Annotated in this window: 108 protein-coding genes, 2 tRNA genes and 1 pseudogene (1 of these 111 running past the window's edge); 36 read left to right on the top strand and 75 right to left on the bottom strand. The window is 42.6% G+C overall.

Features of this window, described 5'->3' with window-relative positions; translation table 11 throughout:
* Positions 1-16: 16 nt before the first annotated feature.
* From L4C54_RS15010 to L4C54_RS14980, 7 genes are all read right to left on the bottom strand, one after another.
* Positions 17-766, bottom strand: coding sequence for a flagellar basal body rod protein FlgF (locus L4C54_RS15010; protein ID WP_428800873.1), 750 nt, complete (start codon positions 764-766; stop codon positions 17-19).
* Between the two features lie 200 nt (positions 767-966).
* Entirely contained in the window at positions 967-2,265 is a 1,299-nt protein-coding gene (gene flgE, locus L4C54_RS15005) for a flagellar hook protein FlgE (RefSeq protein WP_428808803.1), read from the bottom strand.
* A gap of 28 nt (positions 2,266-2,293) precedes the next feature.
* On the bottom strand, positions 2,294-3,001 hold the full coding sequence (gene flgD, locus L4C54_RS15000; RefSeq protein ID WP_428800875.1) for a flagellar hook assembly protein FlgD: 708 nt from the start codon (positions 2,999-3,001) through the stop codon (positions 2,294-2,296).
* Positions 3,002-3,018: 17 nt separating this feature from the next.
* On the bottom strand, positions 3,019-3,435 hold the full coding sequence (gene flgC, locus L4C54_RS14995) for a flagellar basal body rod protein FlgC (protein ID WP_102403233.1): 417 nt from the start codon (positions 3,433-3,435) through the stop codon (positions 3,019-3,021).
* Positions 3,436-3,834 (bottom strand): flagellar basal body rod protein FlgB, encoded by a 399-nt coding sequence (gene flgB / locus L4C54_RS14990; RefSeq protein ID WP_102403234.1) that lies wholly within the window; start codon positions 3,832-3,834, stop codon positions 3,436-3,438. It lies immediately after the preceding gene.
* A gap of 381 nt (positions 3,835-4,215) precedes the next feature.
* Positions 4,216-5,043 carry a protein-glutamate O-methyltransferase gene (locus L4C54_RS14985; protein WP_428800876.1) on the bottom strand — a complete coding sequence of 276 codons (828 nt, stop codon included), beginning with the start codon at positions 5,041-5,043 and terminating at the stop codon, positions 4,216-4,218.
* 11 nt (positions 5,044-5,054) lie between these two features.
* Positions 5,055-5,981 carry a chemotaxis protein CheV gene (locus L4C54_RS14980; RefSeq protein ID WP_428800877.1) on the bottom strand — a complete coding sequence of 309 codons (927 nt, stop codon included), beginning with the start codon at positions 5,979-5,981 and terminating at the stop codon, positions 5,055-5,057.
* Between the two features lie 76 nt (positions 5,982-6,057).
* Between L4C54_RS14980 and flgA the strand changes: the two genes are divergently transcribed.
* The 3 genes from flgA (at position 6,058) to L4C54_RS14965 (ending at position 7,733) form a co-directional block, all read left to right on the top strand.
* Complete coding sequence (gene flgA / locus L4C54_RS14975) at positions 6,058-6,804, top strand: flagellar basal body P-ring formation chaperone FlgA (protein WP_428808802.1); 747 nt, start codon at positions 6,058-6,060, stop codon at positions 6,802-6,804.
* A 105-nt stretch (positions 6,805-6,909) separates the two neighbouring features.
* Entirely contained in the window at positions 6,910-7,227 is a 318-nt protein-coding gene (gene flgM / locus L4C54_RS14970; protein ID WP_428800879.1) for a flagellar biosynthesis anti-sigma factor FlgM, read from the top strand.
* A gap of 80 nt (positions 7,228-7,307) precedes the next feature.
* On the top strand, positions 7,308-7,733 hold the full coding sequence (locus L4C54_RS14965) for a flagella synthesis protein FlgN (RefSeq protein ID WP_428808801.1): 426 nt from the start codon (positions 7,308-7,310) through the stop codon (positions 7,731-7,733).
* A 223-nt stretch (positions 7,734-7,956) separates the two neighbouring features.
* On the opposite strand, the gene flgP is transcribed toward L4C54_RS14965, so the two are convergent.
* A complete protein-coding gene (gene flgP / locus L4C54_RS14960; protein ID WP_428800881.1) occupies positions 7,957-8,388 on the bottom strand; it encodes a flagellar assembly lipoprotein FlgP in 432 nt (143 codons plus the stop codon).
* A gap of 9 nt (positions 8,389-8,397) precedes the next feature.
* The gene (locus L4C54_RS14955; protein WP_428800882.1) at positions 8,398-9,033 is read right to left on the bottom strand and encodes a FlgO family outer membrane protein; all 636 of its coding nucleotides are present in this window, start codon (positions 9,031-9,033) and stop codon (positions 8,398-8,400) included.
* Positions 9,034-9,230: 197 nt separating this feature from the next.
* Here L4C54_RS14955 and L4C54_RS14950 point away from each other — a divergent pair, with 197 nt between their 5' ends.
* The 3 genes from L4C54_RS14950 (at position 9,231) to L4C54_RS14940 (ending at position 11,151) form a co-directional block, all read left to right on the top strand.
* On the top strand, positions 9,231-10,364 hold the full coding sequence (locus L4C54_RS14950; protein ID WP_428808800.1) for a flagellar assembly protein FlgT: 1,134 nt from the start codon (positions 9,231-9,233) through the stop codon (positions 10,362-10,364).
* A 38-nt stretch (positions 10,365-10,402) separates the two neighbouring features.
* Positions 10,403-10,479: transfer RNA gene (locus tag L4C54_RS14945), tRNA-Arg, on the top strand.
* Positions 10,480-10,644: 165 nt separating this feature from the next.
* Positions 10,645-11,151 (top strand): Fe3+-citrate ABC transporter substrate-binding protein, encoded by a 507-nt coding sequence (locus L4C54_RS14940; protein WP_428808799.1) that lies wholly within the window; start codon positions 10,645-10,647, stop codon positions 11,149-11,151.
* 72 nt (positions 11,152-11,223) lie between these two features.
* Here L4C54_RS14940 and gltX read toward each other — a convergent pair whose 3' ends face one another.
* The 3 genes from gltX to L4C54_RS14925 all read right to left on the bottom strand — a co-directional run bounded on the left by gltX (position 11,224) and on the right by L4C54_RS14925 (position 14,627).
* Positions 11,224-12,654 (bottom strand): glutamate--tRNA ligase, encoded by a 1,431-nt coding sequence (gltX, locus tag L4C54_RS14935; RefSeq protein WP_428808798.1) that lies wholly within the window; start codon positions 12,652-12,654, stop codon positions 11,224-11,226.
* Positions 12,655-12,802: 148 nt separating this feature from the next.
* Positions 12,803-13,456 (bottom strand): DUF2057 family protein, encoded by a 654-nt coding sequence (locus tag L4C54_RS14930; protein ID WP_428808797.1) that lies wholly within the window; start codon positions 13,454-13,456, stop codon positions 12,803-12,805.
* Positions 13,457-13,529: 73 nt separating this feature from the next.
* Positions 13,530-14,627, bottom strand: coding sequence for a porin (locus L4C54_RS14925; RefSeq protein ID WP_428808796.1), 1,098 nt, complete (start codon positions 14,625-14,627; stop codon positions 13,530-13,532).
* Between the two features lie 527 nt (positions 14,628-15,154).
* Between L4C54_RS14925 and L4C54_RS14920 the strand changes: the two genes are divergently transcribed.
* Together L4C54_RS14920 and L4C54_RS14915 are read left to right on the top strand one after the other, a co-directional pair.
* Positions 15,155-17,902, top strand: a complete 2,748-nt coding sequence (locus L4C54_RS14920) for a heavy metal translocating P-type ATPase (RefSeq protein ID WP_428808795.1) — start codon at positions 15,155-15,157, stop codon at positions 17,900-17,902.
* Positions 17,903-17,910: 8 nt separating this feature from the next.
* Entirely contained in the window at positions 17,911-18,351 is a 441-nt protein-coding gene (locus L4C54_RS14915) for a DUF411 domain-containing protein (RefSeq protein ID WP_428808794.1), read from the top strand.
* Positions 18,352-18,446: 95 nt separating this feature from the next.
* On the opposite strand, the gene L4C54_RS14910 is transcribed toward L4C54_RS14915, so the two are convergent.
* A complete protein-coding gene (locus tag L4C54_RS14910) occupies positions 18,447-19,187 on the bottom strand; it encodes an oligogalacturonate-specific porin KdgM family protein (RefSeq protein ID WP_428808793.1) in 741 nt (246 codons plus the stop codon).
* 503 nt (positions 19,188-19,690) lie between these two features.
* On the opposite strand from L4C54_RS14910, the gene L4C54_RS14905 reads away from it, so the two are divergent.
* Entirely contained in the window at positions 19,691-20,557 is an 867-nt protein-coding gene (locus L4C54_RS14905; RefSeq protein ID WP_428808792.1) for a TraB/GumN family protein, read from the top strand.
* A gap of 339 nt (positions 20,558-20,896) precedes the next feature.
* Here the strand turns inward: L4C54_RS14905 and L4C54_RS14900 are convergent.
* Positions 20,897-20,973, bottom strand: a tRNA-Pro gene (locus L4C54_RS14900).
* A gap of 273 nt (positions 20,974-21,246) precedes the next feature.
* On the opposite strand from L4C54_RS14900, the gene L4C54_RS14895 reads away from it, so the two are divergent.
* The 3 genes from L4C54_RS14895 (at position 21,247) to rluF (ending at position 23,324) form a co-directional block, all read left to right on the top strand.
* Positions 21,247-21,387 carry a DUF3149 domain-containing protein gene (locus L4C54_RS14895; RefSeq protein ID WP_428800893.1) on the top strand — a complete coding sequence of 47 codons (141 nt, stop codon included), beginning with the start codon at positions 21,247-21,249 and terminating at the stop codon, positions 21,385-21,387.
* Between the two features lie 179 nt (positions 21,388-21,566).
* Positions 21,567-22,148 carry a DNA endonuclease SmrA gene (smrA, locus tag L4C54_RS14890; RefSeq protein ID WP_428808791.1) on the top strand — a complete coding sequence of 194 codons (582 nt, stop codon included), beginning with the start codon at positions 21,567-21,569 and terminating at the stop codon, positions 22,146-22,148.
* A gap of 90 nt (positions 22,149-22,238) precedes the next feature.
* On the top strand, positions 22,239-23,324 hold the full coding sequence (gene rluF / locus L4C54_RS14885; protein WP_428808790.1) for a 23S rRNA pseudouridine(2604) synthase RluF: 1,086 nt from the start codon (positions 22,239-22,241) through the stop codon (positions 23,322-23,324).
* Between the two features lie 91 nt (positions 23,325-23,415).
* Here rluF and upp read toward each other — a convergent pair whose 3' ends face one another.
* On the bottom strand, positions 23,416-24,042 hold the full coding sequence (upp, locus tag L4C54_RS14880) for a uracil phosphoribosyltransferase (RefSeq protein ID WP_428808789.1): 627 nt from the start codon (positions 24,040-24,042) through the stop codon (positions 23,416-23,418).
* Positions 24,043-24,219: 177 nt separating this feature from the next.
* On the opposite strand from upp, the gene purM reads away from it, so the two are divergent.
* Together purM and purN are read left to right on the top strand one after the other, a co-directional pair.
* Positions 24,220-25,260 (top strand): phosphoribosylformylglycinamidine cyclo-ligase, encoded by a 1,041-nt coding sequence (gene purM, locus L4C54_RS14875; protein WP_428808788.1) that lies wholly within the window; start codon positions 24,220-24,222, stop codon positions 25,258-25,260.
* Between the two features lie 2 nt (positions 25,261-25,262).
* Positions 25,263-25,901, top strand: a complete 639-nt coding sequence (gene purN, locus L4C54_RS14870; protein ID WP_428800897.1) for a phosphoribosylglycinamide formyltransferase — start codon at positions 25,263-25,265, stop codon at positions 25,899-25,901.
* Between the two features lie 100 nt (positions 25,902-26,001).
* Here the strand turns inward: purN and L4C54_RS14865 are convergent, their stop codons facing one another.
* Positions 26,002-26,844: a class II glutamine amidotransferase gene (locus L4C54_RS14865; RefSeq protein WP_428800898.1), complete on the bottom strand. Its 843-nt coding sequence runs from the start codon at positions 26,842-26,844 to the stop codon at positions 26,002-26,004.
* Positions 26,845-26,881: 37 nt separating this feature from the next.
* The gene (lpcA, locus tag L4C54_RS14860) at positions 26,882-27,457 is read right to left on the bottom strand and encodes a D-sedoheptulose 7-phosphate isomerase (protein ID WP_428808787.1); all 576 of its coding nucleotides are present in this window, start codon (positions 27,455-27,457) and stop codon (positions 26,882-26,884) included.
* Positions 27,458-27,755: 298 nt separating this feature from the next.
* Between lpcA and fadE the strand changes: the two genes are divergently transcribed.
* On the top strand, positions 27,756-30,203 hold the full coding sequence (gene fadE / locus L4C54_RS14855; protein WP_428808786.1) for an acyl-CoA dehydrogenase FadE: 2,448 nt from the start codon (positions 27,756-27,758) through the stop codon (positions 30,201-30,203).
* 102 nt (positions 30,204-30,305) lie between these two features.
* On the opposite strand, the gene L4C54_RS14850 is transcribed toward fadE, so the two are convergent.
* Together L4C54_RS14850 and dnaQ are read right to left on the bottom strand one after the other, a co-directional pair.
* Positions 30,306-31,559 (bottom strand): TIGR03503 family protein, encoded by a 1,254-nt coding sequence (locus tag L4C54_RS14850; RefSeq protein WP_428800901.1) that lies wholly within the window; start codon positions 31,557-31,559, stop codon positions 30,306-30,308.
* 79 nt (positions 31,560-31,638) lie between these two features.
* Positions 31,639-32,376: a DNA polymerase III subunit epsilon gene (dnaQ, locus tag L4C54_RS14845; protein WP_428800902.1), complete on the bottom strand. Its 738-nt coding sequence runs from the start codon at positions 32,374-32,376 to the stop codon at positions 31,639-31,641.
* Between the two features lie 56 nt (positions 32,377-32,432).
* Here dnaQ and rnhA point away from each other — a divergent pair, with 56 nt between their 5' ends.
* Positions 32,433-32,897, top strand: coding sequence for a ribonuclease HI (gene rnhA, locus L4C54_RS14840; RefSeq protein WP_428800903.1), 465 nt, complete (start codon positions 32,433-32,435; stop codon positions 32,895-32,897).
* 67 nt (positions 32,898-32,964) lie between these two features.
* Here the strand turns inward: rnhA and L4C54_RS14835 are convergent, their stop codons facing one another.
* Positions 32,965-33,729 carry a class I SAM-dependent methyltransferase gene (locus tag L4C54_RS14835; RefSeq protein ID WP_428800904.1) on the bottom strand — a complete coding sequence of 255 codons (765 nt, stop codon included), beginning with the start codon at positions 33,727-33,729 and terminating at the stop codon, positions 32,965-32,967.
* Positions 33,730-33,768: 39 nt separating this feature from the next.
* On the opposite strand from L4C54_RS14835, the gene gloB reads away from it, so the two are divergent.
* The 3 genes from gloB to L4C54_RS14820 all read left to right on the top strand — a co-directional run bounded on the left by gloB (position 33,769) and on the right by L4C54_RS14820 (position 36,873).
* On the top strand, positions 33,769-34,527 hold the full coding sequence (gene gloB, locus L4C54_RS14830; protein WP_428808785.1) for a hydroxyacylglutathione hydrolase: 759 nt from the start codon (positions 33,769-33,771) through the stop codon (positions 34,525-34,527).
* A gap of 70 nt (positions 34,528-34,597) precedes the next feature.
* Positions 34,598-36,190 carry a LysM peptidoglycan-binding domain-containing protein gene (locus L4C54_RS14825; protein WP_428808784.1) on the top strand — a complete coding sequence of 531 codons (1,593 nt, stop codon included), beginning with the start codon at positions 34,598-34,600 and terminating at the stop codon, positions 36,188-36,190.
* On the top strand, positions 36,187-36,873 hold the full coding sequence (locus tag L4C54_RS14820; RefSeq protein WP_428808783.1) for a YIP1 family protein: 687 nt from the start codon (positions 36,187-36,189) through the stop codon (positions 36,871-36,873). The genes L4C54_RS14825 and L4C54_RS14820 overlap by 4 nt, the downstream gene beginning before the upstream one ends.
* 42 nt (positions 36,874-36,915) lie before the next feature.
* Here L4C54_RS14820 and L4C54_RS14815 read toward each other — a convergent pair whose 3' ends face one another.
* The 21 genes from L4C54_RS14815 to rpsB all read right to left on the bottom strand — a co-directional run bounded on the left by L4C54_RS14815 (position 36,916) and on the right by rpsB (position 59,780).
* On the bottom strand, positions 36,916-37,776 hold the full coding sequence (locus L4C54_RS14815; protein WP_428808782.1) for an endonuclease/exonuclease/phosphatase family protein: 861 nt from the start codon (positions 37,774-37,776) through the stop codon (positions 36,916-36,918).
* Between the two features lie 68 nt (positions 37,777-37,844).
* Positions 37,845-38,183, bottom strand: coding sequence for a nitrogen regulatory protein P-II (glnB, locus tag L4C54_RS14810; RefSeq protein ID WP_428800909.1), 339 nt, complete (start codon positions 38,181-38,183; stop codon positions 37,845-37,847).
* A gap of 123 nt (positions 38,184-38,306) precedes the next feature.
* Complete coding sequence (locus tag L4C54_RS14805; RefSeq protein WP_428800910.1) at positions 38,307-38,618, bottom strand: c-type cytochrome; 312 nt, start codon at positions 38,616-38,618, stop codon at positions 38,307-38,309.
* A 59-nt stretch (positions 38,619-38,677) separates the two neighbouring features.
* A complete protein-coding gene (tilS, locus tag L4C54_RS14800) occupies positions 38,678-40,033 on the bottom strand; it encodes a tRNA lysidine(34) synthetase TilS (RefSeq protein ID WP_428808781.1) in 1,356 nt (451 codons plus the stop codon).
* A 131-nt stretch (positions 40,034-40,164) separates the two neighbouring features.
* A complete protein-coding gene (accA, locus tag L4C54_RS14795; RefSeq protein ID WP_428800912.1) occupies positions 40,165-41,127 on the bottom strand; it encodes an acetyl-CoA carboxylase carboxyl transferase subunit alpha in 963 nt (320 codons plus the stop codon).
* Between the two features lie 44 nt (positions 41,128-41,171).
* Positions 41,172-44,651 carry a DNA polymerase III subunit alpha gene (gene dnaE / locus L4C54_RS14790; RefSeq protein ID WP_428808780.1) on the bottom strand — a complete coding sequence of 1,160 codons (3,480 nt, stop codon included), beginning with the start codon at positions 44,649-44,651 and terminating at the stop codon, positions 41,172-41,174.
* Between the two features lie 171 nt (positions 44,652-44,822).
* Positions 44,823-45,443: a ribonuclease HII gene (gene rnhB, locus L4C54_RS14785; protein WP_428808779.1), complete on the bottom strand. Its 621-nt coding sequence runs from the start codon at positions 45,441-45,443 to the stop codon at positions 44,823-44,825.
* Between the two features lies 1 nt (position 45,444).
* Complete coding sequence (gene lpxB, locus L4C54_RS14780; RefSeq protein WP_428808778.1) at positions 45,445-46,593, bottom strand: lipid-A-disaccharide synthase; 1,149 nt, start codon at positions 46,591-46,593, stop codon at positions 45,445-45,447.
* Between the two features lie 111 nt (positions 46,594-46,704).
* Entirely contained in the window at positions 46,705-47,493 is a 789-nt protein-coding gene (gene lpxA, locus L4C54_RS14775; RefSeq protein WP_428808777.1) for an acyl-ACP--UDP-N-acetylglucosamine O-acyltransferase, read from the bottom strand.
* A gap of 1 nt (position 47,494) precedes the next feature.
* A complete protein-coding gene (fabZ, locus tag L4C54_RS14770) occupies positions 47,495-47,947 on the bottom strand; it encodes a 3-hydroxyacyl-ACP dehydratase FabZ (RefSeq protein WP_428801272.1) in 453 nt (150 codons plus the stop codon).
* A 127-nt stretch (positions 47,948-48,074) separates the two neighbouring features.
* Positions 48,075-49,106 (bottom strand): UDP-3-O-(3-hydroxymyristoyl)glucosamine N-acyltransferase, encoded by a 1,032-nt coding sequence (gene lpxD, locus L4C54_RS14765; protein ID WP_428808776.1) that lies wholly within the window; start codon positions 49,104-49,106, stop codon positions 48,075-48,077.
* A gap of 5 nt (positions 49,107-49,111) precedes the next feature.
* Positions 49,112-49,612 (bottom strand): OmpH/Skp family outer membrane protein, encoded by a 501-nt coding sequence (locus L4C54_RS14760; RefSeq protein WP_428801273.1) that lies wholly within the window; start codon positions 49,610-49,612, stop codon positions 49,112-49,114.
* 23 nt (positions 49,613-49,635) lie between these two features.
* Positions 49,636-52,050: an outer membrane protein assembly factor BamA gene (gene bamA / locus L4C54_RS14755; RefSeq protein WP_428808775.1), complete on the bottom strand. Its 2,415-nt coding sequence runs from the start codon at positions 52,048-52,050 to the stop codon at positions 49,636-49,638.
* A 45-nt stretch (positions 52,051-52,095) separates the two neighbouring features.
* Positions 52,096-53,454, bottom strand: a complete 1,359-nt coding sequence (gene rseP, locus L4C54_RS14750; RefSeq protein WP_428808774.1) for a sigma E protease regulator RseP — start codon at positions 53,452-53,454, stop codon at positions 52,096-52,098.
* Entirely contained in the window at positions 53,451-54,671 is a 1,221-nt protein-coding gene (gene ispC, locus L4C54_RS14745; RefSeq protein WP_428808773.1) for a 1-deoxy-D-xylulose-5-phosphate reductoisomerase, read from the bottom strand. The genes rseP and ispC overlap by 4 nt, the downstream gene beginning before the upstream one ends.
* 135 nt (positions 54,672-54,806) lie before the next feature.
* Positions 54,807-55,649 carry a phosphatidate cytidylyltransferase gene (locus tag L4C54_RS14740; RefSeq protein ID WP_428808772.1) on the bottom strand — a complete coding sequence of 281 codons (843 nt, stop codon included), beginning with the start codon at positions 55,647-55,649 and terminating at the stop codon, positions 54,807-54,809.
* Between the two features lie 13 nt (positions 55,650-55,662).
* Complete coding sequence (uppS, locus tag L4C54_RS14735) at positions 55,663-56,418, bottom strand: undecaprenyl pyrophosphate synthase (protein WP_428800922.1); 756 nt, start codon at positions 56,416-56,418, stop codon at positions 55,663-55,665.
* A gap of 89 nt (positions 56,419-56,507) precedes the next feature.
* Positions 56,508-57,065 carry a ribosome recycling factor gene (gene frr, locus L4C54_RS14730; protein ID WP_428800923.1) on the bottom strand — a complete coding sequence of 186 codons (558 nt, stop codon included), beginning with the start codon at positions 57,063-57,065 and terminating at the stop codon, positions 56,508-56,510.
* A gap of 112 nt (positions 57,066-57,177) precedes the next feature.
* Positions 57,178-57,909 (bottom strand): UMP kinase, encoded by a 732-nt coding sequence (gene pyrH / locus L4C54_RS14725; protein ID WP_428800924.1) that lies wholly within the window; start codon positions 57,907-57,909, stop codon positions 57,178-57,180.
* Between the two features lie 164 nt (positions 57,910-58,073).
* The gene (gene tsf, locus L4C54_RS14720) at positions 58,074-58,919 is read right to left on the bottom strand and encodes a translation elongation factor Ts (protein WP_428800925.1); all 846 of its coding nucleotides are present in this window, start codon (positions 58,917-58,919) and stop codon (positions 58,074-58,076) included.
* Between the two features lie 129 nt (positions 58,920-59,048).
* Entirely contained in the window at positions 59,049-59,780 is a 732-nt protein-coding gene (rpsB, locus tag L4C54_RS14715) for a 30S ribosomal protein S2 (RefSeq protein WP_428800926.1), read from the bottom strand.
* A gap of 456 nt (positions 59,781-60,236) precedes the next feature.
* On the opposite strand from rpsB, the gene map reads away from it, so the two are divergent.
* From map to L4C54_RS14700, 3 genes are all read left to right on the top strand, one after another.
* Complete coding sequence (gene map, locus L4C54_RS14710; RefSeq protein ID WP_428808771.1) at positions 60,237-61,112, top strand: type I methionyl aminopeptidase; 876 nt, start codon at positions 60,237-60,239, stop codon at positions 61,110-61,112.
* A 166-nt stretch (positions 61,113-61,278) separates the two neighbouring features.
* Positions 61,279-63,903, top strand: coding sequence for a bifunctional uridylyltransferase/uridylyl-removing protein GlnD (gene glnD / locus L4C54_RS14705; protein WP_428808770.1), 2,625 nt, complete (start codon positions 61,279-61,281; stop codon positions 63,901-63,903).
* Positions 63,904-64,020: 117 nt separating this feature from the next.
* Positions 64,021-64,404 (top strand): DUF3461 family protein, encoded by a 384-nt coding sequence (locus tag L4C54_RS14700; RefSeq protein WP_428800929.1) that lies wholly within the window; start codon positions 64,021-64,023, stop codon positions 64,402-64,404.
* Positions 64,405-64,513: 109 nt separating this feature from the next.
* On the opposite strand, the gene pgpA is transcribed toward L4C54_RS14700, so the two are convergent.
* The 15 genes from pgpA to vcdP all read right to left on the bottom strand — a co-directional run bounded on the left by pgpA (position 64,514) and on the right by vcdP (position 77,681).
* The gene (pgpA, locus tag L4C54_RS14695; RefSeq protein WP_428808769.1) at positions 64,514-65,014 is read right to left on the bottom strand and encodes a phosphatidylglycerophosphatase A; all 501 of its coding nucleotides are present in this window, start codon (positions 65,012-65,014) and stop codon (positions 64,514-64,516) included.
* Entirely contained in the window at positions 65,011-65,985 is a 975-nt protein-coding gene (thiL, locus tag L4C54_RS14690) for a thiamine-phosphate kinase (RefSeq protein WP_428808768.1), read from the bottom strand. The genes pgpA and thiL overlap by 4 nt, the downstream gene beginning before the upstream one ends.
* Before the next feature lie 108 nt (positions 65,986-66,093).
* Positions 66,094-66,564, bottom strand: coding sequence for a transcription antitermination factor NusB (nusB, locus tag L4C54_RS14685; protein WP_017035058.1), 471 nt, complete (start codon positions 66,562-66,564; stop codon positions 66,094-66,096).
* Positions 66,564-67,034: a 6,7-dimethyl-8-ribityllumazine synthase gene (gene ribH, locus L4C54_RS14680; protein WP_248007687.1), complete on the bottom strand. Its 471-nt coding sequence runs from the start codon at positions 67,032-67,034 to the stop codon at positions 66,564-66,566. Before ribH ends, nusB begins: the two co-directional genes overlap by 1 nt.
* A 217-nt stretch (positions 67,035-67,251) precedes the next feature.
* Positions 67,252-68,364, bottom strand: a complete 1,113-nt coding sequence (gene ribBA, locus L4C54_RS14675) for a bifunctional 3,4-dihydroxy-2-butanone-4-phosphate synthase/GTP cyclohydrolase II (protein WP_428808767.1) — start codon at positions 68,362-68,364, stop codon at positions 67,252-67,254.
* A gap of 95 nt (positions 68,365-68,459) precedes the next feature.
* Positions 68,460-69,116, bottom strand: coding sequence for a riboflavin synthase (locus L4C54_RS14670; protein WP_428808766.1), 657 nt, complete (start codon positions 69,114-69,116; stop codon positions 68,460-68,462).
* A 33-nt stretch (positions 69,117-69,149) separates the two neighbouring features.
* Positions 69,150-70,280, bottom strand: coding sequence for a bifunctional diaminohydroxyphosphoribosylaminopyrimidine deaminase/5-amino-6-(5-phosphoribosylamino)uracil reductase RibD (ribD, locus tag L4C54_RS14665; protein WP_428808765.1), 1,131 nt, complete (start codon positions 70,278-70,280; stop codon positions 69,150-69,152).
* An 11-nt stretch (positions 70,281-70,291) separates the two neighbouring features.
* Positions 70,292-70,741, bottom strand: coding sequence for a transcriptional regulator NrdR (gene nrdR / locus L4C54_RS14660; protein WP_428800935.1), 450 nt, complete (start codon positions 70,739-70,741; stop codon positions 70,292-70,294).
* 112 nt (positions 70,742-70,853) lie between these two features.
* On the bottom strand, positions 70,854-72,104 hold the full coding sequence (locus L4C54_RS14655; protein WP_428808764.1) for a glutamate-5-semialdehyde dehydrogenase: 1,251 nt from the start codon (positions 72,102-72,104) through the stop codon (positions 70,854-70,856).
* A 16-nt stretch (positions 72,105-72,120) separates the two neighbouring features.
* A complete protein-coding gene (gene proB / locus L4C54_RS14650) occupies positions 72,121-73,260 on the bottom strand; it encodes a glutamate 5-kinase (RefSeq protein WP_428808763.1) in 1,140 nt (379 codons plus the stop codon).
* 120 nt (positions 73,261-73,380) lie between these two features.
* The gene (crl, locus tag L4C54_RS14645) at positions 73,381-73,770 is read right to left on the bottom strand and encodes a sigma factor-binding protein Crl (protein ID WP_428808762.1); all 390 of its coding nucleotides are present in this window, start codon (positions 73,768-73,770) and stop codon (positions 73,381-73,383) included.
* 138 nt (positions 73,771-73,908) lie between these two features.
* The gene (gene frsA, locus L4C54_RS14640) at positions 73,909-75,150 is read right to left on the bottom strand and encodes an esterase FrsA (RefSeq protein WP_428808761.1); all 1,242 of its coding nucleotides are present in this window, start codon (positions 75,148-75,150) and stop codon (positions 73,909-73,911) included.
* Positions 75,151-75,264: 114 nt separating this feature from the next.
* Positions 75,265-75,729: a xanthine phosphoribosyltransferase gene (gene gpt, locus L4C54_RS14635; protein WP_428800940.1), complete on the bottom strand. Its 465-nt coding sequence runs from the start codon at positions 75,727-75,729 to the stop codon at positions 75,265-75,267.
* Between the two features lie 36 nt (positions 75,730-75,765).
* Entirely contained in the window at positions 75,766-77,055 is a 1,290-nt protein-coding gene (locus L4C54_RS14630; protein ID WP_428800941.1) for an NCS2 family permease, read from the bottom strand.
* Positions 77,056-77,594: 539 nt separating this feature from the next.
* Positions 77,595-77,681, bottom strand: coding sequence for a small protein VcdP (gene vcdP / locus L4C54_RS24150; protein WP_489686481.1), 87 nt, complete (start codon positions 77,679-77,681; stop codon positions 77,595-77,597).
* A gap of 444 nt (positions 77,682-78,125) precedes the next feature.
* Between vcdP and L4C54_RS14625 the strand changes: the two genes are divergently transcribed.
* Entirely contained in the window at positions 78,126-79,598 is a 1,473-nt protein-coding gene (locus L4C54_RS14625; protein WP_428808760.1) for an aminoacyl-histidine dipeptidase, read from the top strand.
* A gap of 81 nt (positions 79,599-79,679) precedes the next feature.
* Here L4C54_RS14625 and L4C54_RS14620 read toward each other — a convergent pair whose 3' ends face one another.
* Positions 79,680-81,041, bottom strand: a complete 1,362-nt coding sequence (locus L4C54_RS14620) for a sodium-dependent transporter (RefSeq protein ID WP_428808759.1) — start codon at positions 81,039-81,041, stop codon at positions 79,680-79,682.
* Positions 81,042-81,378: 337 nt separating this feature from the next.
* On the opposite strand from L4C54_RS14620, the gene L4C54_RS14615 reads away from it, so the two are divergent.
* Entirely contained in the window at positions 81,379-83,922 is a 2,544-nt protein-coding gene (locus L4C54_RS14615; RefSeq protein ID WP_428808758.1) for an Ig-like domain-containing protein, read from the top strand.
* A gap of 119 nt (positions 83,923-84,041) precedes the next feature.
* On the opposite strand, the pseudogene L4C54_RS14610 reads toward L4C54_RS14615, so the two are convergent.
* Both L4C54_RS14610 and L4C54_RS14605 read right to left on the bottom strand, forming a co-directional pair.
* Positions 84,042-84,781: pseudogene (locus L4C54_RS14610) on the bottom strand (YggN family protein).
* 48 nt (positions 84,782-84,829) lie between these two features.
* Positions 84,830-85,309: a GreA/GreB family elongation factor gene (locus tag L4C54_RS14605; RefSeq protein WP_428808757.1), complete on the bottom strand. Its 480-nt coding sequence runs from the start codon at positions 85,307-85,309 to the stop codon at positions 84,830-84,832.
* 84 nt (positions 85,310-85,393) lie between these two features.
* On the opposite strand from L4C54_RS14605, the gene L4C54_RS14600 reads away from it, so the two are divergent.
* On the top strand, positions 85,394-87,319 hold the full coding sequence (locus tag L4C54_RS14600) for a RecQ family ATP-dependent DNA helicase (RefSeq protein ID WP_428808756.1): 1,926 nt from the start codon (positions 85,394-85,396) through the stop codon (positions 87,317-87,319).
* On the opposite strand, the gene dinB is transcribed toward L4C54_RS14600, so the two are convergent.
* Positions 87,297-88,361: a DNA polymerase IV gene (dinB, locus tag L4C54_RS14595; protein ID WP_428808755.1), complete on the bottom strand. Its 1,065-nt coding sequence runs from the start codon at positions 88,359-88,361 to the stop codon at positions 87,297-87,299. The genes L4C54_RS14600 and dinB overlap by 23 nt on opposite strands.
* Before the next feature lie 135 nt (positions 88,362-88,496).
* Between dinB and L4C54_RS14590 the strand changes: the two genes are divergently transcribed.
* Positions 88,497-89,711 (top strand): diguanylate cyclase, encoded by a 1,215-nt coding sequence (locus tag L4C54_RS14590; RefSeq protein ID WP_428808754.1) that lies wholly within the window; start codon positions 88,497-88,499, stop codon positions 89,709-89,711.
* A 56-nt stretch (positions 89,712-89,767) separates the two neighbouring features.
* On the opposite strand, the gene nqrM is transcribed toward L4C54_RS14590, so the two are convergent.
* From nqrM to bolA, 9 genes are all read right to left on the bottom strand, one after another.
* Positions 89,768-90,001: a (Na+)-NQR maturation NqrM gene (gene nqrM / locus L4C54_RS14585; protein ID WP_428800950.1), complete on the bottom strand. Its 234-nt coding sequence runs from the start codon at positions 89,999-90,001 to the stop codon at positions 89,768-89,770.
* A gap of 95 nt (positions 90,002-90,096) precedes the next feature.
* Positions 90,097-91,098: an FAD:protein FMN transferase gene (locus tag L4C54_RS14580; RefSeq protein WP_428808753.1), complete on the bottom strand. Its 1,002-nt coding sequence runs from the start codon at positions 91,096-91,098 to the stop codon at positions 90,097-90,099.
* A 180-nt stretch (positions 91,099-91,278) separates the two neighbouring features.
* Positions 91,279-92,505: an NADH:ubiquinone reductase (Na(+)-transporting) subunit F gene (nqrF, locus tag L4C54_RS14575; protein WP_428800952.1), complete on the bottom strand. Its 1,227-nt coding sequence runs from the start codon at positions 92,503-92,505 to the stop codon at positions 91,279-91,281.
* Positions 92,506-92,540: 35 nt separating this feature from the next.
* Entirely contained in the window at positions 92,541-93,137 is a 597-nt protein-coding gene (gene nqrE, locus L4C54_RS14570; protein ID WP_428808752.1) for an NADH:ubiquinone reductase (Na(+)-transporting) subunit E, read from the bottom strand.
* A 7-nt stretch (positions 93,138-93,144) separates the two neighbouring features.
* On the bottom strand, positions 93,145-93,777 hold the full coding sequence (locus L4C54_RS14565; protein WP_428800954.1) for an NADH:ubiquinone reductase (Na(+)-transporting) subunit D: 633 nt from the start codon (positions 93,775-93,777) through the stop codon (positions 93,145-93,147).
* Positions 93,777-94,544 (bottom strand): Na(+)-translocating NADH-quinone reductase subunit C, encoded by a 768-nt coding sequence (locus tag L4C54_RS14560; RefSeq protein ID WP_428808751.1) that lies wholly within the window; start codon positions 94,542-94,544, stop codon positions 93,777-93,779. Before L4C54_RS14560 ends, L4C54_RS14565 begins: the two co-directional genes overlap by 1 nt.
* Positions 94,531-95,775 carry an NADH:ubiquinone reductase (Na(+)-transporting) subunit B gene (locus L4C54_RS14555; protein WP_428808750.1) on the bottom strand — a complete coding sequence of 415 codons (1,245 nt, stop codon included), beginning with the start codon at positions 95,773-95,775 and terminating at the stop codon, positions 94,531-94,533. The genes L4C54_RS14560 and L4C54_RS14555 overlap by 14 nt, the downstream gene beginning before the upstream one ends.
* A gap of 4 nt (positions 95,776-95,779) precedes the next feature.
* Positions 95,780-97,120 carry a Na(+)-translocating NADH-quinone reductase subunit A gene (locus L4C54_RS14550; protein ID WP_428808749.1) on the bottom strand — a complete coding sequence of 447 codons (1,341 nt, stop codon included), beginning with the start codon at positions 97,118-97,120 and terminating at the stop codon, positions 95,780-95,782.
* A gap of 426 nt (positions 97,121-97,546) precedes the next feature.
* Entirely contained in the window at positions 97,547-97,858 is a 312-nt protein-coding gene (gene bolA / locus L4C54_RS14545) for a transcriptional regulator BolA (protein ID WP_428800958.1), read from the bottom strand.
* A 195-nt stretch (positions 97,859-98,053) separates the two neighbouring features.
* On the opposite strand from bolA, the gene L4C54_RS14540 reads away from it, so the two are divergent.
* From L4C54_RS14540 to csdA, 8 genes are all read left to right on the top strand, one after another.
* Positions 98,054-99,184: a methyltransferase gene (locus tag L4C54_RS14540; protein ID WP_428808748.1), complete on the top strand. Its 1,131-nt coding sequence runs from the start codon at positions 98,054-98,056 to the stop codon at positions 99,182-99,184.
* A gap of 58 nt (positions 99,185-99,242) precedes the next feature.
* On the top strand, positions 99,243-99,812 hold the full coding sequence (locus L4C54_RS14535) for a YajG family lipoprotein (RefSeq protein ID WP_428800960.1): 570 nt from the start codon (positions 99,243-99,245) through the stop codon (positions 99,810-99,812).
* The gene (locus L4C54_RS14530) at positions 99,812-100,357 is read left to right on the top strand and encodes a peptidylprolyl isomerase (RefSeq protein WP_428808747.1); all 546 of its coding nucleotides are present in this window, start codon (positions 99,812-99,814) and stop codon (positions 100,355-100,357) included. The genes L4C54_RS14535 and L4C54_RS14530 overlap by 1 nt, the downstream gene beginning before the upstream one ends.
* 50 nt (positions 100,358-100,407) lie before the next feature.
* On the top strand, positions 100,408-101,769 hold the full coding sequence (locus L4C54_RS14525) for an AmpG family muropeptide MFS transporter (protein WP_428800962.1): 1,362 nt from the start codon (positions 100,408-100,410) through the stop codon (positions 101,767-101,769).
* A gap of 389 nt (positions 101,770-102,158) precedes the next feature.
* On the top strand, positions 102,159-102,902 hold the full coding sequence (locus L4C54_RS14520; protein WP_428808746.1) for an outer membrane protein OmpK: 744 nt from the start codon (positions 102,159-102,161) through the stop codon (positions 102,900-102,902).
* A 126-nt stretch (positions 102,903-103,028) separates the two neighbouring features.
* Positions 103,029-103,922 (top strand): 2-dehydropantoate 2-reductase, encoded by an 894-nt coding sequence (gene panE, locus L4C54_RS14515; RefSeq protein WP_428808745.1) that lies wholly within the window; start codon positions 103,029-103,031, stop codon positions 103,920-103,922.
* Positions 103,915-104,520 carry a DJ-1 family glyoxalase III gene (locus L4C54_RS14510; RefSeq protein ID WP_428800965.1) on the top strand — a complete coding sequence of 202 codons (606 nt, stop codon included), beginning with the start codon at positions 103,915-103,917 and terminating at the stop codon, positions 104,518-104,520. Before panE ends, L4C54_RS14510 begins: the two co-directional genes overlap by 8 nt.
* The gene (gene csdA / locus L4C54_RS14505) at positions 104,513-105,724 is read left to right on the top strand and encodes a cysteine desulfurase CsdA (RefSeq protein ID WP_428808744.1); all 1,212 of its coding nucleotides are present in this window, start codon (positions 104,513-104,515) and stop codon (positions 105,722-105,724) included. Before L4C54_RS14510 ends, csdA begins: the two co-directional genes overlap by 8 nt.
* 89 nt (positions 105,725-105,813) lie before the next feature.
* Here csdA and csdE read toward each other — a convergent pair whose 3' ends face one another.
* From csdE to L4C54_RS14485, 4 genes are all read right to left on the bottom strand, one after another.
* Entirely contained in the window at positions 105,814-106,239 is a 426-nt protein-coding gene (csdE, locus tag L4C54_RS14500) for a cysteine desulfurase sulfur acceptor subunit CsdE (RefSeq protein WP_428808743.1), read from the bottom strand.
* 49 nt (positions 106,240-106,288) lie between these two features.
* On the bottom strand, positions 106,289-107,098 hold the full coding sequence (tcdA, locus tag L4C54_RS14495; RefSeq protein ID WP_428808742.1) for a tRNA cyclic N6-threonylcarbamoyladenosine(37) synthase TcdA: 810 nt from the start codon (positions 107,096-107,098) through the stop codon (positions 106,289-106,291).
* Positions 107,099-107,204: 106 nt separating this feature from the next.
* Positions 107,205-108,317: a murein transglycosylase A gene (gene mltA / locus L4C54_RS14490; RefSeq protein WP_428808815.1), complete on the bottom strand. Its 1,113-nt coding sequence runs from the start codon at positions 108,315-108,317 to the stop codon at positions 107,205-107,207.
* A gap of 110 nt (positions 108,318-108,427) precedes the next feature.
* Positions 108,428-108,895 (bottom strand): DUF2850 domain-containing protein, encoded by a 468-nt coding sequence (locus L4C54_RS14485; RefSeq protein ID WP_428808741.1) that lies wholly within the window; start codon positions 108,893-108,895, stop codon positions 108,428-108,430.
* A gap of 141 nt (positions 108,896-109,036) precedes the next feature.
* On the opposite strand from L4C54_RS14485, the gene argA reads away from it, so the two are divergent.
* Both argA and L4C54_RS14475 read left to right on the top strand, forming a co-directional pair.
* Positions 109,037-110,392: an amino-acid N-acetyltransferase gene (gene argA, locus L4C54_RS14480; RefSeq protein WP_428808740.1), complete on the top strand. Its 1,356-nt coding sequence runs from the start codon at positions 109,037-109,039 to the stop codon at positions 110,390-110,392.
* Positions 110,393-110,625: 233 nt separating this feature from the next.
* Complete coding sequence (locus L4C54_RS14475) at positions 110,626-110,805, top strand: hypothetical protein (protein WP_428800971.1); 180 nt, start codon at positions 110,626-110,628, stop codon at positions 110,803-110,805.
* A gap of 129 nt (positions 110,806-110,934) precedes the next feature.
* On the opposite strand, the gene recD is transcribed toward L4C54_RS14475, so the two are convergent.
* Both recD and recB read right to left on the bottom strand, forming a co-directional pair.
* Entirely contained in the window at positions 110,935-113,121 is a 2,187-nt protein-coding gene (gene recD, locus L4C54_RS14470; RefSeq protein ID WP_428808739.1) for an exodeoxyribonuclease V subunit alpha, read from the bottom strand.
* Positions 113,121-115,343: the 3' portion of an exodeoxyribonuclease V subunit beta gene (recB, locus tag L4C54_RS14465; protein ID WP_428808738.1), read on the bottom strand. Its footprint extends 1,398 nt past the window's final position; only the last 2,223 of its 3,621 coding nucleotides appear in the window; its start codon lies off the right edge, out of view; its stop codon occupies positions 113,121-113,123. Before recB ends, recD begins: the two co-directional genes overlap by 1 nt.

The following is a 115,343-nucleotide window of genomic DNA, read 5'->3' as shown; positions in this document are numbered from 1 at the left end:
TCTCCTTAAATTCTTATTAGCTCATACGAAGCAGAGAGTCGGACGATTTATCCATCTCTTCCGCTGTGCTCATCATTTTGACTTGCATTTCAAACTGTCTTTGCAAGTCAATCAGGCTTGTCATTTCGCCGACAGCGTTGACGTTACTGCCTTCTATAGCGCCTGTGAGCAGCTTTACATTGGCATCCGCTTCGTATGCCGCATTAGGCTCTTTCGAACGAAAAAGACCGTTAATATCTTTGAACAGAGATCGGTTATTGGTTTGAGTTAATTTAATGCGATCGACAATTTCCATGGCATCAGCTGGTGCCCCTTGAGGCACGACAGAAATAGTTCCGTCATTACCTATCTCGACCTTACTAATTGGAATAGGAAGTGTAATCGGTGCGCCCGTTTCACCTAGCACAAGATGCCCTGAAGCGTTCGTTAATAATCCATTTTGATCGATTTTAAGATTGCCGTTACGGGTTAAACCTTCTTTGCCGGTTTTATCCATTACAGAGATCCAGCCATCACCTTGAACCGTCACATCTAGATCTCGGCCAGTGGTAATCACACTACCTTGGGCAAAGTTTTGCCCTGGTCGTTCAGTCATACTGAATACACGAGTTGGAAGACCTTCACCGTAAGCCTGCATTGAGCGAGCTTGCGCTAAATCAGCACGAAAACCAGTAGTACTGACGTTTGCCAAGTTGTTTGCTCGTAGCTGTAGCGCTTGCATGTTCTGCTTTGCGCCACTCATAGCGAGGTAAAGAGTGCGATCCATAATGTGCTCCAATAACCAATGTTCAATTAGTTAAAAGCAATAGACGTGCCAAGTTTTAATTAACATTAAATCAATGAGTTACGATAATGGAAAGGTAATAATGAAAGGATTTGCCGTTTGTTGCCGCAGAGGAAAGGCAACAATACCAAACCAACATTGCCGCTGGTTTGGTATTTCTGATCATTGCGTAAACGAAATCGTTAACGAATTTGCAGAATATTTTGCTGTAGTTGACTATGGACTTCTAGCGCACGTGAGTTCGCTTGGAAATTACGCTGAGCCGAAATTAGGTCAACTAGCTCTTGGGTCATATCAATGTTAGATTGCTCTAGTGCGCCATTATTGATTGAACCAAATGATCCTTTGCCTGATTCACCCCAGATTTTCTCACCTGAGAACTGTGTTGAATCCCACTGAGTTCCGCCTTTCTTATCAAGACCTTGCTCATTGGCAACACGAACCATCCCAACTCGACCTAGAGTGACATTTTGACCATTAGAATAAGTGCCTAATACGCTACCGTATTCATCAAAATCTATCTTAGTTAGGAAGCCTGTTGTAGCGCCATCTTGGTGTGTCTTAGTAATTTCAAACGGAGCGGCGAATTGCGTCGCACCATCTAAATCAAAACCTAATACCTGAGTACCATCCGCACCATTTAGGTTAATACCTGCGGTTTCGAAAGTGTCAGTCAAAATGTTATTGCCACCATTCAGAGCAGCTAAAGTACCATCGTTATTGAACTTCATGGTATGTCCAATATGGCCAGTTGGAGATGCAGCATCACCACCAGCAATATTGAGCGGCTTTTCACCTTCAGAATCGGTCACACTGTAGTATTTATTCCACGTGTTAGGTTGAGTCATATCTTTCAAGTAGTAGGTAGATAACTTGTAAGATTGACCCATCGAATCATAAATAGTGGTTGATGTTGAACGGTTATAAGTGTCTGGGTCACTAATATCAAATAACGCAGGATCTTTAAGATCGCCGTTAGCAGGTAAGTTAGCCCCTACTTCAATCGCACTGGTTTGCTTAGGTTTACCAAACTCTGCAGGAATAGCTAGCGGTTCTGGCTCATAAGAAAGAACTTCACCAGTGTCTTTATTTACTTGATACCCAAGAAGGTACTGATCATTGGCATTAACAATGTAATTGTCTTTATTTAAATGGAATGCACCGTTTCGTGTCATTTCATTTTGTTGCGGTGCCATTCTATCTTTTGTCACGGCGAAAAAGCCCGTTCCCGACACTCGTAAATCCAGAGGGTTGTTCGTATAAATACTCGACCCTTCGTGGAACTGCTGCGCAACCTTGTTTGCCTGAACACCTTTACCTGGGGTGGTTTTAGCATTGGTAAAGATTGAGGTTGAATAAACATCACCGAACTCTGCACGAGATTCTTTAAAACCAAACGTGTTGGCGTTGGCAATGTTATTACTGGTTGTATTCAAATCTAATTGAGAAGCGGATAAACCACTTAATGATACATATGACATTCCAATATCTCCTATCTAGCTAGCATAGTTATGCTTTGCCAACTTCTAGTACTTCAGCAAGTCGAACTGGCGATTCAAAACCAGCTAGATTGAGCAGTACGTTACCATCACCTTTACCGAGAAGTACGCTATTCACGTTCGCATAAGTTGATACTTCAAACTCGCGATTTTCTCCATCTAGCAATCCAGAGGCTCTCACCTTGTATTTGCCACCCGGCAATGGGTTACCGTTATCGTCGTTACCGTCCCATTCAACTTTGCTGTCGCCAGTAGGTTTAGCCCCTACTTCGAACGTACGCAGCAATTGTCCTGCTTCATTTTCAATACGAACAAATAAGTTCTCTACTGATTGAGGAAGCTTAACCATTGCCGACATTGCAGCGCCGTCGTCTTTCACGCCAGCAGCTCCTGGTACCAATACATCTCGGCCAACCAAAGAGGATGCTTGTAGAGCTTGGTTTGATGTCATCGAAGAGTTCAAACTCTCAAATTGAGTGTTCATTTTTCCGATACCATCAACGGTTGCAAATGAAGCCATTTGCGCAATCATTTGATCATTACTGACCGGCTTAAAAGGGTCTTGTTGAGCCAGTTGCTTGGTGAGTAGTGATAAGAAGTCCTCTTGATTCAGATCTTGCTTACCACCTGTTTCCTCAGGCTTCTTCTGGTCTTGAAGTGATTTAAGCTGATCAACATAGGACAAGCCGCTTTGACCAACGTTATTTATTCCAGCCATTCGCTACCTCCTTATCCTTATTGACCCATCTGCAGCGTTCGCAGCAGCATTTGTTTACTTGCATCCGCTACTTGCACATTCGTTTGGTATGAACGAGAAGCAGAAATCATGTTTGCCATTTCTTCCATTACGTTGACGTTTGGCTTATAGATATAGCCTTCGTCGTTTGCTAATGGATGATCAGGGTTATATTCAGCATCCAGCGGTTTATCACTTTCAACAATACCCATTACTTTCACCGGCACAGTATGATCGCGGTTATAACGTGCCTTACTTAACTCTGCACCAAACACTGCGTGACGTGCTTTATACGTATCTTTTGCTGAGCTAGAGATACTGTCCGCATTGGCAAGGTTACTAGAAGTTGTATTTAGGCGAACGGATTCAGCGCTCATCGCAGAACCTGTCACATTGAATACATTGAATAAACTCATCTAGTTACTCCCCTTGATTGCTTTTGTTAAGTTCTTGAATTTACTTCCTAAGAAGTCGAGTGACGCTTGGTGTCTGATTTGATTTTGCATAAACAAATTACGCTCTAAATCTACATCTACCGTATTACCGTCACCGGTATCAGGTTGTGTTGGAATGCGATATAAGCTTTCCCCTGTCACCTTTGTTGAGGCAGAGATATGCCGACTATCTGTACGACTAAGACCAATACTTGCCCCCGACGTTGCCGCCTGCAGTGCTTTATTGAAATCCATTCCTTTTGATTTAAACCCAGGTGTGTTCGCTTGTGCGATATTGGTGGAAATCACCTCAGCATTGCGCTCACGGACCCCAACGGTGTGTTGGTGAATACCTAAAGCATTGTCAAAAGAAATAGCCATAATTGCCTCAACTCAAAGAACTGACTGTTACTACTAAGATTAAAAGCAATTTGTATACCAACTTTAAAGGTGCTTCTACAATTTACTTGAATCCTAACTACCTTTGGTGCAAAAACCGTTTGTAAGAAGGGCTCTGCAATTAACAGACCGCATAATGTGTATCAGCATTAGTTGGTCCGAATAAGATTTGGAATGTCTCACTTAAAATATAACACATCAGGCAAATAGGAAGTAGAAACGAAGTGGATAGAAGATAAACAAGCAAGGGAGGAAATGAAAAGCTCTTAAAGAGGTAAAGTAAAGTTCAAAGTTAGATAAAAGGTAAAGCTCGATATAAGAAAGCCCAGTTAAAAAACTGGGCTTCGTAGTAAATAGTCAACACTACTTCAACTTATAAATGATGCCCGGATTACAACGCACCATTTCAAAACGGTCGGTTAAGCCAGTCAGTGACTCAGAGGCACCTAACAACAAGTAGCCACCTGGGTTTAAGCTATTCGCCATCTGATTAAGCACTTGTGATTTCATATCCGGTGAAAAGTAAATTAATACATTTCGGCAAAATATGATGTCAAACTTACCAATGAGTGCGTAGCTTTCCATTAAGTTTTGCGGGCGAAAATTTACCAATCGCTTTACGTTATCTTTTACTTTCATGCGACCATCACCAGCATCTTCAAAGAAAGTACGACGACGCTCTGGCGATAGGCCTCGACCAAGTGCCAAGTTGTCGTAGACACCAGCACGACACATATCGAGCATAGTCGCTGAAATATCCGTTGCGGTAATGGCAACATTTGGCAGCATGCCAGGCTTACGTTGCTGAGTTTCTAAAATGGTCATTGCCATAGAATAAGGCTCTTGACCTGATGAACTAGCCGCAGACCAAATTTTAATCGGCCTCTTATTAGCGGCAACTTCCGGCAACAATTTTTCAGACAACACAGCGAACGGATAAGTATCACGGAACCATAGGGTTTCGTTTGTCGTCATCGCATCAACAGCGGCAACACGCAAATCTCGATTTCGCCCAGTGACGACATCACGTAATAGGTCAGACAGTGAGCCAACACTAAACTTAGTCACTAAAGGGCTAAGACGGCTTCTCACTAGGTATTGCTTGCTATCGCCTAAAACGATACCACACTGAGATTCCAAAAAGCGGCTGAAATCACGATACTCTTGATCGCTTATTGTTATCGCTGTCATTAATATCTCTTTTATTTTGTTAGCGCAGTTTTAACCGCATTACCCAATTCATCTGGGTTAAACTTAGCGATAAATGCATTGGCACCCACCCGCTCAACCATCGCTTGGTTAAAGACACCACTTAACGATGAGTGTAAGATCACATACAGATCTTTAAGGTCAGGGTTACGGCGAACTTCGGCCGTTAGGGTGTAACCATCCATCTCTGGCATTTCGATATCTGAAATAACCAAGGAAATTTGATCATAAATACTTCCCTCAGCGGCCATTTCTACAAGCTTATCATACGCTTCTTTGCCATCTTTAACAGATACAGCTTCAAAACCTATTGAAACAATAGCCCTTTCAACCTGCTTACGTGCAACAGTTGAATCATCGGCAATGAGAATTCTACGTACAATCTCTTTTTCTGCTTCAGCTTCGGCAATATCTTGACCAATGGATTCATCCATTTGCTCATCAACTGGCGCGATTTCTGCAAGAATTTTCTCAACATCAAGGATCTCAACAAGTTCATTGTCGATATTGGTAACGGCAGTTAAGTAGTTTGCCTTACCCGCACCATCTGGTGGCGGTAAAATCGACTCCCAATGCATATTAATAATGCGCTCGACTGAGCTAACAAGGAAGCCTTGAATAGTACGATTAAATTCAGAAATAACAACGAAGCACTTATCGATATCCGTCGTTGGTCTTCCACCAATAGCGAGACTTAAGTCGATAACAGAAATGGTTTGACCACGGATATGAGCAACCCCCTTAACCAGAGGGTGTAAATTTGGCATTGAAGTAAGTTTCGGACACTGAAGGACCTCTTTTACTTTGAATACGTTAATACCATAACGTTGACGTCCCATTAGTCTGAACGTCAGTAGTTCCAATCGGTTTTGACCGACAAGTTGTGTACGCTGATTCACTGAATCAAGAATACCGGTCATAAGCTCATCTCCATATCAAACTTTTATCCCAAAAAGTGTTAGTCTACTGCAGGCTATGTAAAACCAGAGAAACAGAATGATATATTCTAAATCACATTGGTATTTAGTTACCATAACTAAGTGTAGAGCTTTCTATACATTTTATTGCAAGTCTATCTGCTTTTTATTGGTTTTATTTAGTTTTTTTGCTCAATCAGCGACAAATGAACAAATTGAGGCCATACAACAAAGTGCCGAAAATTATATACTTAATCATATAGAACGACCTGCTGGAGGCGAATTACAAGTATCTGCAGCAAATATTGACTCTCGAGTTTTTGCCACTGATTGCCCTACCCCTTTGCAGACTTCCTCTTCTACACTCAACAGCCAATCTAGCAACATCACCGTTTTAGTCGAGTGCCAAGAAGATAACTGGAGGCTCTACGTTCCCGTCAGGCTGACGACACTTGGCCCACAAGTCACGCTAGCTTCGCCACTAAACCGAGGCCAAATTATCACCGCTAATGATGTAACTATTAGTATGGTAGACCTACACCGTTTTCGTCGGCAAGGTTTTTCCTCTGTAAATATGGTCGTTGGTGCAAAAGTAAAAAGAAACCTTAATGTTGGCAGTGTTATTCAAGATCGGGATATTTGTGTCGTTTGTAGAAATGAAACAGTCATGATAAAGGCAAATAAAGGCGGGATGACGATCACAACCAGAGGTACCGCTCTATCAGATGGCGCAGCTGGGGAGCAGATTAGGGTGAAAAATACCAAATCCAACCGTATAATTGAAGGAAGAGTAACCGGAATCGGTGAGGTTACGGTTCAATTCTAGTCACGTTTAAATGTTTTTCCCTTTTAAAGGTGTAAAAGTACTAAAGTAATTGTGATGATAGTCGATAGTGACTGTACAGGTTCTTATTTAAAAAAAGGCTAACATATGGCAGGTATAGATAACATACGAAGCGGGCATACGATGACATCGTCAACGCGCAACGCTAATCGTACTGAATCTAATGCATCGAGCAGGACAGAATCTACCGATAAATCGAGTGGTTCTAAACAAGACGCAGTTTCTCTTAGTAAGCAAGGTAAAGAGATCGGTGAGATGCACAATCAAATGGCAACACAGCCTAGTTTTGACTCAGCAAAAGTAGCTGCAATTAAAGAAGCGATTGCGAATGGCTCATATACCGTTGATTCAGAAAAACTGGCAGACAATATGATCAAGTTTGAAAAAGAGCTTGGCGGTTTTTAATGAATAGTATTTTATAAACCCTGTTCAAACTAATCGTTTAAAATTTGGTTTATAAAGTTATTGGCAAGAGACACTAGAATATGGCAGCACTCGCGAGTTTGGTCGAATTCCAACTAAAAAATGCAAATGACCTGTCAGCGCTACTTTCACTAGAAAAAGTGGCTATTACTCAACGCGTCTCAACCGATATAGAACAATTAGCAAAAGAGAAAGTCACCTTAATAAATCAATTACAGCAAACGGATCAACGTATAAGTACTCATCCAGATGTTTCTAGCCTTACAGAAGATGAGCACCTAAAACAGATCGTTAGTCAAATTCGCTCCATTATTCATGACTGTCAAGAAGCTAACCTAGTTAATGGCGAGGCACTGCAACGTGCTCAACTAAGCTATAACAAACTAAATAATATGATGCAGCAAAGTCACGGTAAAATAGGCATGACCTATAATGCCTGCGGCCAAACCCACACCCTTTCAACATTAGGCACGAATATTAAGGCTTAATAGCTATTTGTCCACTAAGTAGCTATCTGCTCACTAAGTAGCTATTTGCTCACCTAGTTACCTGTTTCGTTAATTAGCGACTTAGCTTGCCCCTAAACGTCAGACACAAAAAACGGCAATTAACATTGCCGTTTTTTAATGCCATCAATAGACTCATAATTGATCAAAGCTATAGCTCTTCATGTCTGGAGAACAATCTAACAACAAATAGTACTTTAATACGTTAGAAAAGAGTCTGCTGTCTTTTTTCTGGCACTTGCTGGACATCACCGTAGCTTCTGAGCTGATCCATCTTTTCAATATCAAGCCTTAGCTCAGTCACGTAACTATCACCGACTTTATAGCTTCTCACAACTTCCGCACCACGGATAACACCATCCACAGCACCAGATGTGCGCTCTGTGCCTAAACGCTGATCTTTAAGATCGGCTCGTCCACTAACTCGCATACCATAGACCTGTTCAGCTAGCTCTCTATACGCATCAATTTTCGATGCTCGCATGGCACGGACTTGCTTCTCTTCAGCATTCGTTCCTTTTTGCTCACCAATACTGGCATAACCGACTGCTGTTAACCAATGGTCATCGCGCATGCTCTGTAGGGGCTGACAACCAACCATCATCAATGCCGTAAGCATTATTATCCATTTACTCATGATCAGCTCCTAAGGACGTAATATCACAGTATGTGATGACGTCATCGTTGGGTCAGAACGAATCAGCACACCGTCTTCTGTTCGCATTGAATTCAACGTATCAAGATCTCGACCAATACGATCCGCAGGTAAGAAGCCTTGCGCAGTGGCAACAACCACTCGTGACTGCATACCAACGACTCGGGCATTGACTAGAACTCCGCCCTCTTGGCGCAGCATAGTGCCAGTGAGTATGTATTGAATCTCCTGCTCTTGAGCGAGATCTTTCCAATCTCGACTAAATGCAAAGTCACCTTGCTGTGTCACTTGGATTGATCCTGTTGTTTTGAAATCAACAACTTTAAACCCGCGACGTTGGAACTGATGTATAAATCCTTCGGAAACCGAATTACCTAACCAGTTCGTTGTGTCCATATTCTGTAAATCGACAAACGATGTCACCGCAATAGGGGTTCGTGCCGATACACTAGTATTTGATATAACGAGGTCATCGGTCATACTCTCAACGAAAAAGTCCATTGTATGACGTGGGCTTTCCATCAACATAAACTGAGAACCAGAATAGGGTTCTTTACCATTATAAATTGGGCCGTAGGCACAGGCGGTCAAAAATACCACTGGTGCTAGCAATAACCATTTTTTCATTATCTTAATCTCCAGATATACTAAGGCCTTGAAATGTTCGCTATTCAGAACTCAATGAACTTCTTCATTAATACATTCTGCAATTCATAAAAAGTGGAACATTCCTTGCTTTTCTAACTCTGCTACGAAAAAGAAAGGCAACACCTAAATCAGCTAGTAAATAAAGTGCAATATTTATACCCAAACGGCGAATTACAATGAAAAAAAACATTATTCTTATATTTTCAATGCTTTACTCGTTGATGCTTACTACAACAGTACATGCAGCATGGTATGAAGTGACCGGGGTATCTACCGTTGTCTCATCGGAAGAGGTGGCGAGAGTTCATGCGCTAGAAGACGCCATTTTTAAGGCGGTGAGCTTTTCAGGGGCAGATATAGGCAGTATTAGTAATCTAAGGCCCTTTTTAGAAAGCAGTAAGAAAGAGTATCAATTCACAAACCATGAAGTACGTTACGTTTTAGTTGAAGAGCAACGAGTTAGAAAAAATGTCATGTTTGTTCGTGCCCGGATTGATATATACCCATCGGCAACAGGTTGCCATGTTAGCCAATATAAAAAGACATTTTTAGTCGGCAACATTGATCTTGCCGCTCCCCAACAAGCGGTCATGGGCCAAATATATCGTGTTGGTGATGATTTTGCCCACGTAATTAATCGTCAGCTTGATCAAGAATCTTCAAGCTTCGTTTCTGTTGGTACAACCGACTATGAGATCAGCAAACGCTTCCCAGAACGTTTGAAAATGATAGCTCAAGACACCGGTGCCCAATATATTCTTGGTGGTGTAATCACAGATCTAACAGCAACGGTTGAGAAAAACTTAATACGGGACGATGTAATAAACCGTCAGTTTGCACTAGAAATGCAAATATTTGATGGCAAAACAGGTCATGAAGTTTATAACCGAAATTATCGAGAAGTGGCTAAGTGGCCTTTCGCGAAAACAAGTCAAATAGATACCAAGAGTGCTCGTTTTTGGGCCTCTACCTATGGTGAGATGATGCTTCGTGTAAGCCGTAATATCATGCTGGATTTAGAGTCTGAAGTGTCATGCAAAATCAGTTTACCTGAAGTTGTTGCTCGCTTTGGTAATTTAGTCACCATCGATTTGGGCCGTTTACATGGTGTGCAAGAGGGAGACCAATTGCAACTTTGGCACACTGGATCCTTCATTGACCAAAATGGCTTACCTAGAAATAAGGTCTCACAAAGCGATATTACTTTGACGGTATCACGAGTCTATGAACACGAAGCTGAATTGAAAATTGATCAACAAGAGTTAGCTGGCAGTATTCAAATTGGTGATGTTATGCACAAAATCTTATAAGACTGTGTTGTCTACACCATAAACCAACTCTAGAACATGCTCTCTTGGCACAGCCGGATAGCGCAGCCCCCTCCTAAGGGGCAGGTCGTAGGTTCAAATCCTACAGAGAGCGCCAAATAAAACAATGCCTTAGTCGCTTATGTTACTAAGGCATTTTTATTCCTTATAAAATCCTCACACTGCTCTGATTTTAGCAACTATGATTGAAGTAGACTGTTTAACAATTCGCTAAGGTATTTACTGTACAGCAGCCACCAACATTACAACTAATCATAAGATAATGAAGAAAAGCAATCTAATTACGAATACTGGCCACCGCTTTATCTCAAAAGCCAAGACAGCGTATAAAATTCATATCCACGCCCCTGACGATTCCGTTCTACATCGCTCTGTTGGGTATGTTCGCATTGGTGAGAAGAAAGGTCTGAAGAAAGCAATTAAGCTTCGCAATGAACTCGGCAGTGAGATGTGGGGGAAGTTTTGGCGTCGCTTGCTTAAAGACCCCTACTTAATGACTCGCTTACCACATTCAGTAGAGCCTAAGATTATTTTCAAGCCTCGCCCGACACGAGATGAACCAAATAAAAAAGATGAGTGTTATATTGCGGCTTGGCGAACTTATGACAGTTATGGGAAGTTAGTTTATCGAAGTGTCGTCTGCTCAATCAGTAAGCATGGCCGTTTAGGCGCTTACAGCAAGACCAAAAAAGCCCTGCTGGAGGCTAATAAAGGTAACCTTGAAATATTGGAGTTTATGGGCCGTCTAAACAGTATTGACTTGAAATAATTCCTATTCCCCCTTAAACACAAAAAACCGCAATCTCTTCAGACTGCGGTTCTATGATTCAATAAGACAGACTTATTGAGCGTTAGCTTCACGCTCGGCAATGAACGCTAGCGCCATCTTGATACGAGCAATTACACGCTCTTTACCGATAAGCTCGATAACAGCATCAACCGATGGAGATTGTCCACCGCCAGTTACTGCGACACGAAGTGGCATGCCGATTTTACCCATGCCGATCTCTAGCTCTTCACATACCGCAGCAATCACACCTTCTTTGATGTTCACTGTCGTAAAGTCTTCTAGTGCTTCAACTTTAGCAAGTGCTAACTCTAGTGGACCTTTAGCAACACCACGTAGATGTTTCTTCGCAGCGCCAGCTTCAAACTCAGAGAAGTCTTCGTAGAAATAACGAGATTGTTCTGCAAGCTCAATCAGAGTGTTACAACGCTCACCAACAAGTTTAATTACTTCTGTAATAGCAGGACCATTTGAGATATCAATCTTCTGCTCATCTAAATGCCACTGCAGATATTCTGCAACGTATTCAGGCTCAGAAGTCTTAATGTAGTGATTGTTCAACCAAAGAAGCTTTTCAGTGTTGAATGCTGAAGCCGACTTGCTGATTGCATCTAGCGTAAACAAGTTAATCATCTCTTCTTGAGAGAAAATCTCTTGGTCACCGTGAGACCAACCTAAACGAACTAGGTAGTTATTAAGTGCATTTGGAAGGTAACCTTCATCACGGTATTGCATTACCGACACGGCGCCATGACGCTTAGAAAGCTTCGCACCATCATCACCTAGAATCATTGCACAGTGAGCGAATGTTGGAACGGGTGCGCCTAGTGCTTCGTAGATGTTAATTTGACGAGGTGTGTTGTTAATGTGATCTTCACCACGAACAACGTGGGTAATACCCATATCCCAGTCATCAACAACAACAACGAAGTTATAAGTCGGTGCACCATCGGTACGACGAATGATCAAATCATCCAGTTGGCTGTTAGCGATTTCAATACGGCCACGGATTTGATCTTCAAATACGACACTGCCTTCTTTCGGGTTACGGAAGCGGATAACACAAGCATCGTCTTCGCTTGCTGCTTCATTCGCCGCAATCACTTTCGGGTGACTAGCATTGTAGCGAGCCATCTCTTTATTCGCTTCTTGCTCAGCACGGATTTCATCTAACAACTCTTTCGATGCGTAACACTTGTACGCTTTGTCATTAGCAAGAAGTGTATCAACCATTTCGTTGTAACGGTCAAAGCGCTTTGATTGGTAGTAAGGACCTTCATTCCACTCTAAACCCATCCACGTCATGCCTTCTAAGATCGCATCAACGGCTTCTTGAGAGTTACGCTCTAAGTCAGTGTCTTCAATACGCAGTACGAATTCACCGCCCTGGTTTTTAGCGAAAAGCCAAGAGTAAAGTGCAGTACGAGCACCACCAACATGAAGATAGCCAGTAGGGCTAGGAGCAAAACGCGTTTTAACCGTCATTTAAAATACCTTGATTGTCTTGATGACTACTAGACTAACGAGCTTAAATAGGCGCTCATTAGTGCTAAAATTTGCGCATTATTTTAGCACTGATCAGTAGAACTACAATCACAATGAGAACTTAATTGTAATCCAACTAACTTAACTGTTAGTTATTTAGGTTTTTGACGGCCCAAGAAACAAACTCTTGGCGCTGATCTGGTGTCATCGCTAAGAAATCAGTTTGTAGAGAGCTTGGTTTAACAACGGGGTTCGTCTGCTTCTTCGGTGCTTCAATTTCTGGTAGCGTGACAGGCTTAGGCGTTGATGCGGCAGTAACAGCGGCCGATGTCGTAATTGCTGCGACTCCGTTTGATTGGTTATAACTTGCAAGCATTGCATCGTAATCTTTAATTAGAGCGAATGTTTCATTTGTAATAACATCTGTAGAAGCTGAGATTTCCTGACCATTGCTTGTAATTTTAAGCGTTGGATTAGCAGTATATTTATTTACTGCGCGCTGATCGCGAATAGCAAATGGAGTTTCTAACAACAGCGTTTCATCACTAACATCAAACGTGACAACTAACGGAGATGAATTAAATTTCTCTTTACCGCCATTGGTATCAATCATTGCCGTTACACGAACGAGCAACTGATTTTGACCATTTTCAATTTGTAGATCACCTTTACCTTTATTCGCTATCTGATTGATTTCTTGGTTAACCGCCAATATTTCCACACGTGAATCAGTTTGAATAGTCGTTTTCGCGTGAGCAAAAACGCTGCATAGAGCCAAAGATAGTACGGCGAGCTTTTTCATGATTTCTCCAAAAGACAAAAACAACAAAGGCGGACACAAAGTCCGCCAAAACAATATACTGATTAAACTTGGATTAGAATACCCACTCAGTACCAACGCGGATCATTAGATCATCGTAGTCAGTTCCGATGTAACCATTACCTTCACGATATGTACCGCTCTGCTGTGCGATACGAACAAATGTATATACTGAGTTAAATGAGTAACCAACTTCACCTGAAATAGTTGAGAAGTCTAATGTTTTATCTTTCACATTATCAGTCTCACCAGTTTGATCTGCGTAACCCACACGGAAGTTCATTGCACCCATGTAGTAGTTAGCTTGTACTGAGTAAGCATCAATATCACGCTCTTTGTAATCAGCAGAAGTTGACGCAGTTACATCAGCATCAAATGAGCCTGTCTTATAAGAACCTAAGATATTAAAGTTATCCATTGGGCGTAATTCGAAGCCCGCAAAGTAAGCATCAGTATCACCAACTAGCCCATCATCAAAATTAGTACCTTCGGCGTTTTCAAATGCTGCGTGTAAAGTAAGCATATCAACAGGAGTTACAGAAACAGAGCCACCGAAGAAGTTCGAGTCTTTATGATTTTCACTGCCGTTACCGCCAGCTAGGCTGAATTTAACCATGTCACCGAATAGTGGAGAGTCGTAACGACCCATTTGGCTCTTACGGTCAAAGTTGAAGCGCTCACCTGCTCTCCAACCACGGTCGTAAGTCATTCCCAAGTTCGATGCAGAGTACGGCCAATCCACTAACTCATATAGTGGTGTTAGCATACGACCAAAGCGTACAGAACCCCACTCGTCACCACGTAGACCTACGAACGTATCACGATTACCAAGCTTAGCACCATCATCTAGAACCCAACCTGATTCAATTTGCATAAATGCAGTTACAGAGTCAGTCATTGTTTTTGCAGCACGAAAACCAACTCGTGATTCATTTTCTAGTGCAAAACCAGTATCTGTTACTTGCTCTCTAAGAGCTGCATTTGTTTCATCTTGATCAAATGATTTTGAACCGTAATCTACAGCCGAGATTGAAACAACACCATATACTTCAACGTTAGCGTCGTTTGCGTCGCCAATCATATATGCGTTTGCTGCACCTGTTGCCATCAACACTGCTGCGCCTACTAGAGACTTCTTAAATACATTTTTCATTGTTAGTAACCCTTCCCTAATTAATAGGAGTTTTATTTATAATTTTATTTGCAACGCTTGGAACTACTGGACCAAATAGCTGCCTAACGTTGCGCTGCTTTTCATGGACAGGGCAAATATCGCAAACTTCTTTTTCAATAAAAAATAAACCCATTTTTTTTACGACACACTTCAAACTAAAGCCATCAAAAAAAACATAAATCATTTAAATTCAACAGTTTAACCCAGTTATAAAATCACTTAATTTTTAACAAACTTTAAGACCACTAATCAACATCACACTAACCGATTGAAATTTCGCTATTTAGACGATCAATGTCACATCGTTTTTTTGTATTTATTTAGCTTTTGATATTCACCACGTTTAAATATTGACCTTGATCTCATATCAATGACTTATACCCTGACAGTGATATGACATTTCAGTGGTGCCGACATGATGCAAATAACGATGATTCTTCTGCTTGACCTTCCCCTTAAGGAAAGGTTTATGCTTATTTGCAGTGATAGAAAGTGAGGATGTTGGGATGAATCGGTATCAAATACCCTTAATCGGTTTAAACTGTCTGGGTTGCGCTCGAAAAGTTGAGCAAGCTATAGCGGAAGAGCACCAAATTATTACCCATGAACTGACAAAGGACCTGATCACTCTTGAATCAGAAGCGTCATACCGTCAACTCGTGGTTATTATCCAAGCTCTCGGTTATCAAGCGGGACAACAGCTTCATTATAAGTTGTCGGGATTAAGTTGTGGACGTTGTGTAGGAAAACTCAAACAACTGCTTGAACAGCAAAATACCATCGCTGAATTCACAGTCACCAAAGATCACCTCACTGTTAATTCGATTATAGAGAGCAGTGAGGTAAAATCGCTAGTTTCTTCACTTGGATTCAGTGCCCAACAAATAGAGGATGCGGCACAAGCTAACGAAACCAGCATGGGAAAGAGCAGCGGCGAAGCTCACTCTAGCGAAGGTATAAATAAGCCTTCAAATAAAACGGTACCGGAAACAGTCAAACAAGCCTCTACACACCACTTCGATTCTATTCATCTATCCCTTACCGGAATGACCTGTGCAAGTTGTGTTTCCTCTGTTGAGAAGTCGCTCCACTCAGTAAGCTTTGTCGAACAAGTGCAGGTTAATCTTGCAGAGCAAAGCGCTATTATCGAAGTGTCAGACTCTTCAATTTCAACTCAAAAAGCCATAATTCTTGCTATTAAACAAGCAGGATATAACGCTGAAGTTATTGATGACCCGCTCTCAGCTCAAGAGAAACAGAAACTTCACCTAGAACACGCAAAGCAAGTCCATAAAAACGCATCATTCTATGCTCTATTAATTGGTGGGCCTTTAATGATTTGGGGCATGCTTGGTGGGAATATGATGATTCGCTCAGTTGGCGATCAGATTGTTTGGGGAGCGATTGGCCTTTTATGCCTGCTCTTAATGGCGACTTCTGGCCGTTCTTTCTATGTTAATGCTTATAAAGCCCTCACTCACCGTCGTGCAACGATGGACAGCTTGGTCTCTTTAGGTACAGGTGCTGCTTGGCTTTATTCAATGCTGATGGTGTTGGTGCCGTTTTGGTTTCCTGAAAATGCTCGGCACGTCTATTTCGAAGCGACTGCGATGATTCTTGGTTTAATATCTCTAGGTCACTATATAGAAGTAAAGGCAAAAGCCAAAACCACACAATCTCTGCAAGCGTTGATTAATCTTCAGCCACAAACCGCCACACTGGTAACCGAAAAAGGTGATGAGAGTATTGCAGTTGAAGCGATTCAAAAAAGCATGGTATTAAGGATTCGCCCCGGTGAAAAAATACCGGTTGATGGCATCGTACTTAGCGGTGAGTCCTATTTAGATGAAGCAATGCTAACTGGTGAATCGATTCCGGCATTAAAACAGATTAACGATAATGTATCGGCCGGCACTTTGAATCAAGATGGTAGTTTAACCATAGCCGCAACAGGTGTAGGCTCAGACACTATGCTTGCTCGAATCATTCAACTGGTTCGCCGAGCACAAAGCAGTAAGTCAGAAATCGCCAAACTTGCCGATCAAATCTCCTCGATTTTCGTACCGATTGTCATTGCCATTGCATTAGTTGCAGTCTCTATGTGGTACTTTTTTGGCCCAGAACCAAAACTAAGCTACATGCTCATTGTCGCGACGACTGTCCTTATTATTGCTTGCCCTTGTGCACTTGGGCTTGCAACGCCACTGTCCGTGACCGTTGGAGTTGGAAAAGCAGCCGAAATGGGAATCTTAATTCGGGATGCTGATGTTCTTCAAACCGCAAGCAAAATTACCACAGTTGTATTTGATAAAACGGGGACGTTGACACAAGGTACTCCCGAGGTTCAAAAGCTGTTCGCCTTTGGTGTGACAGAAAGTGAACTACTTCAAAACGCATACAGTGCAGAACGACACTCTGAACATCCACTGGCAAAATCCATCAGTAAACGAGCAACTGCTTTAAATATTTCCGCCTTTGAGATTGAAAACTTCCAAAATCTAAAAGGAGAAGGGGTAACCGCCAAGCTAAACAACCAATCATTGATTGTGGGTTCACTCTCTTATATAGAGTCACAGCAGATAAACATTGATGAGGCTAAAAATGCTATCAAGCAGTGCCAAGAGAACGCTTGGACGCAAATAGCTGTTAGCCTAAATGATAAGCTCATTGGCGTTATCGCCCTTTCTGACTCTATTAAAGAAGATGCGAAAGCCGCGATTGCAGCACTAAAACAACAGCAGATCAAAACAGTAATGCTAACTGGCGATAACCAAGCTGTTGCTCGAGCGATTGCAATTGAACTGGGCATTGATAGTGTTATCTCACAAGTCCTGCCTGATGAAAAAGCCTTACATATTACTCACCTTCAGGCAGATGGCAGTAAAGTGGCGATGGTTGGAGATGGCGTTAATGACGCACCAGCTCTTGCACAAGCTGATATGGGAATCGCGATGGGAAGTGGCAGTGATGTGGCGATTGAGAGCGCTCAAATGACGCTTTTAAACTCCTCCCCCCTTGCTGTTGTTAATGCTATTGATCTATCTAAGGCGACCGTTCGCAATATCAAACAGAATCTTTTTGGTGCGTTTATTTATAACTCGCTAGGTATCCCAATAGCCGCAGGTGTACTCTTCCCTGCCTTTGGTTTTTTATTGAGTCCCGTTGTTGCTGGTGCGGCAATGGCGCTTTCCTCAATTACCGTCGTTAGTAATGCTAATCGCTTACGACTATTTAAACCTAGTTTCAAATCATAGAGGTCATTATGAAATTACAAACACTCACACTAGCACTCATCACAACCTTCTCTGCTAATGTCCTCGCTGCGGATGTTATTAATCATAAGTCGCCTTACTGTGGCTGCTGTGGTGACTGGACAACGCATATGGAAGAAGCCGGCTTTACTGTAAAAGAGGAGCTGCACGAGAATATGAACCCAATTAAAGAGAAGTTTGGTATTACGCCAAAGCTCGCTTCTTGTCATACCGCTGAGATTGATGGCTATGTATTCGAAGGGCATATACCAGCTGAAGATATCCAATCATTTTTAGAAAACCCACCTAAGAATGCCAAAGGTCTAGCGGTTCCGGGGATGCCAATGGGATCTCCGGGTATGGAGTATGGCGATAAGCAAGACGCTTACTCGGTATACGCCTTTAATGATAAGGGTCAGGTTTTTGAATACCGACACCATGAAGGAAATTAATTAAAACAGATTTCATGCAACAAAAAAGAGCCTAGCAAATTGCTAGGCTCTTTAATTAGGACTTTAGTTTGGACAAACTAAACTTTAAAGCTTGATTAGAAGCCGTAAGCTGCACCGATTACGAATGCATTGTTTTGCTTCTTATCGCCATTTTCGTAGTTAGCACCATTGGCTTGGCTACGGAACTCAGCGTATGGCTGTACACCGTTACGAGTCCAAGTTGCACGTAGCTCGTGATCCATAGTGTCTTGCTTAGTGTCGCTAGTTCCATCGAATGTTTCATTGTTAGCAATCACATAAACGTTGTTGTAGCTTACTGCTACGTCTTCGTTAATTGTGTAAGCAATGCGGTTATCCATGCGGTAATCAGTCTTCGCGTCGCCTTCATCAATGTGAGCACGAGTACGGTTACTGATAGAGATACCGTTATCGAAGTTGTAACCGATTTTAACTAATGGGCGGTACTGAACTGTGTCACCTTCGTGAATAAGGTGTTGGTAACCAGCAGCAACCCAAAGGTTGTCATTGATTGAGAAAGATTGCTCACCACCAACAGTGATGTAAGGGTTAGCAGAAGAACCATTAGTTTTGACAGAGCCAACTTCTAATCGATCAGTTGTTAGTTCACCTAGTTGAATACCATCAAACTCAGTGTAAACAGTAAGGCCGCCAAACTGGTTGTCGAACGTATGGCCAGCTTCTAGTGTAGACGTCGATTTTGAACCGTGTAGGTCATCACTGTGGAATTGCACGTTACCAGTAACGTAAGAAGAACCAGCGAATGCACTTGAAGCGAAAGCAAGAGAAAGAGCGCTTAGAGCGATAATTTTTTTCATAATTAACTGCCTTTTTAAAATTGAGTTACGACTTTATTCTTGGTAAATCACTCACCATCAAGTCGTTAATTGGGGTTGCCTTCCTGGCTTGAGACAGATAGTGCATGATTTAATTCGCATTGAAAAATAAATTGTATTAATACGGTGATCTAGCTCACTACCTTGATATGCGTCGCAAATTAAGACTAAGAAATCAATAAGTTACTCAGTTAAAAAAAGATATAAAAAAACATGATGTGATATTGATCGTTAAATTGATGAGATAAATGACAGAAACAGCCTATTCGATCACACTAGTTTTATCTGCTTTGACTGTTCTGAGAGTCTTTAGTCACAATTACACTGTATTGATCACCCTTTTAATGAGATCGCCTGTTTCTGGTGGCTGTATCAATCCATACCCTTTCAATCATTAACTGTGTGATTATGTTCAGTCCTTGGAATCTCATGCTTCTGTCGTTATTCTTTCATCAGTCATAAAATTTCATTATTGGTGCCATATCATGCGTTTATTTTCCGCTGTTCTCTTACTTCTGTTGTTTAGTTCATTTGCAATCAGCGAGCCTCTTTACTGGTTAGCTAAGAAGGGAAATAAAGAGCTAATGATTTTAGGCTCAATTCATGTTGGAAACGAAAGCATGTATCCACTACCTACAGAGATTATGGTGTTTTTGGAACATAGCGATGGGTTAATTCTAGAGACCGACACAAGAAAAACTAATGATATTAAATACCCGGTTAATCAAGATGCAGTAAAAGATATCGTAACTGGCACTCAGTTGGCTAAGTTACGAATGATAAGCAAAGAGCTCAATGTTGCCGAGGCAACCCTAATGAACCTACCGCCTTGGAATGCAGCATTGGCTATACAGATGGGTAAACTTAACTTGTTAGGTTATAAGCCAAGTCAGGGCGTGGATCATAAGCTTCTATATAAAGCGGCGTTACAAGAAACCCCCATTATTGGTCTCGAACCACTTCAATTTCAAATAGACCTCATCGCGAACTTACCAAATGACGGAGAAGAGCTACTTTTCGCCGCTCTTGATGAATACCATCAAACTGAAAAAATGACCGGATGCCTTATTGATAGCTGGAAAGCCGGAGATTCTGAAAATTTATTAGAGTTTGCTGCTACCAGTGAGTTTTCAGAAGACTTTGAACGCCTGTTTATTACCGACCGGAATAAAGACTGGGCCAACAAACTCAACGGCACTGTTTTTCTAGGTGACGATTCAGGACAGTATTTAGTCGTAGTGGGAACGCTTCACCTAGTAGGAAAAGGCAATTTAATGAATGAGTTAGAAAGCCGTGGGTTTTCAATCGAGAAACGCTCTAATAGCGAATCTGTAAAATGTGAGTTTCTGTAGTATTTCGATGAGTTGTTGAATAATTACAACCGAGCTAAAACGCAAAAATCCGCAACATTTCTGCTGCGGCTTATCTAATGTGCCGGTGAAGAGGCTTTCGTTTAAACCACAAGGAACCCCCGAGCCTCTTTTCGCAAACAAATACTCGATAATTACTATCAAGCTAAAACGCAAAAATCCGCAACATTTCTGTTGCGGATTTTTTAATGTGGTCGGTGAAGAGGCTTTCGTTTAAACCAAAGGGAACCCCCGATCCTCTTTTCGCAAACAGGTACTCAATAATTTCTATCAAGCTTAAACGCAAAAAACCGCAACATTGCTGTTGCGGTTTCTTTAATATGGTCGGTGAAGAGGGATTCGAACCCCCGACCCTCTGGTCCCAAACCAGATGCGCTACCAAGCTGCGCTATTCACCGAGATGTTGTTCAGCTTCTCGCTGTCAACGGATGCGTATATTACTGATTATCTAAGTTAACGCAAGCCATTTGAGGCTTTTTTTTGAAAAATAAAACCGTTCGATTAATTACCATCCAACTTTTATCAATCACCCAATTAATCCGCTTAAATGTGACCAAAAACACAACACCTAAATCATTCATTCATCACCTGTATAGGTATTGATCTAGATCAGTAAGCATTCGTTAACCTCTACGTAACATTGATGCATATTTATCTATAAGGAATAGATTATGGACTTTTGGCTACAGCTCTTATTTGGCAACGCAGTTGGCTTATCATCAATGATAGTCATCTTTATCACCATAAGCCTTATGCTTTTCTACACGGGTTATTTCATTTACAAGATCTATAAAGACGAAGAGCCTAGCTAGAGAGATAAAGTACGAACTGAAATAAATTAGGGTGCATTGATAGTACTAGCAAAGAAATCCTATTTATCTAACGGAGTAGACACCTCACCTACTCCGTTTTCTATTGATCAAATTTCCCTAGACACCCTACTCTATCCAAATTAATCTTCTCAATAATATTGATTATTGGGGATTCACTTATGTCTCATGATGACGATTTTTCACTTTTCCAAGAAATGATGGGAGATGTAAAGCCCATTACTCACGACACTACAGAGCTAAAGAAGAAACATTGTGTCTCTGTTGGCCAGCAAATAAAACAGCAAGCGGCAATCTGGTTAACCGAAGATGATCCTGAGTACCTTTCTATTGATTACGCTCCGCTAATTAAACCTGAAGATATCATTGAATATAAGCAAGATGGTATTCAGCACGGCGTGTACAAAAAGCTCCGCCTTGGAAAATACCCGATTCAAGCCAAATTAGACCTGCATAAAAAAACACTCAAAGAAGCGCGAGAAGAAGTGGTTAAGTTTCTCAAACAGTGCTTGCGCTGGGATATACGCACTGTCCTCATTGTGCATGGAAAAGGCGCACAGTCGAACCCACCAGCGTTAATGAAAAGCCACATCGCAAGCTGGATGACACAAATAAAAGACGTTCAGTGTGCGCATAGTGCGCAGCAACTACACGGTGGGTCTGGTGCTATCTATGTCATGCTTAGAAAAAGTGATGATAAAAAAACCGAGAATCGAGAGCGTCATCAAAAACGAATGGGATAACTTTCAACTAAATGATACACTCCGCCCAATAAATAAGCAGCGTATCGTATTGCTTAACATTAATCCGTTGTGAAACGTAACGAGGTCACTATGTCTACATTTAAAAAAGAATCGTCTACATTCAAAAAAGATTCATCTGCTCATCAAAGCAACCCCCAAACTCAAGCTGATGGGAAACGCCTAAACAAATTTATCAGCGAAACAGGTTTTTGCTCACGCAGAGAAGCCGACAGACTGATTGAGCAAGGTCGAGTCACTATCAACGGTAAAATTCCAGAAATGGGAACTAAGGTTCTCTCTGGTGATGATGTTTGTATCGATCACAAACCCGTTCGTTCAAAAGAGAAACCTATCTATATCGCACTAAACAAACCGACAGGGATCACCTGTACGACTGAGCGTGATATTCCGGGTAATATTGTCGACTTTATCGGCCACCACAAACGCATCTTCCCTATTGGTCGCCTAGATAAACCTTCTGATGGTCTTATCTTTCTAACTAACGATGGTGACATTGTTAATAAGATCTTACGTGCAGGCAATAATCATGAAAAAGAGTATGTGGTTCGTGTCGACAAACCGATTACCGATGCCTTCTTAACGCACATGGCTGCGGGTGTTCATATTCTTGATACCGTTACGCTACCTTGTAAAGTGATTAAAGAGACCAAATTCTCTTTCCGTATTGTGCTGACACAAGGTCTTAACCGCCAAATTCGCCGTATGTGTGAAGAGCTTGGCTATGAAGTCTTTAAACTTCGCCGCGTACGCATCATGAACATCTCGATTGACGATATTCCAAACGGTAAGTGGCGCTACCTAAGTGATGCCGAAGTAAATGAAATTCATGCTATGTGTGAAGATTCAAGCGGGACAGAAGATGCATCTAAGAACGACGCTAAAGGCATACGTATTCGTCGTGCAACTGATGCTAAGTTGTTTGATAGTCGTGAAGAGAATCAAACAAGCACCGCGAGACGTAATCAAAAAACTCGTACCTTTAGAGGCAACAATGCCGATGAGTTTCGCCATGCGCCAAATTCAAATAAAGGAAAAAGAAACTTCCACGGCAAAGCGCCAGTCAGACCGGAACGTGAGGCAAGCAGTGAACGCTCTCAAAGCAGCGGCTCAGCGCCTCACCAACGTAAATCTGGAACATTGAGTCTAAAAAAATAGAGTCTCAATAAAATCCGAACAATAAAAAAGGGAGCACTAGCTCCCTTTTCTCGGTTAAGTAACTCTAACTTAAGCTAGATCACCTTAACGATTACTTAGTACCAAAGATCTTGTCACCAGCGTCACCTAAACCAGGAACGATGTAACCTTTATCATTTAGTTTTTCATCAATTGCAGCTGTGTAAAGTTCAACATCTGGGTGCGCTTTCTCAAGAGCTTCAATCCCTTCTGGTGCCGCAACTAATACCAACACTTTAAACTGAGTACAACCTTGCTCTTTTAATAGATCAATCGTTGCAATCATAGAACCGCCAGTAGCAAGCATTGGATCGACAACTAGAGCAATACGCTCATCGATGTTTGATGCAAGCTTATTAAAGTATGGTACAGGCTCTAGTGTTTCTTCATCACGGTAAACACCAACAACACTGATACGGGCGCTTGGCATATGCTCAAGTACGCCATCCATCATGCCTAGACCAGCACGTAGAATAGGTACTACTGTTACTTTTTTACCTTTTAACTGATCAATTTCTACAGGGCCATTCCAGCCTTCAATAGTCACTGTCTCTGTTTCAAAGTCAGCAGTTGCTTCATAAGTAAGTAAGCTGCCAACTTCTGTAGCTAGCTCACGAAAACGTTTCGTGCTGATGTCACCTTCTCGCATTAGACCAATCTTATGTTTCACAAGAGGGTGCTTAACTTCAACCACTTTCATTTTCTTCTCCGACAATTTAGGTACTTTTAAACAAACCCTCAGATTATACATGATAACGAATTAGAATTCAGGTGTGAGAGATCAATAAAAAAACCTGCGCAAACGTTTGCTCTTTATGATTAAGCACTGGTAGAATAGCGCCGTTTTCATATCCAACTAAAAACCGAGGACTTCCCTGTGAGCGCTAATAACTCTTCTCTTAGCTACAAAGACGCTGGTGTTGATATTGATGCAGGCAATGCGCTTGTTGATCGAATTAAAGGTGCTGTAAAACGCACTCGTCGCCCTGAAGTGATGGGTGGTATTGGTGGATTCGGTGCTCTATGTGAGCTGCCAACGAACTACAAACAACCTGTTTTAGTATCAGGTACAGATGGCGTAGGTACTAAACTTCGCCTTGCTTTGGATATGAACAAGCACGATACCATTGGTATCGACTTAGTCGCGATGTGTGTAAACGACCTGATTGTTCAAGGTGGCGAGCCACTATTCTTCCTAGACTACTACGCAACAGGTAAGCTAGATGTTGATACTGCTGCTGATGTTGTAACTGGCATTGCTGAAGGTTGTATCCAAGCTGGTTGTTCACTGATTGGTGGTGAAACTGCTGAAATGCCGGGGATGTATGAAGGCGAAGACTACGACGTTGCTGGCTTCTGTGTTGGTGTTGTAGAAAAAGAAGACATTATCGACGGCACTAAAGTAGCAGCAGGTGATGCTCTAATCGCAGTAGGATCTAGCGGTCCTCACTCAAACGGTTACTCTCTTGTTCGTAAGATCCTTGAAGTATCTGGCGCGGACAAGAACGAGCAACTAGAAGGTCGCACTATTGGTGAGCACCTACTAGAGCCAACGAAAATTTACATCAAATCAGCACTTAAGATGATTGCAGAGCACGATATCCATGCGATCTCTCACATCACCGGTGGTGGTTTCTGGGAAAATATCCCACGCGTACTTCCAGAAGGTACGAAAGCAGTGGTTGATGGTTCAAGCTGGGAATGGCCTGCTATCTTCAACTGGCTACAAGAGAAAGGCAACGTAACGACTCACGAAATGTACCGTACATTTAACTGTGGTGTTGGTCTTGTTGTTGCTCTACCTAAAGACCAAGCTGAAGCGGCTGTAGCACTTCTTCAACAAGAGGGTGAAAACGCTTGGGTTATTGGTGAAATCGCTAATGCAGATGCTGGCGAAGAACAAGTAGAGATCAAGTAAATATGAAGAGCATTGTTGTTTTAGTTTCAGGGAATGGTTCAAACTTGCAAGCGATTATCGATGCGTGTGAAGCCAGTATTGATAGCGGCAAGGTAACAGCTGTTTTTTCAAACAAAGCCGATGCTTATGCTCTTGAGCGAGCAAAAAAGGCAGGGGCAGCAGGTATCTTTTTAGATCCTAAAGCCTTTGATACCCGCGACGCATTTGACAGGGAATTGATGCGTCAAATGGACGAGTATCAACCTGACTTGATTATTTTAGCAGGCTACATGCGCATCCTGAGTGGAGAGTTCGTTCGCCACTTCTTAGGGCGAATGATCAATATCCACCCTTCTCTGCTGCCAAAGTATCCGGGTCTGAACACCTATCAGCGCGCGATTCACGCCGGTGACGAAGAACACGGTACTAGTGTTCACTTTGTGACAGAGCAGCTTGATGGCGGTCCAGTTATTTTACAAGCGAAGGTACCAATCTTTGATGAAGATAACGTGGAAGTACTGACTGAGCGAGTTCAAACTCAAGAACATAAGATCTATCCTCTTGTAGCTCAGTGGTTTGTTGAAGGTCGTTTAAAAATGGAAGGCGGCAAAGCTTTTCTAGATGACAATAAACTCGGTATTCACGGCTACGCTGAAAAATAATCACTTTCAAGTTCGAGAGATTTGAAACTAAAAAGGGTTGATGTACGTACATCAACCCTTTTCTATTTTATCTATCTGCTATCAAGGCTTTATCTATAAGCTATAAAGGCTCTTTTGGCGCCTGACACGCTGGTTTTGCAGCAGCAAACGCAACATCTTCTAATTGACTAGCGTTACCATCAATTAACTCACCAAAGTGAAAAATTCCAAACTCTCCAGGTTTCATTCGATGCCAAACCTCGTTGTCCGTCAATGGTTGAGTTGCCACCACAGTCACGACATCATTCGGTGTTGTCTCTTCCAGAAAGTTTATTGTCACGTCTTCATCAATCAGACTTGCCTTACCAAATGGCGCTCTACGCGTAATCCAATATAAGTGGTTGGTGCAGTAAGACATGACGTATTCACCATCGGATAAAAGCATATTAAACACACCCTTGTCTTTTAGTTTATTGCAGCAACTGGCAATAAATCGAAAAGCACCGACCATATCTTGAGGTGGCTCAGGGTAGCGTTCTTCTAACTGCTTTAGTAGCCAGCAAAACGTCAACTCACTGTCTGTTTCACCAACAGGCCTAAAGCGACCTGACACAAGGTCGTCATAGTCGCTAAGTTGTCCATTATGAGCGAATGTCCAGTAGCGCCCCCATAACTCACGAGTAAACGGGTGCGTATTTTCCAAATTTACCGAGCCGCGATTTGCCTGCCTAATATGGCTAACAACCGCACGACTTTTAATCGGATAGTTTTGTACCAGTTCCGCAATTTTTGAATCACAACTTGGTTGAGGGTCTTTAAAGGTTCGAAAGCCTTTACCTTCATAAAAGGTAATCCCCCACCCATCGCGATGTGGACCTGTATTACCGCCTCGCTGAATTAATCCAGTAAAGCTAAAGCAGATGTCTGTTGGCACATTGGCGCTCATTCCGAGCAATTCACACATGGTTTTATTTAATCCTTTAAGCTAAAACAAGCGCTATCTACGCCATCTCTTTTTCAATAAGTTGAATAACGATATGAATGATCTTGATGTGGATCTCTTGGATACGGTCAGCGTAACCAAAATGTGGCACACGAATCTCAATATCAGCGAGGCCCGCCATTTTTCCACCATCTTTTCCGGTTAACGCAATCGTCTTCATGCCCTTTGCTTTAGCTGCATCAATCGCTTTTAAAATGTTGCCCGAATTACCTGATGTCGATAGACCAAATAGAACATCGCCCGATGAACCTACCGCTTCTACATAACGTGAAAATACTGACTCATAACCAAAATCATTACTTACACACGAAATGTGGCTAGGATCTGATATGGCAATACCAGGGTAACCAGGACGGTTTTCACGGTAACGGCCTGTTAATTCTTCTGCAAAATGCATAGCATCACAATGTGAACCACCATTACCACAAGAAAGCACTTTGCCACCTTGCTTAAATGAGTCCGCGATCAGCTTTGCGGCAGCTTCAATTTGCGCTAAATTTTTTTCATCACCTAAAAACGTATTCAGTACTTCTGCAGCTTCTGTTAATTCGCTTTTAATTAGATCCTGATACATAGCTATAATCTCTTATTAGTATTGGCGTAAATGTAAGCACTGTTACAACGCTTTTATATACCCGAGTTTACTTAAACATTTCCTAGTGTCGATAGTTTGGCGGCAAGAATTCTATTTTTGATATCGAATACTGAACATAAATCGCTACTCACCGCTCATTATTAGAACTTTCACTCTACTTGGATCACTTTTTAACCACATTGGTATTTTACATTTTATTAATATATTGATTACACTTAACTGGTTAGACCTCTTACAAGATTACAGCGCGATAATCGTGCTAGAAAAGGAAAACAACATGGAAATCTTGCTCTCTATACTCAGTTTCGCTGCCGTACTCGCACTATGTCTTTACCACCGAAGCTCTTTAATACTGTCACTGGCGGCACTTAGTACTGCTATGATTGCTCTTTCAATATGGGGAAGTGCAGGACACATTAGCTGGGCACTCTACTTAGCCTCAATTGGTTTGTTTGCACTGCCGTCGGTGAGACAATCGGTTATCAGCGAAAAAGCACTGGTTCTTTTTAAGAAAGTTCTTCCCGCTATGTCTCAAACAGAAAAAGAAGCTCTAGAGGCCGGGACTGTTTGGTGGGAAGCAGAATTATTTAAGGGCAAGCCAGATTGGAAAAATCTACACAATATCGCAGCACCTAAACTGTCAAAAGAAGAGAAAGATTTTCTTGATGGCCCAGTGAATGAAGTGTGCGCAATGGTCAACGACTACCAAGTCACTCACGAACTGGCTGACCTTCCACCTGAAATTTGGCAATTCCTAAAAGATCACAAATTCTTTGCCATGATTATTAAGAAGCAGTACGGCGGGTTGGAGTTCTCAGCCTATGCGCAATCTCTGGTTCTACAAAAACTAACAGGTGTGTCGAGTGTATTGTCCTCTACCGTTGGTGTACCTAACTCTCTGGGTCCTGGTGAACTACTTCAACATTACGGGACGAAAGAGCAAAAAGATCATTACCTACCTCGCCTAGCCACGGGTATTGAAATTCCATGTTTCGCATTAACTAGCCCTGAAGCGGGTTCGGATGCTGGCTCTATTCCAGATTACGGCATCGTTTGTAAAGGTAAATGGAAAGGTAAACAAGTACTTGGCATGCGCCTAACTTGGAACAAACGCTATATTACTCTAGCCCCTGTTGCGACAGTGCTTGGTTTGGCATTTAAACTGCGAGACCCCGATGGCCTGCTAGGTGACAAAGAAGAGCTGGGCATTACATGTGCACTTATTCCAACCGATCTTAAAGGTATAGAGATTGGAAATCGCCACTTCCCGCTTAATGTTCCATTCCAAAATGGCCCGACTCAAGGTAAGGACATTTTTGTTCCGATTGATTTCATCATTGGTGGTAAAAAAATGGCAGGGCAAGGTTGGCGCATGTTGGTTGAATGTTTATCGGTAGGACGCGGTATTACTCTGCCTTCAAACTCAACGGGTGGTATCAAATCTGCCGCTCTAGCAACTGGCGCTTACGCTCGTATCCGCCGTCAATTCAAACAGCCAATTGGCCAAATGGAAGGTGTTGAAGAGCCGTTAGCTCGCCTTGCTGGTAATGCTTATGTTATGGATGCTGCAAGTAGCTTAACCGTTGCTGGTATCGACCTTGGGCAAAAGCCTTCTGTCATCTCCGCGATTGTTAAGTATCACTGTACTCACCGTGGGCAGCGAAGCATTATCGATGCAATGGATATCGTTGGCGGTAAAGGTATCTGCTTAGGTCCATCGAACTTCTTGGCTCGTGGCTACCAAGGCTCTCCGATTGCAGTAACGGTTGAAGGGGCTAATATCCTAACTCGTTCTTTAATCATCTACGGTCAAGGTGCCATTCGTTGTCACCCTTATGTTCTTGATGAGATGAACGCGGCTTATTCTACCAAGGAGAGTGCGCTAAGTGATTTTGATAAAGCACTAGCAGGCCATGTAACCTTCACAATGAGTAACCTTATCCGAAGCATCTGGCTTGGTTTAAGTGATGGTTTTGGCTCTGAAGCACCAACCAAAGACTTCACTAAACGTTACTACCAGCAACTAAACCGCTACAGCGCAAACATGGCGTTGCTATCAGATATTTCAATGGTTGTTTTAGGTGGCTCACTTAAACGTAAAGAACGTATGTCTGCACGTTTAGGGGATATCCTAAGTCAGCTTTATTTAAGCTCTGCAACGCTAAAGCGCTTTGATGAAGATGGACGACCACACGATGATAAAGCAATGGTTGACTGGGGTTTACAAGATAGCTTGCAACAAACTGAAGTTGCGATTGATGAGTTTTTAGCAAACTTCCCGAACCGAATTATCGCATCGGCGCTTAGAGTTCTTATTCTTCCATTTGGTCGAGTTCGTAGAGCACCTAGCGATAAGCTTGATAGCAAGGTGGCAAAAATCATTCAAACACCAAGTGCAACGCGTTCACGCATCGGTCGAAATCAATATCTAGAGGATTCTCCATTTAACCCTGTAGGACGCATCGAAAAAGCACTTGAGACAATCCTTCAAGCTGAGCCAATATTTGATAAGGTCTGTAAAGGTGTATCACAGCGCAGAGCATTCGTTGCACTGGATAAGATTGCTGAGCTTGGGTTGGAACATAAGCTTATCAATGAATCAGAAGCGGCTTTACTTGTTCAAGCAGAAGAAGAGCGTTTATACGTAATAAACGTCGATGACTTTACTTCAGAGGAGCTTTCTGCGGTAAAGCCCCAATTTCCAAACATAGATAACGTCGCATAATGTTTGGTTAGTAAGATACAAGCATCATCTAAAAAGGCGGTAAACCTAACTCGGTTTACCGCCTTTTCTTTTCAAAGATAATGTCTTTAGTCATTCACAACGTTATTTCTTAGGCATCTCTAACTGCATTTCTGGCAGTGCAACTTTCGCAGCGTTCAATTTTCGCCTTACAAACCACACACCTAAGCCAATAAGAATAGCGACTATATTCCCCACAGCGATAATGATAAGACTTCGCATACGCGCTGCTTCTTGTTCTTCTTTCAGCATTTGTTCTTCTAGAAGCTTCTGCTGTAAGCGTTGCTGCTCTTCTTGAATCAAGCGCGTCTGTTCAAAATCAATGTCATCAAGAACACTGTAGGTCTGCTCATTCAGCATAAATCTAAGTGGTCGATTGGTTGCCATATCGGTAGCAAAAACTTTTCCGCTCCATCGGTAGTTCCCGACTTGTTCATTGGCAGGAATAGTAACATCTAGCTTATCCGCCTCGTCGCTGGCACTACCGGATACTGATATCAGTTCATCCTGAGCATTCCAATGTTCTATATGCGCCGCTAATGAGCCTGGTTTTATCATGCCCTGCTCACCTGAAAGTATAATTTGATGTGGTGTTTCTACTTCTCTAGACTGAATAAACGTGTGCTGCACAGGTGTCGGGTAGACAAGTACTTCTTGCTCTTGAGCGCGTAAGAAAATGCCATTACCCGATGTAATTCTTACTCGATACTTACCCGGTTGCGAAGAAATAGGTATTGCTGCAGTAAAAACTCCATCACCCGGTACTTCATCCAAGCCTGTACCATCGTCTGCGAAGACACCAATCACCTCGGCTATCGGTTTAGCCTCTTTAATTAAATCATCTTCATTTTCAACAAACTTAGTAAATGTGATTTTCAAGTTGACTCGATCGAGAAAATCTCTGAGTACCAAAGGTTCGCCATTTGAGGTTAGTTTAGCGGTGAATTTAATCTCTTCCCCTTGATAAAGCCTAGCGGGGAAGCGATCGCTCTCGAGCGCTAGATGAGAGATCAGAAGAATCTGGTTTTTTGGCGTAACTTTACCCACGGCTTGCCAAGGTCCGGGCATTGGGTCTTCAATAGAAATAATATCCATTGCAGACTCTTGATACCACTGGACATTATCTGGGCTTCGCCAAGAGTAATATTTCTTTCCATCCGGTCGAACTAAAACAACAGGTTGAGAAGGCTGCTCTCGATAGATAACAAAGGTTATTTGTTTGATGGTCGGATCGACTCTGAAACGATTATCAAGCAAAGACATTGAGGATGCTTCACTAGCAAAGCTATGACTGACACACATGAATAAGCTCACGAATGTGAATAGTATCCTCAACATTGTTTCCCCTTTCCCTAGAGAGCGTTGTTATTAACGCCGGTTCTTGTGATTATTGGCAATTTGATTATTGATGCCTTAATTATTGACGCCAAAGACAGCTGCCGCTTTTCTCTACAATATCAAGTCGTTCTTGATGTGCTTCTACTTCATCGGCTGTTGCGTGTAAAACCTTTAGCGATTTTCGACCTTCGGCAATACGTTTTATTGCAACACCGCTAATGCCACCCGCTTCTGAACTAAACTGAAGAGAGGTTTGTCCCCCCGTCATTGCTAAATAGACGTCAGCTAGGATCTCGGCATCGAGCAATGCGCCGTGGAGAATTCGGGCAGAGGTGTCAATGGTGTAGTGCCTTGCCAACGAGTCGAGGTTCTTCCTAGCGGGCATATTCGGCATGCGCTTCGCCATTGCTAGGGTATCGGTTACCTCACAGTAATCGGTAGTTTGACCGGCATTGCCACCGAACATTCTAAATTCATGATCCATAAAGCCCACATCGAAGGGCGCGTTATGTGCCACCAACTCTGAGTCTTTTATGAAATCGACAAACTCTTGATGAACATCGCGATACGACGGCTTATCTTTTAAAAATTCATCGGTAATACCGTGGACTTCGATTGCATCAGGTTGAATCTCACGATCAGGCTTAATATAGACATGAAAATGTCGCCCCGTGAGTTTGCGATCAATAATCTCTACCGCACCAATTTCAATAATGCGGTGCCCTTGATACGTAGGCCCACCTTCTCTATTCATACCGGTCGTTTCGGTATCGAGTACGATGATGCGTTTTGGTTCTAAATTGTTACTAGTATTCATATTTAATTGTGTGTCAGACTATGTGAATAATGTGCTTAACCCAATAGTATCAAATCATGACGAAACAAGTGGAAATTTTCACTGACGGCTCTTGCCTAGGTAACCCAGGACCCGGCGGTTATGGCGTGGTATTACGCTATAAAAACACCGAGAAAACACTCGCTAAGGGCTATACATTAACCACCAACAATCGAATGGAAATGTTGGCTGCGGTCGTTGCGCTTCAAACCCTCAAAGAGTCATGCGAAGTGGTACTTACTACTGATAGCCAGTATGTAAGACAAGGTATTACTCAGTGGATCCATAACTGGAAAAAACGTGGTTGGAAAACATCCGCTAAGAAACCCGTAAAAAATGCCGATTTATGGCAAGCACTGGATAAAGAAACGGCACGTCACACAGTTGACTGGCGTTGGGTAAAAGGACACGCAGGGCACCGTGAAAATGAAATGTGTGATGACTTAGCACGTGCTGCGGCCGAGAATCCAACCGAAGAAGATACCGGTTACGAACCAAGCTAACACTAATTAGCTGACATGTATGAGCTGATATTGTAGCTCATACTACGTATTACCAACGAACAATCCGCTAATCTTTACTGACGACTCGAAACGGGTCTTTATTTACGACTCGGTTCACTCGATAATTAACACTCACTGGAGATAGTCTGCGCTTTAATCGCCAGTGGGGTTTGATTGGTTTTAACGGGTATGTTCGCTTACGAGCAACGATAAAATATAAACTGCCTAATGGGCTTATCCAATCACCTAGACTATTTTCACACCATGTCCAGACAGGTTGATATTTTTGCATCGGAAACAACGCAAAAGTGTCGCTCTCAATGACTTGATAATTAAGCAATCCAAGCCAATCTTTGATTCGGTGAGGAGTAAACATTCGACCACTCCAAGGAAGGTTGTTTTTCCTCCATGGAAAGAAGCTTGATAAGCCAGTAAGGCTAATTGGGTTAAAACCGGTAATAATGATGTAACCATCATCTATCATCACTCGGTCAACTTCTCTTAACATTCTGTGTGGATCATTGCAGTAATCTAGCTGATGAGCCATCACAACCGCATCGAAGCTTTTTTCCAGAAATGGAAGGTCATAACCATCGGCAATAACATTATGTAGAGGATTTTGAATATCTAGGTTAACTTGATGCTGAATGTTACTGTGTTGGCTGGCTAGCTCACAACTTAATCCACCAAGCTTAAGCATATGATAGCCAAATAACTTTGGACACCACTCATCTAGGCGTGTTTGAATAGCACCATTCACCCACTCGCCATTTTTAAGCTGAGACCAAGAGTGCGGCTTTTCAAGCTTTTTTTCATTGCGTGCTGGATTCATTATTAACCTGCTTCAACCTAAATGACGGGAAACTCAACAATGTTACTTATCAAAAGCATACCTGCATTTAACGACAATTACATCTGGGTGATTGAAAATAGCGACGGCCGTTGTGCTGTGGTCGATCCTGGTGATGCTAAACCTGTTCTTCAGTACCTCGATCAGCATAAGTTAACTCTAGATGCGATACTCATTACTCACCACCACCACGATCATATTGGTGGCGTATCCGAGTTGGTTCGTCAGTATCCCACTATCAATGTGGTCGGCCCGGAAAAAGAGCCAATCCCTACCCTAACCCATGGTGTTAATGGTGGCCAACAGATAGAACTCTTCGGTGAAACTTTTTCAGTCATTGATTTGGAAGGCCATACACTTGGGCACATTGGGTATGTTGGTGACGGGCACTTATTCTGTGGCGACACGCTTTTCTCAGCAGGGTGTGGTCGAGTGTTTGAAGGAACATACGAACAGATGTATCAATCGCTAAACAAGCTGCTAGCTCTACCAGAAGAGACAAAAGTATATTGCGCGCATGAATACACGGCAAGTAACGTCGCATTTGCACTCGCCATTGAACCTGAAAATGATCACTTGCGTCAGTATCGTGATGAGGTAAATAGAAAGCGAGCTCAAAAGCTATCGACCCTGCCTAGCACGATTTTGCAAGAGAAACGGATTAACCCATTTCTACGTTGTGAGCAGCCCGATGTCATCAAATCCGTGACAAATCGAACAGAAAACATTGATCCACTCTCAATATTTTCTGCATTACGTGAGTGGAAGAACGAATTTTAACATATTCTAACTTGTCACTTACGGGGGCAGACCAGTATCATCAGCAGCTGATTTTTAAAAGGGCTGTTACATGCGAGTACAATATAGCTGGGTTTTAGCACTGTTACTAACGGGCTGCCAACTAACCCAGCCACCACAATCAACTCTACCTGTTGATGAGTCAGACACATCTCACCCAACTGAAGACATTACAGACACGCCTTCATCAGAAGAGGGTGATCACAATGCACTTACACCAACAGTGCCTGACGTCGAGCCAATCCCTGAGATCACGCCACAGACACAAGATGATGTCTGGAAACGCATTAGCATGCAGATGCAGATGGAAATTCCTGATCATGAAGCTGTTGATTACTACCGTACTTGGTATCTCAAGCACCCTAGCCATTTAAGAACGGTATCTAAGCGTGCTGAACCGTTTTTATATCTCATTGTTGATGAGATTGAAAAAAGAGGCCTACCACTTGAGCTAGCCTTACTGCCAATCGTCGAAAGCTCATTTGATGCCTTTGCCTATTCACACGGTAGCGCCGCAGGTCTTTGGCAATTCGTGCCAGCCACAGGTGAGTACTTTGGGCTAGAACAAAACTTCTGGTATGACGGTCGTCGAGATGTATCTGCTGCAACCGATGCCGCATTAACTTATTTGGACCGCTTAAACAAACGATTTGATGGTGACTGGAACAACGCAATTGCGGCTTATAACAGTGGTGGTGGTCGAGTAAACAGCGCCATTCGCAAAAATAGAAATCTTGGCAAGCCAACCGACTTCTTTTCACTCGATCTTCCAAAAGAGACAAGCGGCTATGTTCCAAAACTTCTCGCTCTAGCAGATGTAATTGCAAACCAAGTAGAGTATGGCATCTCAATTCCACCAATCGCTAACGTACCAGTTGTCGAGCGCGTGAATCCCAACGAGCAACTCGATCTTGCGATAGCTGCCGACTACGCCAATATCACAGTCAAAGAGCTTCAAAGCTTAAACCCAGCTTACAATCAATGGGCAACAGCGCCTGATAAACATCAACAGCTGCTACTGCCAATCGATTCTGTTGATGCATTTATGCTAAAAGTGGAAGAGAACCGCGGTAAAGGCATGCGCTTAGTTCGCTACCAAGTACAGCCTGGCGATTCGTTAAGCGTTCTTGCACAAAAATACAACACCACTACTCGCGTCATTCAAACAGCGAACAACCTGCCTAATCACAGTATTCGAGTGGGTAAGTACTTGATGATCCCAACATCGACTCAAGATGAGAAGGCTTACGCACTTAGCTCAGCGAATCGCTTGGCGCAGACTCAGTCTAGAGCCCGTGGGCAATATCAACTGACTCATACCGTACAGAGCGGTGACAGCTTATGGACGATAGCTAGAGCCAATAAAGTTTCCCACCAATCGTTAGCGAAATGGAACGGTATGGGCCCGCGAGATACTCTTCGCATTGGCCAAAAGCTGGTTATTTGGAAAAACAGCTCTGATGGCGCGATCATTCGAACCGTTTTTTATAAAGTTCGCTCAGGTGACACCATCAGTGGTATCGCGAACAAGTTTAAAGTAAAAAGTAACGATATCGTAAAGTGGAATGAACTCCACAAGAGTAAGTACCTACAGCCCGGACAGAAGTTAAAACTGTACGTTGATGTAACTAAGGTGAGCGTATGATCCCGTCTAGCAACCCTTTGATGATGCTGATCGACATTTTTCGGTCTCCATCTTCGGCGTTTATTACACTTCACAAACATGCAGTGTGGGGCTGGCAGCCTTTCTTATTTCTGATTTTAAGTCCCTTTCTATTTTGGGGGGCTTATTTCGACCTTGTAAACGTCGATTGGCTCTTTGCCGAACTAACCACTCAACTAGCACAAACAAATCCTGAACAGCTTGAACTGCTTGATGCCAATACGTTAATGGCGAGTGAGATAATTACTGATATCTTAGGCCGAAGCACAACTATATTTATGTTGGCATTTTGGTTTAATCTTGCCACTAAGACGAGCCAGCAACCACAAGGCTTCTGGCGATGGTTTGCAGCAAGCTCTGTGATTATGTTTCCTGCTGTTCTTGGCGATTTTGCCAGTTATGCGAGTGTGTTACTAAAACATGGTCAGGTAATGACATATGCTGCAGATCTGAATAGTCTTAATGGCTTGATTAAGTTGCCACTAACACACGATTGGTCTCAATTTTCCAGCTCAGTACCACTGCTGCTTCCTTGGTATATTGTGCTAGGTTACGCTGCAGTATTGACATGGACGGAGTTTGAACGCGGTCAAGCCATCGTAATTTCATCTCTGCCTTGGCTTGGTTACTTTGTTATTTGGGCAATCTATATTCTTGCTAGTTAGGCTGTTCTTTAGTTAACCCATACGCTAGATAGCCGTAGAGGATTACAGTAAAGAAAAGCTCACTAATAACGGATTATGATCAGAAGCATCGCTTAGCGGTGCTTCTGCCGTTTTTAAGCTAAGGCCACGGTAAAACACGTGGTCCAGAGCGAGGCCATTAACAAATTGCTTTCGGTGATCTGGAGAAAAGGTCGCAGCCTCTAACCCCAAGGACTGCACGACTTGATTCAATTCAGCCACTCTTTCTTCATTCCAGCTATTAAAATCCCCAGCCAGAATAATCGGACCTTCATGTTGAGTAAGCTCTTTAGCTAATACTTCTAATTGATGGTGGTACTCATCCACACCATAAGTGAAATTAACAGCATGTATATTAACTACAGCTAACATCTCACCATTAGAGAGTTGGTATAAAGAGTACAATGCCGATTTGGGTAGCCGCAACCATGGCTCGAGCTCTAAGTACGCACACGCCAATGCAGGGGAGCTTGCTGCAATCGTTAGCACACCTGAAGATACATCAAATGCCTTAAAAGCCTCCACTTGATTGCCCTGCCAACTTTTATCGAGTACCCAGCCTTTTAGTGACTCTGTCATACTGGCTTCTTGTAATAAGATTAGCTGAGCCGATTGCGAAAAAGAGGTTAACGCTTCGCGCCAATTTAAACGATTTTGCTTATAAATATTCCATACTAAAACATCGAGCTGGCCATTGTTATCAATCGCGGTAACAGAGGTTTCTTGGTGGCATTGAAGTTGGAGAGTACTTTCAGAGGAAAGGTTGGTAACACTAGGGGTTTCTGAAACATTAAATATTGAGTAACTGGCTATTGTGCCAATTAAACTAAATGTACCTAATAAACCGAGTATTAACGTTAGATATAGTAGGTACTTTTGTTTCATATTAACTTCGCTAAACACTAGGTGTATAAGTAAACTTGCTCTAAAAAAATAAAGGAGCCAAATGGCCCCTAGATTGCGTCTTCATCTTCTTCGCCAGTACGAATACGTACCACACGTTCAATATCAGTGATAAAAATCTTACCGTCACCAATCTTGCCAGTTTGAGCGGTTTCAATGATTGAGTCTACACATTGGTCAGCAACATCATCAGTTACGACGATTTCCAATTTTACTTTAGGAAGAAAATCGACCATGTACTCTGCACCACGATATAACTCTGTGTGCCCTTTTTGACGACCAAATCCTTTCACTTCAGAAACAGTCATGCCAGTAATACCAACTTCCGCCAGTGCTTCACGAACATCATCCAACTTAAATGGTTTAATAATGGCTTCAATTTTTTTCATCTTCATCCCTTAAAGGTCAACAGTTTATCTATTATTGACTAGCTAAAACCAACAATCAATACGTTGAATATTAGCTAACAAAAAGCCCAAGCAAAAAGCTTGGGCTTAAAATATAAAACTTACCTACTTCAAACTTGAGTAGTAAGCAGCTAGGTTAGCGATATCGTCATCACTTAACATGCTAGCTTGTGGTTGCATAACTAAAGCATTGCCACCGTTACGCTCTTTGTTTTTATAGGCTTTTAGTGAAGAGATAAGATACTGTTCATTTTGACCTTTAAGGTGCGGGTAACCCGGAATCATCGCCATACCATCAGCTCCGTGACAAGCGGCACAAATTGCAGCTTTAGCTTTACCAGCTGCAGCGTCTCCAGCTAGAGCATTGCCACTTAATAGTCCTAAACCCAAAATTAAACCAATTGCTACATTTTTCATTGCTTTTCCCTGTTCTTATTTTAATACGACTTTTTGTTTTGCTAATTGTACACAAAATCCTAACTTTTGCTCCAGATTACTTCACAGTCTTGCCCTTGATAAAGCTTGTCTACAAAAAGTCCCATCACCGCTACAACTTTATTTTCATTTAGTATGATAGGTGTTCTACGTCTCAGCCAGCTCGGAATATTATATTCTTGAAACAGCTTTTTGAGTTTACGACTGTGGCTTCTAGATGCAGGGTGAGCAGATAACCCCTGAGGTTCAAAAATAACCTCTAACTCACCTTTGTAGTCTCCACTTATGAAAACAGACACCGATTTGCGATCCTGACTTTGCGAAGTCAGAGGCTTCGTAGACAAGTTCATCGAAGATATGCTTATCTCACCCAGCCCATCAGGAAGCTGTAACGGGGTATTTAGACCCAACTCTCCAGTCCAGCCGCTTACATCTTCCATTTGATTTATTAGGTATAAGCGTTGGTTAAACCGCCTTACCTGACCATTAACAACTTGAAGTTGTGGGTTTGCATCAGCTTGAGCACCGATGACTTGTTCGATAATAAGATCTAAATGTTGGCGACTTGGCATGAGAAAACCACAATGCTCAAACCACATCCTGATAAGACGCTGCTGCGCAAGTGGGCTTTGAGTGGTTAGCAATGGCAAGCTCAAGCCATTATCTGGTTCAATCATGTTATCTAAGACAGGCTGTAGTAACTCATCCAGTAGCCTCTCTTGTTCCGCACATAAAGCGGCACTTCTTTGCACTGATTGATGAAAAGAGGGCCAGCGTTCAATCAGCGAAGGAGTGATCGAGTGACGAATGAAATTTCTATCAAAGCGTATATCTTGATTACTTTCATCTTCGACCCACTCCAATTCTTTCTGATGAGCATACTGTTCGATTTCTTGTCGTGTTGCACCAAGAAGCGGTCTAATCTGGAAGCCATTTTGAAAAGGCATACACTCAGCCATTGAGGATAAACCCTTGGGGCCGCTTCCTCTTTTCAGTGCGAGTAAAAAGGTTTCAACTTGATCATCACTATGCTGACCGGTGAGCAGCAGATCCCCTGAGTCTATATATTTAGCAAGCGCCATATAACGTGCATCTCGCGCAAGCTTTTCAATACTTTGGCCTTTGCCTACATTCAAAGTGACTCGTTCTATGAATAAGGGAATGGCTAATGCATCACACCACTGCTGGCATTGACTTGCCCACATGTCAGCATTTTCACTTAATCCATGATGGACATAAACCGCCACACATTCATTATCTGTTTGAGAGTTATATTGGGCTAGTAGCTCTAGCAATACTCGAGAGTCAACACCACCACTTAAGCCAAGCACTAAGCGAGAGTTTGCTTGTACATGGCGTGCAATTACTTGAGAAAAGAGTGAATAAAGGTGACTCATAAATATACTCGAGTGATCTATAGAGCAGCCTATTTTACTTGAAGCTGATACAACCGCCAAATGACAGGCATAAAAAAAGAGCTAACAAGGTTAACTCTTTTCTCTAATTACCCTGAAATCAGGACAAAGACTTAGCTACAGTAACCATAGCTCATCAAACGCTGGTAGCGACGCTCAAGTAGTGACTCGTGGTCAAACTGCTCGAGTTCTGCTAACTGCTTAACCAGTGTTGCTTTGATGTTCTGTGATACTTCAGCGTAGTTACGGTGTGCGCCACCTAATGGCTCTTCAATGATCTCATCAATTAGCTCAAGCTCTTTCAAGCGAGGTGCAATAAGACCCATTGCTTCAGCTGCTTGTGGTGCTTTGTCTGAATCACGCCATAAAATAGAAGCACAACCTTCAGGTGAAATCACTGAGTAGGTTGAATATTGAAGCATGTTAACGTAATCACCAACACCGATAGCCAGTGCACCGCCTGAACCGCCTTCACCAACAACGTTACAGATTACAGGCACTTTCAAGCCCGCCATCACTTTTAGGTTTTTAGCAATCGCTTCGGATTGTCCACGCTCTTCTGCACCAACACCTGGGTATGCACCCGCTGTATCGATAAAGGTAATAATCGGCATTTTGAAACGTTCTGCCATTTCCATAAGGCGCAGTGCCTTACGGTAACCTTCTGGCTTAGGCATACCAAAGTTACGTTTCACTTTCTCTTTCGTTTCACGACCTTTTTGATGACCGATGACCATCACTGGGCGACCGTCTAAACGGGCAATACCACCAACAATCGCTTTATCATCAGCAAAAGCGCGATCGCCAGCCAACTCTTCAAACTCTGTGAATACGCTTTCTACGTAGTTAAGTGTGTAAGGACGTAATGGGTGGCGAGCCACCTGAGCTGTTTCCCATGCACTTAAATCACTAAAAACTTTCTTCTTAAGTTCTAAACTTTTCTTTTCAAGCTGCTGAATTTCTTTATCTAAATCAACGGCAGTATCACCGCCATGGCGAGATACGTCACGTAAAGCTTCAATTTTTGCTTCTAGTTCAGCAATTGGCTTTTCAAATTCAAGAAAGTTGAGGCTCATCTATTGATCCTTTATCTACTTAGCGTCTTATTTGAGGCTAAATTTTAGTTAAATTCCAGTTCTACTTGGTTACGTCCAAGTAGCTGTTTCAATTCGTCCAGTAATATATCACTTGGCGTTACTCGCCATTCTGTACCGAGCGTTAATCTAGCCCGTGCATCTAGTCGTTGGTAATATATATTGACAGGGACAGTCCCTGCTCGGTGAGGCTCTAGAATTTGGCTAAAGCGCTCAAAAAATTGGTTGTTTATTTGAGATTCATTGATTGAAACCGATAGACCTCGAGCGTATTTTTCTCGGGCAGTTCCTAAATCCAACAATTCGCGCGCTGACATTTTAAGACCACCATTGAAATCATCAAAGCTGACCTGTCCCGAAATGACCAAAATTTTATCTTTTTCTAGCAATTCTGCATAGCGATCGAGCATATCTGAGTACAACATCACTTCCATGCGTCCGGATCGATCGTCAATCGTCATCAAACCAATTCGAGTTCCACGTTTGGTTGTCATCACTCTAGCCGCGATCACTAACCCTGCGATTGTAACCGATTGATCTCGTCTTGTCGGCGTTGCATCTTTTAATCGGCAACTGGTGTACTTTGTCAGCTCTTTCAAATAAGCGTTGATCGGGTGACCAGTTAGGTAAAGACCAAGTGTATCTCGCTCTCCTTCTAACCATACCTTTTCAGGCCAAGGTTCAACTTTGGTGTACTTATGTTCAATAACGTCAGCTTCCTCAGTCAAAACACCAAACATATCACTTTGGCCAAACGCCTCAGCTTGGTGATGTTGACTCGCCCCTTTTACTGCATCTTTTAAAGATGCCATCAAAGCTGCACGATGTGGACCAAGCCTATCAAGCGCACCTGCGTATATAAGCTTTTCAATTACACGCTTATTGACCTTTTTAAGATCGATACGAGCACAGAAATCAAACAGGTCCTTAAAGTAGCCACCACGATCACGAGCTTCCAAAATTGCTTCAATAGGGCCTTCACCTACCCCTTTAATCGCCCCGATACCATAAACAATCGCACCAGTTTCATCGACATTGAAACGGTATAGGCCGGCGTTGATGTCAGGTGGAAGCAATTTTAGCTTCATTCGAATACATTCATCCACCAAACCAATGACTTTTTCGGTGTTATCCATATCTGCTGTCATTACTGCTGCCATAAACTCAGCGGGGTAATGCGTTTTAAGCCATAGTGTCTGGTAAGAGACTAATGCGTAAGCGGCAGAGTGAGATTTGTTAAAACCATAACCGGCGAACTTCTCAACCAAGTCGAAGATTTTCATCGACAACTCGCCATCAACACCGTTAGCAATCGCACCTTCTTTAAAGGTACCACGCTGTTTCGCCATCTCTTCTGGTTTTTTCTTACCCATCGCACGACGGAGCATATCAGCACCGCCAAGCGTATAACCCGCTAAGATCTGAGCGATTTGCATAACTTGTTCTTGATACAAGATGATGCCATAGGTCGGCTCAAGCGTTTCTTTTAGCGACTCATGTTGCCATGTTTCATCAGGGTACGATACCGCTTCTCGTCCATGCTTACGGTCAATAAAGTTATCAACCATGCCTGATTGCAGTGGTCCCGGTCTAAACAGGGCTACTAATGCGATAATATCTTCGAAGCTATCAGGCTGAAGACGTTTAATCAGGTCTTTCATTCCGCGCGATTCAAGCTGAAAGACGGCCGTTGTTTCTGAGTTTTGTAACAGGTTAAACGACGCTTGATCGTCAAGTGGAATAGATTCAATACGTATTGGGGCTTTGCCTTCCTTCGCAAGGCGAGGATTGACTAACCCAAGAGCCCAGTCGATGATCGTTAATGTACGCAAGCCCAAGAAGTCGAATTTAACCAAACCCGCTGTTTCGACGTCGTTTTTGTCGAATTGGGTTACTGGGAAATTACCCTCTGCATCGGCGTAGATAGGTGCAAAATCGGTAATTGTCGTTGGTGAGATAACAACACCACCCGCGTGCTTACCAGCGTTTCGAGTACACCCTTCGAGGATACGACACTTATCAATCAGCTCTTTAACTTCATCATCGTTGTTATAAAGCTCTGGCAATGCCGGCTCAGCTTCAAACGCCTTACTTAGTGTCATTCCCGGATCAGGCGGAATCAGCTTAGAAAGTCGGTCAACAAACCCGAAGGGGTGACCAAGAACTCGACCTACATCTCGAATAACCGCTTTTGCCGCCATCGTACCGAAAGTGATGATTTGAGATACCGCATCACGACCATACATTTCAGCAACGTGGTCGATAACCAAATCACGCTTATCCATGCAGAAATCGATATCAAAATCGGGCATTGATACACGTTCTGGGTTTAAGAAACGTTCGAACAGTAAGTCGTATTCCAACGGATCGAGGTCTGTAATATCCAACGCATAAGCAACTAAAGAGCCGGCACCAGAACCACGACCAGGGCCAACAGGGACATCGTTATCTTTTGACCACTGGATGAACTCCATTACGATCAAGAAATAGCCCGGAAAACCCATGTTATTAACTACTTCTAACTCAATCGCTAGGCGTTCATCGTACTCAGGACGTCTTTGTGCTCGAACCTCTTCATCAGGAAATAAGAATGCCAAGCGTCGTTCTAGACCTTCTTGAGACTTCTTAATCAAAAAGTCTTCTATCTTCAACCCTTCGGTTGGGAAATTAGGCAGGAAGTACTCACCAAGTCGCACAGTAACATTACAACGCTTTGCGATTTCAACACTGTTTTGCAGCGCTTCAGGGATATCGGCAAATAGCTCACACATCTCTTCTTCGCTGCGAAGGTATTGCTGCGCACTGTAGTTTTTTGGGCGTCTTGGATCTTCAATTGTGAAACCATCATGAATGGCAACACGAATTTCATGTGCTTCGAATAAATCATCCGTTAAAAATACCACTTCATTAGTCGCAACCACCGGAAGATCGCGCTGTTCAGCCAATTCAACAGCAAAATGAAGATAGGTCTCTTCATCAACACGCCCAGTACGAGTGAGTTCTAAATAAAATCGGTCCGCAAAATGGGTTTTATAAAAGGCAACACACTCTTCAACGAGTTCGTTATTGCCTTTCAACAACGCTTTACCGATATCGCCACTCTTACCACCAGAGAGAACAATTAGCCCTTCTGATAGCTCAATCAGCCACTCTTTATCAATAACGGTTTGATGCAGCACTTGTCCGCGTAGGTAAGCTTTAGATATTAAAAGGGTTAAATTTTTATAACCTACATTATTGAAAGCTAATATGGTTAGCTTAGAAAATTCATCACCTAACTCTTTGGATTTAACCAAAAAATCAGCACCAACAATCGGTTTAACACCACAATTATGCGCTGTTCCATAGAACTTAACTAAGCCACATAAATTGGTAAAGTCTGTCAGTGCCATTGCAGGCATGCCCATCTCAGCCACTTTTTTCACCAATGGCGGGACTTTTGACAAGCCGTCGACCATGGAAAAGTCACTGTGAACACGAAGGTGTATAAACTTTGGATCTGACATGAATGTTTTCCTAAGCGGCATCGCTGTTTATTGGATGCCGTTAATATCATATTGAGTAGAAGCTAACGCTATTTTACGTTATTAGCTAAAGGAATAAAGAGGCTGACTGATTTAATCGAGCACTGAGTGGCACTATTCCTGGTGAAACGAAATCAGGTTTTCAATACCGAGCTATTCAATACCAAGAACGCGTTTTACTGGTTTGAAGCTTTTACGGTACCCTTTGATGACACCAAACTCTTCTATCGCTGCTAGGTGTGCTTTAGTAGGGTAGCCTTTGTGTTTGGCAAACCCAAATTGAGGATGACGTTTATCTAACTCTTCCATCTCTTGATCACGAACCACTTTAGCAATGATAGAAGCGGCACTTATCTCTGCTACTCGCAAATCCCCTTTAACAACGGCTTGTGCGTCCATCTCGAGCTTAGGGACTTTATTGCCATCAATCAATGTAAGATCAGGCTTGGTAGAAAGGCCAGAAACCGCTCTTTGCATCGCTACCATTGTCGCTTGTAAGATATTAAGCTCGTCAATTTCCTCGGGAGAGCAGCGCCCTACAGACCAAGCAAGTGCTTTCTCTTTTATTTCAGGAAGTAGCGCTAGGCGTTTCTTTTCCGATAGTTTTTTAGAATCGTTAAGCCCTTCAATCGGGTTATTAGGATCTAAGATAACGGCTGCAGTCACCACATCGCCAACAAGTGGCCCGCGCCCTACTTCGTCCACGCCAGCAATTAACTGGTAACCTTGGGGGTATTCAAATGGAGGAAGCTCTTTTTTAGGTGCGATTGCCATGCTATTTCTCTATTAGTTTTAGTACTGCTGTTGCAGCTTGTTGATCCGCATCTTTTTGGATCCATTGATGCATTTCTGTAAATTTCTCAATCAATTCAGAATTATCACTTTCCAATACCCTCTCCATTGCAGGATAAAGGAAATTGGGGTGACACTCCTCTTGGATAAACTCTTTTACTAATTCTTTGCCCGCTAAGACATTTGGTAACGAGACAAATTCGGTTATCGAAAGCTTTTGTGCAATCCAACCGGTCAGTTTATTCACTTGATAACCAACAACCATTGGACGCTTAACTAACATGCATTCAAGAGCGACAGTACCAGAGGCAAGTAGCACAGCATCAGAGGCAGTCATCACGTTACGAGCCGTATCTTCAATAATGGTAAACTCAAGCTCAGGTGCTGTCTCTTTCCAAATCGATTCAAACTGTTCGCGGCGCTTTTTATTGACCGCTGCAACCACAAATCCCATATTAGGGTACTTTGTATGAATGCGTTGGCAGGTTTCAATAAATGGCTTTGCAATTAGACCAACTTCGCCACCACGACTACCTGGTAATACAGCTAGCCATTTACGATCTTGTTCTAAACCCAATAGCTCACGAGCATTAGCTTGGTCACTGACCATTGGAATAGCATCAGCTAATGTATGCCCAATGAACTCACAGGCGACATTATATTTATCGTAAAACGCTTTTTCGAATGGCAAGAAAGCTAAGACTAAGTCTGTTGCCGCGTCGATTTTAAAGATGCGCTTTGGTCGCCAAGCCCAAACAGAAGGACTGACGTAATGGACGGTTTTAATACCTTTGTCCTTGAGCGTTTTCTCTAATCTAAGATTAAAGTCAGGAGCATCTATTCCAACGAAAACATCAACAGGATTTTGAACGAAATACTGTACCAACTGTTTTTTCACACTAAGCAAGCGTGTTAAACGGCCAAGAACTTCAACCAAACCCATGACCGCAAGCTCTTCCATATCAAATAGGGACTCACAGCCTTGAGCGATCATTTTTGGACCACCTATACCAACAAACTCAGCATCCGGATATTTCGCCTTAACCGAGCGAATAAAGCCTTCACCTAAAGTATCGCCTGATAACTCACCAGCAACAATGCCAATTCGTAGTGGTCTATCTGTTTTCATCATTTCGTCCTATACAATATTTTCGCGTGGTATGAACACTCAATTTCATTGCTACCTAAAACAAAAAAGATCGCCGGAGAACAGCGATCTTTTAGTAGCACTCGTCGATAATTATTATCGGATAATGCCACGTTCCGAATTTTCAAGCATGTCTAGCATCGGTTTAATAGAAGAGAACTCATCAGCCATTTCAATTAATGTTGGCTTCGCTTCTTCTAGAGTCTTACCGGTTCGGTAGATCTCTTTATACGCTTTTTGTAGTGCTCGGATTTCTGTTCTTTCAAAACCGTTACGCTTCAAACCAACTAAGTTCAAGCCAAATGGTGTCGCGTGGTTACCTTGCGCTAACACATACGGTAGCACGTCTTGGACAACCGCAGAGCAGCCGCCAATATATGCATAAGCACCAATTGAACAGAAAGGGTGAATCGCAGACAGCGCCATAACACCAGCGTAATCGCCTACCGTCACATGGCCACCTAAAATAGCGTTATTACCGATGTGAGTATGATTACCGACAATAACATCGTGTGCAATGTGAGCATTCACACAAAGCAAGTTATCATCACCAATCACTGTGGTCGCTTTATCTTGCGTAGTTCCACGATGGATCTGAACACTCTCTCTGATGACGTTACGATCGCCAACCACGACAGTCGTCTCTTCGCCACCGTATTTCTTATCTTGGTTCTCTTCACCAATAATCGCGTACGGGAAGATGCGATTATCTTTACCAATAGTCGTATTGCCTTTAATGACAATATGCGACATAACTTCGGTATTCTCACCAATAGACACTTTGCCTGAAATGTAAGTAAACGGGCCAACAGTAACGTTAGCTTCGATTGTCACATCACCTTCAATGACGGCTGATGGGTGAATTTTAGCGGATTCATGAATCATATTAGAACTCTCGACGAGCACATTTTAGCTCGGCAGAACAAACAACTTCGCCGTCAACCGTTGCAACACCAGTAAAGGCAGCAATACCACGGCGCTCTTTAATAAACTCTACTTTAATAATCATTTGGTCGCCAGGCACTACAGGCTTGCGGAATTTTGCTTTATCAACGCTTGCGAAGTAGTAAAGCTCATTATCGGCAGGGGCACCAAAAGATTTAAAACCAAGTAAGCCTGTCGCTTGCGCCATTGCTTCTAAAATTAGCACGCCTGGGAAGACTGGCATTTGAGGAAAATGACCGGTGAACTGTGGCTCGTTTACTGATACATTTTTAATCGCCGTTAAGTGCTTTTCTTCTTGATAATCGGTTACACGGTCGATCAACAAAAATGGGTAGCGATGAGGAAGTAACTCCTGAATTTCAGTAATGTTCATCGTTTTATTTTCACTAGTCAAAGTCATATTCCTATCTTGTAAAACTAAAAGCCGTAAAGCTTTAAAAATTATGGGTCCATCTATTATTGGTCAATATGATAGACGAAAAAGACTCGCTTTTCGCGAGCCTTTTGCAAGAAAACTGGAATTAGGATTCCGCTTTCGGTGCTATTTTTTTCTCAACAGCCTTCAAACGCTTATTCATCTCGTCAATTCGATGAACACGAGTTGCCGTTTTTCGCCACTCTCTGTTTGGTTGCAAAGGAATACCTGATGAGTACATACCCTTTTCAGAGATGCCTCGCATTACCATTCCCATGCCAGTAATTGTCACACCATCAACAATTTCGATATGGCCGTTAATTACCGTACCGCCACCAATAATGCAATACTTACCAATAGTCGTGCTGCCAGCGATAATAGTACCACCCGCAATCGCTGTACCATATCCGATCTGAACGTTATGGGCGATTTGGATTTGGTTATCGAGAATCACATTGTCTTCGATGATCGTATTGTCTAATGCGCCACGGTCAATTGTCGTACATGCTCCTATCTCAACTCGGTTACCAACACTAACCGTGCCTAGCTGAGGGATTTTAATCCACTCACCTTTTTCATTAGCATAACCAAAGCCATCTGAACCAATCACGGTATTAGACTGGATTAGGCAGTCACTACCAATATTGACACCGTGATAGATAGAAACGTTAGCCCAAAGCTGAGTCTTTGCCCCTATTGATGCATTCTTACCAATAAAACAGCCTGCACCAATAACTACGTTATCACCAAGTGTCACACCAGACTCAATTGTTGCATTCGCACCGATTGAAACATTAGCACCAATGGTTGCATCTTCAGCTATCACAGCCAATGGAGCAATCCCGTTAGCTGCCTTTGGCGTGGTATCGAGTGCTTGAGCGACTTTAGCAAAAGCCACATACGGATCATCAACGACTAACACATTACCGTGAAAGTGTTCACGCTGCGCTTCTTTGAGCATGACCACTGTCGCATGACAATCAGCTAGGTGCTTCGCGTATTTAACGTTAGATAGGAAGGTAACGCTACCTTCCTCAGCTTTGTCCATAGGAGCGACAGACGAAACGACTGCATTAGCGTCTCCATGTAGCTCACCACCGGTTACGGTTGCCAGTTCGGCTAAGGTTAATTTCAGCATATTATCTATTTTAGTGATTCAATAACTTTTTCAGAGATATTGAACTCAGGCTTCGCGTATTGCAGAGCTTGAGCTTCAATGATGATGTCATAGCCTTCTTTCTCAGCTACTTTTTCTACTGCGCCTTGGATCAGCTGAAACAATTTTTGTTTCTCTTCAGCTTCACGGCGAGCAGACGCTTTTTCTAGCGCTTTGCCTTTGATCTTAAAGTTGCTGTCTAGCTGGCTGATTTCAATACGTAGTTTTTCTACTTCATCAGGACCTAAAAGCTCACCATCACGGTTTAGCTTTTCAATCTTTGTCTGTGCTTCAGCTTGAATAGCTTGCAGCTCAGCCGCTCTGTCTTTGAACTCTTCTTGCATTTTTTGCAGCACAACTTCTCGTTGAGGAAGTGCTTGGAAAATTTGAGCTGAGTTAACATAACCTACTTTTTGAGCCGCTTCTGCTGCGTGTGCAAACATAGAAGAACTTAATACAACAAGGCTAACACCAGCCGCTTTCATGATATTTTTCAAAATAGTTTCCTTTATTAGAAGGTTCTGCCAATAGTGAAGGTAAATGTTTCTTTGTCATCGCCTTCGTAACTCTTAATTGGAGATGCCAATGAGAAGACCAGAGGGCCCATCGGTGACATCCACTGTAATGCGACGCCGTAAGACGCACGGTAATTGGTTGGATCAGAGTAATCGTAATAGTATTGACTGCCGTAATCAGCGCCAGAGTCACGATAATCAAATTCGGTATCCCAAACACTTGCTGCATCGACAAAGAAGCTGGTACGAATTTGACTACGTACTTCATCAGAGGCAAATGGTGTTGGTACAATCAACTCTAAACTTGCCAGAGCAATCGCATTACCACCTACTGAATCGTCGGTTGCCGTATCATTACCATTGTTTGAGCCAGAGTAGTCACGGTAGACTGCTTTCGGGCCTGCCGAGTTTGAGCCAAAACCACGCAGGGAAGTAAAACCACCTGCGTAATAGTTTTCATAGAATGGGAACAAGTTATCTTGTCCATCCGTTTGACCATAACCGTTGCCGTAACCCAAGCGACCGCGCATCAATAACGCAAAGTCATGTTTCTGAGTCAGTGGGAAATACTGTCTGATATCGTACTGAACTTTAAAGTACTGAACGTCAGAGCCAGGTACGGTCATCTTATAAAATGCACGTTGGTGATTACCCGCTGTTGGGAAATAACCACGGTTTAAGTTATTACGTGTCCACGAGATGTTGATATCAAAGTCGTTGGTATTCAGTGCACCATCGCTATCAATATTGCTGGCTTGAGACGCTAAGAACTGCTCTACCTGCAAATAAGGTGATAGGTTACCGATCTTGTTGTGAGTGTAACCCGCACCAAGTTCGAAGAAGTTAAGCTCATTTGCCCAACTACCCAGCGTCGCACTCACGCCATAACTTTCATTGGTATAGTCGACAATACCCGCTTCAGATGCTTCAAATTCGTTATAGAAGACTTTACCACCTAGACTCACACCATCAAGCGTCCAGTATGGGTCTCGATAATCTAAGCTAATATTCTTTTGGTAATCGTTCATCATTGCGTTGATACCAACACGGTTACCTGAACCAATGAAGTTATCTTGCTGAAGACCAACTTGGAAGCTCACACCAGATTCGGTACCGTAACCAACACCAAAGTTAATACTGCCTGAGTTCGCTTCTTTTACGTTGTAGACAAGATCAACCTGATCTTCACTACCAGGAACACGAACGGTTTGTACATCAACAGTCTCGAAGAAACCTAAACGATTCAAACGCGTTTTACCGGTTTCAATCGATTTAGAGTTGAGCCAGCTTCCTTCCATTTGACGCATTTCACGACGCATAACTTCGTCACGTGTCGAGTTGTTACCTATGAATCGAATATCTCGAACGTAGATTCGGTTACCTGCTTCGACATTAATGATCAAAGAAACTTCGTTCGTTTCATCATTAAACTCAGGCATGGTTCTTACTTGGGGATACGCATAACCCGCTTCACCAAGAACACGCTTAATCTCTTCTTCAAGCGCAGTTACTGAGGAGCCGTTATAAACGGAGCCATCTTCAAATGGCACCATCTCTTCAAATTCAGACTTTTTACCAATTAGTTCACCGCGGAAATCCACTCCGCTAATGGTGTAAGCATCACCTTCATCAACGCCAAGTGTAATGTATACACCTTTCTTATCTGGAGAGATTGCAACTTGCGTCGAGTCTACTTGAAATTTCAAGTAGCCACGATCTAGGTAAAATGAACGTAGCGCTTCGATATCGCCCGCAAGCACTTGCTTTTGGTACTTATCATCCGCGAGGAAATTCCACCACGCGACATCAACGTTTAGATTAAAACGTCCTACAAGCTCTTTATCTTCAAAAACTTCGTTTCCGATAAAGTTAATCTGTTTTATCTTGGCTGAAACACCTTCAGTAAAAACAAATTTAAGATCAGAACGGTTACGTGGCAATGGTGTAACAACAGCTTGAACCGTTGCGTTGTATTTACCTACGCTGTAATAGAAGTCTTCAAGACCTTTTTCTATATTCGATAGTGTTGTGCGATCAAGCGCTTCACCTTGTCGGATACCAGAAGCATCAAGGTTTTGCTGTAGCTGCTCTTCTTTAATCGCTTTGTTACCAGAAAAAGAGATGCTCGCAATCGTCGGGCGCTCTTTAACCTGAATAACCAAGACGTCGTTATCACGAAGGACTTGTACATCTTCAAAGTTGCCTGACGCATAAAGAGATTTAATGATCTCAGCAACGTTCTGGCTGTCGATGTCATCTCCGATTCGAACTGGCATCTGTAACAGCGCAGCACCAAGTGCAACACGTTGTAAACCTTCAATTTGTATGTCTTGAACAACAAAGTTCTCTGCGCCATTTGCTGAAACACTTGTCGCTAACAAGGTTGCAAATAGAATCTTTTTAATCGCCATATTTTTTTAAGTTATTCCTTTACTGCACTACAACCTGAGCCCTGCTTACAGGCGAGAAAAATCATTAAATATTGCAATTGCCATAACTGACAAAATAATTGCACCACCGATTCGGAAACCCATCTCTTGTACCTTCTCTGGTACTGGGCGACGAATGATTGCTTCGATAGCAAAAAATAGTAGGTGGCCACCATCAAGCATTGGCAACGGCACTAGGTTAATAATGCCCAAATTAATACTAATTAACGCTAAAAATCCTAAAAAGTACACCAAGCCATAATCAGCGGTGGTACCAGCACCTTTAGCAATTGAAATAGGACCGCTTAAATTATTCAAGCCAATATCACCAACAACAAGCTTTTTCAGCATCGTTGCGGTCAATCCAATGACTTGACCTGTTTTTTCAATCGACTTGCCGATAGATTCAATTACACCATATTGCAGCTCAAATCGATATTTTTCCGGCCATTCTGAGACTTCCGAACCAATTCCAGCAAAACCTATCGTTTTTCCTTGGCGGTCATCGCGCCTATCTGGCGTTAGAGTCATCAACAAAGATTCACCATCTCTATCAATCTTCAGCTCGACGGCTTTCTCTGGATTCCCCTGAATCGACTCAACAAGTTGCTTCCAGTTTTCTAATTCAACACCATTTACCGCAACCAAAGTGTCGCCAACTAAAAGCCCAGCTCGTTCTCCTGCACTATTGTCAGAGACATTTGCCAGCGTCATCGATACCTCTGGCGTATAAGGACGAAAACCTAATGTCCCCATAGCAGACTCTGTTTCTGGATCAAAGTTCCATTGGGTTAAATCAAGTGTCTTAATTTTAGCCACACCAATGCCGTTTTCATCAGAAACTGTGAAAGTAAGCTTATCGTCACCAATATGGGCAATAATGCCCATATTGACGGATTCCCAATCTACAGTTTTGACGCCAGATACCGCGGTAAGCTCCATACCAGGTTCTAAACCTGCATTTGCAGCAATTGAGTAAGGTGTCACTTCTCCTACAACAGGCTTAACCGCTGGCACACCAATCAGAAAAACTAACCAATATGCGAAAATAGCAAAGGCAAAGTTGAACAAAGGACCTGCAGCCACTACCGCTGTTCGTTGTAGTAAAGGCTTCTTATCAAACGCAATGTGGTACTGTTCTGGCGATATATCATCGACACGAGTGTCGACCATTTTCACATAACCACCGAGCGGAATCATTGAAAGGCTATATTCAGTTCCATCTTTTGCGACTTTTTTCCAAATCGACTTACCAAAGCCAATAGAGAACTTTTCAACCTTTATGCCACAACGGCGGGCAACCCAAAAGTGGCCGAATTCATGTACGGCTACGAGTATGCTCAGCGCAATGACAAACGAGGCAAAGTTCCATAATATTCCAGTCATGCTGTACGCTCTCGTAATATCTGATTTGTCATGTGTCGCGCCATTTTATCTACCTCAAGTAAGGTTTCCAAGTCTAAAGGCTCTAAATAAGAGTCAGTTGCACATACTTTGGACATTACCATTTCATTAATACGGGCTATGTCAGTAAAACCGAGTCTACCTTGTAAAAATGCGTCAACGTTGATCTCATTTGCAGCATTAAGGGCTGTGGTTAAATGCTGGCCTTCAAAGCAAGCATCGATAGCCAATTTTAAACAAGGATAGCGAGAATAGTCAGGCTCTAGAAAAGTAAGTTCACCTAGACGAGCAAAATCTAAAGCTGAAACACTAGAAGGGACTCTTGCCGGATACGCCATAGCTGAAGCGATTGGTGTCGCCATATCAGGCGCGCCCATTTGAGCAATCACAGAACCATCAAGGTACTGAACCATAGAGTGAATAACAGATTGAGGATGAATAATAACTTTTAATTCAGGTTCAGTAGCATTAAATAGCCACTTGGCTTCAATGTATTCAAGCCCCTTATTCATCATTGTCGCAGAGTCAACTGAGATCTTTGGACCCATTGACCAGTTAGGGTGAGCGATAGCTTGTTCTGGGGTCACCTGCGCTAGTGAAGCGACATCGCTATAACGGAAAGGGCCACCAGACCCTGTCAGTAATATATGCGAGATGCCATGTTGCTTTAGATTGCAGTGTCCAAGGTTGGTTTGTATTTCACTAGGTAGGCATTGAAAGATAGCATTGTGCTCGCTATCGACTGGCAATAACTCTGCGCCATGCTCTTTGACTGCATCAACAAAAAGTTGCCCTGACATCACTAGCGCTTCTTTGTTAGCAAGTAGTACTCGTTTGCCAGCCTTAATAGCCGCCATAGTAGGGAGTAGACCAGCAGCACCAACAATGGCCGCCATCACGGTGTCAACTTCACTAAATTCAGCGACGTGACAAGCAGCCTCTTCTCCGGCTAACACTTCAATCAGAGGGTGAGTTGACGCTAACTGTGTTTTCAGCTTTTGAGCGGCATCCACATCGGCCATAACAGCGTATTTGGGTTGCCACTTGCGGCAAAGCTCTAGCATTTTCTCAACATTTCGACTCGCGGCAAGAGCCACGATAGAAAACTGTTCCGGATTCTGCTCGACAACTTTTAAAGTACTTGCACCAATGGATCCTGTGGCACCTAAAATTGTTAGCTTACGCGTAGTTGAAACCATAAATAGTTGAAACCGTAATAGTTGTGACTATAGATTGTGTAATACAAAAGTCAGACAATGGGTATACAAAGATACCCATTGATTTAAAAATCACTTTCTTACAGAAAGACTGTTCTTTTATTAAAGTCAGTGCTTCTAAAAAATAAAGTAAAGAAGAGCAAAAACAGGGAAAGCAGCCGTTAAGCTATCAATTCGGTCTAATACACCACCGTGACCCGGTATAATATTACTACTGTCTTTAATGCCCGACACACGCTTAAACATACTTTCAACAAGATCGCCAAGAACTGAAATAACCACCGTGACTAAGGTAATAATGATCATCACTGCGGGGCTAGAGAACTCTAAACCAAACCACTTCGCAGTAAACCACGCAACAACGAGAGCTGTAATAATGCCGCCAATCAGCCCTTCGATTGTTTTGTTCGGGCTTACTGATGGTGCCATTTTACGCTTACCAAAAGCGCGTCCAGCAAAGTATGCTCCGCTATCAGCAGCCCATACGATCAAGCAGACAAATAGAACCAGCTTTGCACCATAGTAGGCATCAGCCTCAATCCCTTGGGCTCTAAGTAAAATAGCGCTCCATAAAAACGGGAGTAACGTCAACACGCCAAAGGCATGCCTTAAAATATTAGAGTGTTCCCACGTTTTACTAGAACGCGGATAAGTAATCGCAAGTGCACTTGAGTACAGCCACCAAGCGCCACCAATACCTAAAATGAAGTAGTGAATAGGTTGAATGGTATTAAGACTAGTCGCATCAGAAGCGATCAACAAAAAGCTGATCAGCGTTACGATTACTGAAGGAATGAGCGCTCGTTGGCGAGATTTATGTTCAACAAATTGAGTCCACTCCCAGAAACCTATCCCAGTCACTGCTGCGATGGTTAAAATAAACAAATACAACGGAAGCTCGAAAATCCCGAGGATAACAAGAGGAGCTAAAATAAGTGCGGTTATAATTCGTTGCTTCAAACTAATGAATCCTTTATTGATTTTCCATCAGTGCTTTAATTTGATTACCGGTACAACCAAAACGTCGTTCACGGTTAACAAACCAAGTCACAGCTTCAATTAAGCTATCCTCACTAAACTCAGGCCAATAGACCGGAGTAAAGTACAGCTCAGCGTAAGCTAGTTGCCATAACATAAAGTTACTTATTCGACATTCACCACCAGTGCGAATTAAAAGATCAACCTCAGGAATATCTGACATTGTAAGGTGGGAAGTAATAAGATCTTCATTGATTGAATCAGCGTTAAGTGTGCCCTGTTCAACCTCTAAAGCCATTTTCTTCATCGCTTGGGTAATGTCCCATTTACCGCCATAATTGGCAGCAATGTTAACCACCATGCCAGTATTGGCTGCGGTTTTCTCTTCCGCTTGAGCGATTTTTTTCTGCAAGCGTTCACTGAAGCGACTTTTGTCACCAATGATACGTAAGCGAAGATTATTCTTGTGTAGCTTCTTTATCTCTGTCGATAAAACAGTGATAAACAACTCCATTAATACGCCAACTTCTTCTTCAGGACGTCGCCAATTCTCACTGCTAAAGGCAAAAAGAGTAACAGCTTCAATGCCTAGACGAGCAGCGCTACTGATGGTTTTTCTTACTGCAGCAACCCCATTTTTATGCCCAAAAACTCGAGGTTTCCCTTGAGCTTCAGCCCAGCGCCCGTTGCCATCCATAATAACGGCAATATGTTTAGGTAACGCTTCGGTAGATAACTGAGTATTTGACATAGAAGGCTGTTCGGTGGTTTAGAAATGATTGGAATAAAAAAAGCGCTATGCCATTTACATAGCGCTTTATAGATAAAGAGGCGAAGTATTTATACTTCCATCAACTCTTTTTCTTTTGAAGCTAGCGTATCATCTACTTTCTTGATCGCTGCATCAGTTAGCTTTTGAATTTCGTCTTGTGCTTTACGATCTTCATCTTCAGAGATCTCTTTGTCTTTTAGAAGACCTTTAAGATCACCGTTAGCGTCACGACGAATATTACGAATAGCTACACGACCGCCTTCAGCTTCACCACGAACAATCTTAACTAGGTCTTTACGACGCTCTTCCGTTAGTGGAGGAAGTGGTACACGAATTACCGTACCTGCTGACATTGGGTTTAGACCCAAATCAGACGTTAAGATTGCTTTTTCAACTTTAGGAGCAAGCTCACGGTCAAAAACTGTAATAGCTAAAGTACGAGCATCTTCAGCCACAACGTTTGCTACTTGATTTAGCGGTGTTGGTGCTCCGTAGTACTCTACAGAAAGACCAGAAAGCAAACTTGGGTGTGCACGACCAGTACGAATCTTGATAAGGTTATTTTTCAGTGCTTCGACACTTTTTTCCATGCGCTCTTGCGCGTCTGTTTTAATCTCGTTGATCACAATATCACCTTGACTTATGTTCTTGGTATAAGTTTGTTCTTAGTAGTAAGAAAGTAATTTGGGCTTAAATAAGATATGCCATCACAGCTGGTTTGCAATGATGGCATGCACATTATTCAGTATCGCTGATTAATGTACCTTCTGTTTCACCCATAACCACGCGACGTAGTGCGCCTGGCTTATTCATATTGAAAACACGGATTGGCATTTTATGATCACGCGCTAACGTGAATGCCGCCAAATCCATCACTTTAAGCTCTTTCTCAAGAATAGTGTTATAAGAAAGAGTATCATACAACTCTGCATCAGGGTTAGCTACTGGGTCAGCAGTGTATACACCGTCTACTTTCGTTGCTTTAAGAACCACATCAGCTTCAATTTCAATACCACGTAAACACGCTGCTGAATCTGTTGTAAAGAATGGGTTACCTGTACCTGCTGAGAAAATCACAACGCGGCCATGACGTAGTTGGCTGATTGCATCTGCCCAGTTGTAATCGTCACAAACACCTTTAAGTGGGATAGCCGACATAACGCGAGCATTCACGTATGCACGGTGTAGAGCATCACGCATTGCTAGGCCATTCATTACTGTTGCAAGCATACCCATGTGGTCGCCAACAACACGGTTCATACCCGCTTCAGCAAGGCCAGCACCTCTAAAGAGGTTACCACCACCAATTACTACACCAACTTGAACACCAAGTTCAACCAATTCTTTTACTTCTTGAGCCATGCGATCAAGGATTGCAGGGTCAATACCAAAACCTTCTTCGCCTTGTAGCGCTTCGCCACTCAGTTTTAACAGGATACGTTGATACGCTGGTTTAGGGTTTGTAGTCATGGAGCTTACCTTCCAAAAAGTGATAGTTTTGATTAACGGTCATGGATAAACATTCTAGGTAGTTTAGAACATGAATATTTATTGATCACAGCAAATCATCAAACGCTTGTCGTAAAAAGACCGCAGCCTTGGCTACGGTCTAATATTTAAGCATGCAAAAGGGATTAACCTTTTTGAACCGCTGCTACTTCGTCAGCAAAGCTCATTTCAGCTACTTTCTCGATACCTTCACCAACTTCTAGACGTACGAAGCTAGTTACTGTCGCGTTTCTTTCTTTAAGAATATCGCCAACAGTTTTCTTAGGTTCCATGATGAAAGCTTGACCTGTTAGAGAGATTTCGCCCGTGAATTTCTTCATACGGCCGATAACCATTTTCTCAGCGATTTCTTGAGGTTTGCCTTCGTTCATAGCGATTTCAACTTGAACAGCTTTCTCTTTAGCAACTACATCAGCAGGTACGTCAGATGGGTTCAAGAAGTCTGGCTTAGAAGCAGCAACGTGCATAGCAACGTGCTTAAGTGTTTCAGCTTCACCTTCACCAGCAGCAACTACACCGATTTTCTCGCCGTGACGGTAAGAAGCTAGTGCAACACCTTCAACGAATTCTACGCGACGGATGCTGATGTTTTCACCGATCTTAGTTACAAGAGCGATACGTGCGTCTTCAAACTTAGCTTGAAGAGCAGCGATGTCTAGACGTTCAGCTAGAGCTACTTCAGCTACTTCGTTAGCAAATGCAAGGAAACCTGCATCTTTAGCAACGAAGTCAGTTTGGCAGTTCACTTCAAGAAGAGCGGCAACGCCAGCAGCTTCTTTAATGATGATTGTACCTTCTGCAGCAACGTTACCAGCTTTTTTAGCTGCTTTCGCTGCGCCAGATTTACGCATGTTTTCAATTGCTAGCTCGATGTCGCCTTCAGCAGCAACAAGAGCTTTTTTACATTCCATCATGCCCGCAGCTGTGCGTTCACGAAGTTCTTTTACTAGAGCAGCAGTTACAGTTGCCATTCTCTATTCCTCAGTTAGTTCGAAAAAAGGTAAAAATCAGGGGCCTATATTGGGCCCCTGATGCTAACTAATACTCAATCGATACATACTTTATAAGATGTACCCATTTAGCATGGTTAAGAGCCGCTATTATTCAGCTTCTACAAAACCATCTTTTTCGCCAGCAAGAGCAGCAACATCTTTGTTACGACCTTCAACAACTGTTTGTGCAACAGCGTTTAGGTAAAGTTGTACTGCACGGATTGCATCATCATTACCAGGAATGATGTAGTCAATGCCGTCTGGGTTAGAGTTAGTATCAACAACAGCGTAAACTGGGATACCTAGGTTGTTAGCTTCTTTAACTGCAATGTGCTCGTGATCAGCATCGATTACGAATAGAGCGTCAGGTAGGCCGCCCATATCTTTGATACCACCAAGTGACTTCTCTAGCTTCTCCATTTCACGGGTACGCATTAGAGCTTCTTTCTTAGTTAGTTTATCAAATGTACCGTCTTGAGCTTGAGCTTCTAGCTCTTTAAGACGTTTGATTGACTGACGAACAGTTTTGTAGTTCGTTAGCATACCGCCTAACCAGCGGTTGTTAACGTAAAACTGGTTGCTTGCAACAGCAGCTTCTTTAACAGCTTCAGATGCAGCGCGCTTAGTACCAACAAAAAGAACTTTACCTTTCTTCTCGCCAACTTTAGCTAGTTCAGCTAGAGCTTCGTTGAACATTGGAACAGTTTTTTCTAGGTTGATGATATGAACTTTGTTACGAGCACCAAAGATGAATGGCTTCATTTTTGGGTTCCAGTAACGAGTTTGGTGACCGAAGTGAACACCAGCTTTAAGCATATCGCGCATTGATACAGTTGCCATTTTAAAATCCTCTATGGGGTTAGGCCTCCACACTCCCCATGAATCCGACCCCTAACATCTATCTACTAATGCAAATAGTTTTACTGTTGAGGCACCCCGGAACATGTGACGGAATGTGTGTGATTTAAATTAAAGTGAGTGGAATACAACAATCAACGTCGCTTATTTACTTTAAACTACGCTTATTACAGACGTAGATGTTAATAGCTTTTATTAACGCAAAAAGAATAGAGACAATTGACCGTTATTCCGGGGCGCTTTATACCATATTTTCGCATTATATGGCTAGTAAAAATTCCTTACTAAGCAGTAAGGACCCGGTGGTATATACTGTGACTATATAAAAACACATACAAAACATGCTCATTGACACAAATACACATTCATAGAACTTCCTGATAGAATGCGACTCATTATTGTCGAGAGCTCCTACAAATTGGTCGAGAATTAGCGCGAATGTCTATGAAAATTAAAAACCATGAAGAAATTGAAAGAATGCGTATTGCTGGCAAACTAGCCGCAGAAATTCTAGAAATGATTGAACCCCATATAAAAGAAGGGGTTACCACCGATGAGTTGAATACACTCTGTCATGATTATGCGACAGACCGAGGTGCTTACTCCGCACCTCTAGATTATCACGGTTTCCCGAAATCAATTTGTACCTCTATCAACCACATCGTTTGCCATGGCATCCCTGCTTCTCAAGATGAAAAAGGCAGCAACGGTCAATTAAAGCCAGCAGTGTTGAAAAACGGTGACATTCTAAACGTCGACATCACAGTTATAATTCCTGATGAAGAGAACGCCAGTTTAAGTACTCGTCCACAAGGCTACCACGGTGATACGTCAAAAATGTTCCTCGTTGGTGAGGCATCTCCGGCAGACAAGCGCTTGTGTATGGTTGCTCAAGAAGCTCTATACGTGGGTATGCGCAAAGTAAAACCGGGCGCTACTGTTGGTGATATCGGTACGGCTATCGAAAAATACATCAAAGAGAACAATAAGAAGAACCCGCGTAACAAGTTCTCTATTGTTAAAGACTTCTGTGGCCACGGTATTGGTAACGAATTCCATGAAGAACCACAAGTGGTTCACTACAAAAACACTGATCGCCGTGTATTAAAAGAAGGTCACTGCTTCACTATTGAGCCAATGATCAACGCGGGTAAATTCGGGTGTTCGGTAGATGCCGAAGATGATTGGACTGTTTACACTGGCGACGGTAAGAACTCTGCTCAGTGGGAACACACATTGCTTGTAACAGCAACAGGCTGTGAAGTGTTAACTCTTCGTAGTGAAGAGAGCATCCCTAGACTGATGAAAAACTAACTCAAGGCTAATACAGCCTCATGCTAAGTACGTCTTACTTAGTATAAATAAAGTGATAGAAAACCAACTTTGATGTCCCTGCCTAGCAGGGATATTTTTTTATCAGCCCCTATCTGATAGATTAAATACCTCAATACCCATATTCAATTTGCATGGACTGCTGCATATGCCGTATCAATCGCCACTGACTTTCTCAACCGAACAACTTTCAATCGTTTCACTTAAAGAGCAGTTAGAGAAGTTTTCCGAATATCAAAAGAGTGAGTTTCTTGCTCACCACCCTATTAACGATCTCGTTCTCGGGCGTTCCGATTATATGGATCTATTGTTGCACCGGCTTTGGATAGAATACGGATTTAACAACCTACCTAATATTACTCTCGTTGCCGTTGGCGGCTATGGTCGAGGTGAGCTTCACCCTCTTTCCGATATCGATATATTAATTGTTTCAAAAAAGACGCTGCCTGAGCACCTTGGCGCAAAGGTTAGTGAATTTATCACCCTGTTATGGGATTTAAGGCTTGAGGTCGGCCACGCCGTTCGCACCATCGACGAGTGTGTCACTATCGGACAGGAAGACTTAACAGTAGCCACTAACTTACAGGAAGCACGTTTGCTCTGCGGCTGCGAAGATACCTATAGTCAACTGAGCACAAGAATTGGTGCCCCCTCATTTTGGCCAAGTGATGACTTTTATAAAGCTAAAATCAATGAACAAAAAGAGAGACATGCACGCTATCACGATACCACTTACAACCTTGAACCTGATATTAAATCCACACCCGGAGGTTTGAGAGATATTCATACCCTCAGCTGGGTAGCAAGGCGACATTTTGGAGCGACCTCACTGCTTGAAATGAGTAAATATGGGTTTCTAACCGATGCTGAATACCGTGAACTGGTTGAGTGCCAAGACTTTCTTTGGCGGGTACGTTTTGCACTACATATAGAGCTGAAACGTTACGACAATCGACTCACCTTTGGTCACCAAGCTCAAGTAGCTGAAAGCCTAGGCTTTAGTGGTGAGGGGAACCGCGGTGTCGAAATGATGATGAAGGAGTTTTATCGTACATTAAGGCGCGTTGCTGAACTGAATAAGATGCTGCTAAAACTTTTTGATCAAGCGATTCTTGATAACGGTGTTGAGTATGAAGCTGAGGTTCTTAGTGACGACTTTCAGCGTCGAGGAAAACTTATCGAAGCTCGAAAACCCGCACTATTTCAAGCCAGACCTGAAACTATTCTCGATATGTTTATTCACATTGCGAACGACTCTACAATTGAAGGCGTTGCTCCCGCAACGATGAGACAACTGCGAACAGCGCGCAGAAGGCTGAATAAGTTTCTTCATGTTATTCCTGCTGCTCGTGAAAAGTTTATGGATCTGGTTCGTCACCCTAACAGCTTACACAAAGCGTTTAGCCTTATGCATAAACTTGGTGTGCTTGCTAGCTACCTACCACAGTGGAGTCAAATTGTAGGTCAAATGCAATTCGACCTATTCCATGTTTATACAGTCGACGAACACAGCATGCGTCTACTAAAGCACATCAACCGTTTTGGACAGATTAGTAATCGCGATAAGCACCCTATTTGCTGTGAAATCTACCCAAAAATCTTTAAAAAAGACCTGCTCATCTTGGCGGCGATATTCCATGACATAGGCAAAGGGCGTAACGGGGACCACTCAGAAATAGGCGCTGTTGAAGCGTACCAATTTGGTATTGAGCACGGTTTATCGAAACCTGAAGCGAACCTAATATCATGGTTAGTTAAAAATCACTTACTGATGTCTGTCACCGCTCAAAGACGCGATATTTATGATCCCGAGGTTATCACCGAGTTTGCCAAAAAAGTCAGAGACGAAGAGCGCCTTGAATACTTAGTTTGCTTAACCGTTGCCGATATTTGCGCAACAAACCCTGATCTTTGGAACAGCTGGAAACGAACCTTACTCGCAGAGCTATTTTACTCCACACAAAGAGCACTGAGACGAGGTCTTGAAAATCCGGTTGATGTAAGAGATCGGATTCGCCATAACCAGCAGTTGGCATCAGCACTGCTCCGTAAGGAAGGATTTACCGCCCGTGAAATTGAAGTGCTATGGCAACGCTTTAAAGCCGACTACTTCCTTCGTCATACCCACAAGCAGATCGCATGGCATTGTACGCACTTACTCAACCGAACTGATGAAAGCAAACCACTGATACTGATCAGCGAAAAAGCAACAAGGGGTGGCACTGAAGTGTTTGTTTACGGTAAAGACCAAAATGCCTTATTTGCTACGGTCGTTGCCGAGCTAGATAGACGTAACCTAAATGTTCATGACGCTCAAGTAATGACCAGCAAAGATGGCTATGTACTCGATACTTTTATGGTACTTGATCAGAACGGTGAAGCCATTGATGTCATGCGTCATAAATCGGTGGTTAAACACCTTGCTCATGTTCTGGAGGATGGTAGACCAACCAAGATTAAAGTTCGCCGAACACCGCGAAATCTACAGCACTTTACGGTAAAAACAAAAGTAGACTTTCTTCCAACAAAGAGCAAAAAACGGACTCTGATGGAGTTTGTCGCTCTGGATACTCCAGGCTTACTTGCTAAGGTGGGAGCGACCTTTGCCGACCTAAACATTAGCTTGCATGCCGCGAAGATCACCACGATAGGCGAACGTGCAGAGGATCTGTTTATTTTGACCAACAGCAATGGCTCTAGACTCGATGAAGAAGCACAAATTCAACTAAGAGATAAGTTGATTGGAAATATCGCAGAGCTTGCGCCAAATTAATCGCGATCTTGCCCACAAGTTGCGCAGTTGTTTTTATTGTCAGCTATCTACCACGAATATAGGCTGCTACATTAGTTATGATTTAATCAATTTTACAACACTAACTAGAGGTAGCCTATGTTTCCAAACCTCACAGGCTTAGGGATTCAAAACCCGAAGCAAATTGAGCGTTACTCGTTACGACAAGAAGCGCACAAGGATGTGTTAAAGATCTATTTTCATAAGCAAAAAGGCGAGTTGTTTGCCAAGAGTGTGAAGTTTAAATATCCACGCCAAGTGAAAAACGTTTTGGTCGATAGTGGCAGTCATCAATACAAAGAAGTGACTGAAATCAATCGAAACTTAACTCTTGTAATCGACGAACTCAATAAGGTAACAAAACCAGAGAAATTAGCAGAGATCGACGTTAAAGCTAAAATTTTAATGGACTTACGTCATCTTGAAAAAGTCGTCGCTAGTAAAATTGCAGAGATTGAATCAGATCTAGAAAAATTGAACTAACTTTTTTGAAATCGGATACGCTAAAAAAAGGTTCCCAATGGGAACCTTTATTATTTTATATGGCTAGATTGCTAGATCTCTAAACAAGTAGTTACTCACATAAAAATCACTACCAACCCGCGTAGATCCCAACAAAATAGAGCGATATTGCGGCCATAACGCCAGCAACCACATCGTCAACCATAATACCTACACCACCTTCGACTTTCTTATCAAGCCAACCGATAGGCCAAGGCTTAACCATGTCAAAGAAGCGGAAAAGCACAAAGCCCGCAACAATCCACTTCCAATCAAATATCGCAACACCAAGCATTGGGACGACAAGCATAGTGATCCAAAATCCAACAAATTCATCCCAAACGATTGAACCGTGATCGTGTACTTTCATATCATCAGAAGTTATCTGACAAATCTTAACTCCGATGAAATAAGAACCTATGATCACTGCGATAAATAACCACAGAGGAAGTTGTACTAACAAAAGATAAACAGGTATCGATGCCAAAGTGCCCATCGTGCCCGGAATAATTGGCGAAAGACCACTGCCAAATCCTGTCGCAAGTAAGTGCCACGGGTTTTTTAAAGAAATTCGAGATAAAGGGTTCGTCATTGTTTTACCTTAAAGTGATCATATCCATTAAGTTGCCAGTCAAGCTCTGTACCGCGGTTATGAAGCTCAAACGTACCTGCAGGACGTATCTGTCCAATACAAGTAACTTTCGCTCCTGTATGGTTTAGAACGCTCTCTATAGAGCCTCTATTTTCTTCAGGCACGGTAAAGCACAGCTCATACTCTTCGCCACTGGTTAACGCATATTTTTGCGCAAGGACTTCATCTTGAGTAAAGCCAAGCAGCTCTGGCGATAGAGGAAGTGAGCTGACATCTACCGATGCACCGACATTTGAGCGGTTTAGAATGTGGCTCAAATCAGAAATTAACCCATCCGAGATATCGATAGCTGACGATGCCACATTGAGTAAAGCTTGGCCGACCAATACTCGCGGTGAAGATAGATAGTGTCTCTTCTCTAAAATGTCAGAATTTGCTTTTTTTCTTTGCTCATCATCGAGAATAACATCTAAGCCTGCTTTGCTGTCACCTAGATCGCCGGTGACGTATATCCAATCGCCAATTTTCGCACCACTTCGTCTCAGCGCTTTCTCTTCTGGCACAAAGCCTTGTACTGTTAATGTGAGACTCAGTGGTCCTTTTGTTGTATCACCGCCAATTAGCTGAATTCCAAAGTAATCCGCTAGCTGAAAAAATGCTTCACAAAAAGGCGCAAGCCACGCTTCGTCTGGTTTTGGCATGGTAAGCGCAAATGAGACCCAAGCGGGTGTTGCGCCCATTGCTGATAAGTCACTAATGTTTGAGGCCAGCGCTTTATGAGCGACCCAGCTAGGGTTTGCACCTTCAAGAAAGTGCGTACCTGCAACTAGAGTGTCGGTACTGATCGCTATCGCAACATTGCTTGGACTTTTAACCAGAGCACAATCATCACCGGCCGCTAGCAGCACATCTTTTCGCTGTGATTGTCGACCAACAAAATACTTATCAATGAGATTAAATTCACCAGGCATATTAGTCATTCTCAAACAAAGAGTTAATTTTATAAAGAGGCTATAGATGCTAAATAATCGATATAAAAAAGGCCAGCACTAAGCTGACCTTATTTTCACGATTACTCGTTACTTCTTCTTACGTACGTGCGGTGCCGCTTTATCAAGCACACCGTTAACGAACTTATGGCTATCTTCTGCAGCGAACACTTTAGCAAGTTCAATCGCTTCATTGATAACAACTTTGTAAGGTACATCTTCACGACGTGTCATCTCGTACATAGCAAGACGAAGCAAAGCCAGTTCCATCAGATCTAGATCCTGCATAGGACGAGATACGAATGGACGAAGCTTGCTATCTAGTTCCATATGACTTAGAGCAACACCAGTCAGTAGGTCACGGAAGTATGCCACATCTGTTTCTGGTGCGATAAGAGCAGGCTCAGCAGCATGATGTTCTTCTTCATCATACTTACCACCAGATATAAACTGTTCTTCAACTACGGCAACATTTTCTTTGCTAATTTGCCATGAGTAAATTGCTTGTAGAGCAAATTGACGTGCATTACGACGTGCGGCTGGTTTCACACTGGCCCCCATTAGGAATCGATTTCAGAAAGAACGTTGATCATCTCAAGTGCGCTTAGTGCAGCTTCTGCACCTTTGTTACCAGCCTTGGTTCCTGCGCGTTCAATAGCTTGATCGATGGTATCAACAGTAAGGACACCGAATGCTACTGGAAGACTAAACTCCATAGACACCTGTGCCAAACCTTTATTACATTCACTACAAACATAGTCGAAATGAGGCGTACCGCCACGAATTACTGTACCTAGAGATACAATCGCATCGAACTGGCCAGTCTTGGCAACACGCTGAGCAACTAATGGAAGCTCAACCGCACCAGGACAACGAACAACAGTAATATTGTCTTCGCTTACCTGTCCATGACGTTTTAAAGTATCGATTGCACCAGAAAGCAGGCTTTCGTTAATAAAACTGTTGAAACGAGCAATAACGATAGCAATTTTTGCATTTGGCGCTGGGAAGCCACCCTCGATCACTTTCATAAGCCTTCCTTTAACTATGTTCATCAAGTGAGAATCGCCGGATTCTAGCATAAAACTGTGAGCAATATCTAATAGATATTAAAGTTTATACGAACCTTCGGCGTGTCTAATTTAAGTTTCTGATAGTGATAAAAAATCACTGTTATCGATAAAAAAGGAAGCAAACGCTTCCTTTTTTACAAAGTTAGCCGAGTCTTACTCGCCTAGCTAATTGTTTTTATTCACATACGTATTCAATCACATTTAGACCAAAACCACCAAGAGCATGGTAACGTTTTGAGCTAGAAGACAATAAACGCATATCTGTCACACCAAGATCAGCGAGAATTTGTGACCCTACACCAACACGACGTGATGTACCTTGCTTCTTCGCCATCGTTGGCGCTTCGCCTTTATCTTGGGCTTCGAATACCTTAACTTTATGAATAAGTGTTTCGGTCGACTCTTCATTGCCAAGAATAATTAATACACCGCCTTCTGAACCGATTTTCTTCATTGCCGAATCTAAAGTCCAGCTACGTTCAGTTCCACGGTCAGAGTGCAGTAAGTCAGTGAACGTATCATGCAAATGAACACGAACTAACGGTGCTTTATCAGCATCCACAGAACCTTTCACCATCGCATGGTGAATTTGATTATCAATGGTGTCTCTAAACGTGACTAATTCAAAATCACCAAATTCCGTTGGCAATTTACATTGTGCAACACGCTCGATGGTTGTCTCTGTATTGTTTCGGTATTCAATAAGATCGGCAATTGTGCCAAGCTTTACATCATGCTTTTTAGAGAAGACTTCCAAGTCTGGGCGACGAGCCATAGTGCCATCATCGTTAAGGATCTCAACAATGACTGATGCAGGTTCAAGCCCGGCTAATCGACCTAAATCACAACCGGCTTCGGTATGACCAGCACGAGTTAACACACCACCCTCTTGAGCGGTTAAAGGAAAGATATGACCGGGCTGAACGAGATCAGCAGCTTTTGCCTCTTTCGCAACTGCTGCTTGAACTGTAACAGCTCGATCAGAAGCTGAAATACCAGTCGTTACACCGTCAGCGGCTTCAATAGACACTGTAAAATTCGTGGTGTACTGAGCATTATTGTCTTGCACCATCGGCGGAAGACCTAGTCGCTCACAACGCTCTTTGGTCATGGTTAAACAGATAAGTCCACGACCATGAGTCGCCATAAAGTTAATCGCTTCAGGCGTAATGTGTTCTGCAGCCATGATTAGATCACCCTCATTCTCACGATCTTCATCGTCCATGAGAATCACCATTTTACCAAGGCGAATATCTTCAATAATTTCTTGTGGAGTGCTAATTGACATGCTTAATTCCTTTATTTTTATACTCTTTTGATCGTGAATGCTGTTTCGATCATGACTAACGGTTTTAAACGTTTTTTATTAATTGAGAAAGCTCGTTAGGCAAAACCATTTTGCTGTAAAAATTCCATACTTAAACGAGATTTAGGCTCAGCCTCTTCTTTCTGACCTTGAAGAAGCCTTTCCATATAACGAGCTAGAACATCCACTTCCAAGTTTACTTTACGGCCCACTTGAAAACTATTGATCGTCGTCTCTTCACCCGTATGTGGAACGATGGTGAGTTTGAAGGCATTTTTGCGTAAATCGTTTACCGTCAAGCTAATTCCGTCGACAGTGATTGACCCTTTTTCAGCTACGTATTTAGACAGCTCCGCGGGCATTTCAACCCAAAACTCGATAGCACGACCAACTTGGTGACGCTCTACAATTATACCAACACCATCAACGTGCCCTGAGACAATGTGACCGCCAAAACGAGTGGTTGGCAGCATTGCTTTTTCAAGGTTGACTTTGTCACCGGCTTGGTAGTCTGTGAAACCTGTCTTATTGAGCGTTTCTAACGAAAGATCGGCTGTGTAACTGGACTGATTAAAATCAACCACGGTTAGGCATACGCCATTTGTCGCGATACTGTCACCAAGATTCACATCTGACATATCGAGTTTACCGACATTCACGGTGACACTGATATCTTCGCCTTTTGGAGTAATCGCAGCTAACGTGCCGACTGTTTCTACTATTCCTGTAAACATACTATTTTTCTTTCTTAATAAGTGTGGCTAGGTTTATCGAGTTCTACTGTTTTTATTAATAGTAGCGACGATTCTAATATCAGGCCCAACGAGACGTAAGTCTTGAATGGATAAGTCATGAGTCTCGTTCATCAACTCTAGTCCGAGAGCACCAAACAGACCACGACCATCACTACCCATTAATTTAGGTGCTAAATATAGCACTAACTCATCGACAAGCTCAGCTTCAAGCAGTGATTTAGCTAAGGTAGCGCCAGCCTCAACCCACAAATGGTTAATATTGTGTGAATCGACCAGTTGTTTAAACGCTTTAGTGAGATCAACCAGACCCTGAGCGTTTGTTTCTGCAGCTACCTCTCCATTGGGAGAAACTGTCAGTATCGGACCTGCGGTATTAAACAGTTTGAGATCACCAGACAGTCTTTGTTGTCGATCGAGAATGACACGAACTGGTTGGCGTAATTGCGCCTCTTCGTAATTTGATTGAAGAGTTTTAGGCAAATCATTCCAGCGAACATTCAGTGAAGCATTGTCATCAATAACCGTTTTACTGGTGGATAATATTGCACAAGATTTCGCACGATAGGCTTGAACGTCTTGTCTAGATTGGGGAGACGTTATCCACTGACTAACACCGTTACTTAATGCTGTTTGGCCGTCTAAGCTCGCCGCCATTTTTAGTTGTACAAACGGAAGCCCTGTTTGCATTCGCTTAATAAACGCCGGATTGAGAGCTTTGGCATCGGCTTCTAATAACCCTACATCAACTTGAATCCCCGCTTCACGGAGCATAGCAATGCCACGTCCGGCAACTTTGGGATTAGGGTCTTGCATTGCACAAACAACACGCGTGACTTTGGCATTGATTAAGCCTTCAGCACAAGGTGGGGTGCGACCATAATGCGAGCATGGTTCTAAAGTTACATACGCGGTCGCGCCAATTGATTGCTCACCGGCCATACGAAGCGCATGCACTTCAGCGTGAGGTTGACCTGCTCTTTCGTGAAAACCTTCACCAACGATTGTAGTGTCATGCTCAGTTTCGCCATGTCGAACAATAACGCAGCCAACATTAGGGTTTGGTGCAGTGGTATAGATGCCCTTTTTTGCCAACGTAATGGCACGGGACATCATTTGAAAATCAAATTTGGAAAATCGAGACATAATGGGCGAACTTAATCTTCTAACTTAGCAATTTCTTCGCCAAACTCGCGAATGTCTTCAAAACTTCGATACACAGAAGCAAAGCGGATATAAGCGACCTTATCGAGGTCTTTAAGCTGATCCATTACGAGATTACCGATCATATCGCTTGGTACTTCACGCTCACCAGTTGCACGAAGTTGAGATTTAATCATGCTGATTGCAAGCTCAATAGAATCGGCACTCACTGGGCGTTTCTCTAATGCACGCTGAAAACCTCCCACCATTTTATCTTCATTAAATGGTTCTCGATTGCCATTGGTTTTAATGACTTTTGGCATCACTAGTTCAGCGGTTTCAAATGTAGTGAAACGTTCGCTACATGCTAAGCACTGGCGGCGACGACGTACCTGATGACCATCAGCAACTAATCTAGAATCAATAACTTTTGTGTCGTTCTCAGAACAGAAAGGACAATGCATATTACCTCCAAGTAATTACCCACAGTGTAACGGAATTACTCTTATGAAGAAAAGTAAAAGGGGCGTAACGCCCCTTTATAATTCCAAATGTCTGTGTTACTTCAAGCTCGTATTATGGTCGAGCTAAATAGTTCGCTTTGCCAACCCACTTATAGCTGGTTAGCTCTTCAAGCCCCATTGGTCCACGAGCATGCAGTTTTTGCGTAGAGACAGCAACTTCTGCGCCTAAACCAAACTGTGCACCGTCAGTAAAGCGTGTTGATGCGTTAACATAAACTGCGGCCGAACCCACTGAGTTAATAAAGACTTCTGAGTTTTGTAGGCTGTTAGTCATGATTGCGTCTGAGTGACTGGCGTTATGCACACGCATATGAACAATCGCTTCTTGAACGTCTTCAACCACTTTCACGCCTAGTGTATAACTCAGCCACTCGGTATCGAAATCACCTTGCTCAGCATCGCGAACATTGTCAGCACCATTCAATAGTGCTTTTGCACTTGGGTCTGCTACAAATGTCACCTGCTCACTCATACGTTGTGCCGCTTTCGCTAGGAATTCTTTTGCTACCGCTTTATGAACCAATAGCGTATCTAAAGAGTTACAAGCCGATGGACGCTGAACTTTCGAGTTTTCAACAACATTCAATGACTTATCAAGGTCAGCGCTTTCGTCTACAAAAATATGACTAATACCAAAACCACCAATAATCACAGGGATTGTGCTGTTCTCTTTACACATTTTGTGCAAACCCGCACCACCACGTGGAATGATCATATCAACATAATCATCAAGTTTAAGCAGTTGAGAGACAAGCTCTCGGTCTGGCTTTTCAATGTACTGTACTGAAGCCGCTGGAAGTGATGCTTTTTCTAGAGCAGATTGAATCACTTTCACGAGCTCCATGTTAGAGAAGAACGTCTCTTTTCCACCACGTAGAATACTTGCATTACCCGTTTTCAAACAAAGAGCCGCAATATCGATGGTCACATTTGGGCGAGCTTCATAGATAACACCAACCACGCCAAGTGGTACTCGACGACGAGACAGCGACATGCCATTTTCTAGCATTTTACTGTCTATCTCACTGCCAACAGGATCGTCTAAGCTGATAACGTTACGGACATCATTCGCAATACCAACTAAGCGCTCTTCATTGAGCAATAAGCGATCCAATAACGCATCTGTTAAGCCTGCCTCTCGACCCAATTGAATGTCTTTTTCATTCGCCGCTAAAATGGTATCCGTGTTCGCTTCTAGCTCATTAGCAATAATCGCTAGTGCTTGATTTTTCTGAGACGTTGACGCTGTTGCGAGGTGAAAAGCCGCTTCTTTAGCCGCTTGCCCCATATTGTTTAAATCCACTTTAAATTCCTCTCTTTTATTCTTGGATGACAACAAGATCATCGCGATGGATCACTTCTGAGCCGTAGTCATAGCCAAGAATAGAAATAATGTCTTTACTGTGTTTACCAGCAATACGCGCCAAGTCTTGGCTTGAGTAACTCGTAATACCGCGAGCGATTAAATTACCATGAGTATCTACGATACGAGCCACCTCGCCTCGCGCAAATTCGCCGTGAACTTTAGTCACACCCTTTGCAAGTAAACTGCTTCCTTTCGTGACGACAGCGCGCATCGCTCCATCATCAACCACAATATCACCAGCCGCCGCGGGACCAGCTAAAATCCAACGTTTCCGGTTTTCCAATGACTCAGCCAATGGTAAGAATCGGGTGCCTTGCGGTACATCGCTGATCGAGTCAAAGATAACATTTTCAGCACTGCCCGCTGCAATAATAACTTCAATCCCGGCACGTCTTGCGATATCCGCCGCTTGTAGTTTTGTAGCCATACCGCCAGTACCAAGCGTCGTGCCACTTCCACCTGCAATTTTGCGAAGAGTGGCATCAATGGTACGAACTTCTTTGATTAATTCAGCATTGGGATCTTTGCGTGGATCAGCGGTAAACAACCCTTTCTGATCGGTGAGCAATAGCAGTTTATCTGCGCCACATAAGATGCCAACTAAGGCGGACAAATTATCGTTATCACCCACTTTGATTTCACTGGTTGCGACTGCATCATTCTCGTTAACTACGGGAATGATGTCATTATCAACCAAAGCATTAATCGTATCTCGAGCATTCAAAAAGCGTTCACGATCATCTAAATCAGCGCGTGTTAGTAGCATTTGACCTATTTTCATACCATAGATAGCAAACAACGACTCCCAAACTTGAATTAATTGGCTTTGTCCTACTGCGGCTAGAAGCTGCTTGCTAGACATTGCGTTGGGGAGTGCGGGGTAACCTAAGTGCTCGCGTCCGGCAGCTATTGCGCCAGAAGAAACCATTACAATTGAATGGCCGAGTTTTTTTAACTCAGCACATTGACGCACAAGTTCGACCATGTGAGCTCTATCAAGAGCTTGGGTTCCACCTGTGAGTACACTAGTGCCCAGTTTAACAACCACCGTTTTTGGTTGAGCTGAGGTTCCGCTATGTTGATTCGTTGTCATGATACTTTTTGATAAGAATTACGTATAAGAGCTGATGTTTTAACAATCAACGCTGAATTTAACAAGTGAAAAAGGTGCTTAAAGCACCTTTTTATATAAAGTAGAGGGAATTGAGCTGAATTATACGAATTCGACGGACTCTTTATGAAGTTCCACCGTCATTTGAAATTTCTCTTCTAAAGTCTTGGTCAGCTTATTATGAAAATCATCTTGCGTTCGGTTTACTTCGGCAATCGCCTTCTTAGGGACAGAAACAGCGTCCCAGTTACCTTCCAGGTTGTATCGTCCAACAAAGTAATTTGCTTTAAATCCCTGCTGATCTTGCTCAAGCTCAAGCCACCAACCCCAAAATTCACGCTCTTCCGGAGATTTCTTGTCATTGACACACGCAGACAAACAATCAAATAAATAATTACCTTCACTGCATTGCATCTCTCGAAGGTACGGTCCGACAGCTTTTAATGTACTTAATAAGCGGTAATGAGTTGGCAACTTTGTCACTTCAGCCATATGAGTTACTCCATTAAATAATTAGCGATAATATTTTTATTAAGTGTGATTTATAGTTATTGACTTACTATTGTCACTTCTTGTTATGTGGTTAATTTTCAACCATATATATTATGCTTAACTAATAACGGGGAAATGTCATCTATATAGTTCGTCTTCCATCCATTTTATAGCTAAAGCGAGGGATTGCTCATATCCTTCTGAAATTATTTTATTATTTATTTTCCGAGCCTTTCCATATTGGCTATATAGTGCTACTAGTTGATTATCTGAATGTGGAGACACCGGATCACCATCGAGGCTCATTGCCAAAATAGGCACTTTAGTTTTTCGGCTCGACACCACACCTTGAACCTTCAGAGACCACGCCATTAATTGACCAGATAAGCTCCCTACATCGACAATCGACTTACCAATCCTGCACGCCAGTAGGTCCAAGTACATCTTAGACATATTCTGTAGTTTCTTTGGTGAAGCCAAAAGATCGTGGATTGGCGCGCCCATTGAAACACACGCTTTGATCTTGTTTTGCTCTAAGAATGAAAGACGCACCATTGCATTACCACCAAATCTGAACCCTAAAAGGCCGACTTTATAGTGATCAACCCACGGGATATTTGGCAACTCATCTAGTACGGCCTGATGAAGGCAAGAGGTATCTTCGCTCAAAGGCCAGTAACTATTTTGCCCAACGGAAGGCATATCAACCGTCAACATTGCTATGTTTTTTGGTGCTAGATGGTCTCGAAACAGTCGCCACATATCCGTTTGTAATGTATCAAGCCCTGCACTAACAATAACCACAGGCTGTGGTTGAAGCGTATTGGTCGCGTGTAAGTTCGCAGTGATCTTTCTTTTCCCGTAAGGAATTTGAAGACGCTTTACGACAAACTTACTTTTTTCAGCCGCTTCCGTGTAAGCCGCATTAGCTTGAACTTGAGCTTGAAGTGATAGGTTATCATTTTTCAAATGTGGGTAACCCGCGATGCTAAAGCACAACGAAGCCGTAAATAGCTCTTCAGCCCCTTCATCCCCATCTAAAGCTTTGCCGCGCTTTTGGTGCTCTGTACCAAGCTTGCCCCACTCATAAGCCCAGTTACCGCTGCGAAACCCGATGACAGTATCTAGCCAATGATCATGGGTACGAGAATGCTCTGAAGACGCAATTCTTGCCAAAACTGCTTCTTGCTCAATAGGATCAACGCCTTGCCAAGCCCACTGCATGCGGCGCAGGTTTCGATACCAAGATCCTGTATTGATTTTTTCATCCAAAAAAGGTTTGTTACTCGGCATGTATTGGGTAAGTGCTGACGTTTCTTTCGCTTGCTTGTTTTTAACAAAAAGAGTTTCAGACAAGTTCTTATCGCTTTGATCTGACATATTGATTCCTAATGGGCAGCTTTAGACGTTTATAAGGGGTAAAAAAAATGACCCATAAGAGGGTCATTTTTCACTATTCACGCTAAGAAGCAATTATTTTACGCTAAGAAGCTATTATTTTTGCTTGCGATTAATAGGCTCAGCAAATTGAAGCGCCGTATCCCACGGTTGTTCAATCCATGTATCTTGAGCAATATCAACAACGTAATCATCAAGCAGATCAACGCCAGAAGGTTTAGCACATACAGCAATGAGTTTAGCTTTCGGGTACATTTCACGAAGCTTACGCGCTGTATCACCACTGTCTACCAAGTCTTCTACAATTAGAAAGCCTTCGCCGTCACCTTCAGGTGCTTTAACAACCGTCATGTCACGCTGGTGATCATGATCGTAGCTAGAGATACAAATTGTATCTACGTAACGAATACCAAGTTCACGAGCTAAGATTGCAGCGGGAACAAGACCGCCACGGCTAACACCTAGGATACCTTTCCATTGTTCTGCTGGCATTTGCTTTTCAGCTAATTGACGGCAGTATGCTTGCATGTTGTCCCAAGTGATAATGAATTTATTGCTCATTGTATAAACCTAATAATTTGAAAAATATGAATTTGTTTATTCTACGATGTACTTAATGATAAAGATGGCTGACATAACCCAAACACTGAGTGAAACATCACGTCCTTTACCACTTAATAGCTTAATCGCTGCGTAGCTAATAAAGCCAAGTGCGATACCTTCTGCAATTGAGAAAGTCAGTGGCATTAGTAAACATGTTACAACCACTGGAGCCGCTTCTGTTAGGTCGCGCCAATCAATGCTCACTAAACCAGAAAGCATTAGGATCGCAACATAAAATAGCGCACCTGTCGTCGCGTAGGCTGGGATCATACCAGCAAGTGGCGAGAAGAATAATGCAAGAAGGAACAAAATGCCAACAACAACCGCAGTTAATCCTGTACGACCACCAGCTGCTACACCTGCAACACTTTCAATGTAAGAAGTTGTGTTAGATGTACCTAGAAGCGCACCAGCAGAGGTTGCTGTAGAGTCAGCAAGAAGTGCACGGTTTAAACGAGGAATCTTACCGTCTTTACCAATTAAATCTGCTTTTTGAGCAACACCAACTAACGTGCCAGCTGTGTCGAATAAATCAACGAATAGAAAAGCGAAGACAACTGAAATCATACCGATTTCAAATACTGCCGAGAAATCAAGCTGCATGAAGGTAGGTGCGATGCTTGGTGGCGCAGACATGATACCGCCCCATTGAACATCACCAAATACAAGACCTAGCGCAGTGACCACTAGAATAGCAATCATTACCGCGCCTTTTAGGCCGCGATGCACCAATGCAATCGTAATGAAGAAACCGATAGCGGCTAAAACAGAAGAAAGTGACGTGATATCACCCATAGTCACTAGCGTTACTGGATTACCAACAACGATGCCAGCATTTTTAAGACCAACAAGCGCCAAGAATAGACCAATACCTGCTGAGATGCCTGTACGCAGAGACATTGGTATAGAGTTGATGATCCACTCACGTATCTTGAAGATACTTAAAAGAATGAACAGCACACCAGAAACAAATACAGCAGCTAACGCAACCTGCCATGTATGTCCCATACCCAAAACAACACCGTAGGTAAAGAAGGCATTCAAACCCATACCTGGTGCTTGAGCAATTGGGTAGTTAGCAATAAAGCCCATAATGAAACAACCAATTGCAGCAGCAAGACACGTCGCTACAAAGACTGCCCCGTGATCCATGCCTGCATCAGACAACATTGCTGGGTTAACAAAAATTATATAAGCCATTGTTAGGAATGTAGTAACACCTGCAATGACCTCAGTCTTCACGTTCGTGCCGTGTTCACTGAGTTTAAATAGCCTTTCGAGCATGATCGGATCCTATGAGGGTAAAAAGTAAACGGTTGCGTAATCGATTGGCCTGAATTATAGAGTTATCAATTAACAAATTCCAGATAGAATTATGACTCTAATGAATAATTACTGGGTACGAGAAGAAAATTCAGGACGAATTTCAATAGAAAAACAAGATAAACCCTTTAATTTCAATCAATAAGATAGTGGGATAAAATTTAAGGTCATGATGTTTTTTTAAACCATGTTCTAAACTTTCATAAGGATTCATGGGGAAACAGGACTTCAAAGTATGAACTACGATGAATAGACGTTAAAGAATTGTTCTAAATATAGAAACTAAACGTTAGTGGCGAATGATTAATCAGTTGGCTTTTTATAGATAAAAAAACGCCACTCAAATGGAGTGGCGGTTGAATCATCTCAGCTAAGTAGCTGTAAAAAAATTCCAATAAATAGGGGTGAACAAATTGTTCAAATAACACGCTTTCGCTGTTACCAACTCAACTATTGAGAATAGTCAGTTGTGATAACCTTGATTGCTAATAACCTAGTTATTAATAACCAAAGCTAATTGGGTATACAAAGTCGCTAGTGTAAACATTGCTGTTAGTCCAGAACATTGCAGATGGTAAACCTTTCATAACTATCACCTTAAAATCAATTAAAAAAATACAGTTTGATTCTCAGTTCCTTGGAGGCGATTAACGGACTCATCCTTTGAGCATTTCTTCTTCATTACTGAAGATGTGACTAATATATCACCATGAAATTTAATTACAAGTAAATAGTGATTTAAATCACAAAACATTAAAGAATCAATGAATGACATACATTTTGTGTAATTAAATTACACAACCATCAATGGCCAAATTAACACCCCTGTGTAGAACCGTATATGAGTTAGATTTAATGTTTATATTCTGTGACGGCCGTGAACAATTTCATTACAGGATAAGCTACACCCCTCGTGTAGTGAGTGGTATGCTGTGATCCACTACACCACAGCCCGCATCCAGTTAATCCATCTTTATAATATGGGTTTTTCATCGTTAAGATGTGGCAAATTAATAAATTAGGAGTTATCCGTGTCTGAATTCCACTCTGAAATTAGCAACTTATCACCTTCGTCTATTTGGCAGTTTTTCGATAAAATCTGTTCTATTCCACACCCTTCTAAGCATGAAGAAGAGCTCGCTCAATACATCATTAATTGGGCTAAAGCTGAAGGTCTGGATGTGCGTAGAGATCCAACGGGAAATGTGTTTATTAAAAAGCCAGCGACAGCGGGTATGGAAAATCGCAAAGGTGTTGTTCTACAGGCTCATATCGATATGGTGCCACAGAAGAATGAAGATACCGATCACAACTTTGAAACGGATCCAATTCAACCGTATATCGATGGCGAGTGGGTTACCGCTAAAGGTACAACCCTAGGTGCAGATAACGGTATGGGTATGGCTTCATGCTTGGCAGTCTTGGCTTCAAATGAGCTTAAGCACGGTCCACTGGAAGTACTACTTACTGTTGATGAAGAAGCGGGAATGACAGGCGCTTTTGGCTTAGAAGCTGGTTGGCTAGAAGGTGACATTCTTCTTAACACGGATTCTGAGCAAGAAGGCGAAGTCTACATGGGTTGCGCTGGCGGCATCGACGGCTCAATGACGTTTGATATTGTTCGTGAAGATATCCCTAAAAACTATGTAACTCGTAAACTCATTCTTAAAGGTCTTAAAGGCGGTCACTCAGGTTGTGACATCCACACTGGCCGTGCCAACGCGAACAAGCTGCTTGCTCGTTTTCTTTCTGGCCACGCAAAAGAGTTAGACTTACGCTTAGTTGAATTTAAAGGTGGTAGTCTACGTAACGCAATTCCTCGCGAAGGTTTTGTAACTGTCGCTGTACCTAAAGAAAACCAAGAAAAACTGGATTCGCTATATAGCTACTTCACAGAGCTTCTAACGGCTGAACTTGGCAAAACAGAAGACGGAATCGTTACCTTCAATGAAGAAGTAATCGTAAGTCAGGGTGTTATCGATCCAGCTTCTCAAGCGCGTTTTGTTGCAGCTCTGAATGCTTGCCCTAACGGCGTGATTCGCATGAGTGACGAAATTGAAGGTGTTGTAGAAACCTCACTGAACGTGGGTGTCATTACAACAGAAGAGAACAGCATCACTGTATTATGCTTGATTCGTTCTTTGATTGATTCTGGCCGTAGCCAAGTTGAAGGCATGCTGAACTCTGTTGCTGAACTTGCTGGTGCGAATATGGCATTTTCTGGCGCATACCCAGGTTGGAAGCCAGATGCTAATTCAGAAATCATGGCGATTTTCCGTGATATGTACGAAGGTATCTACGGCAACAAGCCAAACATCATGGTTATTCACGCGGGACTAGAATGTGGCTTGTTCAAAGAACCTTACCCTAATATGGATATGGTTTCTTTCGGTCCAACCATCAAGTTCCCTCACTCTCCTGATGAAAAAGTGAAAATTGATACCGTTGCACTGTATTGGCAACAAATGGTTGCCTTGCTAGAAGCTATTCCAGAAAAAGCGTAACTTCCTGCTTTCTACTTCAAAATTAAAAGCCGAGTCTAATGACTCGGCTTTTTTGTTCAAACCTAATTAACTCGTACTGGCTTAACCAAATGATGCCCAAATAACCGCAGCGACTAAGGTAGGACAAACGAACTTAATATAGGTTGGCCATAGCTTCCCAAACCAACCTTGAGTAAATTCAGGGCAACCTTGTTCAATCTCTTTTATTTTGCCGTTGCGGCTCCATACCCAACCGCCAAATAGACAAAACAACAGTGCTGCAAATGGCTGCATATATTGCGTAGCAACCATCGCCACCAATCCAAACAACGTGCCAAAGTTAAATACTATAATCACACTTGCTAACGCGATTAAACCACCAAGAAACCAGCTCGTTGCCGTACGGGGAGTATTAAAGCGTTCACCCACTAGCGCAACCGGGCATTCAAGCATCGAAATTGAAGACGTAAGCGCTGCAATCGTCAGCAGCAGAAAGAATACAACAGCAAATAACTGGCCTAAGAAGCCCAAGCTATCAAACATCAATGGCAATACGGTAAAAACAAGCGTGTCAGAATTGAGCAAAGAGCCATCTTCTGCGTAAATTTGAACGCCTTTTTGCATCGCAACAAACATCGCAGGCATAACGACTAATCCGGCAATGAAGGCAACGCCCGTATCTACCAGAGTCACGTTCATCGCCATTTTCGGTAGGTTCTCTTTCTTACTTAGGTAAGAGCCGTAAATCAGCATCGAACAGCCACCAATCGTTAACGAGAAGAAGCCCTGCCCCATGGCCGCTAAGATCAGTTTTCTATCCAATAGCTTTTCAAAATCGGGAACCAAATAGTGTTTCAGTCCCTCCATTGCGCCTGTTTGCATCATGATATAAGCAAACAATAGCAAAAATAGAACAAGCAACGCAGGCATCAGTCGTCGAGACCATTTTTCAATGCCCTGCTTCACTCCACCTTGAACGATTAAGATAGTTAACACGTAGAAGACAATGGTTCCGAATAAGTTACGTTCGACGCTAAAGCCTTTAAACCAAGCAGTCGCTGCTTCCATTCCAAGCAAGTCAGTAATAGCCCCCAAAAGGAAACAAATTAACCACCCACCAACCACGCTATAAAAAGCCAGTACAGCACATGGAACCGTTAACCCTAGCCAACCGATGCTTCCACCAAGTTTCTTTGCGAAAGGATTACTGGTTAGTGAACGCATACTATCAACAGGGTTTGCTTGTCCTGCTCGACCAATTGCCAGTTCAACCACCAACATTGGAAAGGCGACGATAAGAATCATCAATAGGTAGACAAGTAAGAAGGCACCACCACCGTTACTCGCTACTTGAGTAGGAAATCCCCAAATATTACCAAGACCAACTGCAGCGCCGGCGGCTGCAAGAATAAATCCTATACGGGAGCTAAAATGCTCGCGTTGCGACGAAGTTTGCGCTGACATATGACCCTTTACAATGCATCAATAAACTAGTGTGCTAGTACAATATTGATAAATGACTAACAAAACAATATCAGAGCATGATTTTCATACGGATTATCGCTAATCTCCAGTCAACCTAACTGTACACATAGCAGTACATCAGTAGAAACAACCGACCAGATTATCAAGCCAACCACTTCGTGAAGTCAGCCGAACAAATAATGTAATGACTAACTCCCTTCCACAACATTGGTGAAGTGCGCTGAATAATTTCATTAATTCATACAGCTAACGAGCAAACCCTCAATATTCGTCTAAAAGTTAATGTGAGTATTAAAAATGAGACAAGGAGAAGGAAATGCTCTCAAAGCTTGTAAAAGGAATTGTTATTGCCAGTTGTGCCGTTAGTGCACCCGCATTGGCATATGACTGTAGCAATACCCTGAATTGGGACAGCACTGCTGTTTATACCTCCGGAGATAAGGTGCAGCAATCATCTAGTGCCTACTCTGCCCGCTACTGGACTCAGGGTAATGATCCTGTAACTGCATCTGGACCATGGGATGCATGGGAATTACTCGGGACATGTGATTCGGGTGGTGGAAATATTCCTCCTCAAGTCTCTCTCACGTCGCCGTTAAACAATGCCGTAATGTCAGAAGGATCTGTTATTTCAATCCAAGCAACAGCAAGCGATGACGATGGTAGTATCGATAACGTCGAGTTTTTCGCTAACAACATGAGCTTAGGTGTCGATACACAAGCTCCTTATGAGATGAATTGGACAGCAGTACTTAATACCACCTCAATAAAGGCTGTCGCTACCGATAATGAAGGAGCTAGCCAATCAAGCCAAGTTGCGATTTCAGTGACATCATCTGGAGACTTAATTCCACCAACCGTTGAACTCACAAGCCCTACTGGTAGTGAGAAGCTCACGGCAGGTGACGCTCTCATTGTTTCAGCAAATGCAGCTGATTCAGACGGTGTTGTCGATAAAGTCGATTTCTATATCAACAACCAAGTCGTAGCAACAAGTACCAGTGAACCGTATCAATACACTTGGACCTCACAAGCTGGGACGTATTCTTTTAAAGCCAAAGCAACAGATAACGATGGACAGTCAACATCAAGCCAAGAAGTATCACTCGTAGTTTCTTCTGCAAGTTCTGGCGGCTGCGAAGATGCGGTGCCATATGTAGCAGGGACTAACTACGCTGCAGGTGATCTCGTTCATAACCTAAATCAAAAATTCCAATGTGATATAGCAGGTTGGTGTTCTTCTAGCTCAGCTTGGGCTTATGAACCTGGTAAAGGAGAGTATTGGCAAGAAGCGTGGACGGGATTAGGAACGTGTAGCACTCCACCTACGGTTACAATTACTTCACCAAAAGATAATCAGGTTGTACTAGCTGGTTCTCTCATCGACATTAATGTTGATGCGACAGACCCAGATGGAACAGTATCTCAAGTTGAAATATTCGCTAATGACGTCAGTTTAGCTGTTCTATCTCAGCCGCCATTCACAACCCAATGGTCAGCTACTTTAGTCGGTGCTAATACCATTAAGGCACTAGCGACTGACAACGACAACAATGTCAGTGAAGCGGTAATCTCTGTATCCGTTAGCGATCAAGACTTAGTTGTCACTCTGACTGAGCCAAGTGCAGGTAAAACGATTGGCCTTGGTAAGTCTACGTTACTCGCCGCCGATGCAACTTCGTTAACAGGTTCTGTCGACAAAGTGGACTTCCTTGTTAATGGTGCGGTCGTTGGTAGTGATAACACGTCACCTTATAGCTATAACTGGACACCAACAGCGATAGGTAGTTTCACTGTATCCGCTCAAGCAGTGGATAGCAGTGGTTCAAGCGCCCTTTCTGATGCCGTTTCGGTTAAGGTTGTAGAGCAAACAGCGAAGAAACATAAGTTGGTTGGTTACTGGCACAACTTTGTTAACGGTGCCGGTTGCCCAATGCGATTGGCGGATATGTCTGATGCTTGGGATATCATAGATATTGCCTTTGCTGAAAATGATAGAAACAGTAATGGTACTGTTCACTTCAATCTTTACTCAGGTGATATACATAGTAGCTGTGCAGCGCTAGACCCAGCTCAGTTCAAACAGGACATGGCTAACCTTCAAGCTCAAGGCAAAGTATTCGTTCTATCTCTAGGTGGTGCTGAAGGTACTATTACTCTCAATAACGACCAAGATGAGACTGCCTTTGTTTCAAGCCTTACCGGTCTTATTAATGAGTGGGGATTTGATGGACTGGATGTGGATTTAGAAAGTGGTTCGAATCTACTCCACGGTTCAGAAATTCAAGCGCGTTTAGGTCGAGCTCTACTGCAAATCGAAGCCAATATTGGTGGGGATATGTATCTAACCATGGCACCAGAACACCCTTACGTTCAAGGTGGCATGATTGCTTATAGCGGTATTTGGGGTGCGTATATTCCAGTCATTGACGTTGTGAGAGACACATTAGATTTACTGCATGTCCAGCTCTACAACAACGGCGGCTTGCCAAACCCATACATGACAGGTGCAGCACCAGAAGGCTCGATTGACATGATGGTTGCTCAATCAAAAATGTTGATTGAAGGGTTCGAGTTAGCCGACGGTTCGATGTTTATGCCATTAAGAGATGATCAGGTTGCTATTGGTCTACCTTCAGGCCCAAGCTCTGCAAACTCAGGGCAAGCACCTACGCAGAACATCCTTGATGCATTAGATTGTTTAACCAAAGGAACACGATGTGGCACTGTTGTACCAAGCTTTACCTACCCTAACTACGCAGGGGTGATGACTTGGTCAATTAACTGGGATGAACATGATGGGTTTAATTTCTCAGGCCCCGTTGGAGATAAGCTCACTCAAATGAATGCGGGTCAGTAACAAGAGATAGAAGCAACAAGAGAGAAAATTAAGCTCAACCGCTACCATTTATCTAAATGAAAAGCGCCGATATTAATTAATATCGGCGCTTTTATCTCTATAAACAAGCATGTAACACGTTAAATAGTAAACACTTGATAGTCTTTTAGCTGAGGGATCTTCTGATGCAGTTTCTGCTCTTGATCTGCAATGTCATCAAGTGACTCACAAAACTCTTCCGTCTGTTTCTGCACTTCTTGATCATGAGCCTCAATACGTTGCTCTACTTTTACTTTGATTTCTGCAAGGCTGTCGGCTAACTCAGTTAAATTCAACCCACCATCTGCTTGCATCTTTTCACTCATGGCATTAAAGGCACTGGATATAAACTCTGTATTAAAGATCTCTTTCGCTTTTTCGAAGTCTTCACTCCATGATTGCGTCATCGAATCAAAGCTATTAGCAGGAAGAACCAAGTCCCCGTCCTTGTAATAGCGAGCCTCAACATCAGCCAAAAAGGTTTTCATTGATGCTTTCACCTCTTCAAACGCTTCAGGCGCATCCATCGTTTCAGCAATGTCATCGACAATATCATTAGCTAAAGCCAAGCTATCTATTGCGACTTGCTTTGCTTTAGGAAGATAACTACTGAGTTCTTCTCGATATTGCTTTAAAGCTGCTTTCTGCTGCTCGTCGAGTTCTATCTTCTTACCAGCAATGTATAAATCATTGTTAGTGTCGACGCTGTGTCACCACTCACTTGAACAACTTCGAGTTGATCGCTGTTCAAATGAATTTCGTTTTTCAAATTAACCTTACATTGACCAGCCAACGCAACCTGACTCATCAACAGAGTAACCAACAGTACACTTTTTCTCATACTTTCATTCATCCAATTCATTAACGATTACGCTTCAAACAGTTCCATCTATTTGATTTCAATAATTTCATAATAATAGACTGATGCGCCTATTTTTAGTTCCACTTCATCGTCTAGATCGCGCCCGATGAGCGCTTTACCTAATGGGGCAAGTGGCGTAATAACAGACACAGATTTCCCCTGCCAATGAACACTAAGACCACCAGAGCATGGGCCAACAAACAGGTTTTTCTTTGTCTCATCTTCACATAACAATGTGACATACGCGCCTAGGGCTACTTTTTGATCGCTAAGATCATGAATAACCAAAGATTCAAACTGTTGTATCTCTTGCTCGCACTCTTGTACGCGTAAGGCTTGCCCATGAGCAAGATACGATGCTTCCAACGCCAAAGTGTCATATTTATGTTCAGGTACAGTCTCTTCATCTGTCGCCGCATCAATTGCGCGCTGGGTGGAAGACTTAGCAATTTCCCATTTCTCTTTTAATGAAACGAGGATTATTTGTTTTAGCTCTAATTTGTTCATACGGAAACGATAAATTTAGCAAGGAGCAACAGGATAGAATCAGGTAGAATCAAGCGCAAGCTTTTAAAGGAGTTGGGATAGAAGATGATCGAACAATCGCTAAAACAAACATTTGGTTTTGATACATTAAGAGGAGGACAGCAGAGAGTTATTGATGCTGTTCTTTCTGGGCAATCTTGTGCAGCGATCTTCCCAACAGGTGCCGGTAAGTCACTTTGTTATCAACTTCCTGCTCTTCACTTACCGCATTTAACACTGGTTATTTCACCGCTGCTCGCGCTAATGAAAGATCAGCTTAATTTTTTGCACGATAAAGGCATAGCGGCTGCTTCCATTGACTCAAGCCAAGACAGACAACAAACACAACAAGTGATGGCTGATGCTAGGAGTGGAAAGCTAAAAATCTTGATGATCTCAGTCGAACGATTGAAGAACGAACGCTTTCGTCACTTTATATCCCAAGTACCTATTTCATTATTGGTTGTTGATGAAGCGCACTGTATTTCAGAGTGGGGGCATAACTTTCGCCCAGACTACCTAAAAATCCCTCAATACAACAAGGCATTGAATATTCCTCAGACCTTACTGCTTACTGCCACCGCTACCACCGATGTCGTTAAAGATATGCAGAATAAATTCGCTATATCTGAAGAGAACACCATAGTGACGGGTTTCTACCGCAATAACCTAAACTTAAGCATCGTGCCGTGCGAGCAGCAAGATAAGTTGACCCAACTAAATCAAATAGTTCAATCTTCGCCACTCTCTCCAACGATTGTTTATGTCACGCTACAATACACAGCGGAATACTTAGCCAAGCAACTACAGCAAGCCGGTATTTCAGCGCTGGCTTATCACGCAGGATTAGAGAGCCAAAACCGAGAGTATATCCAACATCAATTTATGTCTGGTGAAGTAAATTGTATCGTAGCCACAATTGCGTTTGGGATGGGTGTTGATAAATCCGATATTCGCCGAGTTATACACTTTGATTTGCCAAAGTCGATTGAGAATTACGCGCAAGAAATTGGTCGTGCTGGTCGTGATGGCCAGCCGTCACAATGTATTTTATTAGGTAATAAAGATGGGCTTAATACGCTACAAAACTTCGTCTACGGGGATACTCCAGACCGAGATTCGATTGAATACATTGTTAACGAAGTTTACCAAAACGCCCCAGTTTGGGAGACGCAGCTAACACGTTTATCGCGGGATTCAAACATACGACAACTTCCTCTCAAGACATTATTAGTCTACTTAGAACTAGAGGGGATACTGTCGCCGAAATACAGCTATTTTGCGGATTACCGGTTCAAGTTTGTTTTCACTAAGTCACAGATCATGGCCAAATTTGAAGGTGAGCGCCTTCATTTCGTCGAATCTATTTTTGCTTGTTCACCTCAAGCAAGAACTTGGTGCCAAGTCGATTTCGATGCTTTATGGCAGGGATTTCAGGCCGATCGTCAACGTATCATCAGCGCAATTGACTACTTTAATGAACAAGGTTGGATTGAGCTTGAAAGCAAGCAAATTACCGATGTGTATCAAATAGAAGATATATCGACCGCTCAACCTATTGTTGTCGATAAACTCTTTCAGCTTTTTAAAAACAAAGAGAATGCAGAAACAGCTCGTTTGGAAGAGATGATCAGCTTTTTCGAATCGGATCGTTGCTTAAGTGCTCGCTTGGCTCATTACTTCTCGGATCACAATGCGCCACAGACTTGTGCTCACTGCTCTGTGTGCCATGGTGATGTTGCCGTATTACCACAAGAAAAAACGAACAATATTGACTTAGTCGAAGTAAATCAGTGGATAACAGAATTCTCGGCCCCAAGCAGTAAAACTCTTAGTGAAGAAGCTTTAACTCGCATGCTATGTGGCATTACGACACCATTATCCACGAAGTTAAAAGCCAAAAAGATGGCAGGGTTTGGAAAGTTAGAACAACTACCATTTGGCCAAGTATTGGCAAGCGTCCAAAAAATTAGAAAAAACTCAGCTGTTTAGTTTGTACGTCAGGCTTAAGTATAACGCTTAAGCCTAACAAACGAATTTCTCGGCCGTTCTGACGTTTTAAGATGTCTCTCAATAGGCCTTTGAAGTCCTCAAGTTCCAACTCAGGATGAACATGCTCTATTGTTGTTTGTTGAAAATCAGCAAACTTTAACTTAATTCCCTGTTTAATAATAAGCTTACTTGGCATAGCTTTTTCAAGCCTGATATCTAACTCAGGGAAAAGGCGCTCTTCAATCACCTGCCAACACTCTTCATAAGTGCTAATGTTAGTGCTAAATGTCCGCTCAACACCCACACTTTTTCTTTCCCTTTCAACAACTATTTCTCGCTCGTCAATCCCTTGGCTGCGCTTCCAAAGTGAATCACCCAATCGACCAAACTGGCGCAATAGCTCTCGGTAATCACTTGCTCGAACATCACGGCAATAAAATAGCCCAGCTTTTTGTAGTTTTTCTAAACTGACCTTGCCAACTCCAGGCAATTTACCCAATGGTAAGTCATCTACCACTTCTTGCACTTTACTAGGAGGGACAACAAACTGGCCATTAGGCTTATTAAGATCAGAAGCAACTTTCGCTAAGAATTTTATCGGCGCAACACCAGCAGAGGCTGTTAGTTGAAGTTCATTCCAAATATCACGCCTTATCGCTTCTGCAATTAACGTAGCAGAGCCTTGGTGCTTCGTGCTGTTAGTGACATCCAAATAGGCTTCATCAAGTGACAAGGGCTCAATAAGCGATGTATAGCGTGAAAAGATCTCTCTAATATGGGTCGATACTTCCTTATAAACCTGCATACGGCCAGGAACGACCAACAGTTCTGGGCATAGTTTTAACGCTCTAGCAGTTGGCATTGCACTATGAATACCAAACTTTCTCGCTTCATAGTTACAAGTGCTTAACACGCCCCGCTGTTTTTCATGCCCGCCAACCGCTAATGGTCGGCCTTGATAGTGCGGATTATCTCGCATCTCAACAGCAGCGTAAAAGCAGTCCATATCAATATGAATGATTTTTCTTACAACACCGACCATACCGCCACCAATGACTGTATAAAAAAACAGTATATTTTATTTCACAGATTCATTCTAGTAATCCATAAAAAATAGTTAGCGATCTATCAATTGTTGTTTATTATTAATAAAGAGTTAAGAGAAATGGAGTTTTCATTGAGCAGCAAAATACTTGTCGTTGAAGATAGCAGAGCATTTCGTAATTATCTGCATTCTTTGTTAAGCGATGCCGGCTATGACGTCTATACCGCTGAATCAATAGCGGACGCTAAAATATTATTGGCCGAAAAACATGACTTTCTATGTGCTGTTCTTGACTACTGTCTTCCCGACGGTCAAGACGGCCAAATTATTGATATCGTTTTAAAGCAAAATTACAAAGTCATCGTGTTGACTGCTATGTTTCAAGAGGAAATTAGAGAGAGCGTTATTGCAAGAGGCGTACTGGATTACATCTTAAAAGACAGTATGGCTTCAGTTTCGTACTTATTACCTTTAGTTAACCGTTTAACAAATAACAAGAATCACCAAGCATTGGTTGTTGATGACTCTTTAGTTGTACGAAAGCACATCAGCCAGTTACTAGAACATCAATACATTAATGTAATTCAAGCCGAAGATGGACAACAGGCCATTGATATTCTAGAAAAAAATCCAGAAGTAACTTTCATAATCACCGACCACGATATGCCCGTTAAAGATGGTATATCGATGATCCGTGATATTAGAATCAAACACGATAAAAATGAACTCGCAATCCTTGGGCTTTCCGGTAGTGACGATAGAACAATGACGGCTCGCTACTTAAAAGCGGGTGCTAATGATTTTCTTCACAAACCATTCAACCAGGAAGAGTTTTTCTGTCGAGTTCATCAAATTTTAGATATGAAAGAAGCAACGAGTAAGCTGTATAAACTTGCAAATCAAGATGCTCTAACCGGGCTATGGAATCGACGTTACCTATTCCACAACCTTGAGGGAAGCACAACACTTCAAAATATTGCAATGCTGGATATCGATTTCTTTAAGAAAGTTAACGATAACTACGGCCACGATGGTGGCGATGCCGCGCTCATTACACTTTCACATATACTAAAGATCTATTTTGCCGACGACATTGTTGTACGCTTCGGCGGTGAAGAGTTTTGCATTCAGTCGAACTCACCTAATGATGAGTTCCTGACTCGACTTGAACATATGCGGCAACGTATTGAAAATACAATTATTCCACATGCTGATCATGAAATATCGATTACAGTCAGTATTGGCGTTTCTAATATTGAAGCGGGTTTAAATGAACAAATAAAAATTGCCGATGATAGGCTCTATCAAGCTAAGGAAGGCGGGCGAAATCAGATAATTTCTCAGTAAGCATCAACTCATAAAAAAACCCACCTAAGGTGGGTTTTATCGTTTATATAGAGTATTTATGCAATGCGGTTTTTTTCCCAAGCTGCTAATTTCTCAGCTCGAATAGCAGCACGCTCTTCACGCTTTTTACGTGCATCACATGGTTCTGGGCAACTGCATACTTTATCAATCCCCATGGCATCTAGCCCACCGCAACTGCCTTTTACAACTTTACGTTGGAAGATATAGCCAACACCCATCGCTGCGAATACCGCTAGGAACACAGCAAAAGTCACTAAAAACTCACTCATTGTCACTTGCTCACTATAGTTAATTTTATTCTATGTGTAAGGGGATACTCTCCCCTTAATATTTGCAGTGAATAACTGCTACTTAACGATCAATGCTACTTTAAGTATGACTTAAACGCTGATGAAGTAAACTCTTCAAAACCTTCGGGAGTTTTCACTATCATGTAAGCTGCAATGTCATATTTTTCCGCAACTTCCATTCCCACTTGCTCGCCTAACACCATTAAACCTGTTGCAAGACCATCAGCAGTCATAGACGACGGGTCAATAATGGTAACTGAAACCACCTTATTATCCATTGGCTTTCCAGTTTTTGGGTCAATAATATGCGAATAACGAACACCATCACGCTCATAATAATTTCTATAATCCCCTGATGTTGCAATCGCCATATCACCAGGTTCAACAACAAGCTGAACAGCACGCTCTTCTACACTCGGTTTCTCTATCGCTATACGCCAAGGCACACCTTCACGGTTATGTCCTTTTAGGTGCATTTCTCCACCAATTTCTATCATGTAGTTATCTGCACCAATGGAGTTCATATATTCAGCAACAACATCAACGCCCCACCCTTTAGCAATTGTTGATAGATCAACATACAGTTCAGGCAATGTTTTAGTTAGTGATGTCGAAGTCGCACTTAAATGATGAATGCCAACCTTCGTTCTACGATCAGCAAGCTCTTCATCTGTTGGGATGGTTTCAGGCCTAGCTTCTGGGCCAAATCCCCATAAGTTAACCAATGGTCCAACAGTCACGTCTAGAGCACCTTGAGTCAATTGATTAAGGCGAATGGACTCCTTAACAACAATAGCCGTCTCAGGTGATACTTTAAAAGGCTCACTGCCCTGATACTGATTAAATCGGCTCAGCTCTGAATCTTTTCTGTAAGTCGACATTTGGTCATTTACTTCTTCTAGTAAACGGTCGACCTCAACTTGGATATCCGCAGCATCAAGCAACGAATCCGAGTTTACATATTTGATATTGTATGTGGTTCCCATTGTTGGGCCACTGATATGAATTTGTTCAGCCGGCTGTTCACAACCAGTCAGTACAAATAACGAAGCTAATGCAACAAGCCAATATTTCACCTGTTTACTCCTATTTTAATAGAAAATGAGACAAAAAATTCAAACGAAAAGTGAATAGAAAAAAGCAAACGTTAACCATGTGCTTTGCTCTAGGTACTGAGCAATTTGAAGCTTGGTCGTTATAATAAAAAGAATGGCCGACTCGAAAGAGCCAGCCACCGTTTTATAACTTAAGGTAGATTAACCACCAAAGTCATCAAGTAGGATATTTTCATCCTCAACACCTAGATCTTTAAGCATACCGATTACAGCAGCATTCATCATAGGTGGACCACACATGTAGTACTCACAATCTTCTGGCGCTTCATGATCCTTCAAGTAATTTTCGTAAATTACGTTGTGGATAAAGCCTGTGTAACCATCCCAGTTATCTTCTGGAAGAGGATCAGACAGAGCACAGTGCCATACGAAGTTTTCGTTATCTTCTTGTAGCTTATCGAAATCTTCAATGTAGAACATTTCACGCTTAGAACGAGCACCGTACCAGTAAGACATCTTACGCTTAGAGCTCAAACGTAGAAGCTGGTCAAAGATATGTGAACGCATTGGAGCCATACCTGCACCACCACCGATAAATACCATTTCGTTGTCGGTTTCTTTAGCGAAGAACTCACCAAATGGACCTGAAATTGTACATTTATCACCAGCTTTAAGTGACCAGATGTATGAAGACATCACACCAGGTGGCACGTCTGGGTTGTTTGGCGGTGGAGTTGCAACACGTACGTTCAGCTTAATCAAGCCTTCCTCTTCTGGGTATGACGCCATAGAGTATGCACGGATTGATGGCTCTTTTACGATTGACTCGTAGCGGAACAGGTTAAACTTGTCCCAATCACCACGATACTCTTCAGGAATATCGAAATCAGCGTATTTAATGTGATGAGGTTCAGCTTCAATCTGAATATAACCACCAGCTTTGAACGGTACTTCTTCACCATCAGGGATCTTAAGTACTAGCTCTTTAATGAAGGTTGCTTCGTTGTCATTAGAAAGAACTTCACATTCCCACTTTTTAACACCGAAGATCTCTTCTGGAAGCTCAATGTCCATATCAGTTTTCACTGCAACTTGACACGCTAAACGCTCGCCTTCACGGGCTTCACCTTTAGAGATGTGATCAAGTTCGGTTGGTAAAATATCACCACCACCAGCTTTTACTTTTACGCGACACTGACCACAAGAGCCACCGCCACCACAAGCTGAAGATACAAAGATCCCCTTGCCTGCCATTGCGCCTAATAATTTGTCACCCGGAGAAGTAATAAAACTCTTCTCAGGATCACCATTAACGGAAATAGTAACGTCACCTGTTGGTACTAGCTTCGATTTGGCAAATAAAATAATTAAAACCAAAGCTAATACAATCAGGGTAAACATCACTACACCAAGGATAATAACTTGCATTGACTATTCCTTTAAAATTGTGTCGTTTACCCGACTTACAGTTGAACACCAGAGAAAGACATAAAGCCTAGCGCCATCAAACCTACAGTGATAAAGGTAATACCTAAACCACGTAGACCAGGAGGCACGTCAGAGTACTTCATTTTCTCACGGATACCCGCTAACGCGACGATTGCTAACATCCAGCCAACACCAGAACCAAAGCCGTAAACGACTGATTCTGCGAAGTTGTAATCACGCTGTACCATGAAAGATACGCCACCAAAAATCGCACAGTTTACAGTGATAAGTGGTAGGAATATTCCCAGTGCGTTATACAAAGGTGGGAAAAAGCGATCGAGTATCATTTCTAGAATCTGAACCAACGCTGCAATAACACCGATAAAAGTGATAAAGCTCAGGAAGCTCAAGTCAACGCCAGCAACAAGTGCACTGTCTCTAAGAACTAGGTTATAAAGCAGGTTGTTCACAGGAACCGCGATGGTTAGAACCACGATTACAGCAACACCTAAACCAAATGATGTTTTAACTTTCTTAGATACAGCCAAGAAAGTACACATACCTAGGAAGAACGAAAGTGCTAAGTTTTCGATGAAAATCGATTTAACAAGCAAACTAATATAATGTTCCATAACGTCCTTACTCCTTCGCTTCTATTTGATCAGGTCGAATGATACGGATAGCCCAAATCATAAAACCAATCAGGAAGAACGCAGAAGGTGCTAGTAGCATCATGCCGTTTGGCTGATACCAACCACCATTACTTACTAGTGGTAGCACTTCCAATCCAAACAATTTGCCGCTGCCGAATAGCTCACGGAAAAATGCAACTGTAATCAGTACAAAGCCGTAGCCTAGACCGTTACCAATACCATCAATAAGAGCTGGTAGCGGCTTCGATTTCATTGCGTATGCTTCTGCACGACCCATTACAATACAGTTAGTAATGATAAGGGCAACGAATACAGATAATTGCTTAGAAATGTCGTATAGGTACGCTTTAAGTACTTCATCAACAACGATTACCAGTGAAGCGATAATAGCCATTTGAACGATGATACGAACACTGTTAGGAATGTGATTACGAATTGCAGAAACAAAGAAGTTAGACATCGCAGTTACGAAGATAACTGCCAGTGTCATAACAAACGCTGTTTCAAGCTTTGTCGTTACCGCTAATGCAGAACAAACACCAAGCACTTGAAGTGCAATTGGGTTGTTCTCTAGAATCGGCTCAACCAGATGCTTTTGCATGTCTTTAGTATTTGACATTAGTTCAAGCCTCCATCACGTACATTAGCTAGGAATGGTCCAAAGCCCATGTCACCCAACCAGAAATCAAACGTGTTTTGAACACCATTTGCAGTTAATGTTGCACCAGAAAGGCCATCAACACCATGTTCAGAACCTGCAGGAGCGCCACCTTTAACAACTATTAGTGCCGGTTTGTCGTTAGAGTCGAATAACTTCTTACCAACAAACTGTGAACGCCATGTTGGGTTCTCAACTTCACCACCTAGCCCAGGAGTCTCACCCTGCTCGTAGTAAGTGATACCTGCAACTGTGTTACCGTCAGTTTCGACAGCCACAAACGCGTACATCATTGACCATAAGCCGTTACCGTGTACCGGTAAAATAACTTTAGATACCGAGTTGCCTTCTTTAACAAGGTAAACAACACCAGTATTCGCTCGGCGAAGGATCTTAGCTTCGTCTTGCGTTGAAGTTAGCTTAATCGACTCTGCAGGATCTTTAGCTGCTTTACGTTGGTCGTAAGTTGCAGCATCACCTTCAATGAAGTTACCCGTATCGAAATCAACCAAACGAGGTTCAATATACTTAGCGTATAGCTCAGGGATTTGACCTTCTTCGCTGATGCCTGCAACTTCAACAATCTTGCTTTGTTTATCAAGCACTGCATTGGCTTCTTGCTTAGAGCGTAGGCCAACAGCTGCTGAAGATACGATGATTGAGCATACTAGGCTCAATGCAATAACAACAAACAGCGTATTTTTAATGCTATCGTTATTTTTTGCCATAACGCGCTAGCCTCCGCTTAACGTTCTTCTCAATAACAACATGGTCAAACAGTGGTGCAAATAGGTTTGCAAATAGAATCGCCAGCATCATCCCTTCTGGGTAAGCTGGGTTTACAACCCTGATCATTACACACATTGCACCAATCAAAATACCGTACGCCCACTTACCGTTGTCGGTAAATGAAGCTGAAACAGGATCGGTTGCCATGAAGAACATACCAAATGCGAAGCCACCTAGAACTAGGTGCCAGTGCCAAGGCATACTAAACAGAACGTTGGTGTCTGAACCGATGACATTAAACAGCGTCGAAATAGCAACCATACCGACCATAACGCCAGCAATAATTCGCCAAGACGCGATGCCCATGTAGACAAGCATTGCCGCACCAATCATCAGCGCAAGCGTTGATACTTCACCGATTGAACCAGGCATATTACCAATGAATGCACTCATCCAAGTAATAGTGTCGCCACTTACTAGGTTAACTAATGCACCTTCACCACCTTGAGCCCACTGGCTCAGAGCTGTTGCACCAGAGAAGCCATCAGCGGCAACCCAAACTGCATCACCTGAGATTTGAGCCGGGTATGCAAAGAATAAGAATGCACGACCCGCTAACGCAGGGTTAAGGAAGTTACGACCTGTACCACCGAAGATCTCTTTCGCAACAACAACACCAAAGGTAATACCTAGTGCCGCTTGCCATAAAGGAAGAGTTGGTGGAACGATTAGGGCGAATAAGATAGAAGTAACAAAGAAACCTTCATTTACTTCATGCTTGCGTACCATACAGAACAGTACTTCCCAGAAACCACCAACGATAAAGACCGTCGCGTAAATCGGTAGGAAGTAGGTTGCACCTAGCAGCATTTTGCTAGCCCAACCGGCCTCAGCACTTAATGTGCCTCCAACCATTTCTGTTAGCCAGTAGTGCCAGTTACCACTGATTACTGTCGCAAGCTCCGCACCAGAATACATATGGTTAAGTGCTGCGATTGCTTGACCGCCAGCGTTGTACATACCCCAGAACATTGCAGGGAATACAGCGAACCACACCATAATCATGATACGTTTTAAATCAACGCTATCACGTACATGCGAGGCACGCTTTGTTACAAGACCTGGTGTATAAAACAGCGTTGCTGCAGCTTCATACAGTGCAAACCACTTTTCGTGTTTGCCACCAGGCTCAAAATGATGCTCGATGTCTTCAAGAAACTTCTTAAGCATGGGATTAGCCTTCCTTCTCAATCTTGTCTAGGCATTCACGGAGCAGTTGACCGTACTCGTACTTACCTGGACATACAAAGCTACACAATGCTAAATCTTCTTCATCAAGCTCAAGCGCACCGAGACGCTGAGCGCTATCGATGTCACCTGCACATAGGTCACGAAGTAGCAATGTTGGTTCCATATCTAGTGGTAATACTTTTTCGTAGTTACCGATAGGCACCATTGCACGATCACTACCATTCGTCGTCGTTGTCATATTAAACAACTGACCTTTGAATAGGTGACCTAAGAAAGTACGAGTCACAGAGAACTTATTCTTACCAGGCATAGCCCAACCGAATAGCTCTTTCTCACGACCTTCACGCAATGCAGATACTTGAACGTGATAACGCCCTAGATATGCATGTGGACCAGTCGCGTGAGTACCAGTTAGCACAGAGCCAGAAATCACTCGCACTTCGCCTGGAATTAACTCGTTATCCGCTAAATCTTGAATATTTGCACCAAGAGTGGTGCGAATTAGACGTGGGTTATTCACTACTGGGCCAGCTAAAGAAACAACACGATCTGTGTATAGCTCGCCAGTTAGGAATAATTTACCAATCGCAATAACGTCTTGGTAATTGATGCTCCACGCAACATTCTCTGGATTCACAGGGAAAAGATGATGCATGTGAGTTCCCACTAATCCAGCTGGATGCGGGCCATCAAAAACATGCTCAGCGACATTTGATTGAGAAGAACGAGGAAGACTAGTCCCTGTCTTACAAACGTAAACACTGCCATCTGTTAGATTTGAAAGAATATCAAGGCCGGCAACAAACGCTTCAGGTTGTTCATTGATAATAACCTCAGGCTGTGCCGCTAATGGATTGGTATCCATTGCTGTCACAAAAATAGCCTGTGTTTTAGACTTGATAGCTGGAACCTTGCTAAACGGTCGAGTACGTAAAGCTGTCCAAAGACCTGAATCAACAAGCTGAGTTTCAATCGCATCGCGACCCAAACCTGCTAATTGATTGGTTTCAAACTTATCAAAAGTAACCTGTTCATCACCTGCCACTTCAATCACAACAGATTGAAGTACACGTTTTGCACCACGGTTCACTTCGATAACTTTACCACTTGCTGGTGAAGTAAATTTAACGCCTGGGTTCTTTTTATCTTCAAAAAGAACTTGAGCTTTCTTCACTTCATCGCCTACACGAACATGCATCGTAGGACGCATACCAACATACTCTTCGCCAAGCAAGGCGACTTTAGTGATGGTTTTACCATCATTAATCACCTGGGATGGAGCTCCTGCGATTGGCAGGTCCAAACCCTTTTTTATTGTAATCATACGCACTTGCACTACTTTTATCGGGAAAAAGATTCTTTTAATTGCGTAACTTTAAGACACGACACTTGTGTCCGGTTCTGGTTATGTTTTAAACACCAGAATCGCAACATCCAATTAATATATTCATCACAGAGCTGTGATGATGTTTACTAAGTACATTAGTGTAACATTTTTTCGAAACTTGATTCTATGACCAATAACTTGATTACTGATTTTATTTCAGAGGTTTTGAATAACAAAGGGATCTCAGTCGCTTTATCTTTACATTGGGACTAAAAAAGCGACTAGATACCCCCTTCGAGGTATTTTATTTTATTCATATTATTTAACAAACTTATACATTCTCACTGAATCAATAATTTGTTGTAACTGTGTTAAGCTTGAAGGTAATTTTAGACACTAGAAAGCACCTTGCACCACTTTTTGTTATTTTTTGTTTCCACCCATGCACATTGGGCTATCAGGTGCCGCTTCATGCTCACTTTGCCACTCTGTTGACGTATAAGTATGAATAGCTAGCGCATGAATTTGTGTCGCTAACTCTTCGGCAAAAAGTGTATTTACTGCTCGATGCCTAGCAATTAAACGCTTACCTTCAAACTCGTCACTAGCAATAATGACTTTAAAGTGACTTTCTGAGCCTTTTGGTACGTTATGCATATAGCTTTCGTTAATCACTTCCATATAAGTTGGGTTGAAAGTTTCTTGTATTTTAGTTTCTAATTTTTCTTTAAGCATAACAATTCCTTACATCAATATGACTTAACTCTACCTTTCTATAAGCGATAATTACGACACATTGAGAGTGCTGACCATCGCTTTATTATATTCCACATGGTAACGCTCGGTCACGCTGGGTAAAAGGTTTTAGTTTCTTGTTTGCGTGCCATTTGCGACAATAACCTCAGTAATATCACTAAGTAAAAGCCAACTATGAAAACCGAACTAACGCTGCACGAACGCTCGCTTGAGCTATTCCGATTCCCGCAAAGAACTGATGAAACACTTCAGGCTTGGGATGCCGGTGATGAGTATCTGATCAATCATATTGAAGAGATGTCACTACCAAAAGGGCAACGGATATTGATACTGAACGACAATTTTGGTGCGCTTTCATGTTGGTTTAGTCAGGATCACCATGTAACAATGATGAGTGATTCTTATATTGCTCATCAAGGCGTTCAGCTGAATATCGCCCAGAATAGCAGTGCTGAAGTGACGCTATTAAAAAGTACCGACTCTTTGCCTGACAATATTGATCTGGTCCTCTTCCAGCTTCCTAAAAGTAACCGCTATCTCACATGGCAACTGACTCAGCTGCGAAACCAACTTAAGAAAGACACACCAGTCATCGCAGTTAATAAAGCCAAAGAGATTCACTCTTCAACACTAAAACTATTTGAAAAACATTTAGGCACAACGACTACATCGCTTGCATGGAAAAAGCACCGTCTTGTATTCTCAAAACCTGACTGTGAACCGCAACATCAAGTAGAACCATACACAAGTTGGGATGTTGAAAAAGAAGGAATCACGCTAGATAACCAAGCAAATGTATATTCAGGTGAGTCGCTTGATTTAGGGGCTCGATTAATGCTTGAACACATACCAAGTAACCCTGATTACAAACATATTATAGATTTGGGCTGTGGAAATGGCGTTCTGTCGGTAAAAGCGGCACGTCTCAATCCAAACGCTAAGATCACCTGTATTGATGAGAGTTTTATGGCGGTAGAGTCCGCTCGTAGAAACTTAAAGTACAATCTAGAGGATGATAACAACATTCATTGTTTAGCGAACAACTGCTTAGATAATTTTGAAGGTCAGCAAGCATCACTTATTTTGTGTAACCCTCCGTTTCATCAGCAACAAGCTATCACAGATCATATCGCATGGCAGATGTTCTGTGATGCAAAGCATGTTCTGGCTAAAGGCGGCCAATTAATTGTTATCGGAAACCGACACCTCGGCTACGATGGTAAGTTAACTCGGTTGTTTAGTAAGTCCCAAGTAAAGACTATCGCATCAAATAAGAAATTTGTTATTTTACAAGCAACTAAATAGTTCACTATTATCACTAAAAGTTAATTCAACTCGAATTGAGAATATAAAGGAATACATAATGAGAAAACTGGTTCTAGCAGCTTCAGTGGCTCTACTCGCAGCTTGTTCTGCTCCTCAGCAAGAACAGATTAACTTTATGCCTAAGGCCGCACTTAGCAGCAGCGATCTTGTACAAGGTTCAACTTACACGCTAACAAGTAAAGATATTCGTTCAGCTCAGTACGTTGCATTAGTTGATAGCGGTCGTTCAAACATTGAGCCTATTCACGCTAGACAAAATGTTCGCATCGCTCTAGAAAATGTATTCGCTGACCAATTTTCATCGCAAGGCTTCCAAAATACAGTCAATAGCGAAAACAGTGTAGAAATCGAGATTCAAGAAGCATTAGTAACAATTAAACACACTGTCATGTCAAATGAGATTGATGGTCGCGTTACTATTGAGGTAACCGCTGAAACGCCAAAAGGTAAACTCGTTAAAACCTATAAAGGCAACGCATCAAAATCAGGTATGTTGAGCGCTTCAAATGACGAAGTAGAAATGGTTCTAAACGATATTATGAACCTTGTTCTTAAAGAGATTGCTAATGATTCTGAGTTGAAAAACTACATGCAGGAGCGTTTCTAATGTTGCGCGTACTGTTAGCCTCTTTAGTTATCTTTAGTTGTAGCGTCTTAGCTGGGCCAAAAGTTCTCGTTGAGACCAATTTGGGCCCGTTCACTATTGAACTAAATCAAGCTCAAGCCCCTATTTCAACGAAGAACTTTTTAAAATATGTTGAAGATGGCAGCTACGTTGGAAGTATCTTTCACCGAGTAATTCCTGGTTTCATGGCTCAAGGGGGCGGATTTAATCAAGATATGGGGCGTTTAGATACTTACTCACCGATTCGCAACGAAGCCTCTAATGGTTTAGAGAACAAAACAGCAACGATCGCAATGGCTCGTACAAATGTTCCTGACTCTGCGACCCGTCAGTTTTTCATTAACTTAAAAGATAACCACTTCTTAAACATGAGCGCTGGTGATGCTGGCTACGCCGTTTTTGGTGAAGTAACACAAGGCTATGATGTCATTCAATCAATGGCAACTAAGCCAACAAAAACAATGGGCCGCATGCAGAATGTTCCTGTTGACCCAATCGTAATTATGAACGTTACTCTACTCAAATAATCCCAACTCAAAGGCCCTTGAAAATAGGGTCTTTTTACAAGGAAGTGTTTATGTCACTTGATACCCAATCTCTTACTTGGCGAGAAACCTTACGCAGTTATTTAGACAGACGGCTAATGTGGGTATTCATGCTAGGCTGCTCAAGTGGTTTCCCATGGGTATTAATTGGCTCAAACATGTCGGGCTGGCTAAAAGATGCAGGCTTAACCCGTGCTGCTATTGGTTACTTCGGTAGTGTCTTTGCCGTTTATGCCATTAACTTCCTCTGGGCTCCATTAGTTGACCGAGTAAAACTTCCTGTTTTGCATGCGGTATTAGGCCAGCGCCGTAGTTGGATCTTCTTGTGTCAGTCTATTGTGTTAGTACTTACATTGCTCATTGCCGGTGTCAATCCAGCGAATGATCTTATGTTTACTTCAATGCTAGCGCTCGGAATTGCGACTGCCTCTGCAACTCAAGATATCGCTATTGATGCCTTCCGTATCGACACATTCCCTAAATCCGAATCCAATAAACTACCACAAGCTTCTGCAATGGCCGTTATTGGCTGGTGGACAGGTTATTCACTTCCTGGCTATGTGGCCTTTATTAATGCCGATAGCATGGGCTGGAATGGTGTTTATTATGGAATGGCAGGCTTTGTCGCAATTCTGATGATATTTACCCTGTTAGTCGGTGAACCGAATACCAAACGAGAAGCGCTACAGAAGCAAGCTGAACAGCGCCATAACGAAGTAGTTGGTTCTAAAGTTGCGGCTTGGTTAAGTGTGACCGTTGTTGAACCATTTTTGGACTTCTTCAAGCGTAATGGTGTTCAAGTAGCGATTACACTTCTTCTATTTGTATTCCTATTTAAGATTGGAGAAGCCTTTTTGGGAAGAATGTCGATCACCTTTTACAAAGAGATTGGCTTTAGCAACGAACAGATTGGCCACTATTCTAAATTAATCGGCTGGGGAGCAACGATCGTCTTCACTCTGATTGGCAGTATGTTTAACGTTAAGTTTGGTATTGTACGAGGCTTGATGATTGGTGGCATTGCAATGGCAGCCAGTAACCTGATGTTTGCTTGGATTGCCAAAGTTGGACCTAACGAAAACCTATTCTTAGCCACGATTTTGGTTGATAACTTTACAACCGCATTTTCAACCGTCGCCTTTGTATCCTTCTTAACCATATTAACTGGCGAAGCATTCTCAGCAACTCAATACGCTTTGCTGGCTTCTTTAGGGAACTTTGGTCGAACCACATTGGCTTCATTCAGTGGAGAGTTAGCTGACTTCCTTAATGACTGGTCCACCTTCTTTATTGTAACCGCCGTCATGGTAATTCCGAGTCTGATCATGCTCTACTCATTACGACATTACTTTAATCGGTTACTAGAAAAGGCAAAAACAGAAAGCCAACAATAAATATTAAAGCAATATTAAAAGGTAACCTCTCGGTTACCTTTTTTTTGCCCAACCCAACCCGATTGATATCACACTAATTGGTTGGTCCTCTTTAAAATTCATTCAGAATAGCCATATTAACCAAATAAGTTGTTTAATCGATAAACAGCACAACTGATCGCAAACCCACCAATGGTGATCTAAATCACAAAAAGACTGCAATCTAGTGCAACTTTTATTAAGTTCACTTCGACTTGATGAAAGTGTGATTAAGATCACGCTTTATTTGCAACGCAATCGTTTGTCTCTCTTTTATTTTAGAATTAAGTCGCTATTATGCGCTTCATTCGGACATACTTAGCGCACGGATAAGCGCCACGTAGCATACAAAATTATAGAGAGTACTTTTCATGCGCAAATCAATTTTAGCTCTTACAGTAATCGCAGCAGCAACAGCTGTTCCAGCACAAGCAGAATACCTTTACGGTTGGGGTGACGTTAGCGTTAACTACCTTGACTGGTCAAAAGGTACTGAAGACCGCAATGGTGGTTTCAAAAATGACTTCATGTTCCTAGAACTAGAAGGTGGTGCTGGTTTTACTTGGGGTGAGCTATACGGTTTTGCTGACTTTGAATTCCAAGACAGTACTCCTACTGCTGACAGCGCTATGGCAATGTCTACTAAAGGCTCTATTGCTGTTAAAACTGGTTTAGAAGAGTTACGTGTTTACGCTCAGACTTACTCTACAGAAAACCAAGGTTTCCAAGCTCGTAACACGGTTGGTGGTCTATCTTACAACTTCTCAGGCGATGCTTGGTTCTTCAACCCGTTTGTAGGTATCCATTACACAAACACCAACGGTTTTGCTGATTTCAACGGCGGAATGGCTGGTTGGGTTGGTGGTTACAACTTTAACCTAGGCGAGCACAAGTTCAGCATCTCTAACTGGCACGAGACTGAGTTTGCACGTGCAGATGAGTACGTAGATAACAGCGGCGAAACTGACGATCTTTCATACAACGGTGCACTAGCTGCATGGTGGCATGTGACTTCTGAAGTTAGTACTGGTGTTCAATACCGTTACGCTCATAACAAACTAGGTCAGGCTAAAACTGATAACGCAATCATCTACACTGTGAAGTACAACTTCTAATAGTTAGATATTGTTTAAGAAAATGGCGCTCTTTAGCGCCATTTTTTGTGTCTGCTATTTAATTTTTATTGCTTTCCTACTCTAGCCTATTATCCTTGCCTCACGCTTTGTAATTGAGACTTTAACGTGAATATTGTGGTACTTGGCCCCGGCGCAATTGGCGCTCTGTGGGCATCTCATCTCAGTACATCTGGACATAATGTGTCGCTATGGGGACGAAGCCCAACGGCCACAACCTCAATCCAATTGGACGACTCTCCAAAGCAAAACTTTTCTAATAAAAATCAGCAAGCACTGGAAGATGCCGATCTTTTACTCGTCACCGTTAAGGCATGGCAAGTAGAGCAAGCTCTCACGCCACTCATTAAGTTCATCAACACTGACTGCATCATTCTATTTATGCACAACGGTATGGGGGCGGTCGATTCACTAGCCAAGCAATTAAAGGCCTACCCTGTATTACTTGCTACAACGACTCATGCAGCTCTTAAAACAAGAGCTAATAAAGTTAGTCATACTGGTAAAGGATCAACTCAAATCGGGCCTTACAATAAGCAAGGTGCAAGGTGCGAGTTCATCGTTGAGGTACTCAACCATTCGCTACCTAGTGCGAACTGGAATAGTGATATCCTCAGCGCTCTTTGGCAAAAGCTCGCCATTAATTGCGCCATCAATCCTTTAACGGCTATAGAGCAGTGTAAAAATGGTGATCTTGCAGAACCCCGTTTTCAGCAGCGAATATCTTCAGTCATAAAAGAAGTGATCGATGTGGCGCAGGCTGAAGGAATAGCGTTCTCTTTCCCTGTGCTACGAGAAACCGTTGCTACGGTTATCAATGCCACTAGAGAAAATTACTCTTCAATGCACCAAGATGTTTTCTATAAGAGAAAATCCGAGATAGACTTTATTACAGGTTATCTTATCGATACCGCCAAGCATCACCATATCGAAACGCCTGAAAACGAGAAACTCTATCAGGTAATCAAACAAATCGAATCAAGCTGGAAACGTCATGACTAAAAAAATACTTATCCCTATCGCTCCAGGCACAGAAGAGATGGAAGCGGTCACTATTATCGACATTATGGTTCGTGCGGGTTATGAAGTCGTGGTTGCGAGTGCTGACTTTAATGGCGAATTAACTATGAAAGCCTCCCGCGGCGTTACCCTAACCGCTGATTGCCGTTTAGTCGATATCGCCGATGATGAGTTTGATGCGGTGATCCTATCTGGTGGCGTCGCTGGTGCTGAAGTATTTAGAGATAGCCCAATTCTGATGGAAATCGTCAAACAGCATAAATACGATGACAAGCTCATCGCTGCTATTTGCGCCGCCCCTGCTCTGGTACTGCAACATCACGATTTATATCCCACTGCCCTAATGACTTGTCACCCAAGCTTTCAAGACTGTATTGAAGAACCTTATTTGAGACAAAAACGAGTGACGATCGACGTTACTCATAACCTAATTACAAGCCAAGGGCCCGGCACCGCGCTCGAATTCGCTATTGAGATCATTATCCGACTATCAGGCAAGCCACACGCTTGGAGTGTTGCTGAACCTATGGTGACACTACCAACACTCCATTACTTTAAATTGGGCAATGAACATGCTTGATATAAAGGCAATTCGAGAACAATTCCCAGCACTTAATCAACAGGTCAATGGTGAACCACTGGTTTATCTAGACAGCGCAGCGACGACACAAAAACCTCAATGTGTAATCGATGCTATCAGCTACTACTACAGCGCTCAAAACGCCAATGTCCATCGCGGAAGTCATAGTTTAACCGCCAAAGCGACTAACCAGTTTGAAGATGCCCGTTTAACAATATCTGACTTTCTTGGTACATCGTCCACTAAAGAGATCATCTGGACACGTGGTGCAACTGAAGCACTGAATCTTATCGCACAAACCTATGCGCGCAATACGCTCCGACACGATGATGAAATACTCATCAGTGAAATGGAACATCACGCAAATATTGTTCCTTGGCAGATCGTTGCCAATCAAACTGGCGCTCGTATCGTAAAAGTCCCAATAACGGTTGATTGCCAGTTCGATGAAAAAGCATTTGATGATCTTCTATCAGATAAAACGAAAATCGTTGCGTTAGCGCATATCTCCAACGTAACAGGTGCAAGACAACCAGTAGAAAACGTTATCAAAAAAGCGCATCAAGTAGGCGCTGTGGTGGTTGTGGATGGCGCTCAAGGTATCGTCCATGAAAAGGTCGACTTGAATACACTTAACGCTGATTTCTATGTTTTCTCTGGACACAAACTCTATGCCCCTGCTGGGATTGGTATTCTTTACGGAAGACTAGAGTTACTTGAAGCCATGCCACCATGGCATGGCGGTGGGAAAATGGTAGAAAAAGTCTCTTTTGAGCAGACTACATTTTCTGATCTTCCTGGTAAATTTGAAGCAGGTACACCGAATGTCGCAGGAGCTATCGCACTTGCTAAAGCTATCGACTGGTATCAAGGTTTTGACTTACATGAAATAGAGAAGCATATTGCCGATCTTCAGCATCAAACCTATCGAGCTTTAAAAGAGATGGAAGACATTCAAATCCTCGGTTATCAAGAAGGTGCGAGTGTTATTAGTTTCATCATTGACGGCGTACACCACCAAGATATAGCCACGCTACTCGATCAACAAGGTATTGCAGTTAGAGCTGGTCATCACTGCGCACACCCATTAATGGATGCACTTGGTATTGATGGGAGCGTTCGTATCTCATTTGGCATCTACAATGACCAAAATGATGTAGATAGACTAATTAAGGCGATCAACAAAGCCGTCGACATGCTTTGATTTTTTAATCTAATACTTGCTGAGTGTGAGCACTTAAAACGAAAAAAGGTTCGCTAATGCGAACCTTTTTAATATGAATTGATTAACTACTATTGCACTGATTTTATCTTTTCAACAATCGCTTTTAGACCATTACCACGTGAAGCACTCAAATGAGCAATCAGGCCAAGAGACTCAAAATAACTGTCTACATCGAAAGCTTGTATTTGCTCCGTTGTCTTACCATCAAAAGCAGCAAGAACTAATGCTATCAAACCACGAACGATACGAGCATCTGAATCTGCACAGAAAGACCAAACACCATCAACTGACTTGCTGACTAGCCACACTTTGCTTTCACAACCCGCAACCGTCACAGAATCAGTTTTAAATTCATCAGGCATCTCAGGTAGTTTTTTTCCCCACTGAATCACTTGGCGATATCGGTCTTCCCAACCTTTGAAATTCTGCATGGTTGAGACAATATCATCTGTCGTAATTTCATGACCAAATGGTGAAATTGGAAAATCCGTCATTCTAAACTCATCTAATTAGGTAATAACTAATGTTACTTACTATGCTTAGCTACTTACTGTGCTTGGCAATAATCTTCTCAACGATTTTTGAAACAGCAACAAAACCAAAGGTTGCAGTCACGACTGTTGCAGCGCCAAAACCCGTCGCACAATCCATTCGTTTTGGGCCTTCGGCTGTCGATTTCGCCGCGCAAACAGAACCATCGGCTTGTGGGTATTTTAACTGTTCCGTTGAAAACACACACTCAATGCCAAATTTACGTGCAGGGTTTTTAGGGAAATTATGCAATCGTCGTAACGTGTCTTTTAACTTCTTCGCCAACGGATCTTGAATCGTCTTAGTGAGATCTGCCACCTTTATTTGAGTGGGGTCCATCTGACCACCAGCACCACCAATAGTGATCACTTTAATTTTATTACTTCGACAATACGACAACAAAGATGCTTTCGCTTTTAGGCTATCAATCGCGTCCAAGACATAATCAAACTCTTTGCTTAGGTACTCTTGCTGATTATCTGGACCAATAAAGTCATCAATAAGATTTACCTTACACTCTGGGTTAATCAGCTTAACGCGTTCCGACATCACCTCTATCTTGCTCTGACCGACCGTTCCGCTCATTGCGTGTATTTGACGATTAATGTTAGTCACGCACACATCATCCATATCGATGAGAGTGAGTTCGCCAACACCAGTACGCACCAACGCCTCAACGGCCCAAGAACCCACACCACCAATACCAATCACACAGACGTGAGCTGCACGAAGGATTTCAACTTCACTATTGCCATATAGGCGGCGAGTACCACCAAAACGTTGGTCATAATTTTCAGAAGCAGGAGTGTCGAGTTCACGCATATCAAACGTCCACAATAGATAGGGTCACAAAATAGAGTAACAAAAAGAAAGAGTGCGATTTATACGCACTCTATTTTAAAAAGTCTAGTTGTTTTAAAAGCAGTCGTTATTCGATCTTTTCAGCCGGCATCATCCAAGGCGCTTGAGTGGCTGAGCCTTCCAAGCCTAACTTCCACACACGCCCGAAATGTTTATAGTGACCCGCCTCTGTGCCTGCTCTTGGACCCATGCCATGATAAAGGTCTAAATGGTTCTGTTTTACCGCACCACCAGTATCAAGCACGATAAGAAGACGAAGTTGATGTGCCCCGCTCCAAGTGCCATCGGCATTAAGCAGAGGGACTTCTGCTAAAATTGGGGTTCCCATAGGGAAAATAGAGCGATCACCGGCAACCGAGGCCATTGGTTGCAGTGGGATACCTGCTGTTCCCATGACTGACATCGCATCTCTTGGTGAGAAGAATACGAATGATGGGTTTTGCTCAAGCAGATCTCGAACAACTTGTTCATCGTTCGCCATTACCCAATCTTTGATCGCTTTTAGCGACATTTTTTCACGAGCAACTTCACCTTGCTCAATCAGAACTCGTCCAATACTTACGTAAGCACGGTTATTTTTACCCGCATAAGCAAAGTATTCGAGTGTATCGTCATCTTCAAAATGAACGAATCCACTCCCTTGAACTTCCATAATAAAAGGGTCAATGCGGTTGGCTGCGTAACCTAGTTCTAATCCTAAACCTTCGAGTGCGCCATCATAAATTTGAGCACGTGTTGGGCAATCACTGTCACATTCTGGCATGCTATAAACAGGGTATTTAAACGTTTCATTAGCTTCATGGCGTAATTCCATCACAGGTGAAAAATAACCCGTAAATAGAACATTCCCTTTATCATCACCACCACCTAACTGCGCGAACTCAATACCAAAGTTGGCAAGTTCGCTAGGGTCACCACTTTGTAGCGCCCATTCATTGAGTTTTTCATAGAGAGGTTCAAATGTTGCAGCCATCGAAGGAGAGTTAATAACCACTTGCTCTGCTTGCTTGGCAAACTTGGTGAAATCACGTGGTGTGTTTGACTCCACAACAGCAACTTGGTTAAGAGTCGTAGGAAATTCGCTATCAACGTATTGCTGAGCACGTTCGGTTGGTTGTGCACAGCCGAAAAGTAACGCTGTAGCAGCTAAAGGGAGTAATTTTTTGAGCACTGGAGAGATTCCTTAAATTCAGTCATAGGAGCATGACAAACTCTCGATAAGAACTCAATTAGCTAAACGTAAATACGAGGTAAATTAATATGTGGTTTCATTAATTTACCTCTCTAATGCTAATACTTACGCAGTGGTTCAGTGTACTTTCCATCTAAACGGTAGATTGGATTATAGTGACTATCCGATATTTGGATCATCTGAGTATTCTCTTCGTTGGTCATACGAAAGTGATACTCGGTATTGCCTGTTTGATACTCGAGAACAGTCCCATCAAACTCATAACGAGTCGCGACAATACCACCAGCGACCGAGACACCATCAGGTCCAATATTGATTTTGTTCGTGGCATACCCAGCTACATTTTGTTCAACCCAAACCCCATGGACAGACTCTTGATCAACCATACTTATACGTATCATTTTATAAAGGTAGCTATACGTTAAAACGACAGCAGCCGATATCGCGACGATCATTAAGATAACCGCTATTTCTCTCCATTTACGTTTTTTAGCTCGTTTAACGTTCCGCTTCGGCGGCTCTCTTTTGAATACTGTTTGCGGTGCTTTTCTTACATTAGCCATCATTCACTGCTCATGTTTTGCCCCTAACCTAGCGACTACCTTACTCAAATAGATAGGTCCACAGAGCTATACTCTATAAACCGCTTGCTCGATCTTGAATAAAAAGGCAATATAATCACATATAAATTCAATTGGAATGACAAATTGAAAATTCGTAGTACTGCCTTGGTTAAAGGATTTAGACAATCTGCTCCTTATGTTAATGCTCACCGTGGAAAGACCATGGTGATCATGCTTGGAGGAGAAGCTGTCGCTGACAAAAATTTTACCAATATAATTAGTGATTTATCATTACTTCACAGTCTTGGTGTTAGAGTTGTGTTAGTTCACGGTGCTCGACCACAAATAAATCAAACTCTCCATTCCAATAATATAGAAACGCCCTATCACAAGGGTATTCGGGTAACTGATGAAAAAACACTTAACGTCGTCATGCAAGCAGCAGGTCAGTTGCAATTAGCCATTACTGCCCGGCTTTCTATGAGCCTAAACAACACCCCAATGGCTGGCACTCAACTTAATGTCGTCAGTGGTAATTTTATTGTCTCTCAACCATTAGGTATAGATGATGGGGTTGATTACTGCCACAGTGGCAGAATTCGTCGAATCGATATCGAGGGCATAAATAGAGCTCTCGCGCAGAACTCCATCGTTCTTCTTGGCCCAATCGCGAGCTCAGTTACCGGTGATTCATTCAACCTGCTTTCCGAAGAAGTGGCTACTCAAGTAGCAATCAAACTTGGCGCTGACAAGCTGATTGGGTTCTGCTCAGAGCAAGGTGTGATTGATGAAAATGGCAATGCCATTGCCGAACTTTTTCCCAAAGATGTCGATAAACTGCTAGACAGTAATAATAGTCATTCCCTTGATAACTGCTCTGAAAAAACGATGCAAGATGACTCTTCAGGAACCACTCGCTTCTTACGTGCAGCGACAAAGGCGTGTCGAGCTGGCGTTCCTCGAAGTCATTTAATCAGTTACAAAGATGATGGCGCTTTGATTCAAGAGCTGTTCTCGTTAGACGGGATTGGTACTCAGGTCGTGATGGCGAGTGCAGAACAGGTACGAACCGCTCAAATCGATGATATTGGTGGCATTTTAGATCTCATTCGTCCTCATGAAGAACAGGGTGTTCTGGTCAGGCGCTCAAGAGAGCAGTTAGAGCAAGAGATCCATCAATTCACTATTATTGAAAAAGATGGCCTGATCATTGGTTGCGCAGCGCTGTATCCATACAAAGATGAGCATATGGCAGAGATGGCTTGCGTAGCGATTGACCCTGAATACCGTGATGGCAACAGGGGTTTATTGCTGCTTGAACACATGAAGCTTCAGTCAAAGTCGCAAGGCATTAAAACGATTTTTGTCCTTACAACACACAGTTTGCACTGGTTTAGGGAACAAGGCTTCTATGAAGTTGGCGTTGAATCATTACCAATGACAAAACAAAATCTCTACAACTATCAACGACGCTCAAAAATCTTAGCGCTTCGTGTATAGCTTTGTCTTAAAGAAATAAAAGGCGTTAAATCTTACAATCGAGACAATAAGTAATCGATTTCATAGTAAATCCTGACAAAACCCTGCTTTATTTAATTTGAAAATGTGGTTAAAATTCGAGCTCCTCAAAATGAGGAGCTCCCTTTCGGGGTCATTGGACTCTTTGCCTAACTCAGTTGGGCCCGCATGGAATGCCTTAAATACTAAAACAAGTAACTAAGAGCAAATTGTCGATGAAGACCGTCATATGTAACTCTATCCAAAGTTTTTGGGATATGGCTGATAACCACTTTTTAGAAGGCTTAGATGTACATTGCGTTTTTCCTGTCAATGAAGGTTTAAAAGCCTTTATTTTGAATTATCAGGAACGCTATAAGATCAACAGTATTTCTTTTACAAGCGCAGTTTGCTAGCAAACTCGTTCAGGTTAGCGCCTCAATAACAATGCAACACCGAGTAGCCAGGGATGGTTACTTATAATTCCACCCCATGCTCATTATCAGCGTCAATCTATTACTTCTTTCTAGCTTTTTACTTCTTGCCTATTTCAACCTATCAACCAAGCCACTCGCGCGTTCAGTTTTCACTCTTATACCACGCTTAAGTACCGTCATATTGGCATATAATGCCAAGCGTTTTTTAGCACGAGTAATCCCGGTATAAATAAGCTCTCTGGTTAATAACGGTGTAAAGTCAGGAGGTAAAACCATCAACGTTAATGCAAACTCACTACCCTGAGATTTATGTATGGTCATCGCATAAGCCGTATCATGGCTTGGTACTCGGCTTGGCAATACCGATTTAACACTTCCATCGGGCAGTTCAAAAAAGACCTTCAGACGCCTTTCTTCATCCGAGTAATCATACATACAAATACCAATATCACCGTTGTATAAACCGAGCCCATGATCGTTTTGCGTCACCATAACAGGTCGACCGTGATACCACAGTTCATCTTGTGGCCGTATCAATCGTTGCGTTGTTAGCGCTCTCTCTATTCGCTGGTTCAGACCCGAAACACCAAAATCACCTTCACGTATCGCGCACAAAAGTCGGCATTGAGAAAACTGTTTTAGCGCCAATTGAGCACGTTTCAGTTGCTCTTCTAGTGAAGCTATAACGTCTGTTCTCGACGCGTGTATCTGCTTTAAATACAGTCCGTACTCATCAACCAACGTTTTTAGCATTTGGTTATAACTATCACTGCTTAGTGACTGTACTTGAATATCACTAAACCCTTGCGATAAAACTACATCAACACGTTTTGATTGCCCTGAGTTAATAGCCTTGGATAATTGTCCGATGCCCGAGCGCGCATCAAAACGAAAACTTTTTTGTAGCATACACAAGCTATCACCAATGGCATGACCATTTGCATTGAGCTCATTACTGATGGCTTTCTCTTCAACTACCTCTGTTCCACCATCAGATAAATTCTGATAATGCGTTAGATCTTGAAGCAATTTAGTTTGAGCTTTGCTGTACCCGACTTTCTGAAAAGAGCAGATATCACCCAATACCGAGCCCGCTTCTACGGACGCAAGTTGATCTTTATCACCCAACAATATCAAACGCGCATGATCTGGTAACGCGTCGACCACCTTGTACATCATAGGAAGATCGACCATTGAAGCTTCATCGATAACAAGTATATCTAGATGTAACGGGTTCGATTTATTATGACGAAACTCAGCACTATTTGGCAGAGCGCCCAATAAGCGGTGAATGGTACTCGCTTGTGTCGGTATTTGAGCTTTTAGATCAGGGGAGACCGCAAGCTCTGAAATGGCCTGCCCAATAGATTCAGTTAACCTTGCTGCCGCCTTTCCTGTCGGGGCAACCAAGCGAATTGTCGGCACCTTCCCTGCTTGTTCCGCTTGAGTAATCAACGCCGCAAGTAACTTAGTAACTGTGGTTGTTTTCCCTGTCCCCGGTCCACCAGAAATAACCGCAAATCGTCGAGTGAGGGCAACCGCCGCCGCCACTTTCTGCCAGTTCACACACACAGATAAAGGAATCAATGTATCCAATACGGATAAGTCTTCACTCTTCTTAGCCGCTAAAATTTGTTCATCAATGGCATTCCAATCCAATGCACTGCTATCCACAATATCAAGGTGATCACACACTAGCTGTTGGCGTTGTACCTGATTAGAGTTCGTATAAGTCTCACCTTTAAGTGCATTAAACAGATAGTGATAGCTGCGTTGGAATAATCGATCGAGGAGTTCGGTTAGGTTTTGGATCTCTGAAGGCTTTAGGATCATAGGTGACCCAAAGCTTGCTAACCTTTGTGAAAGTCCCATCTCATATTGCCAGTAGCGATGAAGATACAAGCGGATGCCATCAAACATCATAGGAATAGCCTCACCCTGAGTACCAATGACGTTCGACTTTCCTATTAATGCAGGCCAATCAATACGTTCAAGTTGCTGAGTTAACGCTATTGCCGCCTCCCCATACAAACCTAAATTGAGTGCCCATTGGTGAGTAGCTATAGCATCGACTGCACCTTTTGAAGACGATGACGAACTCATTAAAGAGTGAGACACAACCACACAGATATTGCCTTTGCTCAGTTCATAACTCACTAAACCCGCTAAAAAACCAATCTCCTGAGGAGAGGACTTTTCTTGCGAGGCGACAAATCGAGCGAACTGATAATCAAGCTGACGAATTGCGCCCTTTGAAGCCAACGCCTTTAAAGTATCAAGAAGAGAAATTGTCATTAAAAATCCAGCTCCATTTGATCGGTGCTAATACCTGCGCTTGATGCTTCACCATCAATGAGTTTATCCATATCGTTTAACAATTCTAAGCTTGGTTTTGCGGAAAAAATGCCATGGTCTGATTGCCCGTCCATCCCACGAAGAAAGAGGTAATAGACACCACCAAAGTGATCATCGTAATCATAATTCGCCATTCGACTACGTAAAAAACGATGTAATGCTAAGGCATAGATTTGATACTGTAAATCGTATCGATGCCCCGACATCGCGCCTCGAAGTGCCTCTCCATGGTAGCAAGCGACATCATCACCAAGGTGGTTAGATTTCCAATCCAATACGTAATACTTCCCTTGGTACTCAAACACTAAATCGATAAAGCCTTTAAGCATCCCTTTTACCGTTTGAAAGCCTAATACTCCTGCTTTAGCAGACAGCTCATCATGTTTACTGATCGTTTGATTTAGCCCATTGGCAGTCAGAACTTCGATGGGTAACAAAAACTCCATTTCCACGAGTCGCTGTGATTGCTGAGTTTGCTTCAAAAGCAACCGCTCACCATCTAAAGGCGTGCTTAAAACGGTATCCACTAATTGTTGTAGAACAGGCAGCCAATGCGGTTCTAGCTGCTCCTTTTCCATAAGATCAACAATGACGGCTTGGTTATTTTCATCATTGGCTGGTCGTGTGAACTCAACTTCTTCAAACAGCGTATGTAGAAAAGTTCCGGGCCTTGCGCCTCGTGGAAAAGTAAAGATGGATCGTTCCGGTTCAACAATTTCAGACTCGTCATGCTCTTCGACTGAGTCAATATCAAAGCCTTGAATTTCGACAGTCGCATCATACTGAGAGTGGCTATTACCCTGCTTAACTAAACCTGAGTAACTGGTTACTCGCCATGATCTATCAATCGACCTTGTTAATTCGTTTGCATCAAACTCAACCAGTTCTTCTTCTGTGGCGATATAAACAGACTCTTGCTCAGCGGGTGAGTCAGTTAATGCGATAGCGGGCAAAGCTTTTGTTTGAGCGCTAATCGCATTGGTCAAATCAGAAATCGTGCCTTGCTGTCCATTTTGTAAAAGGTATCCCAAAGCGCTTTTGTCTACGCCTGTCGGTTCTTTGGTGGAGCGGCCATTTCGTATTGGCGATGTCCCAACAAAGCAGCCATAAACGGCTCTAGTTAACGCTACGTACATAAGACGCAGATCTTCAGCTAAACGTTCTTTGTCTGCTTGCTTGAGCGCTGCGCCGCTATTAGTGATATCGAGAATGGTTTGATCGTTTTCTTCATCGTAATACTTACCCTCGCTTGCCTCACGATAGCTAATGACGAAAGGCAAAAAGACTAAGTCGTACTCGAGGCCTTTTGATTTATGAATAGTGACGATTTGAACGAGATTTCTTTCTGATTCAAGGCGTTGTATCTGATCATCACTGCCACCTAAGCCTTGCTCAGCTTGGCTAATCGTTTCGGCTAGCCAGCGCAGTAGACCATGGTCACTATCCAGCTCTTGCCTTGCTTGTTGTAGTAGCTCACCAATGTGCATTAAGTCAGTAAGCGTTCGTTCACCGTTCTCTTCTTCAAGTAACCTTTCCGCGATATGACGCTTACTCATCACCGAACGAAGCATGGGTAGCACACCCCGTAAAAGCCACAATTTACGATACTCTTTAAACTCGTTAACCGCGTGATCCCAGATTATCTCATCGTTATTTAATGCATCTAACTGACTCGCATTTAATGCAAACAACTCAGAGGCTAAGCACGCTCTCAGAGCTCGATCGTTTTCCGGAGTCAGCGTCGCTTGAAGTAAGCGTTGAATATCTTGAGCAATACCACTGGTAAACACGCTATCACGATTAGAAAGGTACACACTGGCAATGCCTTTATCCGCAAGTGCCTGCTTAATCATTCGTCCTTCATTACCGGTTCTAACCAAAACCGCGATATCGCCCGCTTGAACTGTTTCTTTTTTAGTTTCTTTATCACCGCCAGTACTTTCAAAATAGGCGTTGCCACTTTGAGCCTCGGTTAATATCGTTTGGATCTGACTTGCTGTCGCGAGCGCCATCTCATCAAGATATTCACCTTTGGTTCTGGGTTTGTCTTCAGCGTCTTGCAACCAATAGGTCATCGCGGGTTGAATCTGGTCATTGAGAACCCATTGCTTTTTATCTGCAACAGGGCTGTAGTTCACTGGCAGGAATGGAATATCGTCATC

This window comes from Vibrio lamellibrachiae (genome assembly GCF_050337265.1).
Taxonomy (GTDB): domain Bacteria; phylum Pseudomonadota; class Gammaproteobacteria; order Enterobacterales; family Vibrionaceae; genus Vibrio; species Vibrio kyushuensis.
Note: the sequence above shows the minus strand (reverse complement) of the source record. Positions and strands in the feature narration are given on the sequence as shown.

Excerpts from the sequence above, each read along its gene's own strand:
- accA (WP_428800912.1), bottom strand. The coding sequence starts at position 41,127 with ATGAGCCTCAACTTTCTTGAATTTGAAAAGCCAATTGCTGAACTAGAA.
- L4C54_RS14550 (WP_428808749.1), bottom strand. The coding sequence starts at position 97,120 with ATGATTACAATAAAAAAGGGTTTGGACCTGCCAATCGCAGGAGCTCCA.
- tsf (WP_428800925.1), bottom strand. The coding sequence starts at position 58,919 with ATGGCAACTGTAACTGCTGCTCTAGTAAAAGAACTTCGTGAACGCACA.
- ribH (WP_248007687.1), bottom strand. The coding sequence starts at position 67,034 with ATGAAAGTGATCGAGGGTGGCTTCCCAGCGCCAAATGCAAAAATTGCT.
- L4C54_RS14910 (WP_428808793.1), bottom strand. The coding sequence starts at position 19,187 with ATGAAAAAAATTATCGCTCTAAGCGCTCTTTCTCTTGCTTTCGCTTCA.
- lpxB (WP_428808778.1), bottom strand. The coding sequence starts at position 46,593 with ATGATGAAAACAGATAGACCACTACGAATTGGCATTGTTGCTGGTGAG.
- lpcA (WP_428808787.1), bottom strand. The coding sequence starts at position 27,457 with ATGTATCAGGATCTAATTAAAAGCGAATTAACAGAAGCTGCAGAAGTA.
- glnD (WP_428808770.1), top strand. The coding sequence starts at position 61,279 with ATGCCGTATCAATCGCCACTGACTTTCTCAACCGAACAACTTTCAATC.
- L4C54_RS14475 (WP_428800971.1), top strand. The coding sequence starts at position 110,626 with ATGAAGACCGTCATATGTAACTCTATCCAAAGTTTTTGGGATATGGCT.
- dnaQ (WP_428800902.1), bottom strand. The coding sequence starts at position 32,376 with ATGAATACTAGTAACAATTTAGAACCAAAACGCATCATCGTACTCGAT.
- L4C54_RS14805 (WP_428800910.1), bottom strand. The coding sequence starts at position 38,618 with ATGAAAAATGTAGCAATTGGTTTAATTTTGGGTTTAGGACTATTAAGT.
- nqrF (WP_428800952.1), bottom strand. The coding sequence starts at position 92,505 with ATGCAAGTTATTATCCTTGGTGTAGTGATGTTTACCCTGATTGTATTA.
- proB (WP_428808763.1), bottom strand. The coding sequence starts at position 73,260 with ATGACAACGAATCAACATAGCGGAACCTCAGCTCAACCAAAAACGGTG.
- L4C54_RS14525 (WP_428800962.1), top strand. The coding sequence starts at position 100,408 with ATGTCACTTGATACCCAATCTCTTACTTGGCGAGAAACCTTACGCAGT.
- L4C54_RS14605 (WP_428808757.1), bottom strand. The coding sequence starts at position 85,309 with ATGAACAAATTAGAGCTAAAACAAATAATCCTCGTTTCATTAAAAGAG.
- L4C54_RS14620 (WP_428808759.1), bottom strand. The coding sequence starts at position 81,041 with ATGTCAGCGCAAACTTCGTCGCAACGCGAGCATTTTAGCTCCCGTATA.
- L4C54_RS14955 (WP_428800882.1), bottom strand. The coding sequence starts at position 9,033 with ATGAAAAAATGGTTATTGCTAGCACCAGTGGTATTTTTGACCGCCTGT.
- L4C54_RS14555 (WP_428808750.1), bottom strand. The coding sequence starts at position 95,775 with ATGCTTAAGAAGTTTCTTGAAGACATCGAGCATCATTTTGAGCCTGGT.
- L4C54_RS14600 (WP_428808756.1), top strand. The coding sequence starts at position 85,394 with ATGATCGAACAATCGCTAAAACAAACATTTGGTTTTGATACATTAAGA.
- frsA (WP_428808761.1), bottom strand. The coding sequence starts at position 75,150 with ATGTCAGATCAAAGCGATAAGAACTTGTCTGAAACTCTTTTTGTTAAA.
- L4C54_RS15010 (WP_428800873.1), bottom strand. The coding sequence starts at position 766 with ATGGATCGCACTCTTTACCTCGCTATGAGTGGCGCAAAGCAGAACATG.
- bolA (WP_428800958.1), bottom strand. The coding sequence starts at position 97,858 with ATGCTTAAAGAAAAATTAGAAACTAAAATACAAGAAACTTTCAACCCA.
- rnhA (WP_428800903.1), top strand. The coding sequence starts at position 32,433 with ATGACGAAACAAGTGGAAATTTTCACTGACGGCTCTTGCCTAGGTAAC.
- fadE (WP_428808786.1), top strand. The coding sequence starts at position 27,756 with ATGGAAATCTTGCTCTCTATACTCAGTTTCGCTGCCGTACTCGCACTA.
- csdE (WP_428808743.1), bottom strand. The coding sequence starts at position 106,239 with ATGACGGATTTTCCAATTTCACCATTTGGTCATGAAATTACGACAGAT.
- pyrH (WP_428800924.1), bottom strand. The coding sequence starts at position 57,909 with ATGACTACAAACCCTAAACCAGCGTATCAACGTATCCTGTTAAAACTG.
- ispC (WP_428808773.1), bottom strand. The coding sequence starts at position 54,671 with ATGGTTTCAACTACGCGTAAGCTAACAATTTTAGGTGCCACAGGATCC.
- nrdR (WP_428800935.1), bottom strand. The coding sequence starts at position 70,741 with ATGCATTGTCCTTTCTGTTCTGAGAACGACACAAAAGTTATTGATTCT.
- tilS (WP_428808781.1), bottom strand. The coding sequence starts at position 40,033 with ATGAGTCACCTTTATTCACTCTTTTCTCAAGTAATTGCACGCCATGTA.
- dinB (WP_428808755.1), bottom strand. The coding sequence starts at position 88,361 with ATGGTCGGTGTTGTAAGAAAAATCATTCATATTGATATGGACTGCTTT.
- rnhB (WP_428808779.1), bottom strand. The coding sequence starts at position 45,443 with ATGGCAATCGCACCTAAAAAAGAGCTTCCTCCATTTGAATACCCCCAA.
- glnB (WP_428800909.1), bottom strand. The coding sequence starts at position 38,183 with ATGAAAAAAATTGAAGCCATTATTAAACCATTTAAGTTGGATGATGTT.
- csdA (WP_428808744.1), top strand. The coding sequence starts at position 104,513 with ATGCTTGATATAAAGGCAATTCGAGAACAATTCCCAGCACTTAATCAA.
- flgM (WP_428800879.1), top strand. The coding sequence starts at position 6,910 with ATGGCAGGTATAGATAACATACGAAGCGGGCATACGATGACATCGTCA.
- lpxD (WP_428808776.1), bottom strand. The coding sequence starts at position 49,106 with ATGCTGAAATTAACCTTAGCCGAACTGGCAACCGTAACCGGTGGTGAG.
- L4C54_RS14700 (WP_428800929.1), top strand. The coding sequence starts at position 64,021 with ATGTTTCCAAACCTCACAGGCTTAGGGATTCAAAACCCGAAGCAAATT.
- L4C54_RS14670 (WP_428808766.1), bottom strand. The coding sequence starts at position 69,116 with ATGTTTACAGGAATAGTAGAAACAGTCGGCACGTTAGCTGCGATTACT.
- gltX (WP_428808798.1), bottom strand. The coding sequence starts at position 12,654 with ATGACGGTTAAAACGCGTTTTGCTCCTAGCCCTACTGGCTATCTTCAT.
- purN (WP_428800897.1), top strand. The coding sequence starts at position 25,263 with ATGAAGAGCATTGTTGTTTTAGTTTCAGGGAATGGTTCAAACTTGCAA.
- upp (WP_428808789.1), bottom strand. The coding sequence starts at position 24,042 with ATGAAAGTGGTTGAAGTTAAGCACCCTCTTGTGAAACATAAGATTGGT.
- L4C54_RS14915 (WP_428808794.1), top strand. The coding sequence starts at position 17,911 with ATGAAATTACAAACACTCACACTAGCACTCATCACAACCTTCTCTGCT.
- L4C54_RS14565 (WP_428800954.1), bottom strand. The coding sequence starts at position 93,777 with ATGTCAAATACTAAAGACATGCAAAAGCATCTGGTTGAGCCGATTCTA.
- L4C54_RS14510 (WP_428800965.1), top strand. The coding sequence starts at position 103,915 with ATGACTAAAAAAATACTTATCCCTATCGCTCCAGGCACAGAAGAGATG.
- nusB (WP_017035058.1), bottom strand. The coding sequence starts at position 66,564 with ATGGGGGCCAGTGTGAAACCAGCCGCACGTCGTAATGCACGTCAATTT.
- flgE (WP_428808803.1), bottom strand. The coding sequence starts at position 2,265 with ATGTCATATGTATCATTAAGTGGTTTATCCGCTTCTCAATTAGATTTG.
- gpt (WP_428800940.1), bottom strand. The coding sequence starts at position 75,729 with ATGAGCAATAAATTCATTATCACTTGGGACAACATGCAAGCATACTGC.
- crl (WP_428808762.1), bottom strand. The coding sequence starts at position 73,770 with ATGGCTGAAGTGACAAAGTTGCCAACTCATTACCGCTTATTAAGTACA.
- L4C54_RS14535 (WP_428800960.1), top strand. The coding sequence starts at position 99,243 with ATGAGAAAACTGGTTCTAGCAGCTTCAGTGGCTCTACTCGCAGCTTGT.
- rluF (WP_428808790.1), top strand. The coding sequence starts at position 22,239 with ATGTCTACATTTAAAAAAGAATCGTCTACATTCAAAAAAGATTCATCT.
- L4C54_RS14965 (WP_428808801.1), top strand. The coding sequence starts at position 7,308 with ATGGCAGCACTCGCGAGTTTGGTCGAATTCCAACTAAAAAATGCAAAT.
- L4C54_RS14925 (WP_428808796.1), bottom strand. The coding sequence starts at position 14,627 with ATGAAAAATGTATTTAAGAAGTCTCTAGTAGGCGCAGCAGTGTTGATG.
- rseP (WP_428808774.1), bottom strand. The coding sequence starts at position 53,454 with ATGACTGGAATATTATGGAACTTTGCCTCGTTTGTCATTGCGCTGAGC.
- flgC (WP_102403233.1), bottom strand. The coding sequence starts at position 3,435 with ATGAGTTTATTCAATGTATTCAATGTGACAGGTTCTGCGATGAGCGCT.
- L4C54_RS14950 (WP_428808800.1), top strand. The coding sequence starts at position 9,231 with ATGAAAAAAAACATTATTCTTATATTTTCAATGCTTTACTCGTTGATG.
- rpsB (WP_428800926.1), bottom strand. The coding sequence starts at position 59,780 with ATGGCAACTGTATCAATGCGCGATATGCTTAAAGCTGGTGTTCACTTC.
- vcdP (WP_489686481.1), bottom strand. The coding sequence starts at position 77,681 with ATGAAAGGTTTACCATCTGCAATGTTCTGGACTAACAGCAATGTTTAC.
- bamA (WP_428808775.1), bottom strand. The coding sequence starts at position 52,050 with ATGGCGATTAAAAAGATTCTATTTGCAACCTTGTTAGCGACAAGTGTT.
- L4C54_RS14825 (WP_428808784.1), top strand. The coding sequence starts at position 34,598 with ATGCGAGTACAATATAGCTGGGTTTTAGCACTGTTACTAACGGGCTGC.
- ribBA (WP_428808767.1), bottom strand. The coding sequence starts at position 68,364 with ATGTCAATTAGCACTCCACAAGAAATTATTGAAGATATTCGCCTTGGT.
- L4C54_RS14485 (WP_428808741.1), bottom strand. The coding sequence starts at position 108,895 with ATGATGGCTAATGTAAGAAAAGCACCGCAAACAGTATTCAAAAGAGAG.
- L4C54_RS14865 (WP_428800898.1), bottom strand. The coding sequence starts at position 26,844 with ATGTGTGAATTGCTCGGAATGAGCGCCAATGTGCCAACAGACATCTGC.
- flgP (WP_428800881.1), bottom strand. The coding sequence starts at position 8,388 with ATGAGTAAATGGATAATAATGCTTACGGCATTGATGATGGTTGGTTGT.
- recD (WP_428808739.1), bottom strand. The coding sequence starts at position 113,121 with ATGACAATTTCTCTTCTTGATACTTTAAAGGCGTTGGCTTCAAAGGGC.
- L4C54_RS14630 (WP_428800941.1), bottom strand. The coding sequence starts at position 77,055 with ATGCTCGAAAGGCTATTTAAACTCAGTGAACACGGCACGAACGTGAAG.
- L4C54_RS14850 (WP_428800901.1), bottom strand. The coding sequence starts at position 31,559 with ATGTTGAGGATACTATTCACATTCGTGAGCTTATTCATGTGTGTCAGT.
- flgD (WP_428800875.1), bottom strand. The coding sequence starts at position 3,001 with ATGGCTGGAATAAATAACGTTGGTCAAAGCGGCTTGTCCTATGTTGAT.
- uppS (WP_428800922.1), bottom strand. The coding sequence starts at position 56,418 with ATGTCAAATACTCAGTTATCTACCGAAGCGTTACCTAAACATATTGCC.
- smrA (WP_428808791.1), top strand. The coding sequence starts at position 21,567 with ATGTCTCATGATGACGATTTTTCACTTTTCCAAGAAATGATGGGAGAT.
- nqrM (WP_428800950.1), bottom strand. The coding sequence starts at position 90,001 with ATGAGTGAGTTTTTAGTGACTTTTGCTGTGTTCCTAGCGGTATTCGCA.
- tcdA (WP_428808742.1), bottom strand. The coding sequence starts at position 107,098 with ATGCGTGAACTCGACACTCCTGCTTCTGAAAATTATGACCAACGTTTT.
- flgB (WP_102403234.1), bottom strand. The coding sequence starts at position 3,834 with ATGGCTATTTCTTTTGACAATGCTTTAGGTATTCACCAACACACCGTT.
- L4C54_RS14835 (WP_428800904.1), bottom strand. The coding sequence starts at position 33,729 with ATGAATCCAGCACGCAATGAAAAAAAGCTTGAAAAGCCGCACTCTTGG.
- flgA (WP_428808802.1), top strand. The coding sequence starts at position 6,058 with ATGATATATTCTAAATCACATTGGTATTTAGTTACCATAACTAAGTGT.
- L4C54_RS14615 (WP_428808758.1), top strand. The coding sequence starts at position 81,379 with ATGCTCTCAAAGCTTGTAAAAGGAATTGTTATTGCCAGTTGTGCCGTT.
- pgpA (WP_428808769.1), bottom strand. The coding sequence starts at position 65,014 with ATGACGAACCCTTTATCTCGAATTTCTTTAAAAAACCCGTGGCACTTA.
- L4C54_RS14540 (WP_428808748.1), top strand. The coding sequence starts at position 98,054 with ATGAAAACCGAACTAACGCTGCACGAACGCTCGCTTGAGCTATTCCGA.
- L4C54_RS14530 (WP_428808747.1), top strand. The coding sequence starts at position 99,812 with ATGTTGCGCGTACTGTTAGCCTCTTTAGTTATCTTTAGTTGTAGCGTC.
- ribD (WP_428808765.1), bottom strand. The coding sequence starts at position 70,280 with ATGTCTCGATTTTCCAAATTTGATTTTCAAATGATGTCCCGTGCCATT.
- L4C54_RS14560 (WP_428808751.1), bottom strand. The coding sequence starts at position 94,544 with ATGGCAAAAAATAACGATAGCATTAAAAATACGCTGTTTGTTGTTATT.
- lpxA (WP_428808777.1), bottom strand. The coding sequence starts at position 47,493 with ATGATTCATGAATCCGCTAAAATTCACCCATCAGCCGTCATTGAAGGT.
- L4C54_RS14985 (WP_428800876.1), bottom strand. The coding sequence starts at position 5,043 with ATGACAGCGATAACAATAAGCGATCAAGAGTATCGTGATTTCAGCCGC.
- L4C54_RS14905 (WP_428808792.1), top strand. The coding sequence starts at position 19,691 with ATGCGTTTATTTTCCGCTGTTCTCTTACTTCTGTTGTTTAGTTCATTT.
- L4C54_RS14815 (WP_428808782.1), bottom strand. The coding sequence starts at position 37,776 with ATGAAACAAAAGTACCTACTATATCTAACGTTAATACTCGGTTTATTA.
- L4C54_RS14930 (WP_428808797.1), bottom strand. The coding sequence starts at position 13,456 with ATGAAAAAGCTCGCCGTACTATCTTTGGCTCTATGCAGCGTTTTTGCT.
- L4C54_RS14940 (WP_428808799.1), top strand. The coding sequence starts at position 10,645 with ATGAAGAAAAGCAATCTAATTACGAATACTGGCCACCGCTTTATCTCA.
- dnaE (WP_428808780.1), bottom strand. The coding sequence starts at position 44,651 with ATGTCAGATCCAAAGTTTATACACCTTCGTGTTCACAGTGACTTTTCC.
- L4C54_RS14820 (WP_428808783.1), top strand. The coding sequence starts at position 36,187 with ATGATCCCGTCTAGCAACCCTTTGATGATGCTGATCGACATTTTTCGG.
- L4C54_RS14920 (WP_428808795.1), top strand. The coding sequence starts at position 15,155 with ATGAATCGGTATCAAATACCCTTAATCGGTTTAAACTGTCTGGGTTGC.
- L4C54_RS14895 (WP_428800893.1), top strand. The coding sequence starts at position 21,247 with ATGGACTTTTGGCTACAGCTCTTATTTGGCAACGCAGTTGGCTTATCA.
- L4C54_RS14980 (WP_428800877.1), bottom strand. The coding sequence starts at position 5,981 with ATGACCGGTATTCTTGATTCAGTGAATCAGCGTACACAACTTGTCGGT.
- map (WP_428808771.1), top strand. The coding sequence starts at position 60,237 with ATGTCTATGAAAATTAAAAACCATGAAGAAATTGAAAGAATGCGTATT.
- L4C54_RS14520 (WP_428808746.1), top strand. The coding sequence starts at position 102,159 with ATGCGCAAATCAATTTTAGCTCTTACAGTAATCGCAGCAGCAACAGCT.
- thiL (WP_428808768.1), bottom strand. The coding sequence starts at position 65,985 with ATGCCTGGTGAATTTAATCTCATTGATAAGTATTTTGTTGGTCGACAA.
- gloB (WP_428808785.1), top strand. The coding sequence starts at position 33,769 with ATGTTACTTATCAAAAGCATACCTGCATTTAACGACAATTACATCTGG.
- nqrE (WP_428808752.1), bottom strand. The coding sequence starts at position 93,137 with ATGGAACATTATATTAGTTTGCTTGTTAAATCGATTTTCATCGAAAAC.